This window comes from Scatolibacter rhodanostii (genome assembly GCF_900197595.1).
GTDB classification, from domain to species: domain Bacteria; phylum Bacillota; class Clostridia; order Oscillospirales; family Acutalibacteraceae; genus Scatolibacter; species Scatolibacter rhodanostii.
Genome location: NZ_FZLO01000004.1, coordinates 1 through 115,343, shown reverse-complemented (window position 1 = coordinate 115,343; position 115,343 = coordinate 1). Strand labels below are relative to the sequence as shown.

Sequence of the window (115,343 nt, the reverse complement as noted above, 5' to 3'; positions counted from 1 at the left end):
AGCTGCTGCTGAAAAACAAGCTGCCGAAGTGGGTGGAACGGCTGAAAAGCAAGAAGACGGAACATATAAAGTAGTTACACCAAGCAATACTGGTGCAGAAACCAAGCCGTCACAAGCTGCGCCCTCTGCTCCAACTGCACCTACCAGTAATAATAGCACACCGTCCGCTCCTGCGCCTGCGCCACAGCCGGAATATGTGGAGCCTGCTCCAGAACCAGAGCCTGAACCAGAACCAGTATATGAAGAACCGTATATCGTGCAAGGGCAAATTATTGACGGTTTATTTGATACAGCCGAAGAATTAGGTGATTATGCCTATGGCTACATGGCCACAGAAGATTTTGAAAATAGAGGGCTTTCTGGTTTTTGGTGTAGGTGGGTAGTCTATTCCAATGCCACAACTAAATATACGGTTGAATGGTATTAATCTTTTACAAATAAATAAGTTAGTAAGAAGCGCATAACATAGGTTGTGCGCTTTTTTGTATTCCAAAATCAATTTCACTGTCAAAGCAGTGTTTATATAAATAATAATTATTAAGGGGGTAAAAAGATAAACATGAAGTTAAAAAAAGTCTTATCTGCTCTATTGTGTTTGATGATTGTTCTGCAACTACCGTTGTCTGCAATGGCTGACAGCGGTAGTTCTTTTCTTGGCAGTCAAACCGAAGAAATTTCCCAATCAAATGTTTCTGAAAAAGACACGACAAAACCTGATGAATCTTTGCAAACATCTTCTCTGATAGAGAGTTCTTTACAGCCGGAAACATCTGTAACTCCAGAAGAAACCAAAGAACCCAGTGAAAGTGAATTTAGCTCTACAAAGCCCGAGAAAAAATTAGAAGAAAGCACTTCTTCTGCAGAGTCGTCTGAATCCTCCAGTGAATTAAGCGAAGATGAAAATTCCATTACGATTGATATTTCTGAGTGGGAAGAAGTTTTTCCTTATGACAACAGTGAGGAATTTTTAAAAGCTCGCTTGTTTTCAAGGGCAGCTGCTAGTGTCTATACCGTCTATCAGGATTCTAATGGTGTGCAATTTATCGGACAGGATTTCAGCGATGGACACAATGAAACAAGGTGGTATCCAAAAAGAATTCATGAAACAGGAGCAGTAACTTATTGTGTTGAACACGGTGTTCCTATCCCCAATGCGTATGAATCTGGATACACACCAAGAGAAGTAACAGACGACCAATACCAGAGAGTTAGTTTAGCGGATTATTATGGAAGAACTACTCGAGGAGGGGATTCTTTAAAAAATGAATACATGGTGCAGCTCTATGTGTGGGAAATGATACAAGGGGTTAGGGTGACAAATCTTTATTATGTTGGTCATCCTGATTGGGCGCCGTGGGTTTCTATGTCCGACTATGTCAATTTTAAAAGAGAAATACAGCCTAAAATTGACGCTTTTTTTCGTTATCCCTCCTTTAATGGTCAAAATATAAAAATAAAACCTGGACAAAGTATTACGTTAACTGATACAAATGGAGTGGTGGCAAGTTACGAAAATACTCCCGCAATTAATACTACTGGATTAGACATAAGAAAGTCAGGAAATTCTTTAATATTAACAGCCAATGCAAATTCAAAAAATGGTTATTTTACTTTTAGGTATATTTTGCCGCCTGATTTTTATAGAGGTACACCTATTTACTATGATAGTCCTAACACCCAAGATGTAACAGTGTTGGGTAGTGGTGACCCGGGCAGAATTAGAATTAATGTCGAAGTAGAAAAACAAGGCACACTGCGAATCAAAAAGACTTCTGACGAGGGATTTTTAGCAGGGTTTCGCTTTGAAATTAGCGGTGACGGCAAATATTATACAGGGTACACAGGCGCAGACGGTTATCTTAATTTTACGCTGCCAAGCACCAACAGTGCAGGAAATAAAATTTCCTATACTGCAAAAGAAATCGGTACTCCTGCTCGTTATGTGCAGCCGAATAATCAGACGTTTACCATTGAGCCGAGCGGAACGACTAACCTTAGTTTTAATAATACCCTCAAGCGCAGCAGTGCCAAAATCAAGAAAAGCTCCGAAGACGGTCTTGTCGAAGGTGTTCAATTTAGAATTACAGGTGGAACAACTGGTGAATCCTTTGATTTAAAGACTGATAAAAACGGTGAAATTCTTGCTACTTTAAGAATCTTTGACAAAGCAGGAAGTAAGGTTGTTTATACGGCAACTGAAATCAATGTAGGTGGAAGATATTCTGCACCTGCTAGTCAGACGTTCACATTAAATGAGGGACAAACAGTTTCCCTTAATTTTCAAAACAACACAAAAAAAGGTGCAATTCGAATTGCAAAAACGTCCGAAGACGGAGCGCTTCAAGGTTTTCAGTTCAAAATTACATCAAGTATGCCTGTAACATCATCAACCTACAATGGCTATAATTACCTTGCAGTTTATGATTATCAGTATTATATTGACCACAATCCCGATGTTAAGAGTGCGTATGGTGGAGATAGGGCAAAGACCCTAGAACATTTTGCTTTGTATGGGATAGCAGAGGGAAGAAGAGCCAGTGCTAACTTTGACCCTGTATATTATAAAAATAATCATGCTGATTTAAGAGCAGCCTATGGTGGTAACTGGTTAGGATATTATCAGCATTACATTAATGCAGGAGAAAGAGAGGGCAGAAAAGCTTCTGATGTTGGGGGAAACGGCAGCGCAAATAACTGTTTTACAGTTACAAGGTCGACAAATGCAAGTGGTGTGATTGATGTATCGTCTGTTCCTGTATACGATATTTACAATAACCCTGTCACTTACATAGTAGAAGAAATTAATACCCCCTCGAGGTTTAATCAGCCTACAAGTCAGAGCTTTACGATTGGTGTAGGACAAACCAAGACAGTAAACTTTTATAATAGCCTAAAAAATGGAAATCTAAAGCTTATAAAGACTTCCGAAGACGGTGTAGTCGCTAATCTGAAATTCAATGTTTCAGGTGGTGGTCAGACGTTTGAAAAGGTTACAAATGACAAAGGCGAGTTAGATGTTACAGGATTGAAAGTCCTTGATTCTTCTAACAAGCAGATTGTTTATACAGCAACGGAAGTAAGCACACCACTTCGGTATTTGACACCAGTAAGCCAGACTTTTACTTTACAAGCAGGGCAGACCGCCACGCTGAAATTTGACAATAAGTTTAAGCGTTCCAGTATGCAGCTCATAAAGACTTCCGAAGACAATGTTGTCGCAAACCTTAAATTTGAGATTACAGGCAACGGTCAGAAGTGGGATAAGGTCACTGGTGCAGACGGTAAGTTTGATGTTTCGGATATGCAAGTATTTGATACTAAAAATGAAAAGATAGTCTATACCGCAACAGAGGTTGACACCCCTATCAAGTATGTACAGCCTGCACAGCAGACTTTCACGCTTGAGTATAGCAAAGTAACTACCGTTAATTTTGACAACCGATATAAGCGTTCCAGTATGCAGCTCGTGAAGACTTCCGAAGATGATGTTGTCGCAAATCTCAAATTTGAGATTACAGGCAACGGTCAGAAGTGGGATAAGGTCACAGGCTTAGACGGAAAATTTGGTATCAACGATATGCAAGTCTATGATACCAAAAATCAGGAAATTATCTATACGATTAAAGAAGTCAGCACACCTACAAAATATGTGCAGCCACAGCAACAAATTTTCACGCTCAAGTACGGAAAATTAACAGAAGTCAAATTTGATAATTGCTATAAACGTTCATCTATGCAGCTCATAAAGACTTCCGAAGATAACGTAGTCGCAAATCTCAAATTTAAGATTACAGGCAACGGTCAAGAGTGGGATAAGGTAACGGACAAAGACGGCAAATTTGATGTTTCAGATATGCAAGTCTTTGACACAAACAATGTGGAAATCGTCTACACAATTAACGAAGTCGACACCCCTATCAAGTATGTACAGCCTGCACAGCAGACTTTCACGCTTGAGTATGGCAAAGTAACTACCGTTAATTTTGATAACCGATACAAACGCTCTAGTATGCAGTTGGTTAAAACCTCGGAAGACGATGTTGTCGCAAATCTTAAATTTAAGATTACAGGCAACGGTCAAGAGTGGGATAAGGTAACGGACAAAGACGGTAAGTTTGATGTTTCGGATATGCAAGTCTTTGACACAAACAATGTGGAAATCGTCTACACAATTAACGAAGTCGACACTCCTATTAAATATGTACAGCCACAGGAACAGACCTTTACACTTGAGTATAATCGAGTGACCAAGGTCTATTTTTATAACTCCTACAAACGTGCCGATTTTCAGCTGATGAAAGAATCAGAAGACGGTATCATTGCTGGACTTAAGTTCCAAGTTCTTGGCAATAATCAGCAGTGGGAGAAAACAACGGATAAGGACGGTAAGTTTGATATCACAGACATGCAAGTCTTTGATACAAACAACAAAGAAATCATATATACTGTTCGTGAGGTCGATACTCCTACTCGATATGTGCAGCCTTTAGAGCAAAAAATCACTCTTGCATACGGTAAAACCACCACGGTTAATTTTTCAAACGTTTTGCAGCGTGCGGATTTGAAAGTCGTCAAAATTGCGGAAGATGGAATGATTGAGGGGTTAGAGTTCCGTATTACTAGCAGCGATGGTGAGATTGATATTGTCCGTAAGACCGATAAAAACGGTGAAATTGTTGTCCCTGATTTAAGAGTATTTGACAAGGATAACGTGAAAATCGTCTATACAGCAGAAGAAATCAATGTGCCTGAAAAGTATATCAAGCCAGAACCGCAGAAAATCACCTTGAATGTAAGGGAAGAAAACAAAGCCGGAAAAACAGCAGCTATTAAAAAAGTCATAGAGAATATTGAAACAGACAGCCAACTCACCACGTTGGCTGTTCCTCATTCTCCAAAGAAACAAACTCCTGAAGATGAGCAAAAGGAGAATCCTAAAAAGGGATTAGGGATATCGCTGCAGCTGACACCTTTATCAGTATCAGTTCCGGGCAAATTAAGTTCTAAACAAATTGCACCCATTGACTTAAGTAGTTTGTTGCCGGAAAGCTCTAAATTAGAAAGTGTAGATTCTGAATCTTCCGAACCTGAAAGTTCTAAGTTAGAAAGCGAAGATTCTCAAAAGCCTGAACAATCGGAAAATTCGGAAGAATCAGAAAGTTCCAGTGATTTAGAAAATTCAGAGAGTTCGGAAAATCCTAATAGTATTAATATTATGAAGTTTGAAAATATTCTGATTCGAGGTAAGGTTCAGACTTTTAAAGTAGATTCAGAGAATCCTGATAATAAGCTGACAGGCACGTCTTTTGCTGTATATGCAGATATTGACAACGACGAAATATATACGGAGCAAACAGATATATTTGTTGGGATATTGCTTGAAGATAAGGACAGTAAAAGCTATAGTTTACCCAAATTAACTCGTGGTAAATATTTCATTCATGAAAGTGAACCGCCGGAGGGATTTGTACAGGATGAAAATTACTATCCCTTTGAAATCACGCAAGATGGTGAACTTATAGAGTTCAATGTTCCTACTAAGCAAAACTTTCCGAATGACCCGATTAAGGGAACAATTGAGGGCAAAAAGTTAACTGACAATGGCAAAGGTCTAGGCGGTGCTTTAATTGGTTTATATAAGTCTGACACGACAGAAATTACGAAAGAAACTGCAATCATGACAGCCATATCAGCTGATGATGGCAGTTTTTATTTTGCTAATGTTTTGTTTGGCCAATACAAGGTCAAGGAACTGACAGCTCCGCATGGTTATAAACTATCGGACAAAGTGATTGATGTGGATATTGTAGAAAATGAGCAGGTTATATCCATTGAAATCATCAATAAAAAAATACCTGATGTGCCGATACCCCAGACTGGTGATGATAGGCAGCCTTTACTATTTATTGTTGTTGGTGTTTTATCAGCTGCAGGAATAGTGACATTATTAATTCGTAGGAAGAAAAGGCTTAATTAGTTGATTTCTGGTAGTACCAGATTCAAATATAAAATTTTATTTAAGGAGTTTTAATTATGAAATTTATTATCCCAAAAGAAGAAACATTCGGTGTTTTGGAGTTTGCCGGAGAGGGTGAAACTATCATCGAGTTTATTAATGGCAAACGTACACCGACTTATCGTGTGTACAATCTTTATTCTAGTGTGCAGAAAGCTGACAATGTGGAAGTAAGGCTGCCATATGCACTCAAAGCAAAAAGCTTCGGGTATGAAGAGCGTGTGCAACTTATTAATCCACGCTTGGAAGTTGAATCCAATCGTGTAGGCGAAAGAAGCTATGTGAGATATATCCTATATGCCGATGATTTGATTGTTTTTGGTTCACAGGTCGAGAAGTAATTAAACTATTTATTTTAAGGAGAAAAGATTATGAGTACAATGAGATTGCCAGAGGGTATTAAAGTCGATAACGATAAAACATTTGGAGAACTCAAGTTTTCTGCACTTCGCCGAACACGTTTTAAGGAAGAGGGGGGAGAAGTTACAACAGAGGTTACAAGCCGTACATACGATTTGCGTTGTAAAGTGCAAGGGGAAATGATTCAAGTTACTTTACCGCCGGAAATACCTGAAAAGACTTTCGAATACGGTGCAGTTGTTGAACTGGTAGAGCCGGAAGTTGGCACAGTTGCCGATAGGGGTGGTGTAACCATCTTTATTAGAGCGAAAGACATTGCCTTAAAGGGAAAGGGTGGCAATCGTCCTACAGCGCCTACACAGCCACAAAATAATCATCAGACACAGCCAGATAAAAAAGAATAAGATGATATGAAAAGTGAGCCGATTTAAAATGTCGGCTCTTTCTTTTTTAGAAAGGTGGTATTGCAGTATGCAAAGAAATGAGGTTGTGGGTTTTGATGATTTTATAGCTGCCTATGATGATAATTATCAACCACTAGAGGTGGATTCTAAGGCTGCTAATGATTATTTGGACAAAATTCTAGAAACTGGAGAAAGCTATACTGCAGGAGAATATTTCGATATGCCAATGTTTGGTGGCCAGAGCGTTGTTATATTTGCGTTTATGGTTGATTTAGATGATGACAGGCAAGAGTTTATTAGGTATATAAATTGCACGGTATATGTTAAAGCAGAATCCGTCAATATGTATAACTAGAGGCAAGCTGCAGCAAGGAGCTTGATATGTAAAATAGTTAAGAGAGGATGTGAAAAATTGAACTTGAAAGATGTAGAACCAGAGGAAACAAAGCTAAAAAAACGGATAGTCAAAACAAGCATATTGCTAATTTTATCAATTTGTTTATTGGCCATTTGTTTTACACAGCAAAATATGATTGATAAGGTGATTGTGTTCGCTTCTGTTGGTTTTTTTGTTATTGTATTTTTTATTGCTTTTTCAGTCCAACGATTGATTGAAAGCACTATGAATTTAAAAAAATTTAAGCGAAAGGAGAATGAAATTATGGCAACAAAAAGAATTTCAGGATTTGAGCAGTTTGCAGAAGATTATACTGCTGCTATTGACCAAGCATACTATATTTCGGAGGATGAATTGGCCGATATGGTAGACGTGTTATTTGATTCATCGAATGATATTGAAGAAACTCGATCGATTAATATTGAAGCTGAAAAGACTGTAGAGAATGAACCGTTAACCTTTAATTTCACACTGCTGCTAGATGATGATAGGCAGCAATACATTGAATATAGGGGGTATTTTTAATGTTCGTAAGTCATGGCAAGCGAATAAAGCCTAGTGATAAATCACTGGTAAAGAATTTTGCCCTGGCATGTTTGATACCCTGTTTTTTGGCTATCTTACTAATTTTTAATCTGTACTCACTTTTGCAGATTGATTGGTCAGTATCACTTTTGGGCATAGCAAAACAGTTTAAGATTAGCCCAATATTGATTATTAGTGTGTTAGTGGGTTTGCTTGCTTGTGGTGGCTTGGTTTGGTGGTATCAATATTATCAATGTGACCACTATAGGCAGCTCCGGCATAGACAGGCTTTAGCACGGATGATACTGGATAATCATTGGTATGATACAGTTAAAGTTGAAGATTCGAGGTTTTTCACCGATACGAAATCTAAGACAAAGGATAAAATCAGTTATTGGCCAAAGATTTTTTATCAAATGAAAGATTGTAAGCTACATATTAAAGTTGAAGTCACAATGGGGAAGTATCAAGAGCAGCTGCTCAACCTAGAAAAAAAGCTTGAATCAGGTTTGTTTTGTGAATTAACCGATAAAGAACAATTAGAGGGTTTTATTCAATACACCCTTTTGTATGACATGGTAGCGAACCGCATAGCAATAGATGAGGTTAAGGCAGAGAACGGAAAACTTCAACTTATGAAAAATCTGTCGTGGAAATATGATAGTTTGCCTAATATGCTTATTTGCGGTGGTGTGGGTGGTGGTAAGACGTATTTTATTTTGACTATTATCAAAGCTCTACTTGAAACTAATGCAAAAATGTATGTTTTAGACCCCAAGAATGCCGACCTTGCAGACTTGGCAAGTGTTATGACAAATGTTTATTCAAAGCCGAATGATATCATAAACATTATTGATAGATTTCACGCTGATATGATAAATCGTTCTGAAATCATAAAGCAGCTGTCGTCTTATAGGACTGGTGAAAATTATGCTTACGCAGGACTTGAAGCCAATTTTTTAGTTTTTGACGAGTATGTAGCATTTATGGAGCTGATAGGTACAAAAGAATCGGGACCGGTTATAGCAAAACTTAAGCAAATAGTAATGATGGGTAGGCAGCTAGGCTTTTTTGTGATTCTTGCTTGTCAACGTCCCGACGCTAAATATTTTGCTGATGGAATCCGTGACCAGTTTAACTTTAGGGTTGCTCTTGGTCGTATGTCCGAACTTGGTTACTCTATGATGTTTGGAGAAACCAAAAAACAGTTTTTTCTAAAACCGATTAAAGGACGTGGATATGTTGATACTGGTGTAAGTGTAATTTCAGAGTTTTACACTCCACTCGTACCAAAAGGCTATGACTTTCTTTATGAAATAGAGAAAGTGGCGAGCAAAGGACATCCAAAGCAGCCTGACTGCGAAGCATAAGTCAGGCTGCTTTGGTTTGTCCTGCTGTTCGGCGGCGAAGCCGCCGGACAGCTTTAACCCCCCGTATCTAACAGGGGGGTAGTAACTCCAAAAAAATCCGTTCAAAAAAGGCTCTAAAGCCATGATACATATGATTTTTTTAGACTTTTATGTAAGTGTGACATTTGACCTTAAAATGTCACACTATATCACACTCTTAAAAACATGGCTTTTTGTTATAAAAAATGAAAGAAAAAAGTGAAGTGAGGTGGAATGAAAGATTGAGAAATGACGGATAGATAGGGGTGAGTGAATGAAAGCTTGCTTTCAGAGAGAGGGGGAAGAAAGGTGGCATTTCTCAATCTTTCTTTGGCTTTCTTCCCCCTCTCTTAAAGTTGATGAAAGTTACTTGTAAGACAGGGGGTGCAGTGACTGGAATGGTATGAGGAAGTGAAAGCAAAACGTGAATCATATGGAATATCACAAAATCGTCTGGCCACTGCATTAGGTGTAAGTAGAGAATATCTCAATAGGCTTGAGAATGGAAAGTATCAGGTGCAATCAATTGAAAAGAAAAATTACATAATTGAAGTCCTAGAACGTTTTGACCCAAATGCGCCACTAAACCTGATGTTTGACTATCTTAGGATTCGTTTTCCGACTACTAATGCAAGGGCGATTATTGAGAATCTTTTGCAAATGAGATTTGACCAGATGTTACACGAAGATTATGCGTATTATAAATATGCTGAACATTATGCTTATGGTGATATTATGGTCATGGTATCGCCGGATGAGGAAAAAGGGGTTCTTTTAGAACTCAAGGGTAAAGGCTGTCGGCAATTTGAAAATGTTTTGGTGGCTCAATGCCGTAGTTGGTATGAATTTTTAACAGATTGTCTTTGTGCCGAGGGAATCATTAAACGTTTAGACTTGGCAGTTAATGACATGAAAGGAATTTTAGATATTGGGGAACTGATAAAGAAATCCGAAACGGAGGAATGTATCTCTCTGTTTCGGACTTTTAATTCTTATTCTTCGGGCGAATTTACGAGAGAAACTGACGAGGATAAGTTGGGCATGGGACGAACGCTCTATCTTGGCTCATTTAAATCTGAAATTTATTTTTGTATTTATGAAAAAGACTATGAGCAGTATATAAAAAATGGTGTTCCTATTGAGGAAGCACCAATAAAAAATCGATTTGAAATTCGGCTTATGAATGATAGAGCAGAAAATGCATTGAAAGATTTGCTTACTTACCAAAATGAAGAAAAAACCGTTTTTGAAATTATTAATCGCTATGTTACTTTTGTAGATAGGAATCCCAAGCAGCCGAAAAAATCTCGTTGGAATATTAACCCTCTGTGGGAATATTTTATTGGCAAAGATAGAGCCAAACTAAAGTTAACGACACAGCCTGAACCTTACACGTATGACCGAACAATCAATTGGTTAGGTACACAAGTTGCTCCAACACTCAAGTTATCTATGAAAATAGATGAAAAGAATGGTACGAACACGGTTAATAGAATCATTGAAAATGCGAAGCTGTCAGAAAAGCATATGCGGATTTTTAAGCAACAAACAACACCGATTGAGGAAGTTATCATACCAAGATGAAAGGATTGAAACCAATTGGATGAAGAAGTAGAAAGTTCTTTGACATTTGAAAGACTTGCAGAGGAATATCTAAATCTCTGCGATAAAAATTGTGCCGGTGATGAAACAGTAGGGGTTTTCCCTTGTCAGTTTTGGAAACCGCCTGACGTGGAAAACGGTGAGCCCGTTCCTGCTTATTGTGCGCTGACCGAATATCTTGCAGAGAATCAGCAGTGGGGTAAAAACTAAGATGTTATTTAGTGTTTGTCTGAATAATGTCTTTTTTTATTCTATATAAGGGGTGGTTAATATGCACAAGTAGAATTAGGCTGCAGGATCTAATCTCATGTACATAATAAACAAAAGGGAGTGTTTAATAGTGGAAATGAAAGTGTACATAGTGAACCTTGGAAAATACAATGAGGGTGAATCCGTGGGAGCATGGTTCAATCTGCCAATTAATTTGGATGATGTGAGAGAGTAATTAGGGTTGAATGCTGAATATGAAGACTATGCAATTCACGAATATGATTTGCCGTTTGATGTTGAGGAAGTTACTTCTATAGATAGAATCAATCAGCTGTACGCTTTAGTAAATCAAATCGATAATGAAGCCGTCGTGAAGAATTTACAAGAAGTCAAGACTTATTTTGGGTTTAGCACTATAGAAGAAGTTGCAGAAAATATAGAGGATTTAAAGATTCATCATAGTGATTCGCTTTCTGACCTTGCAGAAAAGTTAATAAGTAACGGCCACTATGGTGAAGTTCCTGAAAAAATACTTTGTTATGTCGATTATGACGATTTTGCAAAAGATATGGAAATTGAGGGAAACTACCTTGAGCTGTCTAACTGCATTATTGAATACACTGGGTAATTAAAAACGAAAGGAAGTAATAAAAATGAATTTTGGACAAAATATTTTGAATATCGTAGCAGAGAATGCACAAGCATTGGTTATCGTTGGCCTTTTAATTGGTGGGGTACTATTAGCAATCAAACGCAAATTTGCTATGCTTGTTGGATTCGCAGGTGTATCTTTAGTTGCTGTTGGTATTGTTTTTAACTACAATGCGGTTAAAGACTTGTTGCTAAAATTATTCAATCAAATCATCGGAATGGGATAAGGTACATAAAGAATCAGGGGAGTAGTCAAGACGATTATCCCCTGACTATATTTTTTAGGAAAGGGTGAAAAGATGAAAAAAATCAGGAGTTATACAAGCATTTGGAATGTAGAAAAAATTATGTATGCAATAGGTGATATAGAGCTTCTTATTCCAATGACGGTCACACAAATCAAATTATTTGTTGTTTTTTTCTTTTTGTTTTTGATGTTTGGTAAAATGCCGCCATTAAATTTAATTGAAAATGCATTAATAAAAAATTTGGTCTTGCCGGGACTATTAACATATGCTTTTAGTCAAAAAGCCTTTGACGGAAAGAAACCGTTCGGATTTATAAAATCAGTTTTATTATATTTTGCAAGACCTAAAGTTACTTATGCAGGAAAAGGGGTTAAGCTGTCAAAATCTTATAAGTTTAATGAATCCATGACGGCAGTAAGGAGTGAAATATATGTACCAGACTAAATACCCTATCAAGTATATTGATAACAATATGATATGGAATCATGAGGGTGAAGTCTTTGCTTATTATGAATTAGTTCCATTCAATTACAGTTTCTTGTCGGTGGATGAAAAAATGCAGATTCATGATAGTTTTTGCCGTTTAGTGGCACAGAACCGAGAGGGGAAAATTCATGCGCTGCAGTTAGCCACAGAATCTAGTCTACTTGGTGCGCAAGAGCGTTCCAAGAAAATGGCAAAAGGAAAATTAAAAGAGTTTGCTCGTGAGAGGGTAGATGGCCAAACAGAAGCATTGACGGAAGTTATCAAGGAAACCTTGATTGACTACCGTTTTTTTATTGGATTTAAGCTTATGCCTGCAGAGGATGAATTCAATATTAAAAAATATGCAAAGAGTTTTGTTTCAGCTTTTCAAGATTTTCTAAATGAAGCGAATCATACACTAATGGGCGATTTTGTAAAAATCAGTAATTTTGAACTGGAACGCTTCTTTAAAGTTGAAAATCTTTTAGAAAGCGACTTGTCACGAAAATTTCAAGTCAGAAAGCTTAACAAAAATGATATTGGCTATATCATTGAACATCTTTATGGATTGCAAGGTGTACCGTACGAGGAATACGAGTACATTTTACCCAAGAAAAAATTAAAAAAAGAAACACAGATTAAACAGTACGATTTAATTAAACCGACACAGTGTTTGGTGGAAGAAAGTCAAAAATATATCAAGTTTGAAAGAGAAAATGAAACGATTTATGCTGCCTATTTTACAATTCAGTCAGTGGTGGGTGAACTGGATTTTCCAAGCAGTGAAATTTTTTATTATCAGCAAGCACAATTTTCTTTTCCGATTGATACAAGTATCAATGTTGAGATTGTCACCAATCAAAAGGCACTTCGGACGGTTCGAAATAAGAAAAAAGAACTAAAAGACCTTGATGAACATGCTTATGAGAGTAATAATGACACAACGGATAATGTCATAGAAGCCTTAGATTCGGTAAAGGAACTTGAATCAAGTTTAGACCAGACAAGAGAAAGTTTGTACAAACTAAGCTATGTGGTGAGGGTTACGGCAAAAGACCTTGAAGAACTCAAGCTTCGATGTACTCATGTGCAAAACTTCTATGAAAATCAGCGTGTAAAATTGGTTCGTCCTTTTGGTGACCAGTTAGGATTACATAGCGAATTTATTCCGGCAAGTAAGCGATATATCAATGACTATGTGCAGTATGTAACCAGTGATTTTTTAGCAGGACTTGGTTTCGGTGCAACGCAAATGCTCGGAGATAATTCAGGTTTTTATATCGGGTTCAACTTGGACACAGGTCGCAGCGTGTATCTGAATCCTGCTCTGGCCTGTCAAGGAGTAAAGGGTTCTGTCACTAATGCGTTAGCGGCTTCTTTCACTGGTTCTCTTGGTGGTGGTAAATCACTGCTGAACAATTTGGTTGTTCTGTATTCAGTGTTGTTTGGCGCAAGAGGGGTTATTGTAGACCCAAAATCAGAGCGTGGAAAATGGCTTGAACATCTGCCCGAACTGGCAGAGCATATCAATGTCATTAATCTTACAAGCGATGATGAAAACAAGGGACTGCTCGACCCTTATGTGCTAATGAGCAATATTAAAGATTCGGAAAGTCTTGCTCTAGACCTTTTGACTTTTCTTACAGGTATTTCAGCTCGTGACGGAGAAAGATTCCCTGTTTTGCGTGAAGCAGTACGGAAAGTGACCAATAGTGAAAACAGGGGGCTATTAAAGGTTATTGAAGTTTTGCAGGAAGAAAATACGGAAATAAGCAATAAGATTGCAAAGCATATTGATAGCTTTAGGGATTGCGACTTTGCGCAGCTGCTCTTTAGTGATGGCAATGCAGAAAATAAAATCAGCATGGATAAACCGCTGAATATTATTCAGGTAGCAGATTTGGTGCTACCGGATTCTGAAACAAAGTTTGAAGAATATACCACAGTAGAAATGCTGTCAGTTGCTTTACTGATTGCTATTAGTACCTTTTCGCTTGACTTTATTCATTCAGACCGAAGTATTTTCAAGATTGTGGATTTGGACGAAGCTTGGTCATTTCTGCAAGTGGCACAAGGTAAAACACTTTCCAATAAGCTTGTCAGAGCCGGACGAGCTATGCAAGCAGCTGTGTACTTTGTTACTCCGAACGTTGACGATGTTAGTGACGAGCGCATGAAAAACAATATTGGTTTGAAGTTTGCCTTTAAAAGTACAGACATGAACGAAATCAAAAAAACATTGCGGTACTTTGGGGTAGATGAAAATGACGAATACAATCAAAAGCGATTATCTGGTTTAGAAAACGGACAGTGCCTTTTCTCTGATTTATACGGACGAGTGGGTGTGCTGCAGGTCGATTATATTTTTGAGGATATCTTTAATGCTTTTGATACTAGACCACCGCAAGTAGAGGATGAAGAAGAGCAAAAAGAGGTGGGATAATGAAGAAAGCAAGAAAAGTTATATTAACTACCTTTTTTATATTGCTAGGGGTTATAGCCTTGTTGGCTGCAATAGGTATGAGGGCGCAAGCTGCGGGTTTGGTGGATAATACAGTTGATGGAAATAATCTATATTCACAGTATGATTTATCGCAATATGAACTTGATTTCTATGTAGACAGTAGTTGGGGGTGGTTGCCTTGGAACTGGAAAGACGGATTAGGAAAATCAATTATGTATGGATTGAATTCTGTATCTAATGTGCTTTGGATTCTTTCTACTTACTTTTCCAGTGCTACTGGTTATGTAGTTCAGGAAGCTTATAATCTTGATTTTATAGGGACGGCTTCAAATGCTGTGGGTACTAATATTCAAGCTTTAGCAGGAGTAAGTTCACAAGGAGTAAGTAGTACAGGGTTCTATTCCGGAATGCTTGGCATAATTATATTAGTTGTGGGTGTTTATTCTGCCTATATGGGACTGTATAAGAGGGCAACATCTAAAGTTATATCAGCGATAGTCAATGTAGTGGTATTGTTTGTGGTGTCAGGGGCATTTATTGCTTATGCGCCCACTTACATATCTGTCCTTAACGATTTTTCATCGGATATGAGTACAGAAGCACTTAATGTGGGTGCAAAGATTGTTATGCCAGATTCTAATGTTCAGGGTAAAGACAGTACAAGTTTAATTCGTGATAACTTGTTTGCTATACAGATAAAGCAGCCTTGGTTATTGCTGCAGTTCGGGGACAGCAGTATCGAAAATATTGGAGAAGAAAGAGCAGCTGCTCTGCTATCGGCAACAGGAGAGGAAAGGGAAAATGTTGTCAAGAATGAAATAGAAAATAATAATAATGGTAATCTGTCAGTAAGCAAGATAGGAAATAGGCTCGGGACTGTTATTTTTCTACTGCTTTTCAACTTATTGATTTCTTTGTTTGTATTTTTTCTCTGTGGCATTATGATTTTTTCACAGGTACTTTTTATCATTTATGCAACGATACTTCCTATTAGTTTTTTACTTGGTATGATACCAAATTTCAGTAACACATGGCAAAGAGCTGTTTTAAAGGTGTTTAATGCACTTCTTGTCAGAACTGGAATTACACTGATTTTGACAATTGCCTTTAGCCTTTCTTCCATGGTGTATTCACTATCAGTAGATTTGCCATTTTTCTTTGTTGCATTTATGCAAATTGTTATATTTATAGGAATTTATTTGAAGTTAAATGAAATCATGGGAATGTTTTCGCTGCAGGGCGATTCACAGGGCATGGCCAATCATTTCGGACATAAAGCTAAACATCTTATGCATAGAGGTCAGCATAAACTTATGGGTGCTGTGCATGGATTGGGTCGTCAGAATAAGACAGGGAAAGGCACAGGTAACACGGATAAGCCTAAAACGCAAAATTATACATCAGCAAATACGAAAACAACAGGTCAATCAAGACCAGTAGGTAATAAAGCAACTGTTAGTGAGCGTGTGGGTCGTACAGTGGGAAATGCTCTTGATATGCCAGGGAAAATAAAAGACAAGGCAGCGCAAGTCAAAGATAATATAGCTAGTGCGCCTACCAATATGCGTTATGCTGCATACCAGACCAAAGAAAAAGCAGCGCAAGGTGTGAAAAATTTTGCCGGAGCGATTGATAGTACAAAATCACAGAATCAGGCCGGACGAATGGAACAACGTACAGCACAAAGGCAGACAGTAGCACAGCGCAGAGCAGAACTAGAACAGCAAAAAAGGAGCAAAAACCCTGTAGAACCTGTATATCCGTCACAAGAAAGGCAAACAGAGGATGTTATATCCAATCCAGATAGACGTGTTACTGTTGCAGACAGTCAGCAGAACGAGAATTTAGATATCTATAATCAGGAAGAAAGGCAAGAAGATAAACCCATTAATTCTTCTGAAACAAGCAATCCTGATAAACGTGTTCCAGTTCAACATGACCAGTCGAATTCAGCAGTTAAATCTTCTGTAGGAACAAATAGTCAAGAACGTTTTTCATCTGCTAGTAATGAGGGAAATAAAAAACCGAGTTTAAATAATCAACGAGAAAAATCTGTTTATTCTCCTGATGTGTCAAATCCAGATAGACGTTCTGTAGTTCAAAGTAATCAGTCAAATTCAGAGGTTAAATCTTCTGCAGGAACGAATAATCAAAAACGTATTTCGTCTGCAGATAGAAAATCAGATAAGAGGGTAGACTATCAAAATCCTAAAGAAGAAAATATTAAAATTCCAAAATCTCCGATAAGAAACGTTATGCTGCCTAATTTGGATAGCAGAAAGCCTGCAAAATCAGCGAAACAAAGACCGTCAAGAAATCAGATTGAGCCTATGGCCAGTATGCAGGAAATTAAAGATAAGGCAGCAAAGCAACAAAATCTACCGATAGTACCGCCTAAAGGGAAGAAGCCATGAAAAAGATAGTAGCAGCCCTAGTAATTTTTATGATGTTAATTTTTGGTTTGCTGTTTTCCGTCATGCTTATATCTGACGAGGATAACGATAAAACAGGGGAAGATATAAAAAACGGTACATTAAATTTATCCCCAGAAGTTTTGGCACATAGACCAATGGTAGAAAAATATTGTAAAAAGTATGACATTGTGGACTATATTAATTACATATTAGCTATTATACAAGTCGAGAGTGGGGGGACTGCCGTTGATGTTATGCAGTCCTCTGAATCTCTTGGTTTGCCACCAAATAGTTTGAGTACAGAAGAATCTATAAAGCAAGGAACAAAATATTTCAGTGAGCTTCTATCATCTGCAAAAGCTACAGATTGTGATATTGACAGTGTGGTGCAGTCTTATAACTATGGTGGTGGATTTTTAGGTTATGTTTCAAATAATGGCAAAAGGTATAGCCTTACTCTGGCAGAATCTTTTTCAAAAGATAAGGCAGATGGGGAGAGAACAGATTACTTAAATCCAATTGCAGTTAGTGCAAACGGCGGTTGGCGGTATGCTTACGGTAATATGTTCTATGTTCCATTGGTTAAGCAATATTTAAGACCACAGGCCGTTAAAGGTGGCTTTATCTGGCCAGTACCATCTTATTATGGCAAGGACTGGATAACGAGTACATTTGGCGGTAGATATAACCCTGTTACTGGTGCGTGGGAAAATGCACATGGAGCAATTGATATAGGCGCCCCGGGGGGAACACCTATTTATGCAGCTGCAGACGGTGATGTAATCATTGCAAATTGGGTCAGTGGCTATGGTAATTGTGTAAAAATCAGGCATGATGATACCTATTCTACGTTATATGGCCATTCTTCTAAGCTATTGGTTACAAACGGTCAACAGGTTAAACAGGGCGATATAATTGCTTTGGTAGGTACAACAGGTCAATCGACAGGAAATCATCTGCATTTTGAGGTGCTTGAAAATGAAGTGAAAATAGACCCAATGCAATTCTTTTAAGAGAGGAAGTCAAAAATGAAAATTCAGATTATTCCAAGTGAAAAAAAGCCTAAAGTAAAAAAAGAAAAACCAGTCAAAGAAAAGAAAGTAAAAGAAAAACGAGTACCTATAAAAAGAGTAGGTACTCGCAGAAAATCAGTGGTTTTTATGTGGTGTCTTTTAGTTTTCTCATTAGTTTTTGCGATATATAAAAATTTTACTGCTGTTGATATGAGAACAGAAATAAAGGAAACTGTGATTGAACAAAAAGTGACTGATACTAATGCAGTGGAATCTTTTGTTCAAGATTTCGCAGAAACACTTTATACATGGAATCCGAAAAACCTACCAATTCGGGCAGAATCTTTGAAAAATTATCTGATTGAAGATTTGCAAAAAATTAATGCTGATATGGTGCGTGAAGATATTCCTACAACGTCAGAAGTCAGTCAGGTCAAAGTCTGGAATGTGGAAGAGGTTAATGAACATAGTTATGATGTTTTAATATCAGTCCTGCAGTATATAACGGAATATCAGCCTACAGTAGAAGCAAAGCCGGAAGCAGCTCCGATGGAGGTGTCGAATCAGTATGTTGAAACAGCTTATATTGTCAGTGTTTATGTGGACGATTCAGGAAACATGGTAATAGATAAAAATCCTATGGTTACAGCAAAGCCAGAAAAAACAAGCAAAGAACCTAAAAAAATTGAAAGTGACGGTAGTGTGAGCAGTGACACTATGCAGGAAATCAATAAATTTTTGGAAACATTCTTTATGCTTTATCCCTCTGCAGGGCAAGATGAACTGGCTTACTATGTAAGCAACAATGTCATAAAACCAATCGAGAAAGATTACCTGTTTTCTGGACTGCAGAACCAAACATATCAAATGAAAGATGATACTATTTTTGTAGGTGTTATGGTCAAATACCTAGACCAAGAAACAAAATGTATACAGTATTTGCAGTATGATTTAAAGCTGCAGAAGTCGCATAACTGGGTTATAGTGGGAAAAGGAGAGGGAAATTAATTTCCTCTTAATAGCAATAATATTTGATAATAATAAGGTTTTGTGTTACAATATATATCAGAAGGGGGAGTTAATATGCTGTCTTATTTAAAACTAAATAATTTTAGGTCTTTCAGTCAGATTATGTTAGATTTAAGAGGACCTAAAAAAATTCCTAAAAAATTGGCTTTTGTGTATGGGGAAAATGGAGCAGGAAAGTCTAATTTGATTGCATCTTTACAGTTTTTATCTCAGACATTTGAAACCATGAGAAGACCCAAATATTTAGAAGAAAATGAAGCTGTAGTATCTGGTATAGCTGGAGTTCTTCCAGATAGAATTAAAAGCGATGTTCTAAAAAAATTTTTAGCACTTAATGCTTATACTTTGGAGGAATTAATTCAACAAAACCAATCTTTACAAAATACCGAGCCTATGTCAATTGAGATTGGTTTTTATCTAAACGAAAAAGAGGGAAGCTATTCAATCTCTTTTCGTAATAATAAAGTAGTCTATGAAGAAATAAAATATCTGGTAGGAGAAAGAGTGGGAAAAGTTTTTTCCATATCTGAAGATGAAATATTTTTTAGCCCCAGTGTGTTTGTGGATATGAAATACATTATAGATTTAAAAGAAACGATAAAAATGTTTTGGGGAAAACATACTTTTGTCGCAATTTTGTTTAATGAGTTATCATCTAAAAACTCAAAGTATGTAAAATCAAAAATTAATAGTAGTTTGTTGGATGTATTAAGCTGGTTTAGAGATTTATCAATACTCTGTAAAGATAATAGAAATCATGTTTCTCAGGTGGCCATTTCTTACGAGTTTTTGAGTCAACTTGAAGGGGGGAAAATAAAAGCTAAAGATAATTTGGAGTTAAAAACCTTTGAAAACGCTCTTAATTCTTTTTTTACATCACTATATGCAGACGTTAAGAAAGTATATTATGATGTTAAAACAGTTGATAATGAAGAATATGAATATAATCTTTATTTCAGAAAACAAATTAATGGAAGATTAGTTGACGTTCCTTTTACTCGTGAATCTACAGGTACTCAAAAACTATTAAATGTGTTTCCTCTTTTTTTTGCTGCCATTGATGGGACTAGTGTTTTTGTAGATGAAGTGGATAGTGGGATTCATGATTTACTGATGTGTGAATTAGTTAAGGATTTAGAAGAATCATTAAAGGGTCAATTTATTGGTACCACACACAACACACAAATGATGCGTAGTTTAAAAAGAGAAAATGTTTATATTATTCGTTCAGATGTCAATGGAAATAAAGAAATCGTTTGTATTGATGACTATGAATTTAGAACTCAACGCAATAATAATTTACAAAAAAAGTATTTAGACGGGGATTACGAAGGCATTCCTTTTGTAGGTTACTTTGATTTTGACGAAATAGTATCTGATGTTAATGCTCAACTTGATTCTCATAATCTTGAAAGTAAAATTTTGGATTAGGAGAATTTACATAATGGCAAACAAAAGAAGACCTATTAAAACTAGAGTTATGTCAATTGTACATGGGCAATCCGAATTACTTATATGTTCTTCAATAAAATCAAATTTAAAAATCAAACATGAAATTATCTCAAAACATAAAGGAGGACATAGTATTCAAGTTAATGGTTTAGTGAATTTGTTGCAGACAGATACTCGTTTTCGTTGTATTGAAGATTTTGCAAGAAATTTTAAAGATATTGAACGTCAGAAAAATAAATTAATGAACTTTAAATTGTTTATAATAATGGATGTAGATGATTGTGAAGAAAAAACAAAAGAAAGGTTTATGTCAAAAGCCTTATTCCGCAATCATTGGTTATATGACTATATCGTGCCTATTTATAACGAGCCAAAATTAGAGAAAACAATGGAAAAGTGTAAGATAGAAGTTGAAAAGAAGAAAGATTATATCAAAATTTTTCCAACTAATAAAGGGGATTTAGATATAAAAATGGCTCAAGAATTTTCTGATACCTTAAGGAAATGTGATTCTACTAATTTAGAGGTATATATCGATTATTGTTTGACTCTTGTGACAAAAGAAACCTAACAATAAATAGTATGACTTGTTAGAAATAAAGTTTTCATAATATACCTCATCGTTTTTATAAAACGAAAGCCGCTGTATAGCTTTTACGCTGTACAACGGCTTTTTTGTGTTTAGTCCTCGTAATGATTTTTAGGTAACGATTGAACCACATTCTTCCCACAATAACATTCCTCAATTAATTCGTGTTCGGAAAGGGAAGCTCGGCCGGATTCAATATCAGTAATAACATTTTGTAAATGATTCATGTTACGTTCAGAGTAAAAAAAGTCAGCAGATATTTCAAAAGGAATTCTTTTTTCACGACTAACTTTCGTAGCAAAAATAGTGAAAGTAGCTGTCATGTTAAGTCCCATGTCTTTACAGGCTTGTTCCATTTGTTTTTTCAGTTCGGCGTCCATGCGGAAATTTACCATTGACTGTGACATATTTACCCCTCCTTTAATGTAAATCAATTATACAACTTTGTAAAGTAAAAATCGATAACTTGTTTTACACTATTGTATATGATTTGCAATGACATCTATCCCTATATCTAAAATTCTAAAAATTTACAATATTTTACAAAAGGTGACATAATATACATTGTTCTAAAAAATAATTATTATGAGGTGCAGGATGTATATTAAACAAATGCAGACACAAAAAGATTATACCGTTGGAGAGTGGTTGGATTTGTGGTTTGAGTATTACACACAAGACTTAAAAGATACAACAAAAAACTGCTATTATTATGCAAGGTTGCGCATTAAAAATTTTTGCCTTGATATTGAAGATATTAAATTGCGAAAGTTAACACAAATGCAATTTCAAATGGTTATTAATGCAATGGGGAAAAAATATGCAAAGTCATCTATAAGGCATGTTATTGTTGTTTATTCCTTGGCATATACCGTTGCCTGTGAAAATGGTGTATGTCCGGCAAATCCAATACATAAAATAAAAATTCCTAAGTGCGCAAAGGTTAGAGAGGTTTTACCACTAACTAAAGCAGAACAAAAAAGTTTTGAAGAAGCGTTAAAAAATTTATCCATGGGTGATGAATTTTTGATACGCTTCTATCTTTTGACAGGATTGCGACTAAGTGAATGCACAAATCTAGAGTGGCAAGATTGGGATAAGAAAACTAATTTTATATATGTGAAAGATAGTAAGAGTGAAAATGGAATAAGAAAAGTTCCGTTGCTGCCACAAGCTAGGAAAATACTCGGCTGCTTGGAAATCAGAAATCGGTGCTATAAGAAATCCCAATATATTTTCTGCAGAAAAGACGGAATAAAATTAAGCAAATCGAAAGTTGAATACATTTGTGAAAAGGCAAGTAAGATAGCTCAAATCCGGCATACTACACCCCATATGCTCCGACATAGCTTTGCGACACGAATGGTAGAGAAAAAAGTCAGCATAAAAGCATTGGCGCAAATCATGGGACATAGTGATGTAGCATTTACTTTAAATACCTACGCTGCACCAGACAAGGAGTTCTTAATGGAGCAGATTATGTTGTTGCAACAAGATGAAACTGAATTTGAGAATATAGTAATATAAACAAAAAAAGACTTGAGTTTTCTCAAGTCAAAAAAGAATATTTTTCCATTATTGTTGACGTTTAAGGTTTGATTTGGTACAATAGAAGTATAAAAGGTGTTGAGAAAAGCAAAAAGAACCTCAATAGCCGATACCAGTCTCGCAAACTAGTATCGGCTTGCGCCTTACAACAGATGCAGACACATCTACTATAAGACTTATTGAAGCGTTCTTACTTGTGATTATATCACGAGTTGAGCATACATTCAAGGACTTTTAGGTGTGTGGTAACATCTGGAAGTCCTTATTCTTTTGGTTTTAAGCAGTAATGCTTGAAATAGATTGCCGTTGAACTTGCCGCCTTTTATCGCCAACGATAAGACAAGCTGCAACGAGCGAGTACCTTGACAATTGAATAGAGCCTAGAGCGTACTTTATATATTCCTTATTCATGCTTATTGGAAGTAACCATGAATAGATACTCTATGTGAGCAGACACTCAACATAGTTGGAACAGTAGGCACAAATAGGACACACAATACAATTGACATATAACTTTGTTTATGTTTTAGCCGTCAAGACTGCCTGCGGACATTTCCGTCAAAACGATAACATCAAAGGCACGAGCGATAAGCTGTTGCATGAACAAAGCTAACATATTAAAGTTGTGGTTTGGGGCATAATCCTTAGACGATTTTCCCCTCACCAGAGCCTTAATATTATTGGTCGGAGTGACAGGACTTGAACCTGCGGCCTCTTGACCCCCAGTCAAGCACGCTACCAACTGCGCCACACCCCGAAAACGTTATTTATTATATACTATTATTCAAAATAATGCAAGATATAAATTCTACAAAAATTTTCTTTAATAAAAGCCAGTAGAAAAATTGACGAGTAGAAAAATTTAAGATATATTATAAGGTATGCAATTCTCTTAAAAAAAGATACTCGTGCGTAGAAAATTTATTTGAGAATGGTTTGGCAGGTACTATATAGTAAAGAATGAGGGTGGAGCAAAATGCAGACGATGGAGAAAAAAGATAAAATTAAACAAATGGCTGTTTTGGCGATGATGACCGCGCTTTCCTTTTTAGGACCGTTCATCAATATTCCCATATCCATTGGGTTTGGGAACACGATGATTCATGTGGGGAATGCGGTGTGTTTGGTTGCATCTTTGCTGATAGGTGGAGTGTGGGGTGGTCTTGCTGGGGGACTCGGTATGGCGTTGTATGACCTGACAAACCCTATGTTTGCGATGTATTCGCCTTTTACCTTTGTTCAAAAGTTTGCCATGGGGTTTTTATGCGGGAAAATTGCTTTTGGCAAAGCAGGAACCGAAAGAAGTTTTAAAAGGAATCTTTTGGGCACAATAGTGGGTGTGCTCGCCAACATTTTCTTTGCACAGCTCAATGCTTTGATTGTTGATAGTCTAATTATGGGACAGAACTGGATGGCCGTATTAACAGCAGGCGGTGCTAAGCTGGTGGTCAATTTGATTAACGCGGTGTTAGCAGTTATTATTTCTCTGATTTTGTACCCACCGGTACAAAAAGCCATGAAACAAAGCAAGCTTTGGGACAAATAAGCCGAAAACCTCTTGAAAAAGGCGCTAAACTGCGCTATAATAAGCTAAAATAAAACGCAATGAACAAGGAAGTAATCTTTTTTAAATGGGCAGAGAGAGCGTGTCATGGGCTGAAAGCGCGCTTGCAGGAGGATAAGATGAAGTTCCCTTGGGAGCGGTTGTGCTGAAATTAGATTAGGTGCAGACGGGGTGGGTCACGTTATCGACTGTATGAGGGCAGTTTTCTGCTAAATTTGGGTGGTACCACGGAGATAAAAGCTTCGTCCCTTTTGGGATGAGGCTTTTTATATACCCAAAATCTTATTCTTAATTAAAATAAATTTGCGAATGTCTGTTTTGAAAATCAAACAAAAGGGAAGGTAAAGCCCACCTATTTGATTGAGTCATGAAACGATATTTAATAGAAAAGAGGATAAAAATGCAAGAAAGAATAGAAAGACTAAAAGAGCAATTTGAAACAGAGCTGAATAAAGCACGGACCGGAGAAGCCGCCGAGGCACTTAGAATTTCATATCTCGGCAAAAAAGGCGCCGTCACAGAACTGCTAAAAGGTCTGAAAGATGCCAGCAATGACCAGAGGAAAGAAATCGGTCTGCATGTTAATCAACTGAAAAAATATGCCGAGACATTGATTCAACAGAAAGTTGAAGAAATTAAGAAGGCAGAGATTGAGAAGCTAGTGAACAGTGCTGAAAAATACGATGTCACTTTGCCATCAGAAGACAATGTGGGTTCCTATACGCCTATTACATTGGTACAAAGACAGCTGGAAGAAATCTTTTCTTCTATGGGATTCACCATTGAAGATTTTTCAGAAATTGTAAACGACTATCAGTGTTTTGAATCTCTCAATATTCCTGAATTTCACCCCGCTCGTGATACGCATGACACCTATTATCTTGAAAATGGTCAAGTGCTGAAAACACATACGTCAGCTGCACAAAATGCGATTATGAGAAAATATGGTCCTCCGCTACGTGCGATTTTCCCCGGCAGATGTTTCCGAAATGAATCGACCGATGCCAGCCATGAGACGACTTTCTTCCAGATGGAAGGCATTATGATTGACAAAGACATTTCAATCTCCAACTTGATTTATTTCATGAAAAAAATGCTTTCAGAAGTGTTTGAAAGAGACGTCAAGGTGCGTTTACGCCCTGGATTTTTCCCCTTTGTGGAACCTGGTTTTGAGCTTGATATCAACTGCCTGATTTGCGGTGGTGACGGCTGCCCGTCCTGCAAAAACTCCGGTTGGCTGGAGCTTTGCCCCTGCGGAATGATTCACCCAAATGTGCTGAAAATGGCAGGTATTGACCCTGATGAGTATACCGGATTTGCGTTTGGCTTGGGTTTAACCCGTCTGGCTATGATGAAATATGGCGTTAAAGACATTCGTGATTTCAATAGTGGCAATCTAAAGTCACTTTCACAGTTTAAGCATGAATAAAGGCAACAGGATTCGAACCTGCGGCTTAAAACACTTTGATTAAAAGTCAAGTGCTCCATAAATTCAATATACCGCTATCCTTGTGGGAAACAAAACTGAAAATTTGTAGCGAGTGGAGAGTGCGCAAGCATGAGTATCGCGACATGCCAGCGGTGGCTCACCGCCACCTGTTTAGGAGGAAATAATTAATATGTTAATTTCAATGAATTGGATACAGGAATTTGTCGATTTGTCAGGACTCAATCAAGAGGAACTCATTCAGCGTTTTACTTTGTCAACGGCTGAAGTTGAGGGAATTGAATATAAAGGCAGAGAGTTAAGAGATGTTGTCGCCGGTAAAATTTTGTCGGTAGAAAAACATCCTGATTCTAAAAAGCTTCATTTGCTTAAAGTAGATGCGGGCAATAAAATTTATGATGTGGTTTGTGGCGCACCAAATGTACGAGAGGGCTTAATCGTCCCCTTTGTCAAAGAGGGTGGATTTGCCGGTGGTATGGATATTAAGGCAACCAAAATTGCCGGATATGAATCATTTGGTATGTGTTGTTCAGAAGCCGAGCTTGGCATTAGTGATGGCCATGGCGGTTTAATGGAATTACCTGAAGATACTACGGTTGGTACGGATATTACAGAACTATACCAAATTAAAGATATCGTGTTTGAGGTAGATAATAAATCGCTGACCAATCGACCTGATTTATGGGGACATTATGGCATTGCCAGAGAATTTTCTGCCTTGACAGGCAGACCGCTTAACCCCCTTGTGACAGCTGATGTTCATCAATACGATTCACTAGAGCCTGTAGAAGTGAAGGTTGCAGACACAGAACGCTGCTTCCGTTATTGCGGCATGAAAGTAAAAAATATCAACGAAAAAACTAGTCCTGTCAATATGCGTATTCGCCTCTTCTACTGCGGAACAAGAGCAATCAATCTGCTTGCTGATTTGACAAATTACGTCATGCTCGAAACCAGTCAGCCCACTCATGCTTTTGATAGCCGCAAGGTAAACTCCATTGAAGTGAAACGCTTTGATAAGCCATTTACGTTTAAAACGCTTGATGGCGTGGAGCGTGAAATTGATGAAAACACACTGATGATTTGCAATGAAAAAGAACCCGTTGCCATTGCCGGTATTATGGGTGGCTTGGAATCTGAGATTGAAGATGATACGGATTCTTTGCTGTTGGAAGCAGCAAACTTCGCTCCTGTCGGTGTTAGAAAGTCTTCTTCACGCTTAGGGCTTCGTACCGATGCCAGTATGCGATTTGAGAAAACACTTGACCCCGAAATGACAGTGGATGCCATTGGCAGAATTTTAAAGCTGCTGCAAGAAATCGATAGTGGTGTGGAAGTTTCCTCTCGTTTAACAGATGTATATGCCAATCATTACCCTGAAATTGAATTGCAATTTGACAAGACTTTTGTTGATCGCTATACAGGCATTTCCATTTCAGACAAAGAAATTGTGAAAACTCTTTCTGCCTTAGGATTTGGTGTCACTTTAAACAATGGCGCCTTTGATGTAAAAGTGCCCTCTTGGCGTTCTACAAAAGATGTTACGATGAAGGCAGATATTATTGAAGAAATTACCCGTATTTATGGCTATGACAACTTTGATATTCAAACAACTAAAACCGCCATTAAACCTGTCAGACGTTCTGCAGCCAACTTGTGCGATAATTTTGCCAAAGATATTTTGGTTCATAACTATCACTTGCATGAAGTGAATTCTTATATTTGGTATGATAGCAAAAAGCTAAAGAAATTGGGCATTGTTCCCGACCAGAATGTTCGTCTTTCGAATGCGATGACCCCTGAAAATGAAATGATTCGCAGCTCGATGGTTCCGTCGCTTTTGACCTTTGTACAGGAGAATAAAGGCTTTGCGGCAAGCTTTGGCATATTTGAAATTGGTCGTGTGGTGCAAGGTTTAAAAGAAGATAAAAACTGCAATGAGCGCAAAAAGCTGGGCATTGTATTATTCAGCAAAACAGAGCAGGAGAAAGATTTGTTCTTCCGTCTGCGTGAAATGCTGGCGCTGCTTTCATCTTCTATCAAGCATAAAAACTTCAGCTTTGAAGGTACAGAAGCAAAGTATGATTGGCAGCATCCCATGAATACAGCAAAAATATTATCAGATGAAAAAGAAGTTGGCTTCTTATCTGTCATTCATCCAGTTGTACAGGGTAGTTTAGATAAAAAAGCCTGTATTGTCTGCGCCGAAATTGATATGGATACTTTTGCAGAGGAAGTGTCGGCAGAAGAAATTCGTTATCAGCAGCCATCTAAATATCCGGGTATTGATATTGATTTGTCATTGTGGGTTCCTGAAGGCATTTTCTTTGCCGATATGGAAAAAGCATGGCAGGATACTGACAAAGAGCTTCTGAAAAAAGTGAGCTTGTTTGATACATTTGTGGACGGCGGCAAAAAGAGCGTGACTTTGCGTTTCTCTTTCCAATCACAAAGCAAAACGCTGACAAGAGAAGAAGTGCAGCCACAGACAGACGCTATTTTGGAAAAACTGGCAGAGCACGGTATGACGTTAAAAGGTAATTAAATTTAGTATAAAATAAAGTGTTGGAATATAGGGGAAAGATAGGGGAATCAGGATGAGTTTGATTCATTGGCAGATTGACCGTTTGGTGAATTATGGACTGCAAAAAGGATTGATAACAGAGCATGACAAGGCTTATACACTCAATCGACTATTGGCACTCTTGCAGAGTAAAGATTATGAACCTTCTCCTTTTGAGGGAGAGGAACTTCGCTATCCGGCAGAAATACTGGAGGCAATCTGTGCGTATGCACTTGAAAGCGGAATTCTGACAGACGACACACAGGATGCAAAAGATTTATTTGATACAGAAGTGATGAATTGCCTGATGCCCCGCCCTAGTGAAGTGATTGCAAAATTTGAACAACTATATGCTGATGACAAACAAGCGGCAACTGATTACTACTATAATTTAAGCCGTAATTCCAATTATATTCGAGTAGATCGAGTTGAAAAAGATAAGAAATGGACAGTTGCCACTGAATATGGTGAATTGATTATCACGATTAATCTGTCTAAGCCTGAAAAAGATCCTAAAGCGATTGCGGCAGCTAAAAATGCGCCGCAGTCAGGTTATCCCAAGTGTGCACTTTGCCGTGAAAACGAGGGGTTTATGGGCAGTGCCAATCAAGCGGCAAGAGCAACACATCGTTTAATTCCGGTTGACTTAAGGGGGAATCAATGGTTTTTGCAATACTCTCCCTATGTTTATTACAACGAGCATTGCATTTTACTCAGCGGTAAACATGAGCCAATGAAAGTTACGCGTGATTCAATGGCCAATTTGCTGGAGTTTGAAATGAAATTTCCTCATTATTTTGTCGGCTCAAATGCGGATTTGCCAATTGTGGGTGGTTCAATTTTAACTCACGACCACTTCCAAGGAGGAAATTATGAATTTCCCATGGCAAAAGCGCCTGTGAAAGAAAAAGTTGTATTCAAAAGCTTTGAAGATGTTGAGGCTGGGCTCGTGGATTGGGCTATGTCAGTGATTCGTCTGAAATCTACGAATAAAGAGCGACTTTTAGATTTGGCAGGCAAGATTTTGAACTCGTGGCGAGGCTATTCAGATGAAAGTGTGGGTATATTTGCGTTCACTGACGAAACACCGCATAATACGATTACGCCCATTGCCAGACGCAGAGGAGAAAGCTTTGAGCTAGATTTGGTCTTGCGTAATAATCGCACCAGCGAAGAACACCCATTGGGCATTTTCCATCCGCATGCTGAATATCACCACATTAAAAAAGAGAATATTGGGTTGATCGAAGTGATGGGGTTGGCTATTTTGCCGCCAAGATTGTTGTCTGAGATGTCAGAACTGAAAGCGGCTCTTTTGCAACCTGAAGAAGCAGATGAGATTATGCAGACAGAAGAAATGAAAAAGCACCAAAAGTGGTATAAACAGCTGTCAGATAAACAAATTTCTGCTGATAAATTAGACGAAGAAATTCAAAATAGCATTGGTCAAATTTTCAAAAAGATTCTCGAAAATGCGGGCGTATACAAAACGGATGAAATCGGTAAAGCAGCATTCAGACGTTTTTGTGAGCAGGTATGAGCATTTGGTTTGAAAAATTCCTGAATCTGCTTTTTCCGCCTAAGTGTCCTCTTTGCAGAAAAAGAGTGCGGGAGCATGAGTTTTGTGAAGCTTGCAGACGGAATTTCCCCCAAAAATCAATTCAACGTTCTTTACCCATTGTGAAAAAAGAGAAAAAACTCAGGACTGTTTGCGTAGTACCCTATGAGGGTGCCTATCGAAAAGCCGTACAACGATTCAAATTTTCGAACAAAAAAGTATACGGTTATGCGATGACAAAAGTGATGGCAGAAGCCTCTGCTGACCTTAAAATGAAGTTTGATGCAATTTGCTTCGTACCTATCTCAAAAAAGAGGAAAAGGCAGAGAGGTTATAATCAAAGCGAGTTATTGGCAGCATTAATAGGCAAATCGCTGACAGTTCCCGTTCTTCCGCTGTTAATTAAGGTAAGAGAAAATGAAATTCAGCACGAATTGCCCGCAGAAAAACGTGTTGAAAATGTAAAAAATGTATTTGCAGCAAAAGGCACGGCAAAAGGTCTGAAACTTCTACTCATTGACGACATTTTGACCACTGGTGCTACGCTTTCTGCCTGTACAGAAGAATTGTTTCGAGCGGGTGCGGATGAAGTTTGTGGTCTTTGCTTTGCTGACACAAGTAGGTCAAAAGCAATGAGATAAGTACCCTATGATAAACAGCAAAACGAGAGAGGATTGATTCCTCTCTCGTTTTTTGCTGATAATTTAATTAAAAGACATCTGGATAGCCCTTGAACTTTAAATTTGGGATGTGAAGAAAATCCATTGCGATGGAAGCAATTCCGCCATAAAGAGGAGCCTGTTCTCCTAGTAAACTGTTGCGAACAGTGACCTTATCGGTGAAAGAACTTTTGATATGTTGAGAAAGCTGTTCAATTAATTTGGGGTTCTTTCGATAGACCGAACTATTGATAATGATGATTTGAGGGTCAAAAAAAGTAGTAATATTATTGATACCAACGGCAAGAAGTTTAGCATTTTCATGGAGTAGTTCCACAGCAAGAGAATCTTCGCCTTGATAGGCCGCAGAGAGGATATCAGAGTTGACGGTGGCTAATTGTTTTTCAGCGGCAAATCGTTCATACATCGCTTTGTTAGAGGCGTATTGCTCCAAACAGCCGTGGTTGCCACAGGGGCAAATTTTGCCGTCGGGCATTAAAATTGAATGTCCGATTTCGCCGGCTTGGCCATGCTGCCCTGTGAGCAAATTGCCATTCAACACTAACCCGGCGCCAATGCCGCTGTGAATGCTAATGCTAATAATATTATCAGAAGGACAAGAGAAACTGTATTCTCCCAAAGCAGTGAGATTAGCTTCGTTTTCAAGCATAACAGGGTAAGAGTAGCGAGTTTGAAGCTCATTTGCCAAATCGATTAAAGCTAAATCATAGTAGGGCGTAAAGCGAATTCGATTTTCACAGACAGTGCCATGAATGGCTGCTGTAATTCCCACAATACCATGAGGTGTTTGCGGTGCTTTTCTTTCAAAATCATGTATGATTTCATCTGTTAAAGAAAAAATGTTTTCTTTATGAATCGAAAGTTTTTTGTGAATGACAGAACACACAATTTCTCCGTTTAAATAGGAAAGAACGGCGGCGATATAGTCAGAGCCGATGTCAAGGGCAATGCCAAGAGCACAGTGACCGTTAAACTGCAGCATGATAGGCTTTCTGCCGCCTGCGGAACTTGTATCACCCATACCGGTTTCATGCACCAGATGATTTTCAATCAGTGTTTTGGCGATGGAAGAGACCGAGGCTTTGTTGAGATGGGTGATAGCAGCGACTTCTGCACGGGATATGGGTTCACGGTCGATAATGGTTTTAAGAACAACAGATTCATTTTGTTCACGAATCAAATATTTATTGACAGCCATAAGTTTTTGTACACTCCTCTTAGTGAGTTTGCATGGTTAAGTCTACCACACAGCTAACAAGATTTCAAACTATAAGAAAAAATTATTCCTTTAATGAAATAAAAATAGATATAGAACAGAAAAGAATTTCGTTGACAATCGTTCTTGTTCAAGTCATACTTAGAAATAAGCATAGATCATATTAAAAATAAAAGATAGGAGTATAAAATGTTTAATCCTGAAAAAGAAGCGGCTGCTTTAGTTGCCGAAATGACCTTGGAAGAAAAAGTGTCTCAAATGCTGCATACATCTCCGGCGATTGACAGATTGGATATCCCGTCCTATAACTGGTGGAGTGAAGCGCTGCATGGCGTAGCACGTGCCGGTGTGGCAACGATGTTCCCACAGGCTATTGGCTTAGCGGCTACCTTTGACGAAGAAATTTTATCTGAAGTGGCTGAAGTAATTGCAACAGAAGGACGTGCAAAATTTAATGCTTTTCAAGAGGAAGAAGACCATGATATTTATAAGGGTCTAACCTTTTGGAGTCCCAATATCAACATTTTTCGTGATCCCAGATGGGGCAGAGGGCACGAAACCTATGGTGAAGATCCTTACTTAACGGCAAGACTAGGTGTTGCTTATATTAAAGGCTTGCAGCAGAAAAATGCAGAGCAGCTGAAAACGGCAGCCTGTGCCAAACATTTTGCAGTACACTCTGGCCCTGAGTCAGAACGTCATGAATTCAATGCAGTATGTGACGATTATGATTTGTGGAATACGTATTTGCCAGCATTCGAATCTGCTGTGAAAGAAGCAGAGGTAGAGGCAGTCATGGGAGCTTATAATCGTACTTTAGGCGAACCTTGCTGCGGTTCAAAGCTTTTGTTGGAAGATATTCTGCGCAAAAAGTGGGGATTTAAAGGTCACGTGGTTTCTGATTGCTGGGCAATCAAAGATTTCCATGAAAATCATAGAGTGACAAATTCTCCGGTCGAGTCTGTCGCATTGGCCATTTCCAGAGGCTGCGATGTGAACTGCGGCAATATGTTTGTTCACGCTGTAGATGCTGTGGAAAAAGGACTTCTCACGGAAGAGCAGATTGATCAAGCGGTGACACGTCTCTTGGCAACTCGCATGCGTTTAGGACTTTTGGGTGCGCCTGAAAACCCAGCCTATAGTAGTATTCCATTTGAAGAGGTTGACTCTCCAGAACATGCGCAGTTTAACCTTAAGACGGCAAAGCGAAGCCTAGTTTTGCTGAAAAATGATGGTACCTTGCCTTTAAATGTCCATTCGATTAAAACGATTGGTGTCATTGGCCCCAATGCAGACAATCGCCGTGCGTTAGAGGGTAACTATGAGGGACAACCTAGCCATCCTGTTACACCACTGATGGGAATACAGAATTTGGCGGAAAAAGAGGGCGTACGCGTGCTGTTTGCACAAGGCTGTCATTTGTATAAAGATCGCATGACAGAGCTCTCTATGGCAGATGATCGTATGGCTGAAGCGAGAGCTGTTGCTCGTCGCAGTGATGCCATCGTGCTTTTCTTGGGTCTGGATGCAGGACTTGAAGGAGAAGAAGGCGACGCCGGCAATGAATTTGGCAGTGGCGATAAGCCGAATTTGAAACTTCCCGGTCGCCAAGAAGCACTTTTGAGAGAAGTTACCGAGGCAGCCGACGGAAAACCAGTGATTGTCGTACTGATTTCAGGAAGTGCTTTGAGTGTAGAATATGCGGACGAAAACGCAGGCGCTGTTGTACAAGCTTTTTATCCGGGTGCTTGTGGAGGAACCGCTCTTGCTGAACTGATTTTTGGACGTTTTAGCCCAGAAGGCAAACTACCGTTAACGTTCTATCGCAATACAGATGATTTGCCTGATTTCCGCGATTATAACATGACAGGCAGAACCTATCGCTACTTTAAAGGCGAGGCCTTGTACCCGTTTGGCTTTGGTTTAGGGTATTCTTCTTTTACATTAAATAATTTGCAGGCCGATAAAGAAAAATGCACAGTTACGGTTAAAAATACTGGCAAAATGTCTGCGGGAGAAACTGTACAGGTCTACGTAGAAAGTCCTGAACAAAAAGAAACTTGGAATTTGTGCGGAATAGCAAAGGTTCGTTTGTCAGCAAGTGAATCAACTGAGGTTACTGTTAATCTGAATCCCAACGCATTTGCTCGTTATGATGCAGAGGGAAATGTGCAGACTATCGCAGGAAAGCATATTTTGCATGTTGGCTTTACACAGCCCGATGAACGCAGTGTTTCTCTCACGGGTCAACGTCCTCTGCAAACTGAAATCACAGTTTAAAGGCAAATAAAATAGATTACACAGGTTTTCAATAGTTTTTAAGAAAAAAACCGTTCTTTTAAACAGTCAATATTAATAAAGATAAGCATCAAAATTCTGTTTATAATATAAAAATATTGCGTGAAGAATCAGGAAAATCTATTGACAAGCAACACAAAACATGCTAGGATATGAACAGTTAGTTTATTATGCAAACAAACTAGAAGAGGTGACTGATATGGAATATTTTCCTAATGTAAAGAAAGTAAATTATGAAGGACCAAAATCAGACAGCATGTTTGCTTTTCATCACTACAATGCTGATGAAGTAGTGCTGGGTAAGAGCATGAAAGAGCACCTGCGCTTTGCAGTAGCTTATTGGCACACTATGACACAAGACGGTTCAGATCCATTTGGCAACCCCACAAACATCCGTACATGGATGGGTGCAACTCCCATGGAGACAGCCAGAAACCGTGTTGAGGCTTTTTTTGAACTGCTTGAAAAATTGGGCGTAGAGTATTTCTGCTTCCACGATGTAGATATTGCTCCCGAAGGCAATTCTTTAGAAGAATTCTTTGCTAACATAGATGAAATCACCGATTTGATTAAAGAGAAAATGGATAAAACCGGCATTAAATTGCTATGGAATACAGCCAACATGTTCTCTAACCCTGTTTTTGTAAACGGTGCTGCTTCTACCAACAATGCAGACGTTTTTGCCCGTGCTGCTGCACAGGTTAAAAAAGGTTTGGATGTCAACAAAAAGCTTGGCGGTGAGAACTATGTGTTCTGGGGCGGCCGTGAGGGCTATGAAACCCTTTTGAATACTGACATGGGCTTAGAGCAAGATAACATTGCAAGACTTTTCAAAATGGCGATTGCTTATTCTGAGAAGATTAACCACAAAGTGCAATTTTTGCTAGAACCAAAGCCAAAAGAACCAAGCAAACATCAATATGACTTTGATGCTGCCACCACAATGGCTTTTATTCAGAAATATGGACTGGAAGGTCACTTCAAACTCAACATTGAAGCTAACCATGCTACTTTGGCAGGACACACCTTTGAGCATGAACTCAACGTTTCTCGTTGCTATAATGCGCTTGGTTCAATCGATGCCAACCAAGGTGACGTATTGCTTGGATGGGATACCGATGAGTTCCCAACCAATCTGTTTGATGCCACACTGGCTATGTATGAAATTTTGGAAAACGGTGGTATTGCTCCCGGCGGTATCAACTTTGACTCTAAAGTTCGCCGTTCATCTTTTGCAATGGACGATTTGATTATTGCTCATGTGGTTGGTATGGACACCTTTGCTCGTGGTCTGAAAGCAGCTGCTAAACTGAAAGAAGACGGTTTCTTCGACAATCTGCGCGCAGATCGTTATGCTTCTTATCAAAGCGGAATCGGTGCCAGCATTGTAGCTGACAAAGAAGATTTGGAATCTTTGAGCGATTATGCTCTGAAAAACAATGAGATTAAAATGGAGTCAAGCCACATTGAATATGTGAAAGCTCGCCTCAACGACTATCTTGTATAAGTTCAGATAAAACAAAAAACCGGTGCAGCTTTTCAACTGTGCCGGTTTTTTTGCGAAAAGAGAGTGTATTCAGCGTGGAATACACTCTCTTTTTCTATGAAAATAACTAGATAGCTTACATATCTTTAAAAATATAGGCGCTGTCTTTGGCATAGATAATGCCTGAAATCATCGTAAATAAAACGGAAATCCAAATTAGGACCTGTGAAATCACATTAAAAATCAAAAGCAAAGTATCAGTAGGAGCGGTCATAAAGCCTAAGATTGTCTGGAAAATGAGAATGAGAATAATGGCAACCATCTGCGAGATGGTTTTGGCTTTACCCCAGTTGTTGGCAGCAATCACTTTGCCTTGTTCGACGGCAATCAAGCGAATAGAGGTGACAGCAAATTCACGAAACATAACCAGTATAACGGCTGTAGCACCGACAATTCCCAGTTGGACAAAGCAAATTAAAGCGGCCATAACCAAAATCTTGTCAGCAAGGGGATCCATCAGTTTTCCAAAGTTGGTAATCAAACCTTGTTGTCGAGCAATTTTGCCATCAAGATGGTCGGTGTAAGAAGCGACCGAAAAGATAATGAAGGCCCACAGAAAACGGTGGGGAATATAGTTTGCAAGCATAAAAAGCACAAACAAGGGAACCATGCAAATTCTTAAAACTGTCAATTTATTGGGTAAGTTCATAAGAAACCTTCTTTCTCAAGGATAAATTGGCGAACGATTGCAGAGGTAAAACAGCTTAATAGATGTTCCTTTTAAAACAGTCTATATACAAGCTTAGTCAAGTTTTAGCACAGACATAAAGGCCTCTTGCGGCACTTCCACTGAGCCAACTTGCCGCATTCTCTTTTTACCCTCTTTTTGTTTTTCAAGCAGTTTCTTTTTACGGGAGATATCGCCGCCATAGCATTTTGCCAAAACGTCTTTACGTACAGCTTTAACGGTTTCACGCGCGATAATTTTACCGCCAACACTTGCTTGAATCGGGATTTCAAAGAGTTGGCGTGGAATGTTATCTTTCAATTTCTCTACCATTTTTCTGGCGCGAGCATAAGCATTGTCGGCATGCAAAATAAAGGAAAGCGCGTCAACCACTTCGCCGTTAATCATGATATCCAATTTTACAAGCTTGCTGGGTTCATAGCCCATCAGCTCGTAGTCAAAAGAAGCATAGCCTCTCGTGCGTGATTTTAACACGTCAAAAAAATCATAAATGATTTCGTTTAGCGGAAGATGATAGTGAATGTCAACACGGTCTGCATCCAAATAATCCATGTTCATAAAAGTGCCCCGACGGTCTTGACAAAGCTCCATAATATTGCCGACAAACGATGACGGCGCAAAAATGTGAGCATTGGCGATTGGTTCTTCTGCACCGCCGATGGTGGCAGGGTCAGGGTAGTTGGTTGGGTTATCAATCACAAGCACTTCACCGTTGGTTTTGGTGATATGATAAACAACGCTGGGAGCAGTGGTCACTAAATCTAAATTGTGTTCACGTTCTAAACGTTCTTGAATAATCTCCATATGAAGCAGTCCCAAAAATCCGCAGCGGAAGCCAAAGCCCAAAGCAATAGAGGTTTCAGCCTCATAGGTCAAAGAGGCATCATTTAACTGCAGTTTTTCAAGCGCATCACGTAAATCAGAATAGTGAGCACCATCAGCCGGATAGATACCGCAGAACACCATAGGCTGAACCGCACGATAACCGGCAAGCGGCTTTTCAGCCGGTCTTTCTGCTAAAGTGACCGTGTCGCCTACATGAGTTTGCCGTACGTCTTTGATAGATGCCGTGATATAGCCAACTTGTCCAGCACAGAGAGAATCAGCAGGTTCCATAGCTGTGGCACGCAAATAGCCACATTCTACCACTGAAAATTCAGCACCTGTAGCCATTAAACGAATGCGGTCACCTGGTTTTACAGTACCTTCTTTGATTCTCACATAGATAATAACACCTTTATAAGCATCATAAATAGAGTCAAAAATTAAAGCTTGTAAAGGAGCGTTGTCGTCTCCTGTAGGAGCTGGAATGTCAGCGACAATGCGCTCCATGACCTCACCTATATTAATGCCTGTTTTGGCAGAGATACGGGGAGCGTCTTGAGCAGGAATGCCGATAATGTCCTCAATTTCTTGCGAAACTCGATCAGGGTCTGCACTGGGCAAATCAATTTTATTAAGAACCGGCAAAATCTCCAACCCAGAATCAACAGCAAGATAAGTGTTGGCAAGGGTTTGTGCTTCTATGCCTTGCGAAGCATCAACAACCAAAATAGCACCTTCGCATGCAGCGAGAGAGCGAGAGACCTCGTAGTTAAAGTCGACATGGCCAGGGGTGTCAATAAGGTTGAAAATATAATCTTCACCGTCTTTGGCTTGATAAACAAGCGTGACGGCGTGAGCCTTAATCGTAATACCACGCTCACGTTCCAAATCCATGTTATCCAATATTTGATTTTCCATATCACGCAGAGCAACAGCACTGGTCTGTTCCAAGATGCGGTCAGCCAATGTGCTTTTGCCGTGATCAATGTGGGCAATAATCGAAAAATTGCGAATCTTACTTTTGTCCATATAATATGATGATTCCTTTCGTGGAAATTGTGCCAGTAAGATTAAATCTTATCGGTTAAAAGCACAAAATCAGTTTGGAAATAGATACAAGCTAATAATAGCTGTCTTATCGTTTTATTCTAGCATAAACAAAGGCATTCATACAAGCCTTTTGTCATAAGTTAAGCGCAAAATTGAGTTTTAAGGGCATTGATATTTGATTTATGTGATTTAGCCATAAATATCCGTCAAAAAATGGCTACAAAAGCAAAGGAAATTGGATTGACAAAGAGAAAATAGCGTGATATTATGAAAAAGCTATATGACTGACGGAAGTGGAATCAACCACAGGGAGTATAGCCTTGTTAGCCGACCGTCTGGGCAAAAGCTTAGATTGTCAGGCTTTTTTGCTTTTTAAACAAAAGTAAAGATGCTAAGCAGAGTAGAATTTTGTGCGTATCCTTTATGGAGCAGTGCTTGCTGAACGGGGAGTTGTCAGCAGGACGAAAAAGCCGAACGGCTTTGCGGTACAAAGTTCGCATCCCGCTGCTGCATCAGGAGAATCAGCGAAAGTATGCCTCCTGTTATGCAGCTGTGCTGTGTAACAGGAGGTGTTTTATTATGAAAAGAACATAGAGAATCAATGAGAAGATTTCTTGATGAAAAAAGGAGTGCAAATACTTCTTTGTTTTCAGAAATCCCACAGCAAAATAAAACATATGGAATCGAAAGATTCAGGGATTTAAGAGAGGGGATTTTAAATTGAAACAATCTACGTTTCATGTTCGCCGCATCACGCTTTCTGCGGTATTTTTAAGTATTTCGCTTGTTCTGCAAACTGTATTTTCTTTTCACATTCCACTGTTTGGACAAAACGGAATGTCTATCGGCATATCGGGTATCTTTTCGATGATGCCTGCCATTCTATTTGGACCTGTCTATGGTGCTGTGACTTCTGGTCTTTCAGACCTTTTGGGATACATACTCAAGCCTACGGGACCATATTTACCACTCATGACTTTAATAGTGGCGGTTGGTGGTTTTCTCCGTGGCCTAATTTGGAAACTTTTGCGAAACACTGACGGCAAGAAAACACGAATGAGTGTTGCAGTGTTTTCAGCATTGATGTTGGTAATCGGAATTAGCAATAGTGTGTTTTTGTCAATGGATGGCGTAAATAGAGATTTTTATGCGAAAATGCCCATAGACCAAATTGATACAGATGGTATGCACCTGATTAGTAAAATGCTGATTACGAGAACCATTGGTACAAAAGACCCATCTGCCAATTTAGAAATGTATTTAATTTTTATGACGGCAGGGGTTTTAGGCAGTGCTATTTTGGGATTGATATTGATTATCGTCGACTTGATTTTCTCTAAAAAGCTTTCGCAGGAAGCAAAAAAGGGACAAATTATGCCGTTGCTGATTACACTTTTAATTTCGGGTTTGATTGTGACTACGCTGAACACTATTTTAATGCAAGAGACTCTGTTTGAATCATGGAAGGTTTTGCCGTTCTCTGTCATTTGGCTTCCCCGCGCCATTGAAGAAATTTTTGGCAACAGCATAAAGGCTTATTTTATTGCCATTTTATTGGGTGTCTTTGGTCGTCAGAAAGGCTTAAAAGACTTGATTCAATAATTAGGGAAGGACATCACTATTTTTATTGCAAATTAAAGTAAAAAGATTATATTATTAATTAAGGATAGAAACATTTGATAAAGATGTTTCTATCCTTTTTTCTTATTACAAAAATAGGCTAAAAAAGAGAAATAAGTGAATAAAGAGATTGTCCTAAAAAAATAAAAAATAAATTAAAAAACGACAAAATTCAACATATGCAACTATAATTATCAATAATATAGAAAAAAATAGTAAATATTGTGCTAAAATACATATAGAATTTATGAATTGATTGTGGTATCGTATACGATAGGGGAATTTGGGAATTCCCAATTAAAATTATGTAGGAGGTCTACGTCACATGGATAATCTAACGATATTTCTAATTGTTTCAATCGTGGTGTCTGTATTAGCTTTTGCCTTTGCTGGCTGGCTTTACAGCTGGATTCTCCGTCAGCCTTCCGACAACAAAAGAGTTGCCGAAGTCGGCGGTTATATCAAGAAAGGTGCAAACACCTTCTTGAAAAAAGAGTACACGGTACTAATTAAGTTTTGCGGTTGTGCGGCGCTCTTAATTCTCATCTTTCTTCCATCTCCAATTTGGTCAGGAGGTTCCATTTTAGAAAATCTAAGAATGGCACTGGCTTACATATTTGGTACCGTACTTTCAGCTATTGCCGGAAAAATCGGTATTATGGTGGCAACTATTGCTAACGTTAAGACAGCCGAAGCCGCTCAGAAAAGCGGACTGAAAGCCTCTTTCCTGGCAGCCTTCCGTGGCGGTTCTGTTATGGGCATGGCTGTAGTAGGTTCTTCTTTGTTGGGTGTAGCCTTGGTGTTTTGGGCATTGAATGATGCAACAGCTTTGTTGGGATTCAGCTTTGGTGCAAGCTCGTTGGCACTGTTTGCTAAAGCAGGCGGCGGCATTTTCACCAAAACAGCAGATATTAGTGCTGATCTTGTTGGTAAAGTAGAGCTTGGTATTCCTGAAGATGACCCCAGAAACCCTGCTGTTATTGCGGATAACGTAGGTGACAACGTGGGTGACGTGGCAGGAATGGGCGCTGATTTATTTGACTCTAACGTGGCCTCTATGGCAGCTGCTTTGGTTATGGCAATTGCTTTAGGCGCTAAAACCGGAGTTGACTATTCTGCAATGGTTTTCTGTTATGCGGCACTGGGGCTTTTGTCCTCAATTATTGGTGTTTTGTCTGCCCGTATGGGTAAAAAAGGCGACCCAACCATGGCGCTGAATATGAGTACGTATATCACAACCGGCATTTATGCCGCTTTGACCGCTATTGCTACCGCTGTCTTCAAGTTTGATTGGAGAATTTGGGGTGCGGCAGCTGTTGGACTGTTTGTGGGTGTCATCATTGGTATTACGAGTGACTACTTCACCAATGACAATAAGAAACCGGTTCGTTATGTGGCAAAAGCTTCTGAATCCGGACCGGCATTCACGATTCTTTCGGGTATTTCTTATGGCTTCTTAAGCGTGTTGCCAGCAATGATTGGCATTGCAATCTCAGCACTAGTAGCCTATAATCTTTGCTCTTCTATTGTTCCGGGTGACCCAACAGCAGGTATGTTTGGTATTTCCATGTCAGCCGTTGGTATGCTTTCTATTGTTGGTATGATTATCTCCAACGATGCTTATGGCCCTATTGCAGATAACGCAAGAGGTCTTGTAGAAATGGGTGATTTAGGAGATGAAGCACTTGAAATCACCGATTCATTAGACAGTGCTGGTAATACAGTAAAAGCTGTTACAAAGGGATTTGCTATTTCTGCTGCCGGCTTAACTATTATTTCTTTGCTAGGTGCCTTTATGAGCGAAGTGAATGAAGCCGCAGGAAAAGTGGTCTTAACAGGCTTTGATATCATTAATCCGACAGTATTCTTTGGTATGCTGATTGGTGCTGCTGTACCAGCTATCTTCTCTGCCATGTTAATGCTGGGTGTTGACAGAAATGCACAGCGCATGGTTGCTGAAATTCATCGCCAATTCCGTGAAATTGTCGGACTGAAAGAAGGCAAAAAGGGTGTTATCCCTGAGTATGACAAATGTATTGATATTGCTACCGACGGTGCATTAAAAGAACTAGTTCCAGCAGGACTGATTAGTATTGTTGTTACCTTAGCTGTCGGTTTTATTGGCGGTGTAGAGGCTGTTGGCGGTTTCTTGGCAGGCAATATCGTCAGTGGTTTGCTGCTAGCTTTGTTTATGAGTAATTCCGGTGGTTTGTGGGATAATGCTAAAAAGTATATTGAAGCAGGCGGCAATGGCGGCAAGGGCAGTGACGCTCATAAATCAGCTGTTGTAGGCGATACAGTTGGTGACCCCTTTAAGGACACGGCAGGTCCCTCTATTAATACACAGATTACGGTTGTTTCTCTTGTTGCTTCTTTAATGGCTTCTCTATTCCTTTCTTTCTCTATTTTCTAAGAGTTAGATACAATTTTATAACGAATACAAAAACGGTATGCCCATTGGGTGTACCGTTTTTTATGTCAAAAACCAAATATCAAGCCAGATATCTTAATCAGTAAAAAGAAGTGCTCCATGTCAGCATTCCTTTTTCAAATGACCAAAATACTTGCATTTCTATCTTAACAGACACGATTTGTTGTTGTTTGGAATAGTATAGCATAATGTCAGTTTGACCGTAAAAGTGAAATAAGGGAGGACAAAGATGAATCAATCTGAAAGTACAATTCACTTGGAAAATATCAGAGTGGAACAGGGAGATGAAGTTTGCATAGATGAATTTCGAAAGGCTGCCAAGCGCAGCAGGGCAGAGGCGGTTAAGCTTCTCAATGATAACAGCATGACCTTTCCTTGTTTATTTTTGCTGATGCCGTCGATTGAAGAGTTTCGTTTGCAGCAGCAAATGTACACAAAATATGCGATTGCAGTTGAAGTCAGCAAGCAAATCTTAAATGAAAATTATAACCCACGCAAAGATTACTTAAAAAATGGGGGAGAGAAAGCGCATGAAACCTTGATATGGATGCTGACAACAGGCTATCAAGAAAATAAGCCAGCAGAAAAATTTCAAAAAATAATTGATATTGTCGTGTCAGTGCTAATTCATATTTACCATGAGACAGGTATTCTTCCTCAGGTCGCAGAACTGATTTTTACTCGCCGTATTCGAGGAGAAAATGTGCATGAGCTAATTTGGGCTTATTTTAGAAGTCGTGAAACCAAATCGCTACAATTTATTGCCGAAAAACTGCCATCCTCTGATTTAGCAGAAGCAGATTTTATCTATGATTTATTGGGGATTTCTCATGACACTAAACTAGCCCCTGCAGAAGAATATGAAAAGTATATTGTGTGGTTGCAAGAAAATGAAAATAAGCTTGTGTTTAACGAAGAAAACAAACAGTATACGAGCAGACCTGTGGTATGCCGCATGGATCAGATTGAAGGAAAGGAGAATGCAACATGATACAAGTAGCGGGAAGACCTTTTGATGCGGCACCTATGCTGGCAGAATACCCATTGAACAGCGTGCAGCATGAGGTTTTGAGAACGATGGATCAAAGTGCAACAGTGTATAGATTTGACAGTGTAGAGGAATTACGCTTTACTTTGTCTATGCGCCACAAAACTGTAGAAGCAGCAAAGCTGCAGAGTAGAAGTGGATTGCGGTTTGCAACCTTTCATGATGCATTCTGCAATGAGGAATATTGGGAAAGAACAAGCAATGGCGGGTTCCAGTTAAAGCCAGGAGCTGTACCCAGTGAAGCTATTCTGGACATATTTAAAAATGGCAGAAAATATGGTACTGAATGTGCCACCGCCATGGTTATTATTATTTACAAAGCACTTTTAGAGGTTTACGGTGCCGATTTGTTCAACAGAACTTTCAAAAATATATATCTCATGGATTGGAGCATTCGACAGCCTCTTTTGCAGGAAATTGGGACACCTAGAAAAGTGCCCGAGCTTCTTGTAGGCGACAGAGCTTATTTTATGAACCCTCAAGTCAGCCCTGAAACGTCATGGTGGCGAGGGGAAAACGTCATTGTCATGTTAGATAACTTATTCTACGGGCATGGAATTGGCATTCGAACAGCACCTGAAATCATAGCTTCGCTGAATCGAAATCGCATAGAAGGAGCAACAGAAAGCGCCTATTTGATGGACACGGCGGCAAGACCAAACTACAAAAAATTATTTGGGGTATGGGAAAAAAATCAGCAGCAAAGTGGACCATTGGTCTGGCAGTTTCCTGAAACTTCAACGGTCTCACACCGATAGGGTAAAAGCAAGTAAAGTCGTAAATTTCTATTCGGTATACGATGTATATCATAAAACAGAGATTTATTAAAATATTGCTATGTACAGGTGATATTTCTTTTGAAATAAAAAAGAACCTTCTGCATGAGAAGGTTCCGAGTGGTTCGGAATGCTCACAAGCAAAAGGTTCTTTCATTTTAGCTAAATTTATTTTGCGTAATCAATGGCACGGCTTTCACGAATCATATTGACTTTGATTTGACCGGGATATTCCAAGTCATCTTCAATCTTTTGGCAGATTTCTCGTGCCAAAAGTGTCATCTTGTCATCGTTGACCACATCAGGACGAACCATAATGCGGATTTCACGGCCTGCCTGGATAGCATAGCAGCTGTCAACACCTTCAAAAGACGAAGCAACTTCTTCTAGCTTTTCCAAACGTTTGATATAATTTTCAAGATTTTCACGTCTTGCGCCAGGTCTTGCAGCAGAAATTGCATCTGCTGCCTGTACAAGACAAGCAATAATGGTTTTAGCTTCAATGTCGCCGTGGTGAGCAGCAATTGCATGAATTACAGTTTCGCTCTCTTTGTACTTGCGAGCAACATCAACACCAATTTCAACATGCGAACCTTCAATTTCATGGTTCAACGCTTTGCCAATATCATGTAAAAGTCCGGCACGTCTTGCCATAGTAGGATCAAGACCAAGCTCAGAAGCCATTAAGCCGGCAATATAGGCAACTTCAAGTGAATGATTGAGTACATTTTGACCGTAGCTGGTACGATAACGCAAACGTCCCAGCAATTTCACGAGTTCATTGTGTATCCCGCTGATGCCAACCTCCAAGACGGCTCTTTCGCCCTCTGTTTTAATGGTAGCATCTACTTCACGTTTTGCTTTTTCAACAGTTTCTTCAATTCTAGATGGATGAATCCTGCCGTCAGAAATCAATTTTTCAAGGGCAATTCGTGCCACCTCACGCCTGACAGGGTCAAAGCACGAGAGTGTAATAGCCTCAGGGGTATCGTCAATAATCAAATCGACACCGGTGAGTGTTTCGATTGCACGGATATTGCGGCCTTCACGTCCAATGATACGGCCTTTCATTTCGTCGTTGGGCAACGGAACAACACTAATGGTGGCTTCTGAAACGTGATCAGCAGCACAACGCTGAATAGCCAGTGAGATAATTTCTCTTGCCAATTTATCAGAATCATCCTTAGTTTGCTGTTCAAACTCCATAATCTTAAGAGCTTTTTCATGAGCGAGCTCATTTTCAAGGTTACTCAGCAAATATTCTTTTGCCTGCTCTGTTGTGAAAGAAGAAATGCGCTCTAGCATGTCAAACTGACTTTTCTTAACAGCTTCTGCTTCAGCAAGACGTTCTTCGGCCTTCTTGTTTTTCTTTTCGATGTTTTCTTCTTTGGTTTCAAGATTAGCAAATTTTTTCTCGTATGATTCTTCTTTTTGAAGCATACGTTTTTCTTGTCGCTGTATTTCTTTTCTGCGGTCGTTGATTTCGCGGTCGCTTTCATTGCGTGCGCGGTGAACTTCTTCTTTGCCTTCAAGAATCAATTCTTTCTTTTTGGCTTCGGCATTTTTAAGCGCATCGCTTAAAATACGTTTGGCTTCTTGTTCAGCAGAACCAATTTGTGACTCCGCTATTTTCTTGCGGTGATTAATACCAATTACAAAAGCCAGCACGGCTACAACTGCTGCAACGAGAACAATAATAACGATAGCAGTAAGTAAATGAATTTGCGGCACAGTAACACCTCCTTTGTTCGTGTTTTTTTAATGTTTTAAATAATCATTATAATAGTATCAAATAGGGTGCGTTAATCCCTGCATATGTGAAAAGAAACCTTCTTTTTGCCAATGGTGCAAAAGACATATGAGTTTTCATAATCACACAGACATAATTGTATAATTATGTAGACATAATGTCAAGAAAATTGTGAGGTTAAAAATAATTTTAACAATTATAAGTAATTTTTTTAATATAATATTGTTTATATTCATGAATTTTTTGTCTTGTACAGCATATCCTATTAAAAGACAGATTAGGATATAAACGGAATTGACAATGGTTTTAAAAGGTGATATGATGAAATCATACATAAATGCAACAATAAGGAAATATTTTTGTTCTTTCGTTTTGCCAGAGATTGTGCGTCATCGGCTGCAAGCGCACTTCAAAACATCGCAAAAATATACCGCCCTTTAGCAGTTTGCCGAACAGTTTTTTTATAAAGACTTTAAGGCAGAACGGTTTACCGCCGTTATCGGTTATATGAAGGAAGAGTGAAATGCTTTGAAATAGCTTGCTCTTTAAATATGGGTGGAACCGCGGGAATTTCTCGCCCCTGTGCAAATGAAAAATTTTGCCGGGGGCGTTTTCTGTTTCCGGCACAGCAGAGAGGATGAATTTGATGATTAATATTAATTTGAAGGGCGAAATCAAGGCTTTTGAATCCGGAATTTCACCAATGGAGATTGCCAAAGGAATTGGCATGGGACTTTTTAAAGCTGCTTGTGCAGCTAAAATTGACAACACAGTAGTAGATTTACGCACGCCGATTACAGAAGATTGCACGTTAGAAATCTTAACATTTGATGATGATGAGGGAAAAAGAGCGTATTGGCACTCTACTTCTCATATATTGGCACAAGCGGTAAAACGTCTATATCCTGATGCACAGCTTGCAATTGGGCCAGCGGTAGACGGCGGATTCTACTATGATTTTGGCTTTAGTTCACCAATTACAGAAGAAGATTTGCCTAAAATTGAAGCTGAGATGAAAAAAATTATTAAAGAAAACTTGTCAATTGAACGTTTTGAGCTTTCTGGCAAAGAGGCAGAAGACGCACTCAACGGACAGATTTATAAAGAAGAGCTGATGGCCGAGCATATCGCTAAAGGTGAAGCCATTAGTTTTTATAAGCAAGGCGAATTTACAGATTTGTGCGCAGGGCCTCACTTGGCGTCAACAGGTCTGATTAAAGCTGTAAAGCTTACGTCGATTACAGGCGCTTATTGGAGAGGCGATTCCAATAAAGAAATGCTGACAAGAATCTATGGAACGGCTTTCCCAAAACAAACAATGCTTGAAGAACACCTCACCATGCTTGAAGAAGCAAAAAAACGTGATCACAACAAGCTTGGCCGCGAGCTAGAATTATTTACCACTAGCAGCCTAATTGGCCAAGGATTGCCAATTTTGCTTCCAAAGGGTGCTAAGGTTGTACAAATTTTACAGCGCTTTGTAGAAGATGAAGAGGCAAGAAGAGGTTGGCAGCTAACAAAAACACCATTCATGGCAAAGAGTGATTTGTATAAGCTTTCAGGCCACTGGGATCACTACCGTGATGGTATGTTTGTGCTTGGCGATGAGGAGAAAGACGACGAAGTCATGGCACTGCGACCAATGACTTGTCCGTTCCAATACCAGGCTTATCTCAACAAGCCCCGCTCTTACCGTGACTTGCCAATTCGATACGATGAAACGTCTACACTCTTTAGAAATGAAGCTAGTGGCGAAATGCACGGCTTAATTCGTGTTAGACAATTCACGATTTCAGAAGGACATTTGATGTGCCGCCCCGATCAGTTAGAAGATGAATTCAGAAAGTGTTTGGATTTGACGACATTCATGTTGCAAACGCTTGGCTTATATGAGGATGTTTCTTACCGTTTCTCACAATGGGACCCTAATGACCGTGAAAAATATATTGGCACACCAGAACAGTGGGATGAGGCACAAGGCACGATGAAGACAATTTTAGACGACCTTGGCTTAAGCTATAAAATTGGTGTCGGTGAAGCAGCTTTCTATGGTCCTAAGCTTGATATTCAGATTAAGAATGTGCATGGCAAAGAAGACACGCTGATTACCATTCAAATTGACCAAATGCTTGCCAAAACATTTGGTATGGAATATACCGACAAAGATGGCGAGAAAAAGAATCCTTATATTATTCATAGAACGTCTATTGGCTGCTATGAAAGAACACTGGCACTGTTGATTGAGAAATATGCCGGAGCATTCCCGTTATGGCTTGCCCCGATTCAAGTCAAAGTGCTGCCGATTGCTGACCGTCATCATGATGAAGCAAGAAAACTGCAAGATAGCCTGATGATGGCAGGACTTCGTGTAGAAGTAGACGACAGAAGCGAAAAGATTGGCTATAAAATCCGTGAAGCACAGCTTGAAAAAGTGCCGTATATGTTGGTTTTAGGCGATAAAGACATTGAGAACGGAACGATTTCAGTGCGTCACCGTAAAGATGGTGATTTGGGTGCCATGACGATAGAAGAGTTTTTAACAATGGCAACAAAAGAAGCCGATACCAAAGAAATTCGCTAAAGTTGGGTTGTAGACCTAAAATAAGGAGAAACACTGATGGTTAGACATATAGTTATGTGGAATTTCAAAGAAGGTTTTACTGCCGAACAAAAAAAGCAGTATGCCGAAAGAATTAAAACAGAACTGGAGGCTCTAGCAGACGTTGTGCCGGGTGTAGTTTCGGTAGAAGTCGTCACCCAACCGCTTACTTCCAGTAACCGTGAACTCGTGCTGAATAGTCTCTTTGAAAGTGCAGAAGCACTGGCAAACTATCAAACACATCCTGATCATGTGAAAGCGGGGCAGTTTATTGGTTCTGTAGCCATGGACCGTACTTGCGGCGACTACGTTGAAAACTAAGTTCTTCCAGAAAGTATATCTTGACGAAGCAATAGGTATCCGATATAATAAATAGGTTTTAAAACCTATTGTCTTTCCAAAGAAGAGGGTGTTGAAAACATCCTCTTCTTTGCTATTGATAAAAAGTAAACGGGAATGTAGGAACAGGTGGCCTTATATGTTAAATCAATTTTCAAGAACAGAGCTCTTGTTAGGTAAAGAGGCGATGGAGAATTTGGCAGGAGCCAGAGTCGCTATTTTTGGTATCGGCGGTGTTGGCGGGTATACCGTAGAAGCATTGGCAAGAAGCGGTGTGGGAACTTTTGACCTTATCGATGATGACAAGGTGTGCCTGACGAATGTAAACCGCCAAATTATTGCGACCAGAAAAACAGTGGGTAAATATAAAATTGATGTGATGGAGGAAAGAATTCATGATATCAATCCTCATGCGGTTGTGCATAAACATCAATGCTTTTATTTGCCTGAAACCGCAGATGAATTTCACTTTGAAGAATATGACTACGTAGTGGATGCGGTGGATACAGTCACAGCAAAGCTGGATTTAATTCTTAGAGCACAGCGGGCGGGTGTACCGGTCATCAGCTGTATGGGAGCCGGCAATAAGCTCGACCCCACTAAACTCAAGGTTGCCGATATTTATCAGACAGAGATGTGTCCTCTTGCTCGTGTTATGCGCAAAGAACTCAAAAAGCGTGGCGTTAAAAAATTAAAGGTGGTTTTTTCTACAGAAGAAACCGTTCGCCCCATTGAAGATATGTCGATTAGCTGTCGTAATCACTGTATATGTCCGCCTGGCACGAAAAGGCATTGCACAGATAGAAGAGATATTCCCGGTAGCATTTCGTTTGTGCCGTCTGTAGCGGGATTGCTCATGGCAGGGGAAGTGATTAAGGATATAGCCAATATAGATAAAAAAGAAAATGAGCATCAGACAATTCCACCACAGGAAGGTTGACTTTTTCTGTTTTATATGGTAAGATAAATAACATAAACAAAGACGTTTTTGAGTGAATACATTCAAAGCGTCTTTTTTTGTTTTTCACCATGTAATCAGGATTTAGAAAGCATGGGGAATAGCTTATATGATATTTTCGGCCCTTTCTATCACTCCGGCCGTCAATATAAATGGAATGCACGATGTCTGCCCCAAACAGACATCGTGTATTTTGCTTTTCTGCATAAAATGCTTTGACAAAAGTAGTGGAAAAAGGTAGGATAAAGAAAACCTAGGTTGTTTTTACATAAGGAGGGACCAAATGATTCGAAATATTATATTTGATATGGGGAAAGTATTGATTTCTTATAACACCACAAATTATGTAAAGCTCTTTGTCGAGAGAGAAGAAGACCGACCGCTCTTGCTAAGAGAAGTATTTGAGTCAATAACATGGCTTAAAACCGATTGGGGAGAGCTAACTGTGCCAGAAGCGATTGAAGAGGTACAGAAGCGTGTGCCGCAAAGGCTGCACAAGAGTGTGGAGAATTTGTTTTTACATTGGATTGACCACGTCGATTTGATGCCCGGCATGGAAGAATTGATAAAAGAACTGAAAGAAAAAGGCTATCATGTCTATTTACTTTCCAATATCAGTACTTACTTTCATGAATTTAAGAATCAAATACCGGCTTTGTCTTATATGGACGGACTTTTTGCATCGGCAGATTACAAAATGCTAAAACCCTATCCCGAAATCTATCAAAAATTTTTAGAAACCTTTCAGCTAAAAGCGGAGGAGTGTTTCTTTATTGACGATATGCCGCTCAATATCGTTGCTGCAGAGCGAGAGGGTATTCGAGGAACGATTTTTCACGGAGACGTAGAACTTCTTAAAAAACAGCTATCAGAGGTCGGCGTAAAATAAAATGCGACGAATAAAAGTGAAAAGCAGACTTGATATTTTATTGATCAAGCCTGCTTTTTATTTACTTTTAAATTAGGTGGTTGTATTTTACGAATCACAACAATTATGGAATAGGGACAAGGATTGCTTGGCTTCGATACATAGAATAAATCCAACATTCGCCAATGGGGTAGGCGCTGATTTGCTCCATGGCTTTTTTGTAAAGCTGCAACTGAACGGCATAACTGACAGCCAGTTCATGGATGTCTTTAACATGGTCCGTTTTGAAGTCAACAATATGCAGCATCCCGTTTTCAACAAAAGTACAGTCTAGTGCACCTTGCAAAATCACAGTAGCATGGCTGTGAGAATTTTCAATCACATAGCCAGCTTCAGAAGCCGGAATTTCAACGGCGAAACGTCTCTCTTTTTCGACCTCAGGAGAAGCGACAACTCGTTTGCCAAGCTCACTCTGAAAGAAGTCAGCTACTTTTGTCAAGTCAACAGCCGCAGCTTGTTCAGTAGAGAGAAATTTTCCCTCAACAAGTCGCGCAAGCTCTTGCTCAGGTTGTTCTGCTGCCAAGGCAAAATTGGCATACTGCATATAGCTGTGCAGAGCAATTCCTTTTTCAGCCGGAGTCAGCCCTTTTTCAAACAACCACGAGGGTCTTGAGAGTGTAATGCCTTGTCTGACTTCATGTTCTTTAGACGCTACGGCAGAGGCCGCCGCTTTAGAGGGAATCATAGTCAAATCAAGGTGGGGATAGACAAAATCACAAGCACTCTGCAATTTTGCCAGCAAGTCCATATCAGGTACAGCAATAGTTTGGGTTTCGATAATCTCTGTTTCTTCTTTTTCTAAGTTAGAGAGAATGCGAATATTCCAAGGGGTGCGGTGGTCGTCAACAATAATGTCATCTGTAATTTCTGCCTGACTGCGTAGATAGGAGGCATCAGGGTGACGTAGAGCGCAGAGAATCAGCCAATGTGCAAAGCTTTTGGCATTTTGAATGCTATAAGAAGAAATGCCGTCTTCACCAATTTGCGCCGCCAGCTTTTGGACAACCTCTGTTGGCTTTTTCAGCGAGCCTACTAAAATCAATTTTTCTTTGGCTCTGGTCATAGCCACATAAAGAATACGCATTTCTTCGGCAGATTCTTTGCGTGCTAGGTCAATGGCAATCGCTTCTTTTGCCATTGTAGTAAATTTTGCACCGACAGTGCGGTCAGCCAGTGAAATGCCAAGTCCTAAATCCTGATGAAAGAGAATATCTTGCGGGCGGTTTGATTTCTCTCTGCCACAGCCTGCCACAAAGCAGACAGGAAATTCCAGTCCCTTTGACTTATGAATGCTCATGATTTGTACGCTGTTGCTATGACTCTCGGCTATTTCAGCACTTTTCATATCAGAACGGTTGCGGTTTAGTTTGTCTAAAAAGCGAACAAAACCAGATATTCCGTTATAGCCGGCAGCTTCATAATCTTTAGCATGACTTTGTAGCAGATGAAGATTAGCCAGGCGATTTTCACCGTCTATCATAGCAAGCACCATGTCGGTATATCCTGTCTTTAAATAAAGGAACTGAATAAATTCATCAGAAGGCATGGTGGCGGAGGCGGCACGATATTCGGCAATATCACTCAAAACTTTTTGATATTGGCTATCGTCCCGACCCAAGTGCAATAAAGCGGTATACAAAGGGATTTTAGGGTAGACCTCTCGCAATTTTAGCATATCATCTGGAGTAAACCCATAAACAGGGCTCATCAGCACGGTTAAAAGAGGAATATCTTGATTGGGGTTGTCAATCACACGCAAGAAAGCAAGAATAACACCAATCTCTTTTGCCTCAAAGAATCCCCCGGCCGTCGCTGCTTTTGCAGGAATACCCAATTGCTGTAATTCGGTGGCGTAGCCGTGAGCATAGCCACTGACACTGCGCAGTAAAATGCAAAAATCGCTATATCGTAGAGGACGTTCGTTTCCGTTTTCCTGTACAGTAAAACCACTTTCCATCATCTCACAAATACGACAGGCGATAAAATAACCCTCAAGCTGTTCGGTTTGTAGACCCGTTTCTTTTTCAAGCAATACCAACTCAGTGTCGCATCCGCTTTTAGGGGGATAAGAAGCACCGCAGACTAACGCTTCTTCGTGGGTGTAATCCATGCCTGCTGTGCGCCGATTCATCAGTTGAGAGAAAACAAAATTGGTGCTTTCAGTGACATTCAGGCGAGAACGAAAATTACGGTCAAGCACGATATAGGAGGGATAGTTTTTAAGGTCTCTGTCATATTTTTCAAAGCTGTCACGGCTGCGCATAAAGATTTCGGGCATGGCACGGCGAAAGCCATAAATACTTTGCTTCACGTCGCCAACCATAAAGAGGTTCGATTTTTCTTTAGAAACATAAGTAAAAATGCTGTCTTGCACTTCGTTCATATCTTGATATTCGTCAATCATAATTTCAGCAAAGCGCTCTGAAATCTGTTTAGCTATCTCTGATTTTTCACCATATTCATTTTGTAATAGTTTCAAGGTGTACTGCTCTAAATCGGCATAGTCCAAAAATCCTTTTTCAAGCTTTTTAGCAGAATAGAGCGAGGTGAAATCTTGCATTAGTTGCATAAGGGCAGAAAGTGTTTCTCCTACGGCAGAAAATTCCGAGAGGCACTGTTCTTCATCAGAAGAGAATAACTTACCTAAACCATCTTGAATGGTAGTCTTGGTTTCTTCTCTCAAAGCTTTGATTTTTTGTGTCAATGGGTCATCTTTGTAGCCTCTTGGTGCTGTGCATGAAGCCATAGAAAAAGCCAAAACCATGGCACACATTTTATCCCAGTTTCTTTCTTCGGCAGCTTTTTGGAGTAACCCCAGGGTGTGCAAATCGCTTAAAAAGGCTTCTAGATACGCTTTTTCAAGCTTTGGGTCACCACTTTGCTTGGTAAGCGACAGCGCCTTTTTCATTAGATTTTGAGCATAGATAATGGTTTCAAGACTATAGTCTAAAATGACTTTTCCCCAAGGTGAATTGCCTGCTGAATTACAGCCACGATAAAGTGCAATTTTCTCTTCTAACCATTTTTCAGGGTTTGGATAAGAAGTCATATGAGCATAAAGATGAATCAGTATTTTCGCAAGACTTTGGTCTTCTCTCTCTCCGGCAAAATTATCGGCAAGCAGAGGATAAAATCCTTTTTCCGAGGCCAAGTTCAGCACATCAGAAGCAATATCACTTTTCATCTCTTCTTCTTGCTTGTCCGTGATAATCTTGAAATCAGGAGGAATGTCAAGGACATGGAAAAATTCCCTGAGAATATCAGCGCAAAAGCTATGGATTGTCCCAATTTTGGCTTGTGACAGCAAAATGCTCTGTCGTTTAAGATTGCTATTTTTGGGGTCAGCCTGGATCATCTCATAGAGTTTTTTTTCAAGCCTTGCACGCATTTCAGCCGCCGCAGCACGAGTGAAGGTGACGATTAGCATACTATCGGCTCGAACAGGGTTATCACCTTCAGTTAAACGGCTGATAGCACGCTGTACCAATACAGCTGTTTTGCCTGAACCGGCAGCAGCAGAAACCAATATGGTGCCATCTTGTGCATAAATGGCATCATGCTGTTCATTCGTCCAAGTCATTTTCGCCATGGTAATCCTCCTTTCCCTTTGTCATTGCCGTTATTATGTCAGCCTTTGAGGGGCTGCACTTTTCAATGTCTTTGTCGCTATATTCTTTGCCGCAAACACTGCGATAGGGACAGTAATCACAGCCAAGCTGATTTGCCAAAACCGGTCTTGCCTCGATTTGTCCACGGTACAGTGTATCTGCCATGGTGGCAATCAGCGATTTGGAATAGTCTAGCACAGCGCGCAATTGATTGTCCTCTAAAACGGAGTTGGATTCTGCCGGAGAACCGGATTTTAAGAATTTTGCCGGAATAAACTGTCCGACAGCATTTTCCTCCATAGCATGAATGATTTCAGAATCTTTTAAAATTAAGCCTGTCATACGCAATGATTTGTCTTTTTGACTTTTTAGCTCGGCTTCGGTAATCGAGCGGTCTGCCGCAATAGACGGCAAGGTCAAGGGAGTATAAAGAATACCCGCAGGGAGCAGTTCTTGCTTTTCTGTTAAAGCGGCAAGGTACACAAGCATTTGCACATTCAGCCCATAAAGTACATCGGTCATATTAAATTTCTTAATTCCGGTTTTATAGTCAATGACACGCACGAATTTTCCTCGAGTGCTTTCATAAATGTCAATACGGTCAATTGTGCCGCCAATGGTAACGGTGTTGCCCTCGGGTGTATCAATCTTGAGTGCCGGAAAATCTTTGCCTAGCCGTACCTCAAAGCCTTCAGGCTGAAAACGGCTTTGTGCCAATTCAATAGCCACATGGCGCACCAAAACAGCCGCAGCTTGTATCATACGTTTTAGTCGGTATTGTTCCCTAGCAGAGATACTGTCCCAACCACCCATGTTGATGGTGACATAGTCTTCAATCAATTTGCGAATATAAGCAAGCAGTTCATCATCAGAGATTTCCGCGGGACATATCTCTTTCTGGGCAAAAATATGCTCAAAAAGATAATGCATGATACTGCCGTATTGCATAGCGTCAATTTCTGCTGTACGCCGTTCTCTGGCAGATACACCATACTGACAGAAATAGCGAAACTTGCATTTATAAAAGGTTTCAATCTGGGTGGGAGAAAGATAGGGGATTTCTCCAAATATCTTTTTGGCTAATCCAGTATTTTCAATGCTTTCAGATTTTATGTCAACTGCTCGCTGCAAGGAGGATAGACGTCCTTGATAAGTAGAATCATCTTGAAACAGGGCTTTCAGTGTGGCAGATTCGGACGTGGCATAAGGAAAATATTCTGCCATGAGAGAGAAAGCAGATTCACGGCTGTTGGCGAAATAAGTCGTGCGGTCAAATTGCTCTTGCGACAAGGGAGGAAAAATGCGGAGGGTTTCAGTGATTATTTCACTGGGTTGTAATTCTTCACCATTAGCTCCCTTTGGGTAACAAAGATATAAGGATTCAGAAGCAAGGCTGACAATGGAATAAGCCAGATAGCGTTCTTGTATCATTTTTTGCGGCAGGGGGTCACTCAGGGGAAGTTCCAGCTCAATCAGTTTTTGTCTTTCAGAATCAGAAAAAACACCGGCGTTCTTGGGAATCATAGGAAATTCCCCTTGGACAGCACCTAAAACGAATACCACTTTGGGGCTGGTTTGACGAATTTGCTCGGGCATACCGAACATGACAGAATCAAGCACTTGCGGAATATCTGACACGTCCTCACCGCGAATAATTTCACGTAGCAAACGGTAATAATGTTCTCTTGTAATCGGTTTTTCTCCCAAAATAGCCGCCATTTGCTCAAGAATCTCCACGAGTAAATCCCAAATTCGGATTTGCTTTTCAGCAAGGCCTGGCTGGTTCATGTTCTCAAGTGTTTTGCAGTAGGTAAGAAGATTTTCTTCCATGTTAAAATGGGTGAGAAGAGCGTAAACGGCATGCGAAATAGACTCGCCTGTTGTGTGCGCAGTTTGCTCAGCAAACTCGGTAAGCGGCAGTATAATGCGTTCTCGTATTTGATTGAGTGCCAACAGAGTTTGCTTGTCTGTATCGGTCATTTCTTGCCCAAAACCCCGAGGATGTTTGGTAAATGCTTCTTTCCAGTGTCGTCCTTTGAGTTGCCAAAGATAGCTGTAATTTTCAATATCTGAAATCTCTTCAGCTGTCAGTCCTGAAATGCCGGTTTTAAGCATATCAAAAATGTCTTCTGGATTCATGCTGTGCATCACACTTTCAAATGCACAGAGAATAAATCGCATAATGGGCTCGGCATCTACTCGGCTAGGATGGGAAACAAAACAAGGAATATCTCTTTTTTGGAAAGCGGTTTCTAAAATGCCAGCGTATTTTTCGGGTGCTCGGCAGACTACCGAACAATCACTATAACGAAGATTTTTTTCCATCACCAAACGGCGTATAGTGGCTGACACAAAGTCAGTCTCCTCAAAAATATCTCTGGCACAAAAAAGATGAATGTCTTCATGACTGTTTGTTTCAGATTCATCAAATAAGACCCTCTCTTCGCTGAAAAAATGCTGCTCCATCAGCGACAAAGACGCATTTTTAAATCGCAGGGAATCTCGAAGCACCACATCGGGTGCTATTCGAATATGATTCTCTTTTGCCAGCTGCATCAAGCGATGTTTGGTTCGGTTGGTCAGGGCAAATAAGCTTTGTTCACCAGCAGAAGAAATATTATTGGTACAAAGAGAAATAACCAAATTTTCTGCTTTTTTCATCATGGGAAGCAGAATGTTCATTTCTTGCATTGTAAATCCTTCAAAAGAATCGACAGCAATGGTGTACCCGGACAGGAATTCGCTGTCAGTGAGGGATTCAGCAAGTCTTGTCAAATCATCGCGAGAATCCAAATAGGAAGAGGTAACCATGGCGGTATAGGTATCATATAAGAGGGAGATTTCGAAAAGCTTGTCGGCTAATCCACCGTCAGAAAGCTTGTTAGCGGTTTGACGCAAATCATCTCCCGAAATGCCGCAGATTTTCATTTCATTGACGGCTGTGAGCATAATATCTGTAATTCGGCCGTCTTTCACCGCTTTCTGATACATGGTAAGTTGTTCAGCACAGGCTTCCGCCGCTAGACTCATCATCATGCGGCGGCCACCGTCGCTTAGTCGCTGACCCGCCACGCCACCCTCTGTGCGAAAATATAAGTCCGCAAGCCGTGTAAAACTAAGCACAGCAATTTGGTTAGCTTGTCTCGGCCCTGCAAGCCGTAGAATTTCTTTTTCTGTTTCAAAAGAATATTGCTCGGGTACAAGAATCATCAACTTTTGACGGCTGCCGCTCAAATCGACAAGCATACGGCGCAAAAATTCTGTTTTACCGCTGCCTGCTCGTCCGACCACAAATTGTAACAAAAGACCGCCTCTTTCTTTGTATGGAATCTGATTGTGTTAGTTTAATCTATAGAAAATAATCCTGGTATTTTTAGGTAAACTTATTTTCAAATCTTTTCTATATTCTAACATGCGAGAAGAAATGACTCAAGCTATTTTGCCGGATAAAACAGAAAGCAGAAAACAGGTTCCAAAAGGAAGTTCCTGTTTTCTGCTTATTTAGGAGAACTGCTTCATGAATTAAGAGTCAAGCATACTTTTTAGACCCTCGAACCACTCCACTATCTTAAATTTAACTTGAAAAGAATCGGGGTTAGTGATGATTTCTTTTTCATTTTCGGGCATTTCATCTAGGTTTTTCTCATTGCTTTTCTGTGCGGCCGGAATGCATAAAGCAGGATAGACCATGCACCACCAATTTTTCCCTTTGGCTTCACCAATCTCCACTTGCAATGTTCGGTATTTTCCGGCGGGGAGAGAGAAATTTTCATAATCTCTTGTAGTAAAATATTTTTCCGTTACTTTCACAACTACTTTATCATCAGAGCCATTTGCCAATAGGGCCGTTTGAGCAGCTGCTTGAATGGATTGCAAATTGGTGCAGATAGCAAAATTGGTTTCTTCAAATGAATCAGCACCTTGATACCATTTTTGCGTTTCTAATAAAACACTGTCACGAACCAACAATTTAACGGCTTGATCTTCTTCTGAATCTGAGTTGGCGAGAACATGAAGTCTAAAAACATTGTCAGATAGCTCTTCACAAGAAGCCGCAAAGGGAAGAAAACTTAGTAAGATACTGATTATTAAGGCGGAGCAGATAGATTTAATCCAGAGAGATTCATTTTTTATAGGTAACCGAAAGAAGTTTTTAACATTCATCATTTTCCCAGCTTTCTATGTAGTTGACAAAAGTATGGGATAAAGGCAGTAGCTTTATACAAAAGTAGCAATAAAAATAAAAACCTTGCTAAGAGAATTAGCAAGGCAAGGATTATTCTTTTTCATCTTGAAATAAATCATGATGTTCTTTTACAAAATTTCGGCTTAAGTTGCGCTGATATTTTTCTTGATAGGCGGTGGCCATTTCTTCTGGTGTGACTTGATAGCGCATGAGCACATCGTTGAGATACATCATCATGTCTACGATTTCTTCTGTAAAATGGCGGCGAACGACATCATCTTCCATAATAGCGTTGTCACCTTTTTTCTTGATAATAGAAATTGCTTCACCGGTTTCTTCCATCATCCAAAGAAAAGACTCTCTGGCATAGGTAGGAGTGAGCGGCCGCCACGTTTCTTGATTTTGCTCCCAAAGGTGTTTCTGTATTTCCTGCATTTGAGAAAAGTTGATGTCTTTCATAAGAGACTCCCCTTATACGTTGATGGGTTTAGCTAAAAATAAATCGCCATAACCGTGCAAATCTTGAGCGCAGCTTCGGGCGTGTTCAAGATCTTCAAAGATTCCATAGACAGCAGAACCGCTGCCAGTCATCATAGCGTTTAAAGCACCGCCGGTACGCATAACTTTCTTGATGTTTTGTACTTGAGGCAAAAACAAAACTTCGTCAAAACGATTGGAAAGCGCCGCTGAAACGTGCTGTAGATTTCCACCCTTAAGTGCGGTTATCATTTTAGGTGTGCCTGTGGGGGCCGAGAAAAGCAGCTTGTCGACCATGGCATAAGCACGTGGAGTGCTCACACCGGCCGGTGGTTTACAAATCAGTAAAAAACAAGCAGGCATAGGGTCTACACGAGCTATTTTTTCGCCGATTCCTCGGCAGTGACAAGTTCCGCCGGCTAAACAAAAGGGAACATCAGCTCCAATTTTGGCACCTAAGCGAAAGAGTTCGGGCATGGTTAAATTGGTCTTATAAATTTCGTTCATAGCCCATAAGACAGCAGCAGCATCAGAACTTCCGCCGCCCATTCCGGCTTTGTCTGGAATCTGCTTGTCAAGACGAATATCGACATAACGGTTCTTGATTTCGGTATATTCATAGAATAACTTGGCTGCTTTAAAAGCGGTGTTAGATTCATCAGTTGGCAGAGAGGCAACATTACTGCTCAAATAAATTTTGCCAAGGTTATTTTCACGAATTTCTAATGTGTCAGCAAGAGAAATAGACTGCATGACGCTTTCAATGTTATGATAGCCGTCAGCACGTTTACCGCTGATATCGAGTGTAAGGTTGATTTTAGCGTACGCTTTGATTTCCATAATTGAAATTTAACTCCTATTGATACCAGTAACCAATTTACTGGTGTTTTGACAAAGAACGTTTTAAAAATAATAAAAAAGCAGATAAAGCGACCGCTAGAGCGTGTGAGCAAACTAAAACGACCAATATTTCATCGAAAAGAAGAAGTCCAGTATAAGGTGTATAGAGACCTAAATCGTAAATATTTTTAGCACTGGAAAATGCTTTTCAGAAGAAATAAACATGGACTAAAAGTTTGCGTACACGCTCTAGAAAAACGCAATAGCAAAGAAAATGACAGATTATATCATCATTCTTTGACATATCAGATAAAATAAGTAAAACAGTGTAACAATGAGTTTAAACTCTAGTTAGTGACATTTTAGCAAGTATTATATCTCTTTGAGAAAGGCTCTTATGCGGTCGAGCGCTTCTGTGATGTGTTTGATAGAATAAGAATAAGAAATACGCAGAAAGCCTTCACCACATTCGCCAAAGGCATCACCCGGTACAACAGCAACTTGTTTGGCATAAATCAGCTTTTCGCTGAATTCCATAGAGGAAAGTCCAGTTGACTGAATGGAAGGGAACACGTAGAAAGCGCCTTCTGGCTCAAAACAAGTTAATCCCATGTCGTTTAGACCGTCTACAATTAGGCGGCGGCGCATATCATATTGAGTTTTCATGTACGCAATATCATCATCGCCGTTTCGCAATGCTTCAATAGCGGCATATTGAGAAGTGGTGGGCGCACTCATAATGGCAAACTGATGGAGCTTTGTCATGCAGCCGATAATTTCTTTTGGTCCGGCAGCATAACCCATACGCCAGCCTGTCATAGAATATGACTTAGAAAAACCGTTGATGACAATGGTTCGTTCCCACATACCCGGTAGAGAAGCAAACGAAACGTGGGCTTCTTTCCCATAGGTTAGCTCACTGTAGATTTCATCAGAAAGTACAAAGAGATTATGTTTTTCTACCAGCTTGGCAATGGGTTCTAAATCAGCACGGCGCATAACGGCGCCAGTGGGGTTATTCGGGAAAGGCAAAATTAAAAGCTTGGTTTTGTCTGTGATTTTCTCTTCAAGCTGGTCAGCCATCAATTTAAACTGATTTTCAGCTTTTGTCTCGATGACAACAGGTACGCCGCCCGCCATTTCTGTAATGGGAACGTAGCAAACAAAACTAGGCTCAGGAATCAAAACTTCATCGCCAGGATTCACTAAGCTGCGGACACAAAGGTCAATGGCCTCAGAGCCGCCGACCGTAACCAGAATTTCTTCGGTAGGGACATAGGTAAGAGCACATTTTCGATTTAAATAATTAGCAATTTCTTGACGGAGTTCTGTAAAACCGCGGTTGGGGGAATAATGCGTGCGCCCTTTTTCCAGAGACGTGATGGCTTCTTGACGAATATGCCATGGTGTGAGAAAATCAGGTTCTCCCACGCTCAGTGAGATGACGTCTTCCATTTCACTAGCGATGTCAAAGAATTTTCGAATGCCTGATGGCTTGATGTTCTGAACATGGCGGCCAAGTACTTTACTATAATCAATCACCAAGATTGCTCCCTCTCTCGTCAATTTCTTCGGAGTCGCTGAATACAACGCCGCCGTCTTTATATCGAGTTAAAATAAAATGAGTGGCAGTAGAAAGCACACCCTCTATTGGAGATAGTCTTTTCATAACAAACATGGCAATATCAGACATTGATTTTGCCGTGACAAATACAGCCAAATCATAACCGCCTGACATGAGATAAACGCTCTGTACCTCTGGGAAACCAACAATGCGGTTTGCAATTTCATCAAAACCCGTGTCTTTTTTAGGAGTGATGCGTAGTTCGATAAGAGCGCTGGCATGCCGGGTTTCTGTTCTTTCCCAGTTAATTAAGGCGTGATATCCCTTGATTAAGCCGTCTTTTTCATAACGCTGAATGGCTTTTTGAATGTTTTCTTCTGTTTCGTCAAGCATAACAGATAATTGGCGAATAGAAAGTTTGGCGTCACCTTGTAAAAGTTCAAGCAGTTGATTCATAGCAATATCTCTCCTTTTAGTTCATTATTGAATAGGCAGTAATTTTGGCGTGCGATTTTCATAGATAGCAAATTCACTAAATCCTGCCTGTTTTAAAAGTTCAAATCCGGTGTCTATGCCTTTTCCTAAATCTTTGGCAACGTGTGCATCAGAACCAATGGTGATGAGACGGCCGCCCATATCGTAATACTGTTTCAGTAAAGGGTAATCAGGTAAAGTAGTACCAATTTTTTGGCGCAACCCAGATGTATTAATCTCCATTGATTTTCCTTTTTGAATCAGCAAGGAGAAAATGGTTTCAATCTCATCTTTGTGCCGAGATAAGTCAACAGCAATGCCGTGTTCACCGCAAATATATCGCAACGGATAAGTGAGGTGAGAAAGCGAGTCGAAACCGCCCCATTCAATCATGGAGATAATTTCATCAAAGTAAGCAGTCAAAATATTGTCAATTTCTTCGTCTGATATTTGATGATAGTCAAGAAAGTAGAAATCCTCATATCCTTTGATGTTGTGCACCGAACCAAGCACAAAATCATAGTTCCGCTGCAAAACTTCTTCTGCAGCCATTAGATTTTGCATAGGTTGTCCCAGTTCTACGCCTTTATAAAAACGTAGCTTACCGCGCAATTCATCTTGTTTTTTTGTCATGCAAGCAAAAGCTTGACGACTTTGTTCTGCATAGACAAAACCAAGTGATGAACCTAAATATTCATGGCACTCACAATGGTCTGTGAGGGTATAAGCATAGAGGCCAAGCTCTTGGGCTCGTTGACATAAAACATCAATGGATTCAGAAGAATCCGGTGAAAAAGAGCTATGGCTGTGACAGTCAGATAGATATGTATATGGCAAGTTGGCACTTTTCAGCAAGACATCACTTCCCTTGAAATTCAAAAAACGATAGCAATTAAGAGTAATTTGGTAGGTCGTATTCAGTGTTTGCCTGAGGTTTTCAATGAACTCAACCATTTTGAATTCCATTATACCATAATGGCGATAGATTAAAAGCGTTTAATCAGAAAAATCAAGAGCGAAAACACAAGATATTTCAGAAGAAATGTGAAATATCATTCTTTTTTAGTCGACAGAAATTAAATAAACACGTTTATCAAAACCGCCTCGCTCTTTTCTTTTTGCTAGGCGCATGGCCTCCAAATCAGCAATAGAGAGATTTTGGCAGGCGGCTAATGCATACACGACTTCAAGAATATCAGCCAATTCTTCAGGGTTGGTATCTTCCAGATATTCCTCAGTTTCTTCTTGTAGTTTTTCTTGTAGAGATAAAAAATAAGACTTCTCGTCCAATTGTTTTGTGCTAGAAAGGTTACCTTTCGTTTCAATAATGTGAGGAATGTTATCCCGAACCAATTTATTATAAATGGCCATATCGTTTTCTTACCTCTTTTTATGGAATTTTCCTTTTACTATAGCAGATTTAAAAGCAGTTTGCAAAGAATATTGTAATAAAACACATCAATAGGTAAAAAATGGAAATATTTAAAATATGAATGAATCCTAAACACTAGTGAAAAAGGGTTTATTTTCTTTTTCTAACATGATACAATAGAATTCAATATTATTGAATTCATGCAGAAAATGAATTCTCGGCATGAGAAATTTTCGTGCTGAAATTGCTAAATTTATTTTTAAATAGATTTAGGATACAATAGTGTAAAAAGGGTTTGCAGCTTAAAAAACACATTGAAAGTACTTTAAAGCAGAGAATTCTTATCCGTTTTGTCATAACGAGTGGCTTTATAAAATAATAGTTTAATAGCAGGTATGCTAGGATTGTAAAATGTTTGGCTTGATGAGATATAGCCGAATATAGAAAGGAAAATTATGAATATACTGGCGATTGGAGATGTTGTAGGCAGTATTGGCTGCGGTTTCCTTCGGAAGAATCTTCCGAATTTAAAGAAAGCCAGAAATATTGACTTGGTAATTGCGAATGGAGAAAATTCGGCCGACGGCAATGGAATTACTCCGGTCTCTGCAGAATATTTACTTTCTAGCGGAGTAGATGTCATTACAAACGGCAACCACACTTTTCGCAGAAGAGAGGTCTATGATTACTTAGACAGCGCCGAGTCGGTTATTCGCCCTGCCAATTATCCATCTTCTGCTCCCGGAGTGGGCTATAAAGTGATTGATATGGGGCGCACACAAGTGGCCGTTATCAATATAATGGGTACTGTTTATATGGAAAATCTTCGTTGCCCGTTTGAAACGTTGGAAGATATTTTGGCAAAGCCTGATTTGCCTAAGATTCGTATGGTAGATTTTCACGCGGAGGCGACAGGAGAAAAACGAGCGCTTGCCTTTTATATGGATGGAAAAATCAGCGCTTTATTCGGCACGCATACCCATGTACCAACAGCCGATGAGGGCATTTTGCCAAATGGGACAGGATATATCAGTGACCTTGGTATGACAGGTGTAATTGATTCTGCTCTGGGTGTGAAACCAGAGTTGGTGATTCAAAAATTTAGAACAAAAATGCCTGTCCGTTTTGATAATGCCAAGGGTGATTGTAAAATGGATTGTGCACTTTTTGAGATTGACGAATCAACGGGTTTTTGCAAAAATGTTGAAAGAATAAGCATAAGATGATGATTTAATATCATAATAAGATAATCGGAACTGTAAGTTTATCAGATTTCAAAAAAACATGATCTGACAGAACTGCCATTGTATTTTTAAGGAGTATATGGTAGTATTAACTAAATAAATACTAGCAGTGGGATAAGGATGTGTGTGACATGATTTCAGGATGTCAGCTAAGAGATGCGATTATTTCAGGTAGCAATAATATAATCAGAAGCAAAAAGCTTGTGAATGATTTGAACATTTTCCCTGTGCCTGATGGTGATACAGGAACAAATATGTCAATGACAATAGGAGCGGCTGCAACTGCTTTTGCAGAGCTTTCTAAAGATGCTTCAGCGGCTGAAGTGGCTAAAAAAGCAGCGTCTGCTATGCTCAGAGGAGCAAGAGGTAATTCAGGCGTTATTTTGTCATTGATATTTCGTGGCTTTTCAAAAGGCTGTGCTGATGCAGAAGAAGCCAGTGCTGAAACACTCGTTCGTTCGCTAGAAATTGGTGTGGAAGATGCCTATCAAGCTGTTATGAATCCGACTGAGGGTACGATGCTGACCGTGGCTAGAATTGCAGCCGAAAGAGGCCGCAAAGCGATTGCTCTCATGGATGAACTCAACGTCGTTGAAATTTGGGATACTATTTGTATGGGAGCAGAAGAAGCCCTAAAAGCAACACCAGACTTGCTGCCTGTTTTGAAAAAAGCAGGTGTTGTAGATGCTGGTGGCAAAGGGTTATGCCTGATTTTTGAGGGCATGATGAGCGTATTCAAAAATAATGTTATGATTGAATCTGGTTTATCAGAGGATGAAAAGAAGACAGAAACAGAAGAGTTTTTCCGTAATGTTGCCGCAGAATTTGACAGCGAGATTACATTCACGTATTGTACTGAATTTATTGTGGGCAGAGACAGCACAATCCTGACAAATCCATCCGTGCTTAGAAAATATCTTGAGGGCATTGGCGACTGTGTTGTAGTTGTAGATGACGATGAAATCATCAAAGTTCATGTGCATACAGAAGACCCTGGTAAAGCTTTGCAAAAAGGTCTTGAATTCGGAAGCCTGTTGACCATTAAAATTGAAAACATGAAAGAGCAGCACCGCAAGGCTGGCGAAGAGAATGAAGCTGCCAAAGCAAAGGCAGAGACTGTTTCCCATCAGCAAACATTTGAACCTAAAGAACCTACCAAAGAAGTTGGCTTTGTGGTAGTTTCAGCAGGCGATGGCCTAAAAGGCTTGTTTATGGATTTAGGTTGCGATAATGTTGTCAGCGGCGGTCAAACCATGAACCCCAGTACAGAAGATATTGTAGCTGCGGTACTTGCTACACCGGCAAAGACTGTATTTGTGCTTCCTAACAACAAAAATATTATCTTGGCCGCAGAACAGGCTATTCCCATGGTAACAGACAGAACGCTGGTTGTTGTGCCGACTAAGACAATTCCGCAGGGAATTTCAGCCATGCTTGCTTTTGATGGCGAAGCAGAAGGGGAAGAAGCCAAAAAGGCTATGCTAGCTGCTGCTGAAAGAGTAGATACCGGCTTGGTAACCTTTGCAGCAAGAGATTCTGAGTTTGGTGGCCGTAAAATCAAACAAGGCGATGTCATGGGTCTGAAAAACGGCAAATTAGACTGTGTTGAGAAAGACGCTGTATCTGCTTGTGTGAAGATTGCAAAAGCGCTCACGAATAAAACGACTTCTTTCATCACCCTAATCTATGGTGAAGATGTGACAGAGCAAGAGGCAGAAAAAGCGAAGCAGAAAATTTCTTCACGTTTAAAAGGTGATACAGAAATTACAGTGGTCAATGGCGGTCAGCCTGTGTATTACTTTATTATTTCTGTCGAATCAGAACCTGTGTGATATAAAGTAAGCGTTGAGCCAACCTCCCAGTTTAGCGGTGGTTGGCTTTTTCTTTATTCTTATTTTGATTTAGATATAAGATTGCAGCAAAATAAGCATAGTATGCAAAGAAAGGAGAAAAAGGATGTCTTCTCTTTTTGGAAAACCGATTGATACGCTAAAAGGTGTGGGTAAAAAGAGAGCCGAACTCTTTGCTAAGCTTGGTGTACCGACAGTGGGAGATTTACTTCGGTTTTATCCCCGTACGTATGAAGATTGGAGTCAGACCATCGATATTGAAGAAACGGTGGCAAATGAGGTGAACGTCATTAAGGCAGAAGTGCTAGCAACTCCCTCAGAGCAAAGAATTCGGGGCGGCATGATTTTGTATAAGACTACCGTGGCTGACGAAAGCGGTGAAATGCAACTCACTTTTTTTAATAATCCTTATATTAAAAGTCTGTTGTATGCAGGAAAAACGTACCTTTTTCGAGGTAAAGTGTCAAGTGGGTTTATCAAAAAAGAGATGACGTCACCTGACTTTTTACCAGAATCAAGAAATCTGCCGATTCTTCCTGTCTATCCGCAGACGCAAGGTCTTTCTTCTCGCATGATTTCAGATGCGGTAAAACAAGCGTTACTTCTTTTAGGAGAGACTGTCAAGGATCCTCTTCCGGCAGAACTTCGCCAGCAGTATGAGTTGTGCCATTTGTCATTTGCACTTGAAAACATTCATTTTCCAAAATCAGAACAAGAGTTAGCGACTGCTAAAACGAGATTGGTTTTTGAAGAATTCTTGGTGCTGCAGTTGGGTCTAATGAAAATAAAAAGTCGCCGCAAAGAAAATAATGTTCATCTCGTTTCCTCCCAATTTCCAGACGAATTTGCAGAGTTGCTGCCTTTTGAGCTGACAGGAGCACAAAAGCGTGCTATTCAAGAATCGATTGATGACATGGCGGGTAAAACTCCTATGAATCGCCTGATTCAAGGTGATGTAGGAAGCGGAAAAACAGCAGTGGCGGCTGCCTTATGTTTTGCAGTCATTAAGTCTGGCAAGCAAGCCGCTTTTATGGCTCCCACAGAAATTTTGGCAAATCAGCATTTTAATTCTCTGCAAGTTTTACTAGAAAAGTGTGGCATAAAGGTAGAGTTACTAACGGGTTCTGTTACCCCAAAGAATAAAAAAAGAATTGCCGAAGAGTTAATCGCCGGTGAAATTGATCTCTTAATAGGCACACATGCGTTAATCAGCGAGACAGTAGCTTTTAAAAATTTGGGTTTGGTTATCACCGATGAACAACATCGATTTGGAGTAGGCCAGCGTTCCGCATTGGCACAAAAGGGAGAACATCCTCACTTGCTCGTCATGAGCGCCACACCGATTCCACGTACATTAGCACTCATGATTTATGGAGATTTAGATATTTCTATTTTAAACGAGCTGCCGCCTGGACGACAAAAAATAGAGACATTTCTTATTGATTCTGGCAAGAGGAGACGCGCTTTTGGATACGTACAAAAGCATTTAGAGGAAGGCAGACAAGGGTATTTAATTTGTCCTTTAATTGAAGAAGGAGAAAGTGAATTAACCAGCGTGACTGCCTATGCGAAAATCGTGGCCGCCTTTTTTCCTAAAAACACGATTGGCATTTTGCATGGCAAGATGAAAGCCAAAGAAAAAGAACAAGTCATGCAGAATTTTGCTAAGGGAGAGTTAGATTTATTGGTGGCAACCACGGTGGTTGAAGTGGGAGTAGACGTGCCCAATGCGGTTATCATGCTGATTGAAAATGCAGAGCGATATGGTTTGTCTCAGCTTCATCAGTTGAGAGGCAGAATTGGCAGGGGAAAACACAAATCAACCTGTATTTTGGTTTCGGATTCTCAGCAGGAAGATACAATTGAGAGGCTCAAGATTATTTGCTCTTCTAGTGATGGCTTTAAAATTGCCGACGCAGATTTAAAATTAAGAGGGCCAGGTGACTTTTTTGGAAAAAGACAACATGGTCTGCCTCAGCTTAAAATTGCCGATATGATGTCTGACATAGAAATATTAAAAAAATCGCAGGAATGCGCGAGACAGCTTCTAGAAAGTGAAGAAATACAAGAAGAGCCGTATCGCTTTTTGCGTGCCGAAATCCGATTGCTTTTTTCTAAGTCACAAGACCTAACATTTAATTGAGAATGCCTTACTTAGTTTATATTCGCAGCCAATTAACTTCAAAAAATAGGAACTGGTTTAGTTACCAATTTGTTGTAAGACAGGAAACGAAGCACGATAAAAAATCTATGCAAAAACAGGGAGCTTACCATATTTTATACGGCAAGCTCCCTGTTTGATTCAGTATAAAAATCACATATCGCGGTAACGTCGCACGCTTGTACGCTGTTTGCGCCGTTTATTATGTACAATGGTTAGAATAATGTAAATAATAATCAGTAAAAGAATGCCGCCTGCCAACAGCTTAAACCAACCTGAGGTGAAAATTGATTTGCCTTGTTCTAAGGTCAGCATAACGTCACTGCGTTCTACTGATTCAGCAGCGACTAAAGAAACAGTGGCCACTTTTTCATCAGCATAACTCAAGGTGGCAGTACCAACAATGTCACCCTTTTTAACAGGTGCGTCTACGCTGTCTGGAATATCCAAGGTGGTAATCATGCTAGAAATCTCTACTTCATTAGGAAGAATAACCGTAACATCTTCTCCGGCAACCAGTTGAATTCGATTTTTGCGCCAAGCATAGTTTAGTTCGACATCTGCCATAAGCTGTCCGGTAGTCGCAACCGTTTTTAATTGCAACTGTGTAAAGGCCCATTTATAGAGTTCATATGAGTCTAACATTTCGCCTTGCTCTTCAATATGTTCGCCGTTTGCATCGATATAAGGACTGCCCAATGCTACGATTAAATAGGTGTAGCCTTCATAAACAGCGGAGGAGGCTAGACAATATCCTGATTGGTCGAGAGAACCAGTCTTAATGCCCGTTGCATAAGGGTAGTAATAATCAGGGTCACCGTTTTGTAAGAGTAAACGGTTGGTGGTATAAACCGTCAGTGGTTCACTTCTCATGTTTGTGGGGGGCAGTTCATAATAAGTTTGACCAGTGATTTGTGTAAATTTAGGCAAGCTGCGCGCATATTGCACAATCTTCATCATATCGCGTGCGGTTGAATAGTGCTCGGGGTCATAAAGTCCGTGGGGGTTGACAAAGTGAGTGTTTTCACAACCGAGCTCTTTGGCTTTCCTGTTCATCAAATCAACAAAAGTGAGAGGTGTGTCAGGATTTTCAGCGTTTTCTATGCCGAGCGAAGTGGGCGTCAGTTGTAGGCCATCCACATATTTTGCCAAAGATAAAGCAGCATCATTTCCTGAGGGAATCATCATCAAATTTAAAAGCTGTAAGCCTGTCAATTCTTCTCCAACCTCAATTTTAGCAAGGGAACTTCCTGTGTTGGCTAAATCATCAGCCACACTTTGCGGAATGGTAATCACGGTGGTCTCAATATCAGGGATATTTTCGTATGCTACAATATACGTCATAATCTTGGTTAGAGAGGCGATAGAAAGCTGTTCGTCAGGGTTATTCGCATAGACAACAGAATCAGTGTCTACATTCAGCATGAGAATAGATTTTGAATGTGGAGCACCGTCGTTAAACGTATACGGAAAACCTTCTGCGGATGCTTTCAGCGCAAAAGTAGACAAGGTAATTGTCAGTGCGAGAAGAAGAGAAGAGATTTTTTTAAGCATAGATTCAGATCCTTTCCAGTCAAGAGATTTCCATAGAGAAATGACTGTGTAAGATAATAGTAGAGATAGCGAGACGGCGTATGTATAGTAAAAAATCAGTTTAATAAAGTATATTTTATTGTGTGCGACATAGTTACTTCATGGTATAATAGAATCTAACCAACCTAGATTTAAAGCAAAACTGTTTTAAATGCAATCCATGTGAGCAATAGAGATAATTCTATTTTCTCACAATAACACAAAAGTTTAAAAATTGCATTCTTAAACGTACAAGTTTTATTATACCGTCTTTCAAGCTCTTTTTAAAGGGCTAATTTCTTAATTTTCTTCTACAATATAAAGGAGGAAGAGGATAACATGAAAATTTTTCATACATCCGATTGGCATTTAGGGCGTATGCTATATGGCAGAAGCTTGTTGGAGGATCAAAAATATTTTTTAAATAAAATGCTATATCCGCAATTGGCAGAGGAATCTCCCGATCTTCTCATCATTGCAGGAGATATCTATGACCGTCAAATCGCTTCGACAGAAGCGATTCAGTTATTTGACCATTTTCTCACACAGATGACACAGCTGAAAATTCCAGTGGCTATTATTGCAGGCAATCATGATGGAGCAGAGAGAATGGCACTTGCCAAAGAACTATTGCGCCGGAGCGGAGTGTATATTTCTACGAATTTAGATGACGCTCAAGTCCCAATTACATGGGAAAAAGATGGAGAAAAAGCACAGATTTTTCTTCTTCCTTATCTTGACCCCTCGGTGGTACGAGATTATTTTCAGGATGATAGTTTAAAAGGAGAGTCGGCCTGTATGCGCCGAGCTGTTGCGTTGTTAAAGGATAAATTTGAAGATGGTTCAACCAAAGTTTTGGTTTCACATTGCTTTGTAGCCGGTTCATTAACCTCTGACTCTGAAAGTGGTTTGTGGGTAGGCGGCAGTGCAGAGGTTTCGGCAGACATTTGGGAGGATTTTGATTACGTTGCACTTGGACATCTGCACAAAGCACAAAAGGCTGGAAAGAATGGACGATATGCAGGTTCACCGTTGAAATATTCAGTAGATGAGCAACACCATAAAAAATCTTTTGTTAAGCTCAATCTAACCAAAGCGAATATCGAGACAGAACTGGTGCAAATTAAACCGCTAAGAGAGGTTAGACGCATTAGCGGGGAGTTTTCAGATTTAATGAAACAAGCGAAAGAAAATCCAACTGATGAAGGCAAAGAAGATTATGTCGAGATTGAATTGTTAGATAAAAATCCCGTGTTGTTGGCGGCCGAACGTTTGCGAGAATATTACCCCAATTTGTTGGCGGTCAGTAACCGCTGGGTGGCAGAAACCGCCGCTACCCAGCAGATTGAAAGCCGAAAACAGCAGGATGATTTGACGATATTCACCTCGTTTTTGTCTGAAATATGCCAAATGGAGAGTGGCGAGGCTGAAGAAAAGTGGTTTAATGCTACCATGCACGGCGTAAGGGAGGAGGAGCAATGAAACCGATTCAACTAAAATGGCAGGCTTTTGGTCCTTATTTACAAGAAAGCCAAATTGTATTTTCTGATTTAGAAGAATCTCTTTTCTTGATATCGGGTGCAACAGGTGGAGGAAAGACCACAATTTTAGACGCCATGTGTTTTGCGCTTTACTGCAAATCAACAGGGGGACGTCGTGATTTCAAAAGTATGCGCTGTGTTAGTGCCGAGGATGAAACACCAACTATAGTAGAATTTGATTTTCAAGTGGGAAAAGAAAGATATTGCTTTCGCCGTGAACTTTACCGCAGTTTGAAACGAGGTACAGAGGATTATATCACCCGCGACAAACATGAGTGTTTTATCTGGCAAGAAGAGAAGTGGAAACTGCTAGCCAGCGGAGCAGAAACGGCTGTGCGGAAAAAAGCAGAAGAGATTTTGCATTTGACCTGTGAACAATTTTCGCAAGTTATTGTATTGCCACAGGGGGATTTTCTCCGATTTTTGCGGGCAAGTTCCAAAGAAAAGGGAGAAATGCTGGAAACACTTTTTTCGGTACATAAATGGAAAGTGCTAGCAGAAAAGGCAGCTGCCTCTACAAGAAAGCTCTCTGAGAGTATGAAAGAGCTTTCAAGTTTTCGAAAATCTCTGTTAGAAAAAGAGAATCTTGCCTCTGAAGAAGAGTTAAAATTGGCTGAAAAACAGGCAAACGACACCAAAATGCAGTTAGAAAATCAAAAGAAAATATTAGCTGAGCAGTTGGAGAAAAGCGCAAGCAGCCTTGCTTTAGCTGAAAATTGGGTACGTGCTGATAAAATCAGAAAAGAGGCAGCTCATAAGCAGCAGGAATCAAACCAACAAGCACAGCAAGCCGAAGAACTGCGACAAAAAGCAGAAATTCAAAAAACTGAAAGTGAAGTCTTGAGAAAAAAAGCGACACAGGTAGCACAAGAAAAAACACTGTTAGAAGAGAAATATACAACAGTACAAAGTCTTATGACTACACAAAAAAAAGCGGCTGCACTACTTCAAGAAGCAGAGAAGACAAGAAAATTCATACAAGAAGAGCAGACAATACACGAGCAGTTAAAAGAGAAAATGATAATCGGCAAAAAATATGTAGCAGAAGCTGAAGAATCAGCACAGAAATGGCCAATCTTGTTGGAACAAATTACAGAGTTGGAGAAAAAAAGCGAGCAGCTACAAAAATGGAAGGAACTGCAAAAGCAAAAAGAGGACTTTCTTCAAAAGATAAAGCTTGCTGAAAAACAAGCAGAGGAGAAACACGTACTTCTTCAAACCGTTTCAGAGAGTTTGGCACAAAAAGAAGCTGTTTTGCAAAACAACAAAGCTGCTGAATTGGCCGGTGAACTGGTACAAGGAGAACCTTGTCCTGTTTGCGGTTCACTTCATCACCCGAATCTAGCTTTGCATGAAGAAGAACCTGATTTACTCAACACGATTGCGATACTGCGTGGGCAAAAAAGCAAAGCGGAGAGAGAAAGCATTCAAAATCAGAAAGATTGTGAATACCTAAAGAATCAAGGCAAGCTTATACAAGAGCAATATGAATTGCAGAAAGCAGAACTTGGAGTAGATAGCAGTCTTGATAGCCAAGAGCTGAGTGTGCAAATTGAAGCCTTGCAAAAAGAAAGATTGGCACATAAAAAAGTGGCTGATTCTTTACCGAAAGCAAAAAATCGACTTGTCGAATATCAAACAAAAGAAGAAGAAATAAAAGAACAGCTTCAAGAACAACAAGCGCAAATGCAGTCGATGCAATGGCAGGCAGAGGCTTTGCTAAAAACACTTCCTACAGATTTTAAGGGCGAAGAACAGATGCAACAGTTGATAGAGGCCATTCGCTTAAAAGAGAAAGAGTATCAAGACGTATCCGCCCAAAGCGAAAAAATAAGACAGTTTTATGATTCTGCCGTGCAGAAAGAAAAAGAAACCGCAGCGTTATTGCGCTCAGCACAGGAAATTTATCAAAAGGCAGAGCAAGATTTCTTTGTTCATCAGCAGAAATGGACGGAAAGTGCACCGCCGGATTATATACAATTAAAGCAGCAAACAGAGGCGTACCGCGCAGAAAGCTTGCAAATATCAGAGCAGCTCGGCAATGCCACAGCAAGGCTTGAATCAATGATAAGCATACGAAAGACGATACAGAGCTGGAGCGAACAGCTCATGAAAATGGAAGCAAGGTATGTTGAATCAGCCAAGATATCACAATCATTGTCGGGCAACAATCCCTATAAGATGCCCATTTTGCAATATGTTTTGCGGATTATGCTGGATGAAATTCTTGTGTATGCCAATCGCTTTTTTGCTACGCTAAGCCGTGGACGCTATCGCCTTTGCCGCAAAGAAGAACCTTCAGGCGGCAATGCTATTAGCGGACTTGATTTAGAGGTATTGGATGGACAATCCATGCAAAAACGCTCAATAGAAACGCTGTCAGGCGGTGAACAGTTTTTAGCTTCTTTGTCGCTGGCATTTGGGCTTTCTGATGTGGTGCAGCGTAATTCAGGGGCAGTGCGTATGGATGCTCTTTTTATTGACGAGGGTTTTGGCTCATTAGACCAAGAAACGCTTGATGTAGCGATGAAAGCGATTGCAGTTTTGCGTGAAAGCGGGCGTATGATTGGCATTATTTCTCACGTCAGTGAGTTGAAACAACGTGTTTCTTCACAAATTGTGGTGCAAAGCAGTGCAGGTGGTTTTGCTCGAGCTAGCATTAAAAAATAAAAAAGTAATTAGGGAGGAAGAAAAATAATGAAAATTCATTTTATCAAGCATAGCAGCTTTTTACTGGAAACAGACAAGGCAAACTTCTTATTTGACTACTACGAGGGAGATGTGCCCAGTGTAGACAAAGAAAAGGTTTTATATGTGCTAGCCAGTCATTCACATGGTGACCATTTTTCTGAAAAAGTCTTTGAAGCGGTAAAAGACTTTGAAAATGTGCAGTTTGTACTGTCAGATGATATTTTTGCGAATAGAGTTCCTGAAATCTACCGGCAAAAGACTACTTTTGTATCGCCCTATCAGACCGTTGCCTTACCAGATTGTGAGATAGAAACCTTGCAGTCAACCGATTTAGGCGTGGCGTTTTTAATCAAAAGCAACGGGCAGACGATTTATCATGCCGGTGACTTAAATGCATGGGTGTGGAGCGGTGCTTCTGCTCATCAAAACCGTCAAATGTTAGAGGCTTATACACAAGAAATTGAGCGTTTAAAAGGAACAGAAATTGATTTGGCTTTTGTGCCGCTTGACCCCAGACAAGAGGAAAATTTTTCATTAAGTATGCAATTATTTATAGAAGAAGTCAATCCAAAGCAAGTGGTTCCGATGCATATGTGGGGTGATTTCTCGGTTGTGCCGGCTTTTAAGAAAAGATTTCCACAATATGCGGAAAGAATGTTGAATGTTGAAGCCGATGGAGATTGCATCAGCATTATATGAGACAATAAAAGAAAAAAGGAACACAGCTTGCTTTTTATTACAGCAAGCTGTGTTCCTTTTTTGTATTTAGAAGCTATGTGACAATAAACCTGACCGAGTGGTAAATTAGCCAATGGATGTTTCGCCTTTAGACTTTAGCATGCAGATAATCTTCACGTGTCATAGAATAACAGCATTCATCTACAATCTCTCCATTGTGGAGGGGATAGGCATGACGAAAACAGCCCTCATATACAAAACCACACTTTTCTATGACGCGCTTAGAACGCTGATTAAAAGGAAAATGAGCGCAAGAAACAAGTGCAAAGGATTTATCTGAAAAAAGATGGTCGATGACAGCGCGAGCGGCTTCGGTCATGATTCCTTGTCCCCAATAGTCAGCAGAAAGCACATAGCCAAGCATTTTACAACTTGGAATTTTAGGGCGGTGATTGTCAGGATGAATCCCCACAGAGCCAATGACTTTATTGTTTTCTTTTAAGACGATAGCAAAGATAGTATCGGTAGTGCTTGTCATAAAAATATTTAGGATTTCTTGTGAGTCTGCAAGATTTTCATGTGGTTTCCATCCGGCATGAGGGCCCACATCGGGATGTTTGGCGTAGTCATAAAAATCTTGTAGATCTTTCTGCTGAAAAGGGCGCAGTAAAAGCCGATTTGTTTCTAAAATCATAAAACTCATCCTCTCTGTTTAGATTCTCCGCAAACAGTAAAACCGTAGTAAAATTCCACTGAAAACAGTGACGGGGCGTTAGAATACTCCAAAATCAGTAAAGCATTAATGGGGTTTTGCCTGATGTCATTTTTCAGTGGAATTTTTGTTGGGTATATTGGTACGGGAAAGTCCGAAAATTAAATTTATTTCAGGCGAAGAGCCATGGCTACCCAGCCACGTTCTTCTCTTCGCTCTAAAATCTCAAAGCGGTCAGAAATAGCGCTCAAAATATCATCTTCTCTCGTGTCAATGATGCCGCTAATAATATACACAGTGTCAGGGTTCATATATTGAGGAACATCTCTGGAAAGAAGAATCACAATATCAGCGACAATGTTGGCAGCAATCACAGAGAATTTGCCGTTAATCTCTTCTGCCAAATTGCCGCAAATGCCTGTAAACTTGTCAGCAACATGGTTGTTTTCAGCATTTTCAATTGCTGTTTTCACGGCTAGTGCATCAATGTCGACACCAATTGCCGATTCTGCGCCAAGCAGTAAAGCGGCGATAGAAAGAATACCGCTGCCGCAGCCAACGTCCAAAAACTTGTCACCTTCTTTGAGGTAGCGCTCAATTAGCTCCATGCAAAGACGGGTGGTCTCGTGTGTCCCTGTGCCGAAAGCCAGTCCGGGTTCAAGGTCTAACACTTTGCGATTGTCAGGATTTTCAAATTCTTCTTCCCAAATGGGGCGAATCAAAAGCTTTTCACCAACGGGAATCGGCTTGAAATATTTCTTCCAATTGTTTAGCCAATCTTCCATGTGGCACAAGTCAGTCGAAATTGTATTAATGATATCACAGCTTGTTAGGCGCTCCTGCAAAAACGAGATAGCTTCATTTGGGTTTTCTTCTGGGCTGATATATAGGTGAATCCACGCTTTTGTACGGTCCTTTTGGAGCAAATCTTCATCAATGAGGTCAATATGGGCAATTTCAAGCGTTTCTTCTTCTAAATTGGAGTAATCTTCAATATAAATGCCATAAGGGACCACCATGTTTGCAATGGCACCAGCCTCGTCCACTTTTTCAGCAGGAATTTCTATTATAATTTCGGTCCAGTTATCATTCATCTTATAAATCTCCGTTCTATTAAAAGTAGCGTTAGTATATATGATACATCACAGAGAATGGCTTTGCAAGGAAATTACAGGATTTTGGGAGATGTCTATGACAAAGAAAACTTTTTTTAAACAAGGTCTTATCCTCACCGGTATTTCCTTTTTTCTGCGGATAACCAATATTGTTTATCGGTCTTATTTGTCACAGAAAATTGGTGCCGAGGGAATTGGACTTTATCAATTGATTATCTCTATTTTTATGTTGGCGGTCACGCTTTCAACTTCAGGAATTAGTTTAGCGGTTACAAGAATGGTAACGGCTGCCATTGTCAGCGGTAGGCGTAGTGAAATTCGCTCTATTGTCGGCAAATGTTTTGCCTTTTGCTTGACTATCAGTCTAACTATCTCTGGCTTCTTGTTTTTTGCCTCTGATTTCTGTGCAAGGGTGCTGCTTGGCAATGAATTAGCGGCTCCCTGTCTTAAAATCCTAGGCCTAGGGTTACCATTCATGTCCATCTGTACTTGTTTAAGAGGATATTTTTTAGCGGTAGATGAATCTGTTTCGACAGGCCTTTCTGATGTTTTGGAGAATGTCTTAACCGTAGGACTGACTGTTTTTCTGTTTTGGTATTTTGCCCCGCAGGGCATTGAAAAAGCTTGTGTAGCAGCTGTTGTTGCCTCAACAGGCGGAGAAGTCACGTCTTTTCTTGCTGGATGGTTTGCTTATCGTAAAAGTTTACGCAAGAATACCCCGGTAGAGAAAAATAAAAGCAAGGGTGTTTTGCATGGTCTTACTCACATCGCTTTGCCGTCTACACTCAGTTCGGCGGCCAGAAGTCTCTTAAATACAGCAGAAAATTTGCTCATCCCTAAAGAACTGCAAAAGTTTGGGCAAAGCTATTCGGCATCTATGTCGCAATATGGCATGCTACAGGGCATGACAATGCCCATGCTATATTTTCCATGTTCATTTTTGACCTCATTTGCTTCACTGCTGATTCCTAAAATTACAAGAGAAAGAGAGCAAAACCACAAAAATGCAGTAGAGTATATTACAGGAAAAGCGATTACGGCCGCCTTGGTTTTTGGCATCTTTTTTGCTGCTATTTTTATTATGTTTGGTGATGATTGGAGCTTAGTTTTCTATCATAATGAATTCGCCGGAGAATATCTCAAAGTTTTGGCGCCTATTGTTCCACTGATGTATTTAGACGTGGTGGTCGATTCTCTTTTAAAAGGAATGGATGAGCAATTTAACTCCATGAAATTCAACTTGGCGGATTCGTCCATTCGTGTTATTTTGGTTTTAATTTTACTGCGCTTTTTTGGAATAGAAAGCTATGTGGGCATTCTGTTTTTCAGTACCATATTTAATGCCTCTTTAAGCTTAGGCAGACTGCTGAAAGTCACGAAAGTAAAGCTGCACCCTGTTAGACAGATTGTGTTGCCGGTTCTGATTGCCATGCTGTCTGTGATGATTACAAATTTATTTATGAATATGTTGACAACACAAGTGAACATGCTCACGGTGCTCATACAAATCACAATAGCAGGACTTATTTTTATAGCAATGATAAAGGGAACGGGATGGGCACTGCAAAAATCAGAAAAATCAGCGTAACGGCATAAGCACAAAATAAATTTTAAGCGAAAGAAAATTCAATAATCTTACACAAAAAAAGCTTTGTATTCTTAATGAATACAAAGCTTTTTATAAGGCTAAGAATAATAAAATTTGTTATAAGGGTTAAAATCAATCAAACCCAACGCAAGTCAGTCATTTTATCTTCAAAAGTGATAGAGCGTTTTAGCATATCAACAGCCTTGACAAGACCTTCGTTTTTGCTCATAAAGCTGTCTTCATGTTCAATGCTCATGACATAGTCATAGCCAACTAAACGCAAGGTGCTGACGAAATCTTTCCAGAACAGTTCGTCATGACCATAACCAATGCTTCTAAACACCCAAGAACGGTTGGCTTCATCTGCGTAAGACTGAATATCCAATAAGCCGTTAACAGGAGCATTGACAGGATCAATTTTGGTATCTTTAGCATGAACGTGGAAAATAGCGTCGCCGCCAAGTTCACGGATAACTTTGAGCGGATCCATACCTTGCCAGAAAAGATGGCTAGGATCAAGGTTGGCACCCAGTTCAGGTCCAACTGCATCACGAATTTTTTTCATGGTGTAGGTGTTGTAAACGCAGAAACCCTGATGCATTTCAAAACCAATTTTGTTGACACCGTGTTCTTTTGCAAAAGCAACAAAATTTTTCCAGTAAGGAATCAACACATCATTCCACTGATAATCAAGGATAGCAGCGAAATCTTCTGGCCATGCACAAGTGACCCAGTTAGGATACTGTGATGTGGGGGAATCTCCGGGGCAGCCTGAGAAAGTATTGATGCGGTCAATGCCCATTTTTTCTGCCATTAAGACAGCATTGTGCAAATCGCGGTCAAATTCTGCCGCAATTTCTTTGTTAGGATGAATCGGGTTAGCGTGGCAGCTCAAAGCACTGACACCAAGACCGGATTCTTTAAGAGTTTCCATGAATTCATTATAAGCAACTTCATCGTGCAAAAGAATATCAGGGTTGCAGTGGTCTTTGCCGGGATATCCTCCGCAGCCAAGTTCAACCATTTGCATACCGAGTGATTTAAAGTATGTAAGAGCTTCCTTTAACGGCTTTTCTCCAATAACATTTGTCAATACGCCTAGTTTCATTGTTAACAACTCCTTATAGTTTCACTATGTGACAATCACATGATATCTCTATTATACAAAGACAAGCCATAAAAAGCAATCTGTTTCATGCAGTTTATTCGACTTATTCTGCGGGTGTATCTAAGATTGCTGCCTCGCCATTTTCAATTGAAGAGGACTCACGAGTCAGATTTTTCATCCAATTAAAGCGATTAATTTTAACTACGGCAACAAAGCATTTTAAGATTTGGTCACACTTTAAGCAGGCAAACACAACCCATGGCGGAGCACCCAGATGAATGGCCAAAAGAGCAGAAGGCAAAACAACTACAAAGACGAAAAAAGTATCCATTTTAAAGACAAATGAGATATCACCGCCTGATTTAACAAGTCCAAATAAACAAGCGGCCTGATAACAAGTACCAATAATACTGATTGAGATGACGTTTATAAATTGTTTAGCAAAGCCATAGGCTTCGGGAGTAATTTTGTAGAGTGAAATAAAGCGATTGCTCATGAAAAAGATAAAGAGCCCTGAAAAAATACCGACAAAAACAAAGAGTGTTTGCACTTGGCGTGCGTGTTTCTTAATGGCATCAAGGCTTGCTTTAGCACCAATCATTTTGCCTGTTATAATTCCGACGGCAGAGGAAAGCCCGTTCATCCAGACATAAATTAAGCTGTGCAAGCTGCCAGCAATACTGGCGGCGGCGATAACGCCAGCTGAATTAAAACTGCCAAAGATAGCACTTTGTGCCAAATTGTTGATAGACCAAACCAAATTTCCGCCGATAACAGGTAAGCCATAGCGGATAAAATCTCGAAAAAGAATTGAATCAAAGCTGGCCAAATCTTTTAGCTTTAATCGCAGTCGTTTATCAACTTTAAATACATAGAAAATGACAATCACCATTTCAACGGTACGTGAAATTAATGTGCTGACAGCAGCTCCTTTTACACCCATCGCCGGCAAACCTAGCTTGCCAAAAATCATGATGTAGTTGAGAAAGCAATCTAAAGCATATCCAATCAACGATATATAAAGACCAATTCGTGCAGACTCTACACTTCGCATGGCGGCAATCAAGATTTGTGTAATCGAAAAGAAAAGATAAGAAGCTCCTACAAAACGAAGATATTCAGTTCCTTCTCTCAACACACCGGTTTCTTTGGTAAATAAAGTGAGAATGGTGTAGGGCATAGTGGCTGCAACCAAAGATACAACAAGACCGAAAGCGCCAGCCAGTTTAATACCAATTGAAACCACTTTTCGAATAGATGAGGTATCATTTTTACCCCAGTATTGTGCAGCTAAAATGAGGATGGCTCCCTCAATACCGCCAATAACCATTTGCAGAAAAATTTGAGGCTGATTTCCCATATAAATACCGGAAATTGCGTCATCTCCCAGTTGTCCTACCATGAGATTGTCGGTAAATCCCATAGCAAAAGCAATGAGGTTTTGCAATGCAAAAGGAATGGCCAAGCTAAGTAGATTTTTTAAAAAGGGCTGTTTTGTTTGCGGGGGTTGAAGAGATAAATCTTGATTTTCTGAGTCTGTCATAATGAAAGAACTCCTTCCCGTGACCAAATTGGCCATTTAAATGATGTGGGTTTCTGAAACCTGTAATGGCGGATAAAATCTGCTGAGAAAACAAATAAAGTAAAAACAGAAGTAAAACAGCTTTTCTCATGGCTAATATCCCTTTAGTTGTTTGCAGTAGATGTCCAAGTCATTTTTGGTTACAGTTACACCCAATAAAATAGGAGGTTTATTTTCAGTGTCTGCATGTATTTTCTGCGGGACAAAATAATTGCTGAAAATACCCCTACCGTGCGCCCAATGCGCTTTCAATACAAATCTCATTATACTATACCCTTTCGCCTTATGCAAAGAAAACAGCAACCTAAATTTATCATTTAGGTTGCTGTTTCAAATATAATAGACTCGTTTTTTACTTGTGATACCCTAGTCCTGATAATTAAGTGCCAAAGGGATTACTTTTCTGCTGATAAATCACCATCTGTTTTCTCAGAGACAGGCAAATTTTCAGGAGAATGAGGTGTTTTGAGAAGGACAGAACCATCTGTTGATCGTGAGCGTTTGGCAATCAATTTTTCTTCCTTAGATAGAATCATTAATTTTAGGTGCAGACTAATGAGATAAACAAGCAAAATCAGTAAAATACTTCCTAGGCAGCCCCACAAAAAAGGAGTAAAGCCGCTACTTTCTATCATTAAGAGAGGAGAATTAGACTGAGATTGATAAAGAATAGAGTCTGATATAGGTGCAAATTCACCGCTTGTTTGAGCTGACAAAGGTAAGTCGCCTGTTCCTGTATTCTTACCGCTGGTTTTTGTATTGCCAGAAGATTTTGAAGAACCAGAGCTGCCGGTATTTGTCTTAGTAGAAGCACTTTTTTCAGCTCGATTTACTGTGATGGCGTAATTCTGACTTTTGCTTTTATCTTCGGAAGTGGCAGAGATAATAAAATCTGTACTACTTCCTCCAGCTCCCAGATTTTTACGATTTACTTTCCAAGTAGCACCTGAAACAGTTTCAACATCAAATGTCATTTGGCTGACATCATAAGGTACATCTAGCTGATATTGCAGAATATCTGGGTCAAAAGCAGGCGTTAAGGTGCCAACGGCAGGCCAAAGTGCCAAAATGCGGCAGTCATCGGAGCGAGGTTCTAAAACTGTGGCAGAAGCCGTCAAAATAAAATCATCAGCCAGCTGATTGCCAGCATCATTTACAATTTGCTCCACCGAAAGGCTAAACGGACAATCGCCAGAGGAAGCATCAGCGGCGGCAGTAAAGGTATACCGAAAAATTTCTCCGTTTAAAAGGAGTGGTTGAGTAGGAGTTTTATTGGTATAAACCGAAGAAATCTCCGATTCGGTTGCTTCAGTTTTTGTATATTGAGATTTTAGAGTCTCATCAACTTCAGTTTTGTTATAAGAAACCAGAGAGGGGTCGAAGTTCACTCGAACCAAAAAAGCTCCCGGGCTTTGATTGGTACCGGAATAAGAAAGGGTAAGCACTATTTTATCTCCGGCGCGGAATTCGGTTTTAGAGAGAGAAAGAGAAAAGCCTTCTTCTACTTCAGCGGAAGCTGGAAGAGAGAAAAAAGCTAATCCTAAAAACAGAGAACAAATAAGAGCACTGGCCATGCGTTTGGCAGAAGCGAGCATAGGTTCACCTCGTTTGGGCAGCAATACTTGCCCGTGAAATAGTTGTATTCTTCATCTTATGCTTTATGATAGATAAACTTATCGCTGCGCTGCTGTAAAGTGAAATAGTAGTGCCATTGCTAACGGCCTAACTGACTCTTTAAATAGAAGCGGCGTAATAACTATTTTCAGACTGCTGCAATAAATCTTCTAAAGTTACGCTGTCTACATATTCCTGTACAATTTTATTAAAGTTTTGCCAAAAAGAAAGTGTCAGGCAATTCTCTTGTCGAGAACAATTGTTGTCGTTTCCGTCTAAACAAGCGACAACACTCAAATCCCCCTCTGTAACACGCAGAATATCACCAACACGATAATCTTTGGGGTCTTTGGCTAGTCGATAACCGCCGCCGTTACCACGCGAGCTGCGTAGATAACCGGCTTTAATTAAAGGGCTGATAATTTGTTCAAGATATTTTACAGTGATTTCTTGGCGCAGGGAAATATCCTTCAGCGGAACAAATTCACCAGTTTGATTAATAGCAAGATCGAGCATAACACGCAAGGCATAGCGGCCTTTTGTTGAAATTTTCATAAGTCACCTCCATTAAAACCTATTATACCACAGGGTTTTAAGGGAAACAAGTATCTAATATTAGGCAGGTATATTTTCTCAGAGTTTTCCTGCAAGATATTTCAAAATTTACATAAAACAAAGAAAATTTGATATTAGCATATATTTTCCTGATTAATCTGAATAAAATACTTCTACTTATATAATTGATATAAATTACACTATATTAGGAGTGGAATTCTATTTAAAATAGTTGACAATCATGTTTTAGATGTTATAATCATCGTGAAAATATGTCAGGAGATGATTTACCTAGTTAGTAAGAGAGTAATATAACAAGATTTAAACAGTAGAAGGGTAAATTCTTTGCGAGGGAGCTTTTAGAATGGTTTGCTAGCAGAAAAGAACAAAAACATATAGAGGGCTTTTATTGTTGGGAGCAAGGAATCTAAACAAAGCGTGCAAAGAAAATTAATTAGTGAATATTAAATGTATGGGGGAAAAACAATGGAAATAACAGCAAAGTATCTGGATAAGCTCTATGGCGGATGGGTCGGTAAAATTGTAGGTGTTATCCATGGAGCAGATGTGGAAGGCTGGACCCACGAAAAAATTAGAGATGTATTTGGGGAGATAAATTCTTATCCCTATACCTTTAAAAATTTCTGTGCAGATGATGATATTAATGGTCCGTTGTTTTACCAAAGAGTGTTTTTGGATTATGCAAGTGGCCAAGTAGATGAACAAACCATGGCACTCACATTAAAAAACTATGTGTCAGATGGACATGGTTTTTTCTGGTGGGGAGGATATGGCATTTCTACTGAAAATACCGCCTATGAAAATCTCAAACAAGGGGTAAGTGCACCTCTTTCAGGTTCGATAGAGCTAAACGGAAAAACGATAGCAGAGCAGATCGGCGGCCAGATTTTTTCGGATTGCTGGGGTTTTGTCTGTCCCGGTGACAGCCATAGAGCAGCTGAATTGGCAGGTAAAATGTCTTCTGTCACGCATGGCGGAGAAGGCATTTATGGCGGACGTTTTGTGGCGGCCTGTGTAGCAAAGGCCTTTACAGCACAGAGCATTGACGAAATTATAGCTGCCGGTTTAGCAGAAATTCCAAGTGACTGCGAATATGCTGTTATGGCGCAGGACGTTATGGCAGAGGCAAAACGCAACCAAGATGATTGGCGCAAAACCTTTGCTTTTGTGCAGCAAAAATATGGCTATCAGCACTATAAAGGGGTGTGTCATATTATCCCCAATGCAGCGGTGATTGTACTTTCTCTTGTTCATGGAAGAGGAGATTTTGACGATACAATCAACATCTGCAATATGTGCGGTTGGGATACGGACTGCAATGTCGGCAATGTGGGTGCTATTTTAGGAGCATTTGTTTCTGCCTCCCATATCGGAGAAAAATGGCTAAAACAGGTGAATGATTTTATTTGTGCTTCATCAGCGATTGGCAGCTTAAATATTCAAACTGTTTCACAGGCTGCACTGGATTCTCTGAAGATTGCGCAAAAAATAAAGCCAGAGCCGATAGACCCTGAGCTAAGATTTTTACTCGAACAAAATTCAGCAAATCAATTTCACTTTGAATTTCCGACAGCCATTCATGCTATGCGCGCTGAAGGGTATGGGGCGACGGTGAACAACACAGATGAGAAAGCACATACAGGAAAACGTTCCTGCAAAATTGCTGTGCCCTCCATCGAAAGAGGAGGCATAGTGGAGCTTTACCATAAGAGCTACTATACGCCGTCAGACTTTAACGACAGCCGATATAACCCTGATTTTTCGCCCACTATTTATCCCGGCGATAAAGTGAAAGCTTATTTTTATGCTGATAAAAATTGTACAGGAGAAGTAAAACTAGTTCCTTTCTGGACAGACCGTATAAAAAGTGAAGTTTATAATCTGCAACAAAGCGCAATGGTGCTGACAGCCGGAACATGGCAGGAAATTGAATTCACATTGCCTTATGCAGAAAATGCAATTGTTGAGAAAGTTGGATTTAAAATTATAGCCATGTCGCCAACGACAGTCAACGAGAGACCAGATATCATTTTATATATGGACGATTTTTCTGTTACACCGATAGCAAACTATGAGATGAATTTGGCAGTGCTGCCTGTAGAAAAATGGAATGGAATACACCAAATGCCAGCTCATATCACTTCTTTCAGTGGGTTTACCGAAGTAGTAGAGAATGGCTTGCAGGTCAGTTCGGCTAGCCGAGGAGAAGTTTATACGGGCAGCTATGACTGGAAAGATTTCACGTTAACCGTTGGGCTGATTCCTGAAATAGGCGACATACATAAGGTTCTGTTCCGCGTTCAAGGTTCTGTGCGTTCCTACGAGGTTAGTTTAAAAGAAGGGAATCGATTAGCACTATCTAAAAACGTAGATGGCAAATTGGTGACCCTTGCCGAATGTGAATATGGATGGAAGCATAACGAAGAGATTGAAATACAAGTTAACGTGCAGCAGGATACTATAAGGGTTTGCGTTCTTAATCAAGAGTTAATTTCTGTCACAGATGATTCTCCCTATCAGAATGGCTGTATTGGCTTTGGAAACAGCGGAGCTTCAAAAACGGTGTTTACCAAATACAAAATTGAATCTATGGTTGAATGAGGAGGATAGATATGAAATCTATGTTTGTCATAGCCAGTTTAAATATTGATATGGTGGCCAGTGTAGAGCATTTACCCCGAAAAGGCGAAACCATATTTGCTAATCAGTTTAATACTTTTTTTGGCGGAAAAGGGGCAAACCAAGCCATTGCTGCTGTTAAACTGGGAGCAAAGGTTGCCTTATATGGAAAAGTTGGTGAGGATGCTTATGGTACTGCCTATCAGGATACACTAAGTCAATATCCTTTTCATCAATTGGAAGTTGACATATCAAAAACAGAGCCGACAGGCAGAGCGTTTATTAACGTCAGCCAATCCGGTGAAAATGAAATCACGGTCATTTCCGGTGCCAATCACGCGATTCAAAAAGAAGATATAGCTAACTTGAAATTAATAGATCAAGAAACCGAGATTGTGTTGTCACAATTTGAAGTGCCGCAAGAGGCAACCATAGAAGCATTCACAAAAGCTAAAAGCGAGAATCCAAATTGCGTTACTATATTTAATCCGGCGCCAATACTCTCTATTTCAGATAAATTATGGAGTTGCACAGACATTTTAATTCCAAATGAAACAGAAATTAGCGGTATTTGCGAAAGAAAATTTGAGCAGATTGAGGATTTGGTGATTGCTTGCCAAGAACTGATTCAAGCTAAAAAGATAAAGTATATGATTGTTACCATGGGAGAGAAGGGCGCATTGTTGGTGACAGAAAACTATCATGAGCTGATTCCGTCTAAAAGGGTCGAAGCGAAAGATACGACAGCCGCCGGTGATTCTTTTATCGGTGCGTTTGCCGCTCATTTATTAATGGAAGGGATTGTGACAAGAGACACGGTGCGCTCATCAATTTGCTACGCCAATACGGCAGCTGCTATAACAGTGCAAACGGAAGGAGCGCAGAGTTCTCTACCCACCAAATTGCAAGTGGAAAGTCAGATGAAAGTATAAAGGTTTGAGCAAATTGTAAAATAATCATAGCGTATTTTCTAAGGAAGAAAAAGCAATAAAAGCGGTGGAGTAGTGCTTTTTCGGCAATACAATACATAGAGGAAAGAAAAATAGTCACGCCTTTTTAATTTTGCATACGATGCTCAGACAACAGAGTTTGTTCTTGTGTGCTTTCAGTAGGAACAGCTTCTAAGCTGTTCCTTTTCTTGTTTCGTGTGGATACCAACCAGTGGCGACGGGCAGCGGCCTTTAGCCATTTTAGTTGAATGCCAAGGCTTACCGCGGCTGATAATATTGGTCTATAAGTTCGGTGAAATTCACCGGCATAGGTCATCACTTTTCCATTAAATCCTTTTTTAAAGCGGTAAACACCATAATTAGGGTGTTTTTCATCCTGATAAAAAGGAATTCCCTGAAAGTCATAAATGTCGCAATTATTCTCGATTGCCCAGCAAATCATTTCCCACTGCATCAGATAGTTGGGCATTAAATTGCGATATTCATTGGAAGAAGCACCATATACATAGCAAGTTTTTCCTGCATATTGTGTGGTGATAGCACCTGAAAGAGCGATACCATTGTAATAACACATATAAAGTCGGCAATGTTCACCAAGATTGTCAAGCATTCTTTCAAAATATATTCTTCCTCGGACGGCAAAACCATCTCGTCGGCCAGTTTCTTTCATTAAGCAACAGAAGTCGCCCAAGGCTTCTTTGCCGCAGACACGGCATTCAACACCTTTTTTACCAGCTAAACGAATATTATAGCGCCATTTGGAATGAAAGGAGGCAAAAATTTCTTCCTTGCTTCTTCCCTCTAAAAAGAGCATATAGTTGTTTCTGGGCTGAACAGTTCTCAATTCCTTTGCATCCGGTTTAAAATGAAATCCACAAGTCTTTAGATAGTGGACAACTTCTTTGTTTTCTTCAAAAATTAAAGGGTCAATAAGGCACTGATAGGTCTTGTATTCTTTAGCGAGAAGAGTGATTTCTTGCATGATAGCAGAAAAAGCGGATTGGTCAGCAAAATCCCAAACCGGTCCGTGAGGAAGATAAAATAGACTTGTCCCAAGAAGTGGAACTTTTTTAATAAGAATTAAGGCGGCTGCTATGATTTTTCCGTCATCGTTTCTTGTCAAAATCGCCTCTTTTTCCCAACCCGGCTTTACGGCTGCCCATTGTAGAGACTGCATAAAACAAGCATTCTTGTGGGCGGAGACGTAACTTTCATATTCTTGCCAATCGCTTGGATTTAAAAAATCTACTCTACTCATGGTGTACTCCTCATAGTTGCTTTCTAAAATTCATATTGGGCACATTGATATGTTTAAGATTTTATTACTGTAACGCAGCCTTATTATCAAATTGTTGCAGGCATGTTACCAAGTTGTTACAGAACAGAATAAATATGAATTTTGTGGTGCTAGCAATAGTAGAAGTGATATAAGAATGAATTGTAGGGTAGTTAAACTGGAGCAAAGTAAAATGGAACAAACACCAAAAAACATTAAAACCTAATTTTTAAGTAAAAAATAACGCGCAAAATAAATAAAGAAACCGCCTAAACGTAGTGTTTAAGCGGTTTCTTTATGGAGCTGCTAAGCAGATTCGAACTGCTGACCTCGTCCTTACCAAGGACGTGCTCTGCCAACTGAGCCATAGCAGCAAAATTTGGCGACCCGGAACGGGATCGAACCGTCGACCTCTAGCGTGACAGGCTAGCGTTCTAACCAGCTGAACTACCGGGCCAAATTTCGACAAAAAGACGTCAAAGACAATCTCAAATGCTTAATTATTATACTGATTTATATAAGATTTGTCAAGTGATTTTCAGGAGAGAATTTCTATATTTATTTTTAGCGCACAAAACAACAGTAAAATGGGGAGATAAAGTATTATTCTAATAAGAAATAATAAAATCAGGGAGTGACGGTATACTATTACTAATTATAATTGCATATACTAAAAGCCATAGACAATAAAGTGGCGGTTTAATTTCGGGAAGTGGAATAATGAAGAAAATAGCGGGTTTGCTTATCATAACTATAATATTTAGTTTTTTGTCGGGATGTTCCTCTGATGAAGAAATAATTTTGCGCTATGATGTGCAGGAGAAAATAGAATCGCTAGACCCTGCCAATGCCACTAAAACAGCAGAAGAAGTGGTGATTGATAAAATTTTTGAAGGTCTTTGTCGCATAAATGAAAAGGGTGAGGTTGTTGCAGGTGTTGCTGAACGCTGGGAGGCAAATGTCGACAACACAGAGTTTACTTTTCATCTACGAAAGAAAGCGACTTGGAGCGATAAAACGCCGCTCACTGCACAAGATTTTGTGTTCGGTATCACGAGAGCACTTTTACCTTCGACGGGTTCAACTTCTTTAGAAGACTTATACATCATAAAGAATGCGGTAGCTATTCATAAGGGAGAATTAGGGGCTGAAGAACTGGGTGTGAAAGCGTTGGATGAGCACACGTTGGTGATTCAATTGGAGAAAAGCTATCAAGATTTCCCCAAATTGACCACGGGGATACGGTATATGCCGTGTAATGAAGAATATTTTACTGAGACACAGGGAAGATATGGGCTAGAAGCAAAAAGCATGATTACAAACGGTCCGTTCACCTTTAGAACCGTATATGCTTGGGAAAGCGGAGATTATATTGAGCTAGCCAGAACGAAATATTATGACGGTGATTTTTCTCCAACCGCAACGGAATTAGTCATTACAATGAATAGCGAAGAAATAGCAGCTGACCCCTTACAGGCACTATCCAGCGGTACCACAGATGTACTCAAACTTTCTGAAGAAGAAGCTAAGCAGCTGCAAGACGAGGGAACATCTGTCATAACATTGGAAAATGCGGTGTTTGGTCTTTTACTGAATGAGGACGCTGAAAATCTAAAAATAAAAGAATTTCGTGAGATGCTTTTCAAAACCATAGAACGCCAGCAGTTAATGTCACGTTTAGGCGAACAGCATGAAGAAGCGCTGGGCATTGTTCCAAAGTCTATTACGTGGCTTGGCAATCCTTATCAGCAATCGGGAGAGATTTCTTATCCTGCCTATGACGAAGATGTTTTGAGAAGATTGCCGTCTCTTTTAGAAAGTCAGGAATGGGACACTGTACCGAGCATTAAGATTCTATGTCAAGAAGATTCATACTCACATGAAGTGGCGAACGGTTTAATTGTTTCTTGGAATCGCCAGTTTTCAACGTCCTTCAATTTGGAAGTGGTAGATGCGGACACATTTGCAGACCGGATAGCAAACGGTGAGTATGAAGCGGCACTTTACACCATACCTTCACGCGGAAACAATTTAAATTCTTTTTTTCGCCAGTTTAAAAGTGATGCAGCCGTTCCTTTAATGAACAACGCAAGCTTGGACGGCAGCATGAATGAATTGCTGTTTGACAAAGAAGCCTATCAATCTTTAGAGTCGCAGATTCAAGATGAATACGTTTTCTATCCAATTTGCTATGCTAACAGTTATTATGCTACCAGTCCCCAATCAAAGGGCATCTCCATTTTGGAAGATGAAAGAATTAACTTTAATAGAGCAACCAAAAAAGAGTAGTAAGAGCAGATAGCACAAGGAAACAAAATTTACTTTATAATCAAAGACGGACAACAGTATTTTAGTGTTGTCCGTCTTTTTGTCATAGAAAAACAAATGGCACTATCTCAAAAAAGAGAAAGTGCCAAAAACAAATCTTGAATACAATTACTCGGGCTTAATCATAAAGTTGAAAGTAAAGCTTTCATCGTTTAATCTGTATTTTTCTTTTAATTCAGGGCCGCAGCTGTTAGAGCCAACTCCGCTTTGAGCATAGTCAAGGCAAAATACAGTATAACCTGATTTTTCTAGCTCATAGTTGTGTGCTTTAGCGGCAAGTTCTTCTTGCGTGTATTCAGAAACATTAAAGGAGAAGGGCTTTTCTGCGGAGGCGGTCAAGGCAAAAAGTCCGTTATTCAGTGCTGTATAGCGGCAGCCATAATGAGAACCGTTCTCCTGCGGATAAATATAATCTTCGTGCAGTGCAGAGACCTCATCACTGAAGATACCAAGATAAGAAGCACGGCGTTTATCGATGTAGCTTTCAAAAGGACCATAGCCAAAATATTCAACCGAATGGAAACTGGCAGGCATAAACATACGAACACCAAATCGAGGAAGATAGGGGAAAGAAGCCTCTCTGTGGACATCTAGCGAAGCGGCAATTTTACCATCGGCATCAATTGTCCAAGTAGCCTTAATGTCCAAATGCTTTTTGATAAAGATAGCAGCAAATCCAAGATGAGCGGTAATGACGGCTTGCCCGTTTTCATTTGATTCTACCTGACTGTCATAGACTTTGACCGTTACACGGTCATAACCAACCGCTTGCCACTGATTGCGGATATATTGGTCGTTGTCGGTTGGTGCACGATAAATGTTCCATTCCATAGGTTTGGCAAGGAAAGTTTGATTGCGATAATTTAAAGAGGCAAATACCCCTGTGCGGCGGTCAAATTCATAGCGGAAGCTATCGTTAAATACGCTAATGGTACGAACGTCTTCTTCAAAGAAAACTTGACCATCAGTAAGAGAGTCTAACTGCAAAGCAGCTTCATGTATCAACAAGTCGTCAAAGCCCAAAGAATAGCCGGCATCATAGAAAGAAGTGTCTGCATGAGCAGTGTATTCAATCAATAAGGTAACGTCGCCTTCGGTAGGAGGTGTCTCTGGTAAAACAAAGACTGATTTTCCGTGAGCAGGGATATCTAAACCACCAATTTCTCCGCCCCAAAGAGTCTCGCCATCTTGACGAACTTCGTAGTGAATATCGATAAGATCACCGCTAGAAACAAAGTCTAATTTATTGAAGAGGATAACAGCGTTCTCTTTTTCAGACCATTCAGCACGAATAGGACGCAAGCAGTTTTTATATTCAAGCAGACCGTTGTGAGGGGTTCTGTCTGGGTAGACAAGACCATCCATGCAGAAGTTTGCATCATGATGTGGGTCGCCAAAGTCACCGCCGTAACGATAAATTTTGCGTCCGTCAGGTGTTCTACCACCATAAACGGCATGGTCACACCATTCCCATGCGAAACCACCGATAAAGCCATCATAGGCATAGATTTGCTGCATATAATCTTCAATGTCACCAGGGCCGTTACCCATAGCGTGGATAAACTCGCACTGCATAAATGGACGAGTGTTTTTGCTGTCTGCAAAATATTCATCAATAGATTCAGTGGCAGAATACATACGACTGTAAACATCAAGATACGATAGATCGGGAGTTTTGCCGGGAAGAACAAAATATTCGTTTTCATAATGGGTGAGGCGTGAAGGGTCATATTCCTTAATCCATTTAGCTGCCTGCACAAAGTTCTCACCATAGCCGGATTCATTACCCAAAGACCACATAATAATAGAAGCGTGGTTCTTATCTCGAATAACATTGCGTTGCACACGGTCGAGGATGGCTTCGGCAAATTGTTCATCTTCGGCAAGATAAGCATAGGTGTCAGCATCATTTTCACCGTTAAAGGTGGTGCAGCCATGACTTTCAATATCACTTTCAGAGATAACATAAAAGCCAAGTGTATCGCACAGTGTGGCAAACCAAGGAGCGTTAGGATAGTGACTGGTTCGAATAGCGTTGATGTTATGTTGTTTCATGAGGGTTAAATCAATCAAAGCCTGTTCTTGAGTAATGGTATAGCCTGTAACAGGGTCGCTGTCATGACGATTGGTGCCTTTCAGCTTGATGTTGACTTGATTCAGGTATACAACACCGTCTTTAATCTCAAGCTGGCGCAAGCCGATTTCTTGATAAATAAATTCTTCATCTGAGGAAAGAATAAGACCATATAGAGTTGGTGCTTCAGCATTCCAAAGAGCAGGATTTTCGACAGAGAAAGAGACAGTTCCGTTTTCAGGGGTCTGTTCTGCCAATACCTCTCCGCTGGGAGAAAGCAATTTTGCCGTTACGCTGATTTCACCAAGAACATCGAGGTCGACCGTAATGTCGGCATGAGAAAGATCATTTGAAAGTTGTGTCTTAACGAAAAAGTCATAGACAAAACTCTGGGGACGCTGCAAAATATAGACATCACGGAAGATACCGCTCATGCGCAGTTTATCCTGATCTTCAAGATAAGTACCGTCAGACCATTTCACAACCAAAGCAGCAATTGTATTTTCACCAACCTGCAAAAACTCGTCTATCTCAAATTCAGAAGTAGAATGAGAAACTTGACTATATCCGGCGAACTGTCCGTTAATCCAAAGGTAAAAACAAGAGTCAACTCCTTCGAAATTTAAGAAATGACGAAAAGTTAAATCTTCTTCTGCGACTGAAATTGTGCGCAGATAAAGACCGCAAGGATTCTCGTCAGGCACATAAGGCGGGTCAAAAGGAATAGCATAACGAACATTAGTGTAGTTGTGGCGATCATAGCCATGGTTTTGCCAGCAAGAAGGCACCGGTATGGTATCCATTTCTTCTTCATCAAAATAGAGACAGCCATCGTCATCTACACGCATAGCGTCTTCAAAAGAATCGTAATAACGGAAAGACCAGTCGCCGTTCAAAAGAATACGGCGTGCAGAGTTTCTTGTCATGGCTTCGGCTTCACTGGCAGCAGGAATGTACCAGCTTCTGTCAGGCGTAGTACCAACATGCAGAACATGAGGATTTTCATGTAATTTTTCGAGGTTCATAATAGTCCCTTTCTAAAATTGTAAGGTGATTTTGTTTGACGTTTTAACTTGGATAGACTATACTTGTGTACAAGATTACTATTGAATGAATGAATAGTCAATATCAATTGGTTAATTTGTAAAATTTCGTCAAAACCACGAAGTCTGGAGGATTTATGGTTGTTTCATTCACACTCACAATTACATTTTCACTGATCATTGCTTTTGTGACTAAGAAGAAAAATTATTTTTCTTTAGGATTGAAAGCCGAGAAGAACACAAAACAAGTGGCAGGCCTTCTTTTTTTCTTGGCTCTTATTCTGCGGCTTTGGATGGGCTATTATCTTTCTGGCTTTTCTTCTGATATTGAGACCTTCAAATCTTGGGGCAATATGACGAATGCGGTGGGGTTTGATTTAATCTATCGGCAAGATATTTTTCTTGACTATCCTCCGGGTTATCTATATATATTGACTTTTTTAGAAAAAGTAAGGATTATTTTTGGCCTTTCGCTTTCTTCTTCTGCCTATACACTGCTAATTAAGCTGCCTGCCATTTTGGGAGATTTATTTTGCGCCGGAGTTCTTTTTTATGTGGCGAATAAGAGATTAAGCCCATTTATGGCACTGTTTATGACAGCGGCTTATCTTTTTTGCCCTCCCGTACTTTTAAATTCTGCCAATTGGGGGCAAATGGATTCTTTTTGTCTAGCGGTTTTTCTAGTTTCTATTTTACTATTATATAAAGAAAAATATGTTTTATCGGGTGCCGTTTTTGGGCTTTCTATTATTATAAAACCCCAAATGCTCACGTTTGTTCCTGTTTTTATCTTTTTTGCGATTCGGCGTAAGAATTACCGCTCTTTGCTTTTGGCACCTTTAGCAGCCCTGGCTGTGATGGCTTTGGTAGCATTACCATTTACACAGGATTTCAATTTTAGATGGCTGATTGAGCAATATGCAGAAACGATGGGCGGATATCCCTACTATGCTGTCAATGCCTATAATATATGGGCTTTATTGGGTCTAAACTGGTCGGGGCTCCCTCAAAGCGGTGCTCTTTCTATGTTATTAACAGCACTGGGGCCAATCATAGCAACAATTCTTTGTGGAGCAGTCGTTTTAAAAGCAAAAGACGACCATGTTGTTTTTGCTGCTCCTATCCTTTTGATGGTGACAGCATATCTGCTGACCGTACAAATGCATGAAAGATATGTTTTCCCTATTCTAATATTTATTTTGCTGTTGTATGTATTTGTCAAAGACAGGCGAATTTTATATGCTTTTTCAATTGTAACGCTCGCTCACTATGCCAATGTAAAACATGTTTTATATTTATATCAAGTGCATGGCGGTCGTTATGACCCCAACACAGTTTTCGTCAAAGTCTTATCGCTGGGACAAATTATTAGCCTAGGCTATTTATTATGGGTAATCTATGATATGTATTGCCACGGAAGAGTCTTGGGTGATAGAGAGAAAATTACATGGAAGCAAAGAACGGCAGATGTTGCACAAACCAAAGAAAAGGCATTTAGAATGCTGTCAAGGCTTTCACTAGAAAGTTTTTGTCTAACGCGGCGTGATATATGTTTTGCTGGCATAATCACAGTGTTATATGCGGGGGTTGCTTTTTGGGGCTTGGGTTCTCATCAAACGGCTTTGACCTCTTGGACTCCCTTAGAGGGAGAATCTGTTGTAATAGAAACCAATCATCCAGCTGATACCATTTGCTTTATTCCGGGTCTTGTGCCGGATGATTCTCATTATCGTGCCAAAATTGGGATGAATGTCAAAATAGAAACTTCAAATGACGGGACAACGTGGATAGATCAAGGTGTATTACCGTCATCGGGTGTTTTCGAATGGAAACAGCAGAGAATAGACGAACTGGCAAAGTTTTTTCGGTTTACGGCATTGGATGCCGAGGTGGTAATCAATGAAATATCAATGAAGAATTCGAGTTGGGAGGGCTATGAGGTTCTGACAGTGATAGAGGGTAAAGGGCAAGTGTTGATGGATGAACAAAACCTTGTTCCGCTATACCCAACTTACTATGATTCTGCCTATTTTGATGAAATTTATCATGCGCGAACCGCTTATGAATACATTTTAGGTTTGGAGCCTTATGAAAATACTCACCCGCCGTTAGGGAAACTTTTCATTTCATTAGGCATTTTGATTTTCGGGATGAATCCATTTGGCTGGCGATTTATGGGCACACTATTTGGTGTTCTAATGCTGCCGCTGCTCTACATCATTTTGAAACAGCTGTCAAAAAGTAGCTTTTGGTCTTCTGTTGGAACCGTTCTTTTAGCGGTCGACTTTATGCATTATACGCAAACTAGAATTGCTACCATTGATACATATGCTGTTTTCTTTATCTTGGCCATGTATAGTGCAATGATTTTCTTTCTACAAAAAGATTTTATGCGGACAGATATCAAAAATCTACTTCTACCGCTAGCTATGAGTGGGGTTTTGATGGGTATTGGCATTGCCTCTAAATGGACTGTTGCTTATGGAGCAGTGGGGCTTGCTGTGTTGCTTTTTGCTAAAATGGGACACGCCTACTTTATAGCAGAAAATAGAAAGCTTTGCTTCAAACGGATACAAACAGTTTGTTTGTGGTGTTGTTTGCTCTTTGTTTTGATTCCCTTCGTCATTTATTACCTTGCTTTTTTGCCGATGACAACTTTACCACATCAATCTTCGGTTTGGAGTTCTTTTGTAAACTATCAAATCAATATGTTTGACTATCATGCCAATCTAAAAGCGGAGCATCCTTTTGCCTCACCTTGGTATGAATGGCCGTTTATGGTTAAGCCTATCTGGTTCTATTTCACAGATAATTTGCCGTATGCTGACAAAGTTAGCACGATTTCTTCTTTTGGAAATCCCGCAGTTTGGTGGGTGGGTATTCCGGCACTCATGGTAACAGTGGTTCAACTGGTGTTTAAAAAGAAAAAAGCAGCTTTTGTGGTAATAGTTGGATTCTTATCGGTTTATCTACCTTGGGTGTTAGTGCCTAGAATCGCCTTTATTTATCATTATTTTACGGCAGTTCCGTTTTTAATTATGGCGATTGTCCTATGGTTGCAGTCTATTTTAGAAAACACATCACCTATTTCAGAATTTTCGTTAGGCAACAGTAAGCTTGTTTTGACAAAAGGTAAGTTGGTCGTGTTTTTGTATATTGCAGTAGCGGTGGTCTTGTTTATGACGTTTTATCCCGTGCTTTCAGGCGCAGAAACAACGCAAGCTTACGCCAACAGCTTAGAATGGTTTTCACAGTGGTATTTTGCTTGATTTTTCACAAAACAATTTATTAATATACTTTTTTACATATCAGGAGGTCTGAGTATGAAAATAGCAACTTTTTACGATCACATAGCAGAAATGGCACGACAAGAATCAATCACCTTAGCCGAAGCACTTAAAACAGCCAAAGATTTAGGGGTAGAAGCACTAGAGGTTTTGTCAAGCAACTCCAAAGGGAAAGAGCAAGAAATAAAATCAGATTTAGATGCAGCTGGGCTATCTGTGTCCTCCTTATGCGCTTTTATGGATTTTGGAAAGAATACAGATTTGCAGGCGATAGAAGATATTATGACATCTGCAGATAGGCTGGGCACTTCACGCATTTTGGTTATTCCGGGTTTTTACGACAAAACAGATTCTGAGCAAGAGAAAAAAGAAAAATGGAATCAAATGATTCACATGACCCGTATTTTTGAAGATAGGGCTGTAGCGCGTGGATTCACTTTGGTTATGGAAGAATTTGATAGTGTAGAATCACCAATTTCTACCATTGATGGGTTAAATCAATTCTTGTCAGAAATGCACCATATTGGTCTGGCCTTTGATACAGGAAATTTTCTCTACAGCGAAGAAGATGAACTTAAGGCTATGGATGTCTTAAAAGATAAAATTGTGTATGTTCATTTAAAAGACCGTAGTTTTACCATGTCAGATGAATCTGCTGAAAAAAAAGCAACTGTAGGCGGCCGAGTAATGTATCCTTCTCCTGTGGGTCAAGGTGTTATCAAACTGGAAGAAATCATGAAAATTTTAAAAGAAACTGGCTATCACGGTGATTTTACTATTGAGCATTATGGCGCAGAAAGTCAGCTGACTTATTTGAAAGAATCAATAGATTGGCTTAAAAAGCATGATTTTTTCGAAAAGAAGTCATAATCGATTAGCTGGTCTAAAGAAGCAAAACGGAAAAGATTGCTTGGAAATTTGCAGGTAAGAGAAAACAGATAACTTTATGACGTGGATGTAAATAATCGCCTGTTTTCTTGCAATTATTTCTTTTGATATGCTATAATAAGCGGTATGTTTGATAGACAATAAAGATTCTAAAAATTAACATAGAACGAAAGGCGATGCAGCATGGCAAATATATTGTCCAGATTCTTTGGGAATTACAGCAAAAAAGAACTGAAACGAATTGACCCACTTGTCAAATCAGTTTTGAACCTTGAAGAACACTATAAAAAAATGAGTGACTCTGAACTAAAGTCACAGACAGAAGCTCTCAAAGGAAAACTGGAAAGCGGTCAAACCCTTGATGACATTCTGCCGGATGCTTTTGCCGTTGTCTGCGAAGCCGCTGAACGTGTTTTGGGCTATCGCCCCTATAAGGTTCAGATTATCGGCGGTATCGTCATTCATCAGGGACGTATCGCAGAGATGAAAACCGGTGAGGGAAAAACCCTGCTTTCTGTTTTGCCCGGCTATTTGAATGCTCTTGCCGGAAAAGGAGTTCATATTGTCACCGTCAATGAATATCTTGCCAGCTATCAAAGTGAGCTAATGGGGCGTGTCTATCGCTTTCTCGGCATGACTGTTGGGGTGATTTTATCGGGCATGGAGAATGAAGCACGCAAAAAAGCCTATGCTGCTGATGTGACCTATGGCACAAATAACGAGTTTGGCTTTGACTATCTGCGTGACAACATGGTCATTTATAAAGAGAAAAAGGTGCAGAGAAGCCATTCTTTTGCCATTGTGGACGAGGTTGACTCCATTTTAATTGACGAGGCGAGAACTCCTCTGATTATTTCAGGCTCAGGCGAAAAATCAACAGAGCTTTATAGCATTGCCAACAATTTTGCCAAAATGTTGACCCCCGTTGTGGTCGTTGAAACAGACGAAAAGCAAGACAACGATGAAGTTTATAAAGAATATGATTATATTGTCAATGAAAAGCTCAAGACCTGTTCGCTTACCCAAAGAGGTGTCAAAAAAGCCGAGCAATATTTTAATCTTGAAAATCTGACAGACCCAGAAAATATTACCATTCAGCACCATGTTAATCAGGCGATTAAAGCACATGGCTCAATGAAGCGTGACATTGATTATGTGGTGCGTGACGGTCAGGTTATTATTGTTGATGAATTTACGGGACGACTTATGTATGGCCGTCGTTATAACGAAGGCTTGCATCAGGCAATTGAAGCCAAAGAGAATGTGGAAGTGGCAAGAGAAAGCAAAACGCTTGCTACGATTACCTTCCAGAATTATTTCAGACTGTATGACAAGCTTTCTGGCATGACCGGAACCGCCATGACAGAGGAAGAGGAATTTGGCGAAATCTATAAGCTGGATGTCGTTGAAATCCCGACAAACAGACCTATGATTCGAGAAGATTGCTCTGATGTAGTGTATAAAAATGAAAAAGCCAAATTTGCGGCGGTCATTGAAGACATTATGGAGCATCACCAAAAGGGACAACCCGTTCTGGTGGGTACAATCAGCATTGAACGTTCAGAGCAGTTGTCTGCTATGCTGAAAAGACGCGGCATTCGGCACGAAGTCTTGAATGCGAAGTATCACGAAAAAGAAGCACAGATTATTGCACAAGCAGGACGAAAAAATGCGGTGACCATTGCGACAAACATGGCAGGTCGTGGTACGGATATTCTGTTGGGCGGCAATGCCGAATATATGGCAGTTTCTGAAATGCGCCGTATGCAGTTCAGCGAAGAACTAATTGCAGAAGCAACGGCTTTTGGCGAAACAGACAATGAAGAAATTTTGAGTGCAAGAAAGACATTTGGTGAACTGAACACCAAATATAAAGCACAGATTGAGCCTGATGCAGAAGAAGTCAGAAAACTTGGCGGACTTTATATCATCGGTACAGAGCGGCATGAGTCACGCCGTATCGATAATCAGCTGCGAGGACGTGCCGGACGTCAGGGCGACCCCGGTAAGAGCCGTTTTTATATTTCACTTGAAGATGAATTGATGAGATTGTTTGGCGGCGAGCGCATTCAATCCATGATGGAACGCTTGAAAATGGATGAAAGTGTTCCGATTGAAGCTAAAATGGTGAGCAATACCATTGAAAGTGCGCAGCGTAAATATGAAGGGCGCAACTTTGCAGCTCGTAAAAACGTGTTGCAATATGATGACGTCATGAACGTGCAACGTGAAATTATCTATAAACAGCGCAACGATGTTCTTGACGGCGAAAATGTGAAAGAAAAAATCCAGAAAATGGTGGAGGATTCCATCGATAGCACTGTTCACAAATATATGCCCAAGGATATGCCTCACGATAACTGGGATATCAGCGGTCTTCGTAAAGAATATTTGGGTTGGGTTCTCACAGCAGATGATTTGGTTTATTCTGCTGATGAATTAGATAATATCGAGCCTGAATTTGTGGCAGGAGAAATCAAAGACAAAGCAAAAGAGCTTTATGAAAAGAGAGAAGCAGAGTTCACTTCACCAATCATGCGTGAAATTGAACATGTGGTTCTGTTAAAAAATGTAGACTCTGAGTGGATGGATCATATTGATGCCATGGAACAATTGAAGGACGGTATCCGTCTGCGTGCTTATGGTCAGCATGACCCTGTAGTGGAATATCGCAATGAAGGCTTTGAAATGTTTGAGAGCTTGATTGAATCGATTAAAGTGAACACGGCAAAGATGGTGCTGACGGTTCGTTTACGTACACCAGAAGCACCCAAACGGGAGCAGGTTGCCAAAGTAACCGGAACAAATGCCGCCGGCCTTTCAGAAGAAACCAAGAAACAACCCGTTAAAAAAGATAAAAAACCCGGCAGAAATGATCCTTGCCCTTGCGGAAGCGGCAAGAAGTATAAAAAATGCCACGGTAAAGACGAATAATTGGCTTGGAGGGGACTTATGAAAAGAAAAATGCTGGCGATTTTCGGAGCTTTGGTCTTGACTCTTTCGATGACAGGCTGCCATGTTTTTCGCTCTGAATTTCCGGACTATGATGTTTCAGGGTATATTACCGCACTGCTAAACAGCAGTTATCATGGTGATAATGCGGCGCTGATTGATATCACGAATCAAACGGAAGCAAAGGCGAATGAAAACCGACAAACGACGGTTGAAAACGGAGTAATTTATTTCTGTAACGCATTTGAAATTAACCCGTCAGAAGCTCAAAAAGCTAAAATTGAAGAGTTGGTTACTAAAGCCTATGGCATGAGTAAATACACAGTTCGAGATAAACAGGAAAACAATAAGGGTTATGTTGTTGATGTTGAGATTGAACCTTTGACTTTATTTGCAGATATTTTGCCAGAAGCACAAAATCTGCGTTTAAATGCAGATACATTGCTTGAGCAGAAAACATCTTCCGAAGTATCTCCAGAAAGTTCTCTAGAGGAAGAAGATGAATATGCTGAAGATGAGGATACGGTTGACAGCGAAGAGGAAGAATCTTCTAATGAAGAAACCGCAGTTGTCTTAACCGATGTATTCATTGACAAAGTGATAGAAATGTGCGAAAAAGAAATCAATGCGGCTCCTACTTATGGCTCTGCTATTACTGTTAGCATGCAGATTTTGCGCACAGAGGCCGGAGAATTGCAACTTGATACCACACAACTAGAAGAGATTGATGAAAATGTTGTGCTGTTTAAAGCACAAAATAACTAGTATGTTTGTATAAAAATAAACGCTAGTATCATTCTATTGAAATATTAGTGGCACTAACCTTAAATAAAGAATCAAACGGCTGCTTTGTTTATTTCAAAGCAGCCGTTTGATTTAAGGAAGCTTTAAGAGAAATCAAAAGGGATTTTTAATTGCGTTTCCCTCAACCTCGTTGTATAATATAGACAATAGTTTGACATCAATCTGCACAAAAGAGAAGAAAAAGTTGTCAGCAAGAACAAGCAAATTTTGTGCAAAGACCAACTTATAATAAATTTATAGTAAAAAATAGTGCAGAAAATTGACGGGAGAAAAAACATGAAAACTTGTGAAATGTATAGCCTGCAAAATACACTGGCAAAACCAATTCTATCAGACACGACATACCCTTGGGAGGCTCTTCCTAAAATCGGAAATTTTTTGATAGAGTTGGGCAAAACATTGTCTGAAGAAGAATATGAATGCACAGACGAGAATGTCTGGATATCCAAAACAGCTAAAATTTATCCGAATACTTATATTGCAGGTCCTTGTATCATTGGACATCATACAGAGGTAAGACCAGGCGCCTTCATCAGAGGAAATGTGTTGGCAGGGGAAAACTGCGTGATTGGCAACTCAACAGAACTTAAAAATGTCATTCTGTTCAATAATGTGCAAGTGCCACATTATAACTATGTCGGTGACTCTATTTTGGGATATAAATCTCATATGGGTGCAGGTGCAGTGACTTCTAATGTGAAGCAAGACAAAACTTTGGTTACGGTAAGACATAAAGAAGTGAAAGTGGAAACAGGGCTTAAAAAGTTTGGTGCTATGCTTGGTGATAACGTAGAAGTTGGTTGTGGTGCTGTACTAAATCCCGGTACAGTCGTTGGCAAAAATGCCAGAGTCTATCCGCTTTCTATGGTCAGAGGATTTGTGAGAGAAAATCATATTTATAAAAATGACGGAACGATTGTGGCGATTTCAGAACCACAGTTATAAAAAAAGACGGTAAATCAAGAGGAGGCGATTTCTTGGGAGAAATAAAAGAAATGCTGGTAAACATGATTCAGACAGGGGTTCTACCGGTAGTATTGCTGATTGTGCGCTTGATTGTGCCGGTTTTGACTTTTTATGTAGTCTGGAGAAGTTACACCTCTTTTCGAAAAGGGCAGCGGAGAAGATCTCCGGTTATTATGCTCGCTGATCACAATGCAAAAGTGAAATTCCCTATTCTCTATTGGGAAAATTCAATTGGACGAAGCAAAAGCTGTGATGTGGTTTTAGAGGCAGACCAATTGGTTTCTCGTGATCACGCTGTATTGATGCGCCGTGAAGAGGGCTGGCTTGTGTGTGATACAGGCTCTAAAACAGGTGTTTTTGTAAACGGCAAGAAGGTGGAAGACAAGAAGCGGGTTGAGGTCGGAGACGACATTACAATTGGAGCAACCACGCTGACTTTGTTGCGCTCTGACAAATCGGAAGAACAAAAACGCAGAATGTTTCGTGGCTTTTCTCGTGAAGCAGCTTCACCGGCCAAGCTTATGTTTGTGGCGACGTTGGTTCATCTGCTGATGACTTTGCAAATGTCGCTTGCCGGCGGTCAATTTTCGGTAACACCGTTTATTCCTTTTCTAATGACGACGGTTATCGGCTGGTCATTGTATATCTACATCATCGGAATACAGAAACGCGTAAATTTTGAGATTGAGACGGTTGCCTATTTGCTCAGTGGAATCGGTATTTTGTTGATGTCCAGTTATGACGAAACCCTGCATACTTCTTATGTGCAAATTGCGGCAATGGTTATTGGCATTGTGATACTTAATTTCTTGATTTGGTTTATGGGAGATTTGGAGCGAGTTGAAAAATTCAAAATGGCGATTGGCATTGGCGCCATTGTTCTGTTTATACTAAATTTGGTGCTGGGCAGAACAGTAAACGGTTCTCGCAATTGGATTTTTATTGGTTCATTTAGCATTCAACCCTCCGAATTTATTAAAATAGCTTTTATTTTCTTTGGCGCTTCTACATTAGATAAGTTGCAAACAGAGAAGAATATCACACAATTTCTAATTTTTAGCGGAATTTGTATGGCTTTTCTTTTTATTATGAAAGACTTCGGAACAGCGTTGATTTTCTTTGCAGCATTCCTGATTATTGCGTTTATGCGCTCTGGTAGTATTCGGACGATTATTTTAGTAATTGCGGCGGCACTAATCGGTATTGTGCTGATTTTAAGGTTTAAGCCGCATGTTGCCAATCGATTTGAATCGTGGGGACATATTTGGGAAGCAGGTATACGTGATGATGGTGGTTTTCAGCAAACTAGAATGTTAACGTATCTTGCTAGCGGCGGTCTTTTGGGCGTCGGCTTGGGCGAGGGGTATTTTGCCGGCAAGGGTGATATTGGTCCGATTTTTGCGGCAGAAAATGACTTGGTCTTTGGTTTTCTTTGTGAAGAACAAGGCTTGCTCCTTGGTTTGGTAATTGTAATTGCCATTGCTATGTTTACCTTATATGCAAGAAGCGATGTGACACGAAGCCGTTCAACATTCTTCTCTATTGTTTCTTGTGCAGCAGCAGGACTTTTGCTGTTTCAAGCAAGCTTAAATGTTTTTGGTGCGACAGATATTATTCCTTTTACTGGTGTAACGCTTCCGTTTATCAGTGCAGGTGGTTCGAGTATGATGTCTGTTTGGGGTATGCTGGCCTTTCTGAAAGCCGCAGATGAGAGAACGTATGCGGTACGAAGGCAAACCAGAAAACAGGCACGTGAAGAAGAAAAAACAAGAATTGAAAGAGAAGAAGAGGCAATTAAACAAAAGATTCGTCAAGGAAAAGAACAAGCAACTCGTGAACAAGAGTGGTTTGTACAAGGGCAGGTGAGAGGATGAGAACAACAGGTAAACGCTCGATTGTACTCTACATTGCTCTTTTCATTTTCGTTGGCGGACTAGCTTGGTTTTTTGTCAGCCTATATATGAATGGCAGTATGTGGGCCATGCAGCCGTATAATCGCCACATTTCTTTAACTGCTATGGGTAAAATCACTGATAGAAATGGTAATATCTTGGCAGAAAGCAAAGAGGGCGCCAGGGTCTATAGTGAAAGCGAAGATGTACGTAAAGCACTTTTACACACGATTGGCGACAACAATGGCTCAATCGGGACAAGCGTGCAGGCAACTATGCATAGCAAGCTTTCAGGCTATAATTTTATTACAGGTTCTAGCAAGACCATGTTCAACTCCTTTGGCAACGATATTAAACTGACAATTGATACGGATGTTTCTCTGGCGGCTTATTATGCTTTAGGCAGTCACCGGGGAGCAGCGATTATGTATAACTATAAGACAGGTGACATTCTAGCCAAAGTAAGTCAGCCGACATTCGACCCATCGAATCCCCCTGAGGATATTTTAGAAAATGACTATTATAAAGGTGCCTATGTAGATAGAGTTTTATCCTCTTCTTTTACACCAGGCTCTATTTTTAAAATTGTTACATTGGCCGCAGCGATGGATAAGTGGCCAGATTCTTGGGCAGAAAAAGAGTTTACTTGCGAAGGCTCGGTGATGATTGGCGGAGCAGAAATTACCTGTATGGGTGTGCATGGCGTGCAAAACGCACAACAAGCATTGGGGAATTCTTGCAACGTGTATTTTTCACAGCTTGCCGTTGAAATTGGAGCAGATGCTTTACAAAAGAAAGCGGTGGAATTAGGGTTTAACAAAACATTGTCTTTTCAGGGAATTGACACAGCTAAAAGTAGTGTTGATTTAACACAAGCTGATAGCCATAACTTAGGTTGGTCGGGTATTGGGCAATACACAGATTTGGCAAATCCATATCATATGATGACATTGATGGGAGCAATTGCCACTGACGGCAGTTACGTGCAACCCAAATTGACAAATTCTATGGATTTATTGGGTTCACTCAATGCGGGCAGTAACCGCTATATGAACAGTCAGCAAGCAGAGCAGCTCCGCACGGCCATGCGTACCGTTGTTTCCGATTATTATGGGGATAGCTTTTTCCCGGCAGATATGCAGATTTCTGCCAAAACGGGTACAGCTGAAGTAGGCAGTGATGAAGGCGATACTTGTTGGATTGTGGGCTTTTCGAATAACCCCAACACACCTTATGCTTTTGCTGTGGTGGTAGAAGAAGGGGAGTCTGCCTTGCAGACAGCAGGTAGTGTTGCCGTTGAAATGCTGCAGGCAGCAATATCGGAATAAAGAAGGATAGCCTATCATTTGTACGCATATGATTTAAAAAATAGAAAAGGATTGGGATTTAGACATGATTCAAAAATTAAAACCGGCTTGCAAAGATTATCTTTGGGGTGGCACAAGACTAAAAGAACAATATGGAAAGGTAAGCGATATGACACCATTAGCCGAAACATGGGAGCTTTCTGCTCACCCGGATGGTGAAAGTGTTGTAAGCGGGGGCGAGTTTGACGGGCTCACATTTTCACAGTATATTGAAAAATGTGGAAATCAGGTTTTGGGTACAAGAGCCGAGGCTTTTGCAAAATTTCCTGTTCTTATTAAATTTATTGATGCCAAACAAGCGCTTTCTATTCAAGTTCATCCCAGTGATGAGTTTGCATTAGAAATCGAAGGCGAATACGGCAAAACTGAAATGTGGTATGTCATGGACTGCGAGGAAGGTGCGTACCTTTATTTTGGTGTAAATCAAGAGATATCTAAAGAGGATTTTTGCCGCCGCATTAACAATAATACGGTCACAGAAGTTCTGAACAAAGTGCCGGTTAAAAAAGGAGATGTGTTTTTCATAGAATCAGGAACCATTCATGCGATTGGCGCTGGTATCTTGATTTGTGAAATTCAGCAAAACTCTAATATGACATATCGTGTATATGACTATGCCAGACGAGATGCACAAGGAAATTTAAGAGAACTGCATATTGAAAAAGCATTGGCCGTTTCTAAACTATCACCCTCACAAGCGAATCAGTGGGATGACACATTACATCAATCAGGGGATGCCAAGCATAAGCTTTTGGCTGAATGTAAATATTTCACGACAGAGCATTATACTTGCGATGGAGCGACAACCATTGAAGCAAAAGACGAAACATTTGTATCCTTAGTTATTTTAGAGGGTAAAGGGGAAATCATCAGCCAAGGTGAAAAAATATCTTTCCAAAAAGGGGATAGCTTGTTTATTCCTGCCGGAGAAGGTAACGTGACCATTGAAGGCCAATGTGAGTGGATTCAGACAACGATATAAAAGCGGGGGAATGAAACATGGCAGGAAAAATTGTACTGTTAGGGGAGCCGATGGGACTCTTTATTGCAAACGAACCAGGTGAGCTTAGCAAAGTCAATACGTTTACTTCAGCTATTGCCGGGGCAGAATACAATGTAGCAGTAGGCCTTAGCAGAATGGGACATCAAGCAGTGTATTGCACAAAGCTGGGTACAGATTCTTTTGGCGATAAAATTGTAGATGCTATGCAGAAAAATGGTATTTCTACTGACTTAGTCTTTAGGGATGCAAGCCGATCAACAGGGTTTATGATGAAAGGCAAAGTGGAAAAGGGTGATCCTAAAATCCAATATTACCGTAAAAATTCAGCAGCCTCTTCGATTTCGGCAGAAGATGTTACCCATTTGGACTTGAGCGGATGCACTTGGCTGCATGTTACCGGCATTATGCCTGCTGTTTCTGAATCGGCATTGTTTGCCGTAAAAAGATTAATTGCCCGTGCTTTGGCATTAAATATTACGATTTCATTTGACCCCAATTTACGTCCGCAACTTTGGGAAAGCGAAAAGAAGATGATAGCCACCTTGAATGAATTGGCTGAACAAGCTAATCTGATTCTTCCGGGTTTAAAAGAAGGCGCTATTCTTACCGGAAAAGATTCGGCAGAAGATATTGCTGATTATTATCATGCAAAAGGGGTTCGCTATGTTATCGTCAAGCTTGGCAAAGACGGTGCCTATTATTCGGAACAAAATGGAGCAAGCGGTTATTCGGGAGAATTTCCAGCAGAGAAAATTGTGGATACGGTGGGCGCAGGCGATGGTTTTGCCGCAGGCGTTATCAGTGCACTAGCAGAAGGATTATCTTTAAAAGAAGCGGCTTTCAGAGGAAACGTGTTTGGTGCTATCCAAATTTCTCATAAAAGCGACAATGAGGGATTGCCCACTCGTGAAGTCTTGGAAAAAGTGATTCAAAGAGGAACGGCCTAAAGGAATTTTACGATAAAAGAAGATTTAGAGAAGTAGAGTAAACGCTTTAAGATAAGCTTGTATACTTGAATTTTACCCCATAGCAGTTAGTATATTGTTCAGAAAGGGTTTGATTGATTTGGAGAATCAAAAGCAACTTCTGGTAAAAGAAGCACTTAACGCAAGAGAAAACGCGTATGCTCCCTATTCAGGCTTTTCAGTTGGCGCAGCTCTTTTAACCAAAAGTGGTAAGATTTATACAGGCTGTAACATTGAAAATGTTTCTTACTCTGCAACCAATTGTGCTGAAAGAACTGCCATTTTCAAAGCAGTCAGCGAAAAAGAAAGAGAAATTGAAATGATTGCTGTAGTGGGCGGTAAACAGGGAGAGCCAGTAAAAGACTTTTGTTCCCCTTGCGGCGTATGCCGGCAGGTGATGGTAGAATTTTGCGAACCCAACACAAAAATATTGTTGGTCAAAACTGCAGAAGAATGGCAAGAGTGGGAGTTGAAAGATTTACTTCCGGCTGCTTTTCAAAAGACGAGTCTTATTGTAGAATAAGAATAGTAATAAAACAGCAAATTAGTTAACACACGAACTTGGCTGAAGATTATAAAACTAAATATTGCTATACAGACAAGTAAGAAGCGAGTGCAATTAAAATAGCACTGGCTTCTTATTTTTATTATTAGCATAAGCAAAACTAAATTTGCTTTTCAAGCTGCGATGATTAAAAGTAAAAAATTCAATTGTTTAAAAAATGAAAACTATAATAATTTATATAACCAATAAAGTAAGAAAAATTTGAAAGAGGAGTTGTAAAAACAAAACTTGTAAAAGGGATAAATTTATATGGTTAAATGATTGACAAATAAGATATTTGGGTATAGAATTGTTTCAGTTAGCGAAATCTAACTTTTTTGGTTGAGTCTAAATATAAACTACAATCAATTTCTCAAGGGAATTTGGAGGTGTCTTAATTATGGCTTTCTTTAGAGAAATGTTTTCAAAATCATCTGATGCAAGAGAGCGTGTAGAAGATCAGAAACAATCGGCAGATGCTTTGGCAGGTTTCACGGCACAGAGTGCGGGACAAACAGGTTTTCCTTTAGGGATGGCAAAAACCGGTGAAATGCAACATGTCACGCTGATTAAAGGGAAAGATGAAATAAGACGCTTTTTGGGAAGTTTAGGTTTTGCAGAGGGTGCTGAGGTGATGTTGATCTCAGAGATGAACGGCAATGTGATTGTCAATGTTAAAGGTACCAGAGTGGCTATCAGCAAAGCGATGGCAATGCGGGTATATGTGGCATAAACAATATAAAAGCAGGAGGTAAAGCATGAAAACGTTACGAGATGTGAAATGCGGAGAAACAGCAGTTGTTGCTAAACTGCAAGGCGAGGGTGCACTCAAACGCAGAATTATGGACATGGGCATTACCAAGGACGTTGAGATTTTTGTCAGGAAAATGGCTCCTTTAGGTGATCCGATTGAAATAACGGTTCGGGGCTATGAACTCTCAATTCGTAAAAGTGAAGCAGAGAATATTTTAGTAAAATAAAGTGTTCTTAGGCCATGAGGTTATTGTTGACTAACTGTTGATTTTGGAAGGGGCAAACAAATGAGCATTAAAATTGCGTTGGCAGGTAATCCTAACTGCGGAAAAACGACCATGTTTAACGAACTAACCGGCAGCACACAATATGTCGGAAACTGGCCGGGTGTAACGGTAGAAAAGAAAGAAGGCAAATTAAAGGGGCATAAGGATGTAATTATTACAGACTTACCTGGCATTTATTCACTTTCTCCTTATACGATGGAAGAAGTAATTAGCCGAAATTACTTACTACATGAGGCACCAGATGCAATCATTAACTTGATTGACGGTACCAATTTGGAAAGGAACCTCTATTTAACCACTCAGCTTTTAGAAATTGGGCTGCCTATGGTGGTTGCGGTAAATATGATGGATCTTGTTCGCAAAAATGGCGACAAGATTGACATGAAGAAGCTTTCAAATCAGCTGGGCTGCCCAATTGTGGAAACTTCTGCCCTTAAAGGTCAGGGTGTTAAAGAAGTGGCCGAAATGGCAATTTCTGCTGCAAAAGAGAAAAAAGCAATTTCTGCTGTTTCTTTTTCTGCTGAGATAGAAAAAGTATTGGCGGAAATCAATTCAACTTTCGCAGGGAAATTTAGTAAAGGCAATCAGAAATGGTATGCTGTTAAGTTGTTTGAAAGAGATGAAAAAATTCTCGAAGAACTCAAATTCTCTGAAAGCGATAAAAAACAACTTCACACAATTGTTGCTGCTGTAGAAGATGAGTTAGAAGATGACAGCGAAAGTATTATCACAAATGAGCGTTATAACTGGATTGGCCATGCTATTAAGGGTTGCTATGTAAAGAAAAAGCAGAAGATGACCACCAGTGATAAAATTGACCGCATTGTAACAAGCCGTATTTTGGGATTGCCCATCTTTGTGGTTGTGATGTCGCTTGTGTATATCGTTGCTGTTTCAACTGTAGGTTCATTGGTTACTGACTTTACCAATGACACTTTGTTTGGCGAATGGATTCAACCTGGAGCGGAATCATTGCTTGTTGCAGTAGGCGCACAGGATTGGTTAGTTAGCTTAGTAGTAAGCGGTATTATTGGTGGCGTAGGTGCTATTTTGGGATTTGTGCCACAGATGATTGTTCTTTTCCTTTTGCTTTCTGTTTTAGAAGATTGCGGATATATGGCTCGTGTTGCTTTTATTATGGATAGAATCTTCCGCAAATTTGGACTTTCCGGTAAAAGCTTTATTCCCATGCTGATTGGTTCAGGATGTGGTGTTCCCGGTATTATGGCAACGCGAACAATTGAAAACGAAAAAGATCGTCGAATGACGATTATTACTACTACATTTATCCCTTGCGGCGCAAAAATGCCGATTATTGCCTTGATTATGGGCGCGGCTTTTGGTACAGAAATGAGCACATGGTGGGTTACTCCTATTTTCTACTTCATGGGCGTTGTCTGTATTGTCATTGCAGGTATTATTTTAAAGAAAACCAAATGGTTTGCTGGTGATCCAGCCCCATTTGTTATGGAGCTTCCTCAATATCATGTTCCGTTCTGGAAAAATGTTGGTTTCCATACATGGGAACGCGCAAAGTCATTTATTATTAAAGCCGGTACGATTATCTTCTTATCCTCTGTTGTCGTTTGGTTCCTCAGCTCTTTTGGCTGGGTAGATGGCAAGTTTGTGGGATATATCAGTGATGAATTTATGGATGATAGTATTTTGGCTAAAATCGGAAATGGCATTGCTTGGATTTTTGGCCCTCTTGGATTTGGCACATGGCAGGCTACGGTGGGAACAATCATGGGTCTTGTCGCCAAAGAAAACGTAATCAGCACCTTTGGTGTTTTGTTTGGCTTGGGTGGTGAAATTGGCGAAGATGATGCTGGTCTATGGAATCAGTTTGCTATTATGTTGCCTCATATTCACCAGCAAATTGCTTTCTTAGCATTCAACCTCTTGTGCGCACCTTGCTTTGCTGCTATTGGTGCGATTCGCAGAGAAATGAATTCACTGAAATGGACCTCATTTGCATTGGTATTCCAAACTGTATTTGCTTACCTCATCGCTTTGATGATTAATCAGTTTGGTGCATTGCTGACAGGCGGCGGATTTGGTGTTGGAACCGTAGCAGCTTTCTTAATTCTTATTGTTATGGTATATTTGTTGGTACGTCCTGATCCAAATAAGAGAAAATTAAACACAGTAGCTGCTGCCAATCTTTAAATCATAAAAATGGCAGAGCTGTGAAAGATAGGAGTGAATAGATATGTTAGCAACCATTATTATTAGTTTATTTATTGTGGCAGCTGTCGTTCTAGCTGTTCGTCATGTGAGACAAAAAGGCACTTGTGCAGGTTGTGCCGAAAAAGGAAACGGGAGCTGTGCATGTTCTTCTGCTTCTGCCGAGCAACACGGTGAAAGCAAGGATTGTTCTTGCTGCCATTAATATTTACACAGTCATAGCGAAAGCCCTGCTCTTTTAAAAGAGCAGGGCTTTTTATGTGAAAAAAGTAGCTAGCATAAATCAAAGAAAATAAAAAGAAAACAAGCTATCTATTCGCTAGCTAAAGTATAATTCTGCTAGGATTTGTAAAGATACTATTATAGATGAGGAGATAAAATGAAAAAATCATTAATGGTGCTTTTAATAATAGCCTGTATAGCAGTTTTATCAGCTTGTGGAACAGAGAGATTTAGCGAAATTATCTCGCAAAAAAATAATACTGCAAAGACTTTTGCAGAGAGTATGTTGGTTTCTGCAAGAGATACCCCGAGGGTTTCTTATAGAGGTGAAGTTTTAGCAGAAAGAATTGTTTGATTAGATTTCAAGAATGAATAGTAAAAATAAGAGTGCTGTAACAAATTTGTGTTTGTTACAGCACTCTTATTTTAGTATAGATTCAATTGATATAGTGAGAAGATGGAAACTAAGACATCTTATCAGGAGCAGCTGAACTCTTCTTTAGCATAAGCAAACAGATTAATAGAAGTAGACAACAGACTAAAGTAGCTTTTTCAAATAGAACATGTGAAAGGCTTGAACCTAAAAGAACCCCAATTAAAAAATAGGTAATAATCCCAAAGTAGTGTAAAGCGGATTTTAGATATTGTTGATCACGGGTCTGCGTATAATAGAAAAGAGACTCACTGCCGCTGCGAAGGTTGCCTGTACACATGGTTGAGGCAAAAGGGTTGCCTTGCACAGTTCGGAAGCTTTCTACCTGCATGGAGCATGTTAGGGCGATAGCAATATTGACCGCCATATTTAATGGCCCGCTGGGGATAAAAGAGACAATCAGCAAGATAAAGAATTCGATGGCAAGAATAATTTGCTGCCAGTGAATAGCTGAGGGAGCATGCTTATAAAAACGGATTTTCTCAACAAGGAAGACGCCAAGCATAAAGAAAAAAATAGGAATGAGATAGAAAAATGCCTGTTGAAGGTGTCCTTCCGTTAGGCGAATGACCATAAAGACCATGTTGCCGGTTTGTGCGTTTGCTAAAACGCCGTCACGAAGATTATAGGTATAGGCATCCAAAAAGCCGCCGATAATGGCAAGCAGTGCCGAGACAAAGAATGAGTCGGCTTTTTGATGAGCCGCGTTTGTATTCATATTGTGATTCCTCAAGAAGTATAGTACCTTTTGTTTTCTTCCAGATTTTTTTGATGTTTGCGAAAGTCAGTAGGCAGCATAGCATATAAGTCTAAATCGATAATACCTTTGTCAGGCCAATAAAAGCCGTCACGAATGGTGCCCTCTTTCACAAAACCACAGCGCTCTAAAAGTCGCTGAGAACTTAAATTATTAGGCATGATATAAGCTTGAATGCGATTGACTTCTATATATTGAAACAGATAATCAGTAATACAATTGACAGCGGCAGTGGCATAGCCTTTTCCGCTGTATTCCTGATTGAGCATAAAAGCCAGAGAAATAGAATGAATGGTCACATTAATATCTGTCAATTCCATAAATCCAATAAGCTGGTTTAAGCTGTCATTGGAAAATATACCAAGCGTAATCGATTTTTTTTCACGGAAGTTAAAATGAATTTGCTTGATTTTAGTGGCAGCTTCTGCCATAGTAGCCGAAGCGGCATTAGGGTTAAAGCGAAAGTTTTCATCATCGCTAAGAATTTTCCAAAGTGACTCCAAATCCGTTTCTGTGATTTGACTGAGAGTAACTTTTTCACTTTTTAAAAAAGGCCATGTAGCAAATAGCAGGTTCGTCTTCAAAAAAATCACTCCTGTTTGTTTAAAATCAAGGGGATTAAATCAGTCGGTTTTGACAAGGCAGGAACTTCAGGAACTTCTCCGAAGCCATAGGCAGCATGGATAAAAGGAACTTTGGCAGCGATTGCGGCTTCATAATCCCACAAGGTATCTCCAACATAAACCGGATTTTTAAGTTTATTGCGCTCCACAACCAGTTTTATGTTTTCGGATTTTGGCAAGCCCGTGTTACCGGCACATTCTATATCAATAAAATAAGATTCTAGTTTGTGAGCATGCAGAAAGCTTTCAATATAGCCTTCATTGCAGTTGCTAACAATGATTAATTTAACGTGAGCGGAAAGGGCCGCCAAAATTTCTTCCAGATTTTCATATAAGTTAGCTCCATGCTGATTGAGATATTCCAATTCCGCAATGCAGGCCTTTTTCCAAATGGGTTCGGCATCAATCCAATTTAACTGAGGGAATAGCTTTTTCATAAGCGGTTTAGGTTCAAGACCCATAACGCTCTCGTAGTCTGCTAACGTAGGAATGCGTTCCACTAAAGGGGAATCCGTTAGAACGGGTACCCAAGAATCGGCAATCGCTTGTGTAGCATCCCACAATGTGCCGTCTAAATCAAAAATAACGCTGTCAAATTTCATAAGTGAACTCCTCCGGAGAAATAGTATGGCTGATATCTGTGAAATGATAAGGCGTGCGCTGATAGACATAATAGTTCAACCAGTTAGATAATAGTAGGTGAGCATTACTGCGCCAAGTGAAAGGCGGTGTTTTCGTATGGTCGTTATCAGGAAAGTAATTATAAGGGATAGAGGGGTTCAATCCTTTATTAACATCCCGGAAATACTCTTTCGCCAGTGTGTCTCTATCGTATTCGGCGTGGCCGGTTACATAGAAAGCGCGGCCGTTCTTTTCAGCTACAATATGAAGGCCGGCCAAATCAGAAACAGCAAGCGGAATCAAATCGGAATCTTTGGTGACATCACTTAAGCGTACTTCGGTGTGACGAGAGTGTGGAGCAAAATAGTTATCATCAAAACCTCTCATGAGGGGATGATAAGGATTCAAGACTGTATGATTGTAAATGCCACTTAGTTTTTGGGATAAGGGATACTTTTTAATGCCGTGATGATAATAGAGACCGGCTTGCGCACCCCAACAGATATAAAGAACAGAATAGACATTGGTTTTAGACCATTCCATAATTTCAGTCATTTCATGCCAATAGTCTACTTCTTCAAAAGGCATCTGTTCAATAGGAGCTCCTGTTACAATCATACCATCATAACGATTTTGGCGAACATCCTCAAATGAATGATAGAAAGTATTGAGATGAGAGGCGCTAGTGTTTTTGCTAATATGAGTAGTAGGATGAATAAAGTCAACTTCAATTTGTAAAGGTGAGTTACTAAGAAGACGAAGAAGCTGAGTTTCTGTTTCTATCTTAGTAGGCATTAGATTTAAAATCACAATTTTCAGAGGACGAATATCTTGAAGAGCTGCCCGTTCATGAGTCATCACAAATATATTTTCAGATTCTAAGACTTCTATGGCAGGCAAATCAGTTTGAATTTTAATAGGCATAGCATCACTTCCTTATTATCTTGTTGCGAAATCAGTTCAAATACACTATAATGTATAGCATAAGATTTAATAGTAAGCGATGAATTTCTGATTCTTTTCAAATAAAAAGAAGAAACTTCAAAAAATAAATCTTAAACTTTACGCCAATTATAGCACAAAATTGGGGTAGGCTCAATTCTTTTCTATTATATAGACAGCGAAAAAAGGTAGGTTTTACCTCGTTTTTTAAGAAGATTCGAAAAAACCGAAAACTTTTTCAAAAAAAGTGTTGACAAAAGGGAATAGGCATGGTATTATAGTCAAGCACTCGAGAGAAACGACAAAAACGAAACGACAAAAGAAAGCCGAAAACACTAGATAAAACCT

At 39.8% G+C, this 115,343-nt stretch carries 86 protein-coding genes, 4 tRNA genes, 1 pseudogene, 2 riboswitches and 1 other annotated feature (1 of these 94 running past the window's edge); of the genes and pseudogenes, 59 read left to right on the top strand and 32 right to left on the bottom strand.

Going from position 1 to position 115,343, the window contains the following annotated elements:
* The 18 genes and pseudogenes from CS931_RS09400 to CS931_RS09315 form a co-directional block, all read left to right on the top strand.
* Positions 1 to 427, top strand: partial view of a hypothetical protein gene (locus CS931_RS09400; protein ID WP_099205530.1) — the end only. 800 nt of this gene lie to the left of the window's left edge; the window shows 427 of its 1,227 coding nt (coding positions 801–1,227); its start codon lies beyond the left edge, outside the window; its stop codon occupies positions 425 to 427.
* A 132-nt stretch (positions 428 to 559) separates the two neighbouring features.
* Positions 560 to 5,977 (top strand): MSCRAMM family protein, encoded by a 5,418-nt coding sequence (locus tag CS931_RS09395; protein ID WP_099205529.1) that lies wholly within the window; start codon positions 560 to 562, stop codon positions 5,975 to 5,977.
* A gap of 56 nt (positions 5,978 to 6,033) precedes the next feature.
* Positions 6,034 to 6,357, top strand: coding sequence for a DUF961 family protein (locus CS931_RS09390; RefSeq protein ID WP_099205528.1), 324 nt, complete (start codon positions 6,034 to 6,036; stop codon positions 6,355 to 6,357).
* A 30-nt stretch (positions 6,358 to 6,387) separates the two neighbouring features.
* Positions 6,388 to 6,780: a YdcP family protein gene (locus CS931_RS09385; protein WP_370738189.1), complete on the top strand. Its 393-nt coding sequence runs from the start codon at positions 6,388 to 6,390 to the stop codon at positions 6,778 to 6,780.
* 67 nt (positions 6,781 to 6,847) lie between these two features.
* Positions 6,848 to 7,135, top strand: coding sequence for a hypothetical protein (locus CS931_RS09380; RefSeq protein WP_099205527.1), 288 nt, complete (start codon positions 6,848 to 6,850; stop codon positions 7,133 to 7,135).
* Positions 7,136 to 7,441: 306 nt separating this feature from the next.
* The gene (locus CS931_RS12680) at positions 7,442 to 7,702 is read left to right on the top strand and encodes a hypothetical protein (protein WP_159459791.1); all 261 of its coding nucleotides are present in this window, start codon (positions 7,442 to 7,444) and stop codon (positions 7,700 to 7,702) included.
* Positions 7,702 to 9,072, top strand: a complete 1,371-nt coding sequence (locus CS931_RS09370) for an FtsK/SpoIIIE domain-containing protein (protein WP_099205525.1) — start codon at positions 7,702 to 7,704, stop codon at positions 9,070 to 9,072. Before CS931_RS12680 ends, CS931_RS09370 begins: the two co-directional genes overlap by 1 nt.
* A 411-nt stretch (positions 9,073 to 9,483) precedes the next feature.
* A complete protein-coding gene (gene mobT / locus CS931_RS09365; protein WP_099205524.1) occupies positions 9,484 to 10,674 on the top strand; it encodes a MobT family relaxase in 1,191 nt (396 codons plus the stop codon).
* Between the two features lie 15 nt (positions 10,675 to 10,689).
* Positions 10,690 to 10,902, top strand: a complete 213-nt coding sequence (locus CS931_RS09360; protein WP_099205523.1) for a hypothetical protein — start codon at positions 10,690 to 10,692, stop codon at positions 10,900 to 10,902.
* 97 nt (positions 10,903 to 10,999) lie between these two features.
* Positions 11,000 to 11,530 (top strand): annotated as a pseudogene (locus tag CS931_RS09355) (antirestriction protein ArdA).
* A 25-nt stretch (positions 11,531 to 11,555) separates the two neighbouring features.
* Positions 11,556 to 11,780, top strand: a complete 225-nt coding sequence (locus CS931_RS09350; RefSeq protein WP_099205522.1) for a hypothetical protein — start codon at positions 11,556 to 11,558, stop codon at positions 11,778 to 11,780.
* Between the two features lie 72 nt (positions 11,781 to 11,852).
* A complete protein-coding gene (locus tag CS931_RS09345; RefSeq protein WP_099205521.1) occupies positions 11,853 to 12,245 on the top strand; it encodes a conjugal transfer protein in 393 nt (130 codons plus the stop codon).
* The gene (tcpF, locus tag CS931_RS09340; protein ID WP_099205520.1) at positions 12,232 to 14,709 is read left to right on the top strand and encodes a conjugal transfer ATPase TcpF; all 2,478 of its coding nucleotides are present in this window, start codon (positions 12,232 to 12,234) and stop codon (positions 14,707 to 14,709) included. Before CS931_RS09345 ends, tcpF begins: the two co-directional genes overlap by 14 nt.
* On the top strand, positions 14,709 to 17,144 hold the full coding sequence (locus CS931_RS09335) for a CD3337/EF1877 family mobilome membrane protein (RefSeq protein ID WP_099205519.1): 2,436 nt from the start codon (positions 14,709 to 14,711) through the stop codon (positions 17,142 to 17,144). Before tcpF ends, CS931_RS09335 begins: the two co-directional genes overlap by 1 nt.
* On the top strand, positions 17,141 to 18,157 hold the full coding sequence (locus CS931_RS13130; protein WP_099205518.1) for a lysozyme family protein: 1,017 nt from the start codon (positions 17,141 to 17,143) through the stop codon (positions 18,155 to 18,157). The genes CS931_RS09335 and CS931_RS13130 overlap by 4 nt, the downstream gene beginning before the upstream one ends.
* Before the next feature lie 15 nt (positions 18,158 to 18,172).
* Complete coding sequence (locus tag CS931_RS09325) at positions 18,173 to 19,165, top strand: conjugal transfer protein (RefSeq protein WP_099205517.1); 993 nt, start codon at positions 18,173 to 18,175, stop codon at positions 19,163 to 19,165.
* Between the two features lie 75 nt (positions 19,166 to 19,240).
* Positions 19,241 to 20,617, top strand: a complete 1,377-nt coding sequence (locus CS931_RS09320; RefSeq protein ID WP_099205516.1) for an AAA family ATPase — start codon at positions 19,241 to 19,243, stop codon at positions 20,615 to 20,617.
* Positions 20,618 to 20,630: 13 nt separating this feature from the next.
* On the top strand, positions 20,631 to 21,209 hold the full coding sequence (locus CS931_RS09315; protein ID WP_099205515.1) for a hypothetical protein: 579 nt from the start codon (positions 20,631 to 20,633) through the stop codon (positions 21,207 to 21,209).
* A gap of 110 nt (positions 21,210 to 21,319) precedes the next feature.
* Here CS931_RS09315 and CS931_RS09310 read toward each other — a convergent pair whose 3' ends face one another.
* Positions 21,320 to 21,634 carry a type II toxin-antitoxin system RelB/DinJ family antitoxin gene (locus CS931_RS09310; RefSeq protein WP_099205514.1) on the bottom strand — a complete coding sequence of 105 codons (315 nt, stop codon included), beginning with the start codon at positions 21,632 to 21,634 and terminating at the stop codon, positions 21,320 to 21,322.
* 190 nt (positions 21,635 to 21,824) lie between these two features.
* Here CS931_RS09310 and CS931_RS09305 point away from each other — a divergent pair, with 190 nt between their 5' ends.
* Positions 21,825 to 22,754: a tyrosine-type recombinase/integrase gene (locus CS931_RS09305; protein WP_159459790.1), complete on the top strand. Its 930-nt coding sequence runs from the start codon at positions 21,825 to 21,827 to the stop codon at positions 22,752 to 22,754.
* Positions 22,755 to 23,301: 547 nt separating this feature from the next.
* Here CS931_RS09305 and CS931_RS12675 read toward each other — a convergent pair.
* Complete coding sequence (locus CS931_RS12675; RefSeq protein WP_159459789.1) at positions 23,302 to 23,439, bottom strand: hypothetical protein; 138 nt, start codon at positions 23,437 to 23,439, stop codon at positions 23,302 to 23,304.
* A gap of 17 nt (positions 23,440 to 23,456) precedes the next feature.
* Positions 23,457 to 23,532: transfer RNA gene (locus CS931_RS09300), tRNA-Pro, on the bottom strand.
* A 219-nt stretch (positions 23,533 to 23,751) separates the two neighbouring features.
* Between CS931_RS09300 and CS931_RS09295 the strand changes: the two genes are divergently transcribed.
* Complete coding sequence (locus tag CS931_RS09295) at positions 23,752 to 24,321, top strand: ECF transporter S component (protein ID WP_099205512.1); 570 nt, start codon at positions 23,752 to 23,754, stop codon at positions 24,319 to 24,321.
* A gap of 50 nt (positions 24,322 to 24,371) precedes the next feature.
* Positions 24,372 to 24,592: a binding site (T-box leader), on the top strand.
* 147 nt (positions 24,593 to 24,739) lie between these two features.
* Entirely contained in the window at positions 24,740 to 25,768 is a 1,029-nt protein-coding gene (gene pheS, locus CS931_RS09290) for a phenylalanine--tRNA ligase subunit alpha (protein WP_099205511.1), read from the top strand.
* On the opposite strand, the gene CS931_RS12670 is transcribed toward pheS, so the two are convergent.
* A tRNA-Lys gene (locus tag CS931_RS12670) sits at positions 25,766 to 25,851 on the bottom strand. The two genes, pheS and CS931_RS12670, sit on opposite strands and share 3 nt — an antisense overlap.
* A gap of 107 nt (positions 25,852 to 25,958) precedes the next feature.
* Here CS931_RS12670 and pheT point away from each other — a divergent pair.
* The 3 genes from pheT to CS931_RS09275 are packed head-to-tail and all read left to right on the top strand — an operon-like array spanning position 25,959 to position 30,548.
* Entirely contained in the window at positions 25,959 to 28,331 is a 2,373-nt protein-coding gene (gene pheT, locus CS931_RS09285) for a phenylalanine--tRNA ligase subunit beta (protein WP_099205510.1), read from the top strand.
* A 52-nt stretch (positions 28,332 to 28,383) separates the two neighbouring features.
* A complete protein-coding gene (galT, locus tag CS931_RS09280) occupies positions 28,384 to 29,889 on the top strand; it encodes a UDP-glucose--hexose-1-phosphate uridylyltransferase (protein WP_099205509.1) in 1,506 nt (501 codons plus the stop codon).
* A complete protein-coding gene (locus tag CS931_RS09275) occupies positions 29,886 to 30,548 on the top strand; it encodes a ComF family protein (protein WP_099205508.1) in 663 nt (220 codons plus the stop codon). The genes galT and CS931_RS09275 overlap by 4 nt, the downstream gene beginning before the upstream one ends.
* A 67-nt stretch (positions 30,549 to 30,615) precedes the next feature.
* Here CS931_RS09275 and CS931_RS09270 read toward each other — a convergent pair whose 3' ends face one another.
* Complete coding sequence (locus CS931_RS09270; protein WP_099205507.1) at positions 30,616 to 31,785, bottom strand: ROK family protein; 1,170 nt, start codon at positions 31,783 to 31,785, stop codon at positions 30,616 to 30,618.
* A 207-nt stretch (positions 31,786 to 31,992) separates the two neighbouring features.
* Between CS931_RS09270 and CS931_RS09265 the strand changes: the two genes are divergently transcribed.
* Both CS931_RS09265 and xylA read left to right on the top strand, forming a co-directional pair.
* Positions 31,993 to 34,083 (top strand): glycoside hydrolase family 3 C-terminal domain-containing protein, encoded by a 2,091-nt coding sequence (locus CS931_RS09265; RefSeq protein WP_099205506.1) that lies wholly within the window; start codon positions 31,993 to 31,995, stop codon positions 34,081 to 34,083.
* Between the two features lie 217 nt (positions 34,084 to 34,300).
* Entirely contained in the window at positions 34,301 to 35,608 is a 1,308-nt protein-coding gene (gene xylA, locus CS931_RS09260) for a xylose isomerase (protein ID WP_099205505.1), read from the top strand.
* Positions 35,609 to 35,723: 115 nt separating this feature from the next.
* On the opposite strand, the gene pgsA is transcribed toward xylA, so the two are convergent.
* Positions 35,724 to 36,296: a CDP-diacylglycerol--glycerol-3-phosphate 3-phosphatidyltransferase gene (gene pgsA / locus CS931_RS09255; RefSeq protein ID WP_099205504.1), complete on the bottom strand. Its 573-nt coding sequence runs from the start codon at positions 36,294 to 36,296 to the stop codon at positions 35,724 to 35,726.
* Positions 36,297 to 36,389: 93 nt separating this feature from the next.
* The gene (lepA, locus tag CS931_RS09250; RefSeq protein ID WP_099205503.1) at positions 36,390 to 38,189 is read right to left on the bottom strand and encodes a translation elongation factor 4; all 1,800 of its coding nucleotides are present in this window, start codon (positions 38,187 to 38,189) and stop codon (positions 36,390 to 36,392) included.
* A gap of 291 nt (positions 38,190 to 38,480) precedes the next feature.
* Positions 38,481 to 38,558: riboswitch (ZMP/ZTP riboswitch) on the top strand.
* Positions 38,559 to 38,604: 46 nt separating this feature from the next.
* Positions 38,605 to 38,719: riboswitch (THF riboswitch) on the top strand.
* A gap of 211 nt (positions 38,720 to 38,930) precedes the next feature.
* Here lepA and CS931_RS09245 point away from each other — a divergent pair.
* The 4 genes from CS931_RS09245 (at position 38,931) to CS931_RS09230 (ending at position 44,067) form a co-directional block, all read left to right on the top strand.
* On the top strand, positions 38,931 to 39,812 hold the full coding sequence (locus tag CS931_RS09245) for a folate family ECF transporter S component (protein ID WP_099205502.1): 882 nt from the start codon (positions 38,931 to 38,933) through the stop codon (positions 39,810 to 39,812).
* Between the two features lie 343 nt (positions 39,813 to 40,155).
* Complete coding sequence (locus CS931_RS09240; protein ID WP_099205501.1) at positions 40,156 to 42,243, top strand: sodium-translocating pyrophosphatase; 2,088 nt, start codon at positions 40,156 to 40,158, stop codon at positions 42,241 to 42,243.
* 247 nt (positions 42,244 to 42,490) lie between these two features.
* Positions 42,491 to 43,252, top strand: a complete 762-nt coding sequence (locus CS931_RS09235) for a hypothetical protein (RefSeq protein WP_099205500.1) — start codon at positions 42,491 to 42,493, stop codon at positions 43,250 to 43,252.
* Positions 43,249 to 44,067 carry a protein-glutamine gamma-glutamyltransferase gene (locus tag CS931_RS09230; protein ID WP_099205499.1) on the top strand — a complete coding sequence of 273 codons (819 nt, stop codon included), beginning with the start codon at positions 43,249 to 43,251 and terminating at the stop codon, positions 44,065 to 44,067. The genes CS931_RS09235 and CS931_RS09230 overlap by 4 nt, the downstream gene beginning before the upstream one ends.
* A 186-nt stretch (positions 44,068 to 44,253) precedes the next feature.
* On the opposite strand, the gene rny is transcribed toward CS931_RS09230, so the two are convergent.
* On the bottom strand, positions 44,254 to 45,816 hold the full coding sequence (rny, locus tag CS931_RS09225) for a ribonuclease Y (protein WP_099205498.1): 1,563 nt from the start codon (positions 45,814 to 45,816) through the stop codon (positions 44,254 to 44,256).
* Positions 45,817 to 46,481: 665 nt separating this feature from the next.
* Between rny and thrS the strand changes: the two genes are divergently transcribed.
* From thrS to CS931_RS09205, 4 genes are all read left to right on the top strand, one after another.
* On the top strand, positions 46,482 to 48,416 hold the full coding sequence (gene thrS / locus CS931_RS09220) for a threonine--tRNA ligase (RefSeq protein ID WP_099205497.1): 1,935 nt from the start codon (positions 46,482 to 46,484) through the stop codon (positions 48,414 to 48,416).
* Between the two features lie 36 nt (positions 48,417 to 48,452).
* Positions 48,453 to 48,755: a Dabb family protein gene (locus CS931_RS09215; protein ID WP_099205496.1), complete on the top strand. Its 303-nt coding sequence runs from the start codon at positions 48,453 to 48,455 to the stop codon at positions 48,753 to 48,755.
* 157 nt (positions 48,756 to 48,912) lie between these two features.
* Positions 48,913 to 49,713 carry a tRNA threonylcarbamoyladenosine dehydratase gene (locus CS931_RS09210; protein ID WP_099205495.1) on the top strand — a complete coding sequence of 267 codons (801 nt, stop codon included), beginning with the start codon at positions 48,913 to 48,915 and terminating at the stop codon, positions 49,711 to 49,713.
* Between the two features lie 301 nt (positions 49,714 to 50,014).
* Positions 50,015 to 50,620: an HAD family hydrolase gene (locus tag CS931_RS09205; RefSeq protein WP_099205494.1), complete on the top strand. Its 606-nt coding sequence runs from the start codon at positions 50,015 to 50,017 to the stop codon at positions 50,618 to 50,620.
* Between the two features lie 103 nt (positions 50,621 to 50,723).
* Here CS931_RS09205 and addA read toward each other — a convergent pair whose 3' ends face one another.
* From addA to CS931_RS09160, 9 genes are all read right to left on the bottom strand, one after another.
* Positions 50,724 to 54,248 (bottom strand): helicase-exonuclease AddAB subunit AddA, encoded by a 3,525-nt coding sequence (gene addA, locus CS931_RS09200; RefSeq protein WP_099205493.1) that lies wholly within the window; start codon positions 54,246 to 54,248, stop codon positions 50,724 to 50,726.
* Complete coding sequence (locus tag CS931_RS09195) at positions 54,223 to 57,570, bottom strand: PD-(D/E)XK nuclease family protein (RefSeq protein WP_099205492.1); 3,348 nt, start codon at positions 57,568 to 57,570, stop codon at positions 54,223 to 54,225. The genes addA and CS931_RS09195 overlap by 26 nt, the downstream gene beginning before the upstream one ends.
* A gap of 219 nt (positions 57,571 to 57,789) precedes the next feature.
* Positions 57,790 to 58,434, bottom strand: a complete 645-nt coding sequence (locus CS931_RS09190) for a stage II sporulation protein R (RefSeq protein ID WP_099205491.1) — start codon at positions 58,432 to 58,434, stop codon at positions 57,790 to 57,792.
* A gap of 109 nt (positions 58,435 to 58,543) precedes the next feature.
* On the bottom strand, positions 58,544 to 58,912 hold the full coding sequence (locus CS931_RS09185; protein WP_099205490.1) for a DUF550 domain-containing protein: 369 nt from the start codon (positions 58,910 to 58,912) through the stop codon (positions 58,544 to 58,546).
* Between the two features lie 12 nt (positions 58,913 to 58,924).
* On the bottom strand, positions 58,925 to 59,770 hold the full coding sequence (ispE, locus tag CS931_RS09180) for a 4-(cytidine 5'-diphospho)-2-C-methyl-D-erythritol kinase (protein WP_099205489.1): 846 nt from the start codon (positions 59,768 to 59,770) through the stop codon (positions 58,925 to 58,927).
* A gap of 372 nt (positions 59,771 to 60,142) precedes the next feature.
* Positions 60,143 to 61,315 (bottom strand): aminotransferase class I/II-fold pyridoxal phosphate-dependent enzyme, encoded by a 1,173-nt coding sequence (locus tag CS931_RS09175; RefSeq protein WP_099205488.1) that lies wholly within the window; start codon positions 61,313 to 61,315, stop codon positions 60,143 to 60,145.
* The gene (locus tag CS931_RS09170; RefSeq protein ID WP_099205487.1) at positions 61,305 to 61,790 is read right to left on the bottom strand and encodes an Lrp/AsnC family transcriptional regulator; all 486 of its coding nucleotides are present in this window, start codon (positions 61,788 to 61,790) and stop codon (positions 61,305 to 61,307) included. The genes CS931_RS09175 and CS931_RS09170 overlap by 11 nt, the downstream gene beginning before the upstream one ends.
* 24 nt (positions 61,791 to 61,814) lie before the next feature.
* Positions 61,815 to 62,762, bottom strand: coding sequence for a histidinol-phosphatase HisJ family protein (locus tag CS931_RS09165; RefSeq protein WP_242964963.1), 948 nt, complete (start codon positions 62,760 to 62,762; stop codon positions 61,815 to 61,817).
* Between the two features lie 108 nt (positions 62,763 to 62,870).
* A complete protein-coding gene (locus CS931_RS09160) occupies positions 62,871 to 63,179 on the bottom strand; it encodes a nucleoside triphosphate pyrophosphohydrolase (RefSeq protein WP_099205486.1) in 309 nt (102 codons plus the stop codon).
* A gap of 456 nt (positions 63,180 to 63,635) precedes the next feature.
* On the opposite strand from CS931_RS09160, the gene CS931_RS09155 reads away from it, so the two are divergent.
* The 3 genes from CS931_RS09155 (at position 63,636) to recG (ending at position 68,417) form a co-directional block, all read left to right on the top strand.
* A complete protein-coding gene (locus CS931_RS09155; RefSeq protein ID WP_099205485.1) occupies positions 63,636 to 64,406 on the top strand; it encodes a TIGR00282 family metallophosphoesterase in 771 nt (256 codons plus the stop codon).
* A gap of 149 nt (positions 64,407 to 64,555) precedes the next feature.
* Positions 64,556 to 66,256: a DAK2 domain-containing protein gene (locus CS931_RS09150; protein WP_099205484.1), complete on the top strand. Its 1,701-nt coding sequence runs from the start codon at positions 64,556 to 64,558 to the stop codon at positions 66,254 to 66,256.
* Between the two features lie 124 nt (positions 66,257 to 66,380).
* On the top strand, positions 66,381 to 68,417 hold the full coding sequence (recG, locus tag CS931_RS09145; RefSeq protein ID WP_099205483.1) for an ATP-dependent DNA helicase RecG: 2,037 nt from the start codon (positions 66,381 to 66,383) through the stop codon (positions 68,415 to 68,417).
* Positions 68,418 to 68,588: 171 nt separating this feature from the next.
* Here the strand turns inward: recG and CS931_RS09140 are convergent, their stop codons facing one another.
* Positions 68,589 to 69,989 carry a D-alanyl-D-alanine carboxypeptidase family protein gene (locus tag CS931_RS09140; protein WP_099205482.1) on the bottom strand — a complete coding sequence of 467 codons (1,401 nt, stop codon included), beginning with the start codon at positions 69,987 to 69,989 and terminating at the stop codon, positions 68,589 to 68,591.
* Positions 69,990 to 70,346: 357 nt separating this feature from the next.
* On the opposite strand from CS931_RS09140, the gene CS931_RS09135 reads away from it, so the two are divergent.
* Genes CS931_RS09135 through CS931_RS09125 form a run of 3 tightly spaced genes read left to right on the top strand, consistent with a single transcriptional unit; the run spans position 70,347 to position 74,938 of the window.
* Positions 70,347 to 71,489, top strand: a complete 1,143-nt coding sequence (locus CS931_RS09135; protein WP_099205481.1) for an exonuclease SbcCD subunit D — start codon at positions 70,347 to 70,349, stop codon at positions 71,487 to 71,489.
* Complete coding sequence (locus CS931_RS09130; RefSeq protein ID WP_099205480.1) at positions 71,486 to 74,218, top strand: AAA family ATPase; 2,733 nt, start codon at positions 71,486 to 71,488, stop codon at positions 74,216 to 74,218. The genes CS931_RS09135 and CS931_RS09130 overlap by 4 nt, the downstream gene beginning before the upstream one ends.
* Positions 74,219 to 74,245: 27 nt before the next feature.
* Complete coding sequence (locus tag CS931_RS09125; RefSeq protein WP_099205479.1) at positions 74,246 to 74,938, top strand: MBL fold metallo-hydrolase; 693 nt, start codon at positions 74,246 to 74,248, stop codon at positions 74,936 to 74,938.
* Between the two features lie 127 nt (positions 74,939 to 75,065).
* Here CS931_RS09125 and CS931_RS09120 read toward each other — a convergent pair whose 3' ends face one another.
* Positions 75,066 to 75,611 carry a GNAT family N-acetyltransferase gene (locus tag CS931_RS09120; protein WP_159459788.1) on the bottom strand — a complete coding sequence of 182 codons (546 nt, stop codon included), beginning with the start codon at positions 75,609 to 75,611 and terminating at the stop codon, positions 75,066 to 75,068.
* Between the two features lie 185 nt (positions 75,612 to 75,796).
* Complete coding sequence (gene prmA, locus CS931_RS09115) at positions 75,797 to 76,723, bottom strand: 50S ribosomal protein L11 methyltransferase (protein WP_099205477.1); 927 nt, start codon at positions 76,721 to 76,723, stop codon at positions 75,797 to 75,799.
* A 97-nt stretch (positions 76,724 to 76,820) separates the two neighbouring features.
* On the opposite strand from prmA, the gene CS931_RS09110 reads away from it, so the two are divergent.
* Entirely contained in the window at positions 76,821 to 78,332 is a 1,512-nt protein-coding gene (locus CS931_RS09110; RefSeq protein ID WP_159459787.1) for an oligosaccharide flippase family protein, read from the top strand.
* A 136-nt stretch (positions 78,333 to 78,468) separates the two neighbouring features.
* Here CS931_RS09110 and CS931_RS09105 read toward each other — a convergent pair whose 3' ends face one another.
* From CS931_RS09105 to CS931_RS09090, 4 genes are all read right to left on the bottom strand, one after another.
* Positions 78,469 to 79,440 (bottom strand): sugar phosphate isomerase/epimerase family protein, encoded by a 972-nt coding sequence (locus CS931_RS09105; protein WP_099205475.1) that lies wholly within the window; start codon positions 79,438 to 79,440, stop codon positions 78,469 to 78,471.
* Positions 79,441 to 79,543: 103 nt separating this feature from the next.
* Positions 79,544 to 80,983, bottom strand: a complete 1,440-nt coding sequence (locus CS931_RS09100) for an MATE family efflux transporter (protein ID WP_159459786.1) — start codon at positions 80,981 to 80,983, stop codon at positions 79,544 to 79,546.
* A gap of 434 nt (positions 80,984 to 81,417) precedes the next feature.
* Complete coding sequence (locus CS931_RS09095; protein ID WP_099205473.1) at positions 81,418 to 82,617, bottom strand: cadherin-like beta sandwich domain-containing protein; 1,200 nt, start codon at positions 82,615 to 82,617, stop codon at positions 81,418 to 81,420.
* Between the two features lie 139 nt (positions 82,618 to 82,756).
* Positions 82,757 to 83,191, bottom strand: coding sequence for an RrF2 family transcriptional regulator (locus CS931_RS09090; protein WP_099205472.1), 435 nt, complete (start codon positions 83,189 to 83,191; stop codon positions 82,757 to 82,759).
* 486 nt (positions 83,192 to 83,677) lie between these two features.
* Between CS931_RS09090 and CS931_RS09085 the strand changes: the two genes are divergently transcribed.
* Both CS931_RS09085 and CS931_RS09080 read left to right on the top strand, forming a co-directional pair.
* Positions 83,678 to 85,813, top strand: coding sequence for an ADP-ribosylglycohydrolase family protein (locus CS931_RS09085; RefSeq protein ID WP_159459785.1), 2,136 nt, complete (start codon positions 83,678 to 83,680; stop codon positions 85,811 to 85,813).
* Positions 85,814 to 85,824: 11 nt separating this feature from the next.
* Positions 85,825 to 86,763, top strand: coding sequence for a ribokinase (locus CS931_RS09080; RefSeq protein ID WP_159459784.1), 939 nt, complete (start codon positions 85,825 to 85,827; stop codon positions 86,761 to 86,763).
* A gap of 124 nt (positions 86,764 to 86,887) precedes the next feature.
* On the opposite strand, the gene CS931_RS09075 is transcribed toward CS931_RS09080, so the two are convergent.
* From CS931_RS09075 to CS931_RS09065, 3 genes are all read right to left on the bottom strand, one after another.
* The gene (locus CS931_RS09075; protein WP_099205469.1) at positions 86,888 to 88,039 is read right to left on the bottom strand and encodes a lipid II:glycine glycyltransferase FemX; all 1,152 of its coding nucleotides are present in this window, start codon (positions 88,037 to 88,039) and stop codon (positions 86,888 to 86,890) included.
* 316 nt (positions 88,040 to 88,355) lie between these two features.
* A tRNA-Thr gene (locus tag CS931_RS09070) sits at positions 88,356 to 88,431 on the bottom strand.
* 6 nt (positions 88,432 to 88,437) lie between these two features.
* Positions 88,438 to 88,514: transfer RNA gene (locus tag CS931_RS09065), tRNA-Asp, on the bottom strand.
* A gap of 263 nt (positions 88,515 to 88,777) precedes the next feature.
* Between CS931_RS09065 and CS931_RS09060 the strand changes: the two genes are divergently transcribed.
* Positions 88,778 to 90,346, top strand: a complete 1,569-nt coding sequence (locus tag CS931_RS09060) for a peptide ABC transporter substrate-binding protein (protein ID WP_099205468.1) — start codon at positions 88,778 to 88,780, stop codon at positions 90,344 to 90,346.
* 147 nt (positions 90,347 to 90,493) lie between these two features.
* On the opposite strand, the gene CS931_RS09055 is transcribed toward CS931_RS09060, so the two are convergent.
* A complete protein-coding gene (locus tag CS931_RS09055; protein WP_099205467.1) occupies positions 90,494 to 93,484 on the bottom strand; it encodes a glycoside hydrolase family 2 TIM barrel-domain containing protein in 2,991 nt (996 codons plus the stop codon).
* Positions 93,485 to 93,639: 155 nt separating this feature from the next.
* Here CS931_RS09055 and CS931_RS09050 point away from each other — a divergent pair, with 155 nt between their 5' ends.
* From CS931_RS09050 to CS931_RS08980, 15 genes are all read left to right on the top strand, one after another.
* Positions 93,640 to 96,771: a phospholipid carrier-dependent glycosyltransferase gene (locus tag CS931_RS09050; RefSeq protein WP_099205466.1), complete on the top strand. Its 3,132-nt coding sequence runs from the start codon at positions 93,640 to 93,642 to the stop codon at positions 96,769 to 96,771.
* 54 nt (positions 96,772 to 96,825) lie between these two features.
* A complete protein-coding gene (locus tag CS931_RS09045; RefSeq protein ID WP_099205465.1) occupies positions 96,826 to 97,659 on the top strand; it encodes a sugar phosphate isomerase/epimerase family protein in 834 nt (277 codons plus the stop codon).
* A gap of 201 nt (positions 97,660 to 97,860) precedes the next feature.
* A complete protein-coding gene (gene secA, locus CS931_RS09040; protein WP_099205464.1) occupies positions 97,861 to 100,611 on the top strand; it encodes a preprotein translocase subunit SecA in 2,751 nt (916 codons plus the stop codon).
* An 18-nt stretch (positions 100,612 to 100,629) separates the two neighbouring features.
* Entirely contained in the window at positions 100,630 to 101,394 is a 765-nt protein-coding gene (locus CS931_RS09035) for a hypothetical protein (RefSeq protein ID WP_099205463.1), read from the top strand.
* A 315-nt stretch (positions 101,395 to 101,709) separates the two neighbouring features.
* Positions 101,710 to 102,378 carry an acyltransferase gene (locus CS931_RS09030; RefSeq protein ID WP_099205462.1) on the top strand — a complete coding sequence of 223 codons (669 nt, stop codon included), beginning with the start codon at positions 101,710 to 101,712 and terminating at the stop codon, positions 102,376 to 102,378.
* A 32-nt stretch (positions 102,379 to 102,410) separates the two neighbouring features.
* Entirely contained in the window at positions 102,411 to 104,273 is a 1,863-nt protein-coding gene (locus CS931_RS09025) for an FtsW/RodA/SpoVE family cell cycle protein (protein ID WP_242964962.1), read from the top strand.
* Positions 104,270 to 105,619 carry a penicillin-binding transpeptidase domain-containing protein gene (locus CS931_RS09020; protein ID WP_099205461.1) on the top strand — a complete coding sequence of 450 codons (1,350 nt, stop codon included), beginning with the start codon at positions 104,270 to 104,272 and terminating at the stop codon, positions 105,617 to 105,619. Before CS931_RS09025 ends, CS931_RS09020 begins: the two co-directional genes overlap by 4 nt.
* Positions 105,620 to 105,683: 64 nt before the next feature.
* The gene (locus CS931_RS09015; RefSeq protein WP_099205460.1) at positions 105,684 to 106,640 is read left to right on the top strand and encodes a type I phosphomannose isomerase catalytic subunit; all 957 of its coding nucleotides are present in this window, start codon (positions 105,684 to 105,686) and stop codon (positions 106,638 to 106,640) included.
* Between the two features lie 17 nt (positions 106,641 to 106,657).
* Positions 106,658 to 107,608 carry a sugar kinase gene (locus CS931_RS09010; protein WP_099205459.1) on the top strand — a complete coding sequence of 317 codons (951 nt, stop codon included), beginning with the start codon at positions 106,658 to 106,660 and terminating at the stop codon, positions 107,606 to 107,608.
* Between the two features lie 118 nt (positions 107,609 to 107,726).
* A complete protein-coding gene (locus tag CS931_RS09005; RefSeq protein ID WP_099205458.1) occupies positions 107,727 to 108,149 on the top strand; it encodes a cytidine deaminase in 423 nt (140 codons plus the stop codon).
* Between the two features lie 421 nt (positions 108,150 to 108,570).
* Complete coding sequence (locus tag CS931_RS13115; protein ID WP_306341538.1) at positions 108,571 to 108,903, top strand: FeoA family protein; 333 nt, start codon at positions 108,571 to 108,573, stop codon at positions 108,901 to 108,903.
* A gap of 25 nt (positions 108,904 to 108,928) precedes the next feature.
* Positions 108,929 to 109,150, top strand: a complete 222-nt coding sequence (locus CS931_RS08995) for a FeoA family protein (RefSeq protein WP_099205457.1) — start codon at positions 108,929 to 108,931, stop codon at positions 109,148 to 109,150.
* Positions 109,151 to 109,210: 60 nt separating this feature from the next.
* The gene (gene feoB, locus CS931_RS08990; protein ID WP_099205456.1) at positions 109,211 to 111,379 is read left to right on the top strand and encodes a ferrous iron transport protein B; all 2,169 of its coding nucleotides are present in this window, start codon (positions 109,211 to 109,213) and stop codon (positions 111,377 to 111,379) included.
* Positions 111,380 to 111,422: 43 nt separating this feature from the next.
* Complete coding sequence (locus CS931_RS08985) at positions 111,423 to 111,602, top strand: hypothetical protein (protein WP_099205455.1); 180 nt, start codon at positions 111,423 to 111,425, stop codon at positions 111,600 to 111,602.
* 174 nt (positions 111,603 to 111,776) lie between these two features.
* The gene (locus tag CS931_RS08980; RefSeq protein WP_099205454.1) at positions 111,777 to 111,974 is read left to right on the top strand and encodes a hypothetical protein; all 198 of its coding nucleotides are present in this window, start codon (positions 111,777 to 111,779) and stop codon (positions 111,972 to 111,974) included.
* A 109-nt stretch (positions 111,975 to 112,083) separates the two neighbouring features.
* Here CS931_RS08980 and CS931_RS08975 read toward each other — a convergent pair whose 3' ends face one another.
* Genes CS931_RS08975 through metA form a run of 4 tightly spaced genes read right to left on the bottom strand, consistent with a single transcriptional unit; the run spans position 112,084 to position 114,977 of the window.
* Complete coding sequence (locus tag CS931_RS08975) at positions 112,084 to 112,770, bottom strand: YoaK family protein (RefSeq protein WP_099205453.1); 687 nt, start codon at positions 112,768 to 112,770, stop codon at positions 112,084 to 112,086.
* A gap of 11 nt (positions 112,771 to 112,781) precedes the next feature.
* Positions 112,782 to 113,393, bottom strand: a complete 612-nt coding sequence (locus CS931_RS08970) for a GNAT family N-acetyltransferase (RefSeq protein WP_159459783.1) — start codon at positions 113,391 to 113,393, stop codon at positions 112,782 to 112,784.
* A 5-nt stretch (positions 113,394 to 113,398) separates the two neighbouring features.
* Entirely contained in the window at positions 113,399 to 114,034 is a 636-nt protein-coding gene (locus tag CS931_RS08965) for an HAD family hydrolase (RefSeq protein ID WP_099205451.1), read from the bottom strand.
* The gene (metA, locus tag CS931_RS08960) at positions 114,024 to 114,977 is read right to left on the bottom strand and encodes a homoserine O-acetyltransferase MetA (RefSeq protein WP_099205450.1); all 954 of its coding nucleotides are present in this window, start codon (positions 114,975 to 114,977) and stop codon (positions 114,024 to 114,026) included. Before metA ends, CS931_RS08965 begins: the two co-directional genes overlap by 11 nt.
* Between the last annotated feature and the right edge of the window lie 366 nt (positions 114,978 to 115,343).

Excerpts from the sequence above, each read along its gene's own strand:
- xylA (WP_099205505.1), top strand. The coding sequence starts at position 34,301 with ATGGAATATTTTCCTAATGTAAAGAAAGTAAATTATGAAGGACCAAAA.
- CS931_RS08965 (WP_099205451.1), bottom strand. The coding sequence starts at position 114,034 with ATGAAATTTGACAGCGTTATTTTTGATTTAGACGGCACATTGTGGGAT.
- CS931_RS09205 (WP_099205494.1), top strand. The coding sequence starts at position 50,015 with ATGATTCGAAATATTATATTTGATATGGGGAAAGTATTGATTTCTTAT.
- CS931_RS09350 (WP_099205522.1), top strand. The coding sequence starts at position 11,556 with ATGAATTTTGGACAAAATATTTTGAATATCGTAGCAGAGAATGCACAA.
- CS931_RS09125 (WP_099205479.1), top strand. The coding sequence starts at position 74,246 with ATGAAAATTCATTTTATCAAGCATAGCAGCTTTTTACTGGAAACAGAC.
- tcpF (WP_099205520.1), top strand. The coding sequence starts at position 12,232 with ATGTACCAGACTAAATACCCTATCAAGTATATTGATAACAATATGATA.
- CS931_RS09165 (WP_242964963.1), bottom strand. The coding sequence starts at position 62,762 with ATGGTTGAGTTCATTGAAAACCTCAGGCAAACACTGAATACGACCTAC.
- CS931_RS09105 (WP_099205475.1), bottom strand. The coding sequence starts at position 79,440 with ATGAAACTAGGCGTATTGACAAATGTTATTGGAGAAAAGCCGTTAAAG.
- CS931_RS09380 (WP_099205527.1), top strand. The coding sequence starts at position 6,848 with ATGCAAAGAAATGAGGTTGTGGGTTTTGATGATTTTATAGCTGCCTAT.
- CS931_RS09015 (WP_099205460.1), top strand. The coding sequence starts at position 105,684 with ATGATTCAAAAATTAAAACCGGCTTGCAAAGATTATCTTTGGGGTGGC.
- CS931_RS09155 (WP_099205485.1), top strand. The coding sequence starts at position 63,636 with ATGAATATACTGGCGATTGGAGATGTTGTAGGCAGTATTGGCTGCGGT.
- thrS (WP_099205497.1), top strand. The coding sequence starts at position 46,482 with ATGATTAATATTAATTTGAAGGGCGAAATCAAGGCTTTTGAATCCGGA.
- CS931_RS08975 (WP_099205453.1), bottom strand. The coding sequence starts at position 112,770 with ATGAATACAAACGCGGCTCATCAAAAAGCCGACTCATTCTTTGTCTCG.
- CS931_RS09395 (WP_099205529.1), top strand. The coding sequence starts at position 560 with ATGAAGTTAAAAAAAGTCTTATCTGCTCTATTGTGTTTGATGATTGTT.
- ispE (WP_099205489.1), bottom strand. The coding sequence starts at position 59,770 with ATGGAAATCAAAGCGTACGCTAAAATCAACCTTACACTCGATATCAGC.
- CS931_RS09120 (WP_159459788.1), bottom strand. The coding sequence starts at position 75,611 with ATGATTTTAGAAACAAATCGGCTTTTACTGCGCCCTTTTCAGCAGAAA.
- CS931_RS08995 (WP_099205457.1), top strand. The coding sequence starts at position 108,929 with ATGAAAACGTTACGAGATGTGAAATGCGGAGAAACAGCAGTTGTTGCT.
- pheS (WP_099205511.1), top strand. The coding sequence starts at position 24,740 with ATGCAAGAAAGAATAGAAAGACTAAAAGAGCAATTTGAAACAGAGCTG.
- CS931_RS12680 (WP_159459791.1), top strand. The coding sequence starts at position 7,442 with ATGGCAACAAAAAGAATTTCAGGATTTGAGCAGTTTGCAGAAGATTAT.
- CS931_RS09315 (WP_099205515.1), top strand. The coding sequence starts at position 20,631 with ATGGCAAACAAAAGAAGACCTATTAAAACTAGAGTTATGTCAATTGTA.
- CS931_RS09140 (WP_099205482.1), bottom strand. The coding sequence starts at position 69,989 with ATGCTTAAAAAAATCTCTTCTCTTCTTCTCGCACTGACAATTACCTTG.
- CS931_RS09385 (WP_370738189.1), top strand. The coding sequence starts at position 6,388 with ATGAGTACAATGAGATTGCCAGAGGGTATTAAAGTCGATAACGATAAA.
- CS931_RS09335 (WP_099205519.1), top strand. The coding sequence starts at position 14,709 with ATGAAGAAAGCAAGAAAAGTTATATTAACTACCTTTTTTATATTGCTA.
- metA (WP_099205450.1), bottom strand. The coding sequence starts at position 114,977 with ATGCCTATTAAAATTCAAACTGATTTGCCTGCCATAGAAGTCTTAGAA.
- CS931_RS13130 (WP_099205518.1), top strand. The coding sequence starts at position 17,141 with ATGAAAAAGATAGTAGCAGCCCTAGTAATTTTTATGATGTTAATTTTT.
- CS931_RS09095 (WP_099205473.1), bottom strand. The coding sequence starts at position 82,617 with ATGCTCGCTTCTGCCAAACGCATGGCCAGTGCTCTTATTTGTTCTCTG.
- CS931_RS09190 (WP_099205491.1), bottom strand. The coding sequence starts at position 58,434 with ATGATGAATGTTAAAAACTTCTTTCGGTTACCTATAAAAAATGAATCT.
- CS931_RS09030 (WP_099205462.1), top strand. The coding sequence starts at position 101,710 with ATGAAAACTTGTGAAATGTATAGCCTGCAAAATACACTGGCAAAACCA.
- CS931_RS09060 (WP_099205468.1), top strand. The coding sequence starts at position 88,778 with ATGAAGAAAATAGCGGGTTTGCTTATCATAACTATAATATTTAGTTTT.
- CS931_RS09130 (WP_099205480.1), top strand. The coding sequence starts at position 71,486 with ATGAAACCGATTCAACTAAAATGGCAGGCTTTTGGTCCTTATTTACAA.
- CS931_RS09055 (WP_099205467.1), bottom strand. The coding sequence starts at position 93,484 with ATGAACCTCGAAAAATTACATGAAAATCCTCATGTTCTGCATGTTGGT.
- CS931_RS09170 (WP_099205487.1), bottom strand. The coding sequence starts at position 61,790 with ATGAATCAACTGCTTGAACTTTTACAAGGTGACGCCAAACTTTCTATT.
- pheT (WP_099205510.1), top strand. The coding sequence starts at position 25,959 with ATGTTAATTTCAATGAATTGGATACAGGAATTTGTCGATTTGTCAGGA.
- CS931_RS09110 (WP_159459787.1), top strand. The coding sequence starts at position 76,821 with ATGACAAAGAAAACTTTTTTTAAACAAGGTCTTATCCTCACCGGTATT.
- feoB (WP_099205456.1), top strand. The coding sequence starts at position 109,211 with ATGAGCATTAAAATTGCGTTGGCAGGTAATCCTAACTGCGGAAAAACG.
- CS931_RS09320 (WP_099205516.1), top strand. The coding sequence starts at position 19,241 with ATGCTGTCTTATTTAAAACTAAATAATTTTAGGTCTTTCAGTCAGATT.
- prmA (WP_099205477.1), bottom strand. The coding sequence starts at position 76,723 with ATGAATGATAACTGGACCGAAATTATAATAGAAATTCCTGCTGAAAAA.
- CS931_RS09270 (WP_099205507.1), bottom strand. The coding sequence starts at position 31,785 with ATGGCTGTCAATAAATATTTGATTCGTGAACAAAATGAATCTGTTGTT.
- addA (WP_099205493.1), bottom strand. The coding sequence starts at position 54,248 with ATGGCGAAAATGACTTGGACGAATGAACAGCATGATGCCATTTATGCA.
- CS931_RS09020 (WP_099205461.1), top strand. The coding sequence starts at position 104,270 with ATGAGAACAACAGGTAAACGCTCGATTGTACTCTACATTGCTCTTTTC.
- CS931_RS09050 (WP_099205466.1), top strand. The coding sequence starts at position 93,640 with ATGGTTGTTTCATTCACACTCACAATTACATTTTCACTGATCATTGCT.
- CS931_RS09310 (WP_099205514.1), bottom strand. The coding sequence starts at position 21,634 with ATGTCACAGTCAATGGTAAATTTCCGCATGGACGCCGAACTGAAAAAA.
- CS931_RS09010 (WP_099205459.1), top strand. The coding sequence starts at position 106,658 with ATGGCAGGAAAAATTGTACTGTTAGGGGAGCCGATGGGACTCTTTATT.
- galT (WP_099205509.1), top strand. The coding sequence starts at position 28,384 with ATGAGTTTGATTCATTGGCAGATTGACCGTTTGGTGAATTATGGACTG.
- CS931_RS09075 (WP_099205469.1), bottom strand. The coding sequence starts at position 88,039 with ATGAGTAGAGTAGATTTTTTAAATCCAAGCGATTGGCAAGAATATGAA.
- lepA (WP_099205503.1), bottom strand. The coding sequence starts at position 38,189 with ATGGACAAAAGTAAGATTCGCAATTTTTCGATTATTGCCCACATTGAT.
- pgsA (WP_099205504.1), bottom strand. The coding sequence starts at position 36,296 with ATGAACTTACCCAATAAATTGACAGTTTTAAGAATTTGCATGGTTCCC.
- secA (WP_099205464.1), top strand. The coding sequence starts at position 97,861 with ATGGCAAATATATTGTCCAGATTCTTTGGGAATTACAGCAAAAAAGAA.
- CS931_RS09305 (WP_159459790.1), top strand. The coding sequence starts at position 21,825 with ATGTATATTAAACAAATGCAGACACAAAAAGATTATACCGTTGGAGAG.
- CS931_RS09345 (WP_099205521.1), top strand. The coding sequence starts at position 11,853 with ATGAAAAAAATCAGGAGTTATACAAGCATTTGGAATGTAGAAAAAATT.
- CS931_RS09090 (WP_099205472.1), bottom strand. The coding sequence starts at position 83,191 with ATGAAAATTTCAACAAAAGGCCGCTATGCCTTGCGTGTTATGCTCGAT.
- CS931_RS09100 (WP_159459786.1), bottom strand. The coding sequence starts at position 80,983 with ATGACAGACTCAGAAAATCAAGATTTATCTCTTCAACCCCCGCAAACA.
- CS931_RS09160 (WP_099205486.1), bottom strand. The coding sequence starts at position 63,179 with ATGGCCATTTATAATAAATTGGTTCGGGATAACATTCCTCACATTATT.
- CS931_RS09390 (WP_099205528.1), top strand. The coding sequence starts at position 6,034 with ATGAAATTTATTATCCCAAAAGAAGAAACATTCGGTGTTTTGGAGTTT.
- CS931_RS09370 (WP_099205525.1), top strand. The coding sequence starts at position 7,702 with ATGTTCGTAAGTCATGGCAAGCGAATAAAGCCTAGTGATAAATCACTG.
- CS931_RS09080 (WP_159459784.1), top strand. The coding sequence starts at position 85,825 with ATGAAATCTATGTTTGTCATAGCCAGTTTAAATATTGATATGGTGGCC.
- CS931_RS09240 (WP_099205501.1), top strand. The coding sequence starts at position 40,156 with ATGGATAATCTAACGATATTTCTAATTGTTTCAATCGTGGTGTCTGTA.
- CS931_RS08980 (WP_099205454.1), top strand. The coding sequence starts at position 111,777 with ATGAAAAAATCATTAATGGTGCTTTTAATAATAGCCTGTATAGCAGTT.
- CS931_RS09150 (WP_099205484.1), top strand. The coding sequence starts at position 64,556 with ATGATTTCAGGATGTCAGCTAAGAGATGCGATTATTTCAGGTAGCAAT.
- CS931_RS09215 (WP_099205496.1), top strand. The coding sequence starts at position 48,453 with ATGGTTAGACATATAGTTATGTGGAATTTCAAAGAAGGTTTTACTGCC.
- CS931_RS09210 (WP_099205495.1), top strand. The coding sequence starts at position 48,913 with ATGTTAAATCAATTTTCAAGAACAGAGCTCTTGTTAGGTAAAGAGGCG.
- CS931_RS09085 (WP_159459785.1), top strand. The coding sequence starts at position 83,678 with ATGGAAATAACAGCAAAGTATCTGGATAAGCTCTATGGCGGATGGGTC.
- recG (WP_099205483.1), top strand. The coding sequence starts at position 66,381 with ATGTCTTCTCTTTTTGGAAAACCGATTGATACGCTAAAAGGTGTGGGT.
- CS931_RS09230 (WP_099205499.1), top strand. The coding sequence starts at position 43,249 with ATGATACAAGTAGCGGGAAGACCTTTTGATGCGGCACCTATGCTGGCA.
- CS931_RS09295 (WP_099205512.1), top strand. The coding sequence starts at position 23,752 with ATGCAGACGATGGAGAAAAAAGATAAAATTAAACAAATGGCTGTTTTG.
- CS931_RS08985 (WP_099205455.1), top strand. The coding sequence starts at position 111,423 with ATGTTAGCAACCATTATTATTAGTTTATTTATTGTGGCAGCTGTCGTT.
- CS931_RS09035 (WP_099205463.1), top strand. The coding sequence starts at position 100,630 with ATGAAAAGAAAAATGCTGGCGATTTTCGGAGCTTTGGTCTTGACTCTT.
- CS931_RS09185 (WP_099205490.1), bottom strand. The coding sequence starts at position 58,912 with ATGAAAGACATCAACTTTTCTCAAATGCAGGAAATACAGAAACACCTT.
- CS931_RS09045 (WP_099205465.1), top strand. The coding sequence starts at position 96,826 with ATGAAAATAGCAACTTTTTACGATCACATAGCAGAAATGGCACGACAA.
- CS931_RS09325 (WP_099205517.1), top strand. The coding sequence starts at position 18,173 with ATGAAAATTCAGATTATTCCAAGTGAAAAAAAGCCTAAAGTAAAAAAA.
- CS931_RS13115 (WP_306341538.1), top strand. The coding sequence starts at position 108,571 with ATGGCTTTCTTTAGAGAAATGTTTTCAAAATCATCTGATGCAAGAGAG.
- CS931_RS09275 (WP_099205508.1), top strand. The coding sequence starts at position 29,886 with ATGAGCATTTGGTTTGAAAAATTCCTGAATCTGCTTTTTCCGCCTAAG.
- CS931_RS09135 (WP_099205481.1), top strand. The coding sequence starts at position 70,347 with ATGAAAATTTTTCATACATCCGATTGGCATTTAGGGCGTATGCTATAT.
- CS931_RS09265 (WP_099205506.1), top strand. The coding sequence starts at position 31,993 with ATGTTTAATCCTGAAAAAGAAGCGGCTGCTTTAGTTGCCGAAATGACC.
- CS931_RS09235 (WP_099205500.1), top strand. The coding sequence starts at position 42,491 with ATGAATCAATCTGAAAGTACAATTCACTTGGAAAATATCAGAGTGGAA.